Source organism: Actinophytocola sp. KF-1, from assembly GCF_054661535.1.
The window spans coordinates 456,005-571,347 of record NZ_BAAFVK010000005.1 but is presented as its reverse complement, the minus strand read 5'-3'; the positions used below and the strand labels follow the sequence as shown (position 1 = coordinate 571,347).

The 115,343-nt window shown below is 72.2% G+C and carries 64 protein-coding genes and 5 pseudogenes (2 of these 69 running past the window's edge); 48 read left to right on the top strand and 21 right to left on the bottom strand.

Annotation, left to right across the window (positions count from 1 at the left end; translation table 11 throughout):
• Positions 1-785, bottom strand: the 5' portion of a protein-coding gene (locus tag ACYQ77_RS18440; protein WP_459712873.1) for a DUF4097 family beta strand repeat-containing protein. The gene continues 43 nt to the left of window position 1, outside the view; only the first 785 of its 828 coding nucleotides appear in the window; the start codon lies at positions 783-785; the stop codon falls past the left edge of the window.
• Positions 786-886: 101 nt separating this feature from the next.
• Positions 887-1,465 carry a dihydrofolate reductase family protein gene (locus tag ACYQ77_RS18435; protein ID WP_459712871.1) on the bottom strand — a complete coding sequence of 193 codons (579 nt, stop codon included), beginning with the start codon at positions 1,463-1,465 and terminating at the stop codon, positions 887-889.
• Positions 1,466-1,558: 93 nt separating this feature from the next.
• Between ACYQ77_RS18435 and ACYQ77_RS18430 the strand changes: the two genes are divergently transcribed.
• From ACYQ77_RS18430 to ACYQ77_RS18415, 4 genes are all read left to right on the top strand, one after another.
• Complete coding sequence (locus ACYQ77_RS18430; RefSeq protein ID WP_459712869.1) at positions 1,559-2,092, top strand: RBBP9/YdeN family alpha/beta hydrolase; 534 nt, start codon at positions 1,559-1,561, stop codon at positions 2,090-2,092.
• Between the two features lie 154 nt (positions 2,093-2,246).
• The gene (locus ACYQ77_RS18425; RefSeq protein ID WP_459712867.1) at positions 2,247-2,810 is read left to right on the top strand and encodes a dihydrofolate reductase family protein; all 564 of its coding nucleotides are present in this window, start codon (positions 2,247-2,249) and stop codon (positions 2,808-2,810) included.
• Positions 2,811-2,894: 84 nt separating this feature from the next.
• Entirely contained in the window at positions 2,895-3,746 is an 852-nt protein-coding gene (locus tag ACYQ77_RS18420) for a helix-turn-helix transcriptional regulator (protein ID WP_459712864.1), read from the top strand.
• A 21-nt stretch (positions 3,747-3,767) separates the two neighbouring features.
• Positions 3,768-4,178: a DUF6924 domain-containing protein gene (locus ACYQ77_RS18415; protein WP_459712862.1), complete on the top strand. Its 411-nt coding sequence runs from the start codon at positions 3,768-3,770 to the stop codon at positions 4,176-4,178.
• A gap of 5 nt (positions 4,179-4,183) precedes the next feature.
• Here the strand turns inward: ACYQ77_RS18415 and ACYQ77_RS18410 are convergent, their stop codons facing one another.
• Complete coding sequence (locus tag ACYQ77_RS18410; RefSeq protein WP_459712860.1) at positions 4,184-5,026, bottom strand: NAD(P)-dependent oxidoreductase; 843 nt, start codon at positions 5,024-5,026, stop codon at positions 4,184-4,186.
• Between the two features lie 119 nt (positions 5,027-5,145).
• Entirely contained in the window at positions 5,146-5,736 is a 591-nt protein-coding gene (locus ACYQ77_RS18405) for a TetR/AcrR family transcriptional regulator (protein WP_459712858.1), read from the bottom strand.
• Positions 5,737-5,784: 48 nt separating this feature from the next.
• Between ACYQ77_RS18405 and ACYQ77_RS18400 the strand changes: the two genes are divergently transcribed.
• Complete coding sequence (locus ACYQ77_RS18400; protein ID WP_459712856.1) at positions 5,785-7,278, top strand: FAD-dependent monooxygenase; 1,494 nt, start codon at positions 5,785-5,787, stop codon at positions 7,276-7,278.
• Here ACYQ77_RS18400 and ACYQ77_RS18395 read toward each other — a convergent pair.
• A complete protein-coding gene (locus ACYQ77_RS18395) occupies positions 7,265-8,296 on the bottom strand; it encodes a zinc-dependent alcohol dehydrogenase family protein (protein ID WP_459712854.1) in 1,032 nt (343 codons plus the stop codon). The genes ACYQ77_RS18400 and ACYQ77_RS18395 overlap by 14 nt on opposite strands.
• Positions 8,297-8,394: 98 nt before the next feature.
• Between ACYQ77_RS18395 and ACYQ77_RS18390 the strand changes: the two genes are divergently transcribed.
• Positions 8,395-9,498 carry a damage-control phosphatase ARMT1 family protein gene (locus ACYQ77_RS18390; protein WP_459712851.1) on the top strand — a complete coding sequence of 368 codons (1,104 nt, stop codon included), beginning with the start codon at positions 8,395-8,397 and terminating at the stop codon, positions 9,496-9,498.
• On the opposite strand, the gene ACYQ77_RS18385 is transcribed toward ACYQ77_RS18390, so the two are convergent.
• Together ACYQ77_RS18385 and ACYQ77_RS18380 are read right to left on the bottom strand one after the other, a co-directional pair.
• On the bottom strand, positions 9,499-10,008 hold the full coding sequence (locus ACYQ77_RS18385) for a PadR family transcriptional regulator (protein WP_459712849.1): 510 nt from the start codon (positions 10,006-10,008) through the stop codon (positions 9,499-9,501).
• Between the two features lie 33 nt (positions 10,009-10,041).
• Positions 10,042-10,242, bottom strand: a complete 201-nt coding sequence (locus tag ACYQ77_RS18380; protein WP_459712847.1) for a hypothetical protein — start codon at positions 10,240-10,242, stop codon at positions 10,042-10,044.
• Positions 10,243-10,303: 61 nt separating this feature from the next.
• On the opposite strand from ACYQ77_RS18380, the gene ACYQ77_RS18375 reads away from it, so the two are divergent.
• Together ACYQ77_RS18375 and ACYQ77_RS18370 are read left to right on the top strand one after the other, a co-directional pair.
• Positions 10,304-10,921: an HAD family hydrolase gene (locus ACYQ77_RS18375; RefSeq protein WP_459712846.1), complete on the top strand. Its 618-nt coding sequence runs from the start codon at positions 10,304-10,306 to the stop codon at positions 10,919-10,921.
• Positions 10,922-10,958: 37 nt separating this feature from the next.
• A complete protein-coding gene (locus ACYQ77_RS18370; protein ID WP_459712844.1) occupies positions 10,959-11,600 on the top strand; it encodes a DJ-1/PfpI family protein in 642 nt (213 codons plus the stop codon).
• Here ACYQ77_RS18370 and ACYQ77_RS18365 read toward each other — a convergent pair.
• Together ACYQ77_RS18365 and ACYQ77_RS18360 are read right to left on the bottom strand one after the other, a co-directional pair.
• Positions 11,544-12,509, bottom strand: a complete 966-nt coding sequence (locus tag ACYQ77_RS18365; RefSeq protein ID WP_459712841.1) for a DUF1295 domain-containing protein — start codon at positions 12,507-12,509, stop codon at positions 11,544-11,546. The two genes, ACYQ77_RS18370 and ACYQ77_RS18365, sit on opposite strands and share 57 nt — an antisense overlap.
• A gap of 1,099 nt (positions 12,510-13,608) precedes the next feature.
• The gene (locus tag ACYQ77_RS18360) at positions 13,609-14,424 is read right to left on the bottom strand and encodes a siderophore-interacting protein (RefSeq protein WP_459712839.1); all 816 of its coding nucleotides are present in this window, start codon (positions 14,422-14,424) and stop codon (positions 13,609-13,611) included.
• Between the two features lie 179 nt (positions 14,425-14,603).
• Between ACYQ77_RS18360 and ACYQ77_RS18355 the strand changes: the two genes are divergently transcribed.
• The 10 genes from ACYQ77_RS18355 to ACYQ77_RS18310 all read left to right on the top strand — a co-directional run bounded on the left by ACYQ77_RS18355 (position 14,604) and on the right by ACYQ77_RS18310 (position 28,864).
• Complete coding sequence (locus ACYQ77_RS18355) at positions 14,604-15,620, top strand: hypothetical protein (RefSeq protein ID WP_459712837.1); 1,017 nt, start codon at positions 14,604-14,606, stop codon at positions 15,618-15,620.
• The gene (locus ACYQ77_RS18350; RefSeq protein ID WP_459712836.1) at positions 15,604-18,126 is read left to right on the top strand and encodes a heavy metal translocating P-type ATPase; all 2,523 of its coding nucleotides are present in this window, start codon (positions 15,604-15,606) and stop codon (positions 18,124-18,126) included. Before ACYQ77_RS18355 ends, ACYQ77_RS18350 begins: the two co-directional genes overlap by 17 nt.
• A 54-nt stretch (positions 18,127-18,180) precedes the next feature.
• Positions 18,181-18,984, top strand: a complete 804-nt coding sequence (locus ACYQ77_RS18345; RefSeq protein WP_459712834.1) for an alpha/beta fold hydrolase — start codon at positions 18,181-18,183, stop codon at positions 18,982-18,984.
• A gap of 424 nt (positions 18,985-19,408) precedes the next feature.
• A complete protein-coding gene (scoE, locus tag ACYQ77_RS18340) occupies positions 19,409-20,281 on the top strand; it encodes a (3R)-3-[(carboxymethyl)amino]fatty acid oxygenase/decarboxylase (RefSeq protein ID WP_459712832.1) in 873 nt (290 codons plus the stop codon).
• Between the two features lie 156 nt (positions 20,282-20,437).
• Positions 20,438-20,689, top strand: a complete 252-nt coding sequence (locus ACYQ77_RS18335; protein WP_459712830.1) for a phosphopantetheine-binding protein — start codon at positions 20,438-20,440, stop codon at positions 20,687-20,689.
• Complete coding sequence (locus ACYQ77_RS18330) at positions 20,682-24,503, top strand: amino acid adenylation domain-containing protein (protein ID WP_459712828.1); 3,822 nt, start codon at positions 20,682-20,684, stop codon at positions 24,501-24,503. The genes ACYQ77_RS18335 and ACYQ77_RS18330 overlap by 8 nt, the downstream gene beginning before the upstream one ends.
• Positions 24,500-25,966, top strand: a complete 1,467-nt coding sequence (locus ACYQ77_RS18325) for an MFS transporter (protein WP_459712826.1) — start codon at positions 24,500-24,502, stop codon at positions 25,964-25,966. Before ACYQ77_RS18330 ends, ACYQ77_RS18325 begins: the two co-directional genes overlap by 4 nt.
• The gene (locus ACYQ77_RS18320) at positions 25,966-26,994 is read left to right on the top strand and encodes an ABC transporter substrate-binding protein (protein ID WP_459712824.1); all 1,029 of its coding nucleotides are present in this window, start codon (positions 25,966-25,968) and stop codon (positions 26,992-26,994) included. The genes ACYQ77_RS18325 and ACYQ77_RS18320 overlap by 1 nt, the downstream gene beginning before the upstream one ends.
• The gene (locus tag ACYQ77_RS18315) at positions 26,994-28,088 is read left to right on the top strand and encodes a FecCD family ABC transporter permease (protein WP_459712821.1); all 1,095 of its coding nucleotides are present in this window, start codon (positions 26,994-26,996) and stop codon (positions 28,086-28,088) included. The genes ACYQ77_RS18320 and ACYQ77_RS18315 overlap by 1 nt, the downstream gene beginning before the upstream one ends.
• The gene (locus ACYQ77_RS18310) at positions 28,085-28,864 is read left to right on the top strand and encodes an ABC transporter ATP-binding protein (protein ID WP_459712819.1); all 780 of its coding nucleotides are present in this window, start codon (positions 28,085-28,087) and stop codon (positions 28,862-28,864) included. Before ACYQ77_RS18315 ends, ACYQ77_RS18310 begins: the two co-directional genes overlap by 4 nt.
• 94 nt (positions 28,865-28,958) lie before the next feature.
• Here ACYQ77_RS18310 and ACYQ77_RS18305 read toward each other — a convergent pair whose 3' ends face one another.
• Positions 28,959-29,654 carry a hypothetical protein gene (locus tag ACYQ77_RS18305; protein WP_459712817.1) on the bottom strand — a complete coding sequence of 232 codons (696 nt, stop codon included), beginning with the start codon at positions 29,652-29,654 and terminating at the stop codon, positions 28,959-28,961.
• 75 nt (positions 29,655-29,729) lie between these two features.
• On the opposite strand from ACYQ77_RS18305, the gene ACYQ77_RS18300 reads away from it, so the two are divergent.
• Both ACYQ77_RS18300 and ACYQ77_RS18295 read left to right on the top strand, forming a co-directional pair.
• Complete coding sequence (locus tag ACYQ77_RS18300) at positions 29,730-30,305, top strand: sigma-70 family RNA polymerase sigma factor (RefSeq protein ID WP_459712814.1); 576 nt, start codon at positions 29,730-29,732, stop codon at positions 30,303-30,305.
• 626 nt (positions 30,306-30,931) lie between these two features.
• A complete protein-coding gene (locus tag ACYQ77_RS18295; RefSeq protein WP_459712812.1) occupies positions 30,932-32,047 on the top strand; it encodes a sensor histidine kinase in 1,116 nt (371 codons plus the stop codon).
• Between the two features lie 1,032 nt (positions 32,048-33,079).
• Here the strand turns inward: ACYQ77_RS18295 and ACYQ77_RS18290 are convergent.
• The 3 genes from ACYQ77_RS18290 to ACYQ77_RS18280 all read right to left on the bottom strand — a co-directional run bounded on the left by ACYQ77_RS18290 (position 33,080) and on the right by ACYQ77_RS18280 (position 37,652).
• Positions 33,080-33,685: a response regulator transcription factor gene (locus tag ACYQ77_RS18290; protein WP_459712810.1), complete on the bottom strand. Its 606-nt coding sequence runs from the start codon at positions 33,683-33,685 to the stop codon at positions 33,080-33,082.
• A gap of 158 nt (positions 33,686-33,843) precedes the next feature.
• Positions 33,844-35,283, bottom strand: coding sequence for a SagB/ThcOx family dehydrogenase (locus tag ACYQ77_RS18285; protein ID WP_459712808.1), 1,440 nt, complete (start codon positions 35,281-35,283; stop codon positions 33,844-33,846).
• Between the two features lie 50 nt (positions 35,284-35,333).
• On the bottom strand, positions 35,334-37,652 hold the full coding sequence (locus ACYQ77_RS18280; protein WP_459712806.1) for a TOMM precursor leader peptide-binding protein: 2,319 nt from the start codon (positions 37,650-37,652) through the stop codon (positions 35,334-35,336).
• Positions 37,653-37,960: 308 nt separating this feature from the next.
• On the opposite strand from ACYQ77_RS18280, the gene ACYQ77_RS18275 reads away from it, so the two are divergent.
• The 6 genes and pseudogenes from ACYQ77_RS18275 (at position 37,961) to ACYQ77_RS18250 (ending at position 43,853) form a co-directional block, all read left to right on the top strand.
• Positions 37,961-38,965 (top strand): AfsR/SARP family transcriptional regulator, encoded by a 1,005-nt coding sequence (locus tag ACYQ77_RS18275; protein WP_459712804.1) that lies wholly within the window; start codon positions 37,961-37,963, stop codon positions 38,963-38,965.
• Positions 38,966-39,019: 54 nt separating this feature from the next.
• Complete coding sequence (locus tag ACYQ77_RS18270; protein ID WP_459712802.1) at positions 39,020-39,577, top strand: FcoT family thioesterase; 558 nt, start codon at positions 39,020-39,022, stop codon at positions 39,575-39,577.
• Positions 39,578-39,608: 31 nt separating this feature from the next.
• On the top strand, positions 39,609-41,177 hold the full coding sequence (locus ACYQ77_RS18265; RefSeq protein ID WP_459712799.1) for a fatty acid--CoA ligase: 1,569 nt from the start codon (positions 39,609-39,611) through the stop codon (positions 41,175-41,177).
• A 63-nt stretch (positions 41,178-41,240) separates the two neighbouring features.
• Complete coding sequence (locus ACYQ77_RS18260) at positions 41,241-41,729, top strand: hypothetical protein (protein ID WP_459712797.1); 489 nt, start codon at positions 41,241-41,243, stop codon at positions 41,727-41,729.
• A gap of 77 nt (positions 41,730-41,806) precedes the next feature.
• Entirely contained in the window at positions 41,807-42,958 is a 1,152-nt protein-coding gene (locus ACYQ77_RS18255; RefSeq protein WP_459712795.1) for an NAD(P)/FAD-dependent oxidoreductase, read from the top strand.
• An 11-nt stretch (positions 42,959-42,969) separates the two neighbouring features.
• Positions 42,970-43,853: pseudogene (locus ACYQ77_RS18250) on the top strand (RNA polymerase sigma-70 factor).
• Here the strand turns inward: ACYQ77_RS18250 and ACYQ77_RS18245 are convergent.
• Positions 43,846-43,998, bottom strand: coding sequence for a DUF397 domain-containing protein (locus ACYQ77_RS18245; protein WP_459712794.1), 153 nt, complete (start codon positions 43,996-43,998; stop codon positions 43,846-43,848). The pseudogene ACYQ77_RS18250 and the gene ACYQ77_RS18245 sit on opposite strands and share 8 nt — an antisense overlap.
• Positions 43,995-44,828 (bottom strand): helix-turn-helix domain-containing protein, encoded by an 834-nt coding sequence (locus tag ACYQ77_RS18240; protein ID WP_459712792.1) that lies wholly within the window; start codon positions 44,826-44,828, stop codon positions 43,995-43,997. The genes ACYQ77_RS18245 and ACYQ77_RS18240 overlap by 4 nt, the downstream gene beginning before the upstream one ends.
• A 170-nt stretch (positions 44,829-44,998) precedes the next feature.
• Here ACYQ77_RS18240 and ACYQ77_RS18235 point away from each other — a divergent pair, with 170 nt between their 5' ends.
• Positions 44,999-45,877 carry a hypothetical protein gene (locus ACYQ77_RS18235; RefSeq protein WP_459712790.1) on the top strand — a complete coding sequence of 293 codons (879 nt, stop codon included), beginning with the start codon at positions 44,999-45,001 and terminating at the stop codon, positions 45,875-45,877.
• On the top strand, positions 45,871-46,338 hold the full coding sequence (locus ACYQ77_RS18230; RefSeq protein ID WP_459712789.1) for a hypothetical protein: 468 nt from the start codon (positions 45,871-45,873) through the stop codon (positions 46,336-46,338). The genes ACYQ77_RS18235 and ACYQ77_RS18230 overlap by 7 nt, the downstream gene beginning before the upstream one ends.
• Before the next feature lie 123 nt (positions 46,339-46,461).
• Here ACYQ77_RS18230 and ACYQ77_RS18225 read toward each other — a convergent pair whose 3' ends face one another.
• Together ACYQ77_RS18225 and ACYQ77_RS18220 are read right to left on the bottom strand one after the other, a co-directional pair.
• Positions 46,462-59,172: an SDR family NAD(P)-dependent oxidoreductase gene (locus ACYQ77_RS18225; protein ID WP_459712786.1), complete on the bottom strand. Its 12,711-nt coding sequence runs from the start codon at positions 59,170-59,172 to the stop codon at positions 46,462-46,464.
• 55 nt (positions 59,173-59,227) lie between these two features.
• A complete protein-coding gene (locus ACYQ77_RS18220) occupies positions 59,228-59,995 on the bottom strand; it encodes an AfsR/SARP family transcriptional regulator (protein WP_459712784.1) in 768 nt (255 codons plus the stop codon).
• Positions 59,996-60,330: 335 nt separating this feature from the next.
• Here ACYQ77_RS18220 and ACYQ77_RS18215 point away from each other — a divergent pair, with 335 nt between their 5' ends.
• Positions 60,331-60,516, top strand: coding sequence for a hypothetical protein (locus tag ACYQ77_RS18215; RefSeq protein ID WP_459712782.1), 186 nt, complete (start codon positions 60,331-60,333; stop codon positions 60,514-60,516).
• Positions 60,517-60,604: 88 nt separating this feature from the next.
• On the top strand, positions 60,605-61,363 hold the full coding sequence (locus tag ACYQ77_RS18210) for a thioesterase II family protein (protein WP_459712780.1): 759 nt from the start codon (positions 60,605-60,607) through the stop codon (positions 61,361-61,363).
• 799 nt (positions 61,364-62,162) lie between these two features.
• Here the strand turns inward: ACYQ77_RS18210 and ACYQ77_RS18205 are convergent.
• On the bottom strand, positions 62,163-62,795 hold the full coding sequence (locus ACYQ77_RS18205) for a MerR family transcriptional regulator (protein ID WP_459712779.1): 633 nt from the start codon (positions 62,793-62,795) through the stop codon (positions 62,163-62,165).
• Positions 62,796-62,880: 85 nt separating this feature from the next.
• On the opposite strand from ACYQ77_RS18205, the gene ACYQ77_RS18200 reads away from it, so the two are divergent.
• The 7 genes and pseudogenes from ACYQ77_RS18200 to ACYQ77_RS18170 all read left to right on the top strand — a co-directional run.
• Complete coding sequence (locus tag ACYQ77_RS18200) at positions 62,881-63,840, top strand: hypothetical protein (protein WP_459712777.1); 960 nt, start codon at positions 62,881-62,883, stop codon at positions 63,838-63,840.
• A complete protein-coding gene (locus tag ACYQ77_RS18195) occupies positions 63,840-64,301 on the top strand; it encodes an ABA4-like family protein (RefSeq protein ID WP_459712775.1) in 462 nt (153 codons plus the stop codon). The genes ACYQ77_RS18200 and ACYQ77_RS18195 overlap by 1 nt, the downstream gene beginning before the upstream one ends.
• Positions 64,302-64,485: 184 nt before the next feature.
• Positions 64,486-65,700 carry a cytochrome P450 family protein gene (locus tag ACYQ77_RS18190; RefSeq protein WP_459712773.1) on the top strand — a complete coding sequence of 405 codons (1,215 nt, stop codon included), beginning with the start codon at positions 64,486-64,488 and terminating at the stop codon, positions 65,698-65,700.
• 114 nt (positions 65,701-65,814) lie between these two features.
• Positions 65,815-67,260, top strand: a complete 1,446-nt coding sequence (locus ACYQ77_RS18185) for a DHA2 family efflux MFS transporter permease subunit (protein WP_459712772.1) — start codon at positions 65,815-65,817, stop codon at positions 67,258-67,260.
• A gap of 21 nt (positions 67,261-67,281) precedes the next feature.
• The gene (locus ACYQ77_RS18180; RefSeq protein WP_459712770.1) at positions 67,282-68,487 is read left to right on the top strand and encodes a cytochrome P450; all 1,206 of its coding nucleotides are present in this window, start codon (positions 67,282-67,284) and stop codon (positions 68,485-68,487) included.
• A gap of 9 nt (positions 68,488-68,496) precedes the next feature.
• Positions 68,497-70,125: a class I adenylate-forming enzyme family protein gene (locus tag ACYQ77_RS18175; protein ID WP_459712769.1), complete on the top strand. Its 1,629-nt coding sequence runs from the start codon at positions 68,497-68,499 to the stop codon at positions 70,123-70,125.
• 113 nt (positions 70,126-70,238) lie between these two features.
• Positions 70,239-85,175, top strand: a pseudogene (locus ACYQ77_RS18170) (SDR family NAD(P)-dependent oxidoreductase); the annotation flags it as partial.
• A gap of 605 nt (positions 85,176-85,780) precedes the next feature.
• Here ACYQ77_RS18170 and ACYQ77_RS18165 read toward each other — a convergent pair.
• Positions 85,781-86,281: an SRPBCC family protein gene (locus ACYQ77_RS18165; protein WP_459712767.1), complete on the bottom strand. Its 501-nt coding sequence runs from the start codon at positions 86,279-86,281 to the stop codon at positions 85,781-85,783.
• 124 nt (positions 86,282-86,405) lie between these two features.
• Here ACYQ77_RS18165 and ACYQ77_RS18160 point away from each other — a divergent pair, with 124 nt between their 5' ends.
• From ACYQ77_RS18160 to ACYQ77_RS18125, 8 genes and pseudogenes are all read left to right on the top strand, one after another.
• Positions 86,406-86,882 (top strand): hypothetical protein, encoded by a 477-nt coding sequence (locus ACYQ77_RS18160; RefSeq protein ID WP_459712766.1) that lies wholly within the window; start codon positions 86,406-86,408, stop codon positions 86,880-86,882.
• 223 nt (positions 86,883-87,105) lie between these two features.
• Entirely contained in the window at positions 87,106-89,331 is a 2,226-nt protein-coding gene (locus ACYQ77_RS18155) for an MMPL family transporter (protein ID WP_459712764.1), read from the top strand.
• A 111-nt stretch (positions 89,332-89,442) separates the two neighbouring features.
• A pseudogene (locus ACYQ77_RS18150) lies at positions 89,443-93,849 on the top strand (type I polyketide synthase); the annotation flags it as partial.
• A 19-nt stretch (positions 93,850-93,868) separates the two neighbouring features.
• A pseudogene (locus ACYQ77_RS18145) lies at positions 93,869-98,950 on the top strand (SDR family NAD(P)-dependent oxidoreductase); the annotation flags it as partial.
• Between the two features lie 151 nt (positions 98,951-99,101).
• Positions 99,102-105,545: pseudogene (locus tag ACYQ77_RS18140) on the top strand (SDR family NAD(P)-dependent oxidoreductase); the annotation flags it as partial.
• A gap of 1 nt (position 105,546) precedes the next feature.
• Positions 105,547-107,943 carry a type I polyketide synthase gene (locus tag ACYQ77_RS18135; RefSeq protein ID WP_459712762.1) on the top strand — a complete coding sequence of 799 codons (2,397 nt, stop codon included), beginning with the start codon at positions 105,547-105,549 and terminating at the stop codon, positions 107,941-107,943.
• Positions 107,940-109,859 carry a beta-ketoacyl synthase N-terminal-like domain-containing protein gene (locus ACYQ77_RS18130; RefSeq protein WP_459712759.1) on the top strand — a complete coding sequence of 640 codons (1,920 nt, stop codon included), beginning with the start codon at positions 107,940-107,942 and terminating at the stop codon, positions 109,857-109,859. The genes ACYQ77_RS18135 and ACYQ77_RS18130 overlap by 4 nt, the downstream gene beginning before the upstream one ends.
• 25 nt (positions 109,860-109,884) lie before the next feature.
• On the top strand, positions 109,885-111,444 hold the full coding sequence (locus ACYQ77_RS18125; RefSeq protein WP_459712757.1) for a succinic semialdehyde dehydrogenase: 1,560 nt from the start codon (positions 109,885-109,887) through the stop codon (positions 111,442-111,444).
• Between the two features lie 732 nt (positions 111,445-112,176).
• On the opposite strand, the gene ACYQ77_RS18120 is transcribed toward ACYQ77_RS18125, so the two are convergent.
• The gene (locus ACYQ77_RS18120) at positions 112,177-112,980 is read right to left on the bottom strand and encodes an SDR family NAD(P)-dependent oxidoreductase (RefSeq protein ID WP_459712754.1); all 804 of its coding nucleotides are present in this window, start codon (positions 112,978-112,980) and stop codon (positions 112,177-112,179) included.
• A 13-nt stretch (positions 112,981-112,993) separates the two neighbouring features.
• The gene (locus ACYQ77_RS18115) at positions 112,994-113,581 is read right to left on the bottom strand and encodes an ester cyclase (protein WP_459712752.1); all 588 of its coding nucleotides are present in this window, start codon (positions 113,579-113,581) and stop codon (positions 112,994-112,996) included.
• A gap of 270 nt (positions 113,582-113,851) precedes the next feature.
• Here ACYQ77_RS18115 and ACYQ77_RS18110 point away from each other — a divergent pair, with 270 nt between their 5' ends.
• From ACYQ77_RS18110 to ACYQ77_RS18100, 3 genes are all read left to right on the top strand, one after another.
• Positions 113,852-114,601, top strand: a complete 750-nt coding sequence (locus ACYQ77_RS18110) for an AfsR/SARP family transcriptional regulator (protein ID WP_459712750.1) — start codon at positions 113,852-113,854, stop codon at positions 114,599-114,601.
• A 45-nt stretch (positions 114,602-114,646) separates the two neighbouring features.
• Complete coding sequence (gene idi / locus ACYQ77_RS18105; protein WP_459712748.1) at positions 114,647-115,123, top strand: isopentenyl-diphosphate Delta-isomerase; 477 nt, start codon at positions 114,647-114,649, stop codon at positions 115,121-115,123.
• 137 nt (positions 115,124-115,260) lie between these two features.
• Positions 115,261-115,343 carry the 5' portion of a ketoacyl-ACP synthase III gene (locus ACYQ77_RS18100; RefSeq protein WP_459712746.1) on the top strand. 916 nt of this gene lie beyond the right edge of the window, so only the first 83 of its 999 coding nucleotides appear in the window; it begins with the start codon at positions 115,261-115,263; the stop codon falls past the right edge of the window.

The window sequence follows — 115,343 nt, the reverse complement described above, 5'->3', positions numbered from 1 at the left end:
CGGGCGTGGATGGTGACCGTGTTCTCGGCCCGCGCAGGCGCGGGCAGCGAGTTGCGGACGGTCCCCTTCGTGCTGTCGGCGTCCACCGAGGCGGCGGTGGTGTCGCCGACCCCGACCTCGATGCCGCCCGCGGCGTTCACCAGCTCGGCGTGACCGCGGGTCATCCGGCCGACCCGGATGGGGCAGTGCGCGGCCTTGGCGGTGACGTTGCCGTCGGCCCGGTCGATGTCGAGGCGGCCGCCGGACCCACCCAGCTCGACGTCGGCCATGGCGTGGCCGATCCGGACCGCGCCGGTCGAGCCCTGGTACCGGACGGTGCCCTCGGCGGTGCCGATCCGCAGTGCGGCCGTGCCGCCGTCGATGTCGGCGGCGCCGGTGACGTGCCGGACGGCGACGTCCCCGGCCGCGAGGTTCGCCCGCAGCGCGCCGATCCGGTCGAGGTGCACGCTGCCCGACCCGAGGTGCAGCTCGCAGTCGCCGAGCGGGCCGCTGACGTCGACGTCCGTCCACGCCGTGTGCAGGACCAGGCCGGACCCGGCGGGCAGCTCGACCGTGATGGCGACCGACCCCTTCTTGTCGCCCGGCTTGGTGGTCGTGATCGACAGCACGCCGTCGGTGAGGGCGACCTCGGTGCGCTCGGCGACCTTCACGTCGGACTTGCTGGTGCCGTCGAGGGGCTCGACCAGCACCACGGCGTCCGGCCGCGCGCTCGCGGTGACGCGGACCCGGGCGCCGGCGGTGGTGACGGCGGCGGTGATCGGCCCGGAGGTGGCGAAAGCAGGCATGTCAGTCTCCCCTTGCGGTGGTGTTCCTGTGTGGTGGGACCACCATCGCGACCCGCGCTGCCACGCCCCCGCCACACCGCTGACACGCCCGCTGACACGGGTCAGCGGTGCGGTGCCGGCCGGTAGACGAGCACCTGGGTGGCGCCGTCGACCGTCCTGGCTTCGAGCAGCTCGAGGTCGAAGTCGTCGGCGCCGCCGAAGACCGGGGACACGCCGGTCCGGCCGCTGATCACGGGGAAGAGCGTCACCTCGACGCGGTCGACCAGGCCCGCGGCCATCAGCGCCCGGTTCAGCGACAGGCTGCCGTGCGAGCGCAGCGGCACGTCGGACTCCGCCTTGAGCCGGGCGACGACGTCGACGGCGTCGCCGCTGACGACGGTCGCGTCCGGCCAGTCGAACGGGCCGCGCAGCGTGGACGACACCACGGTGGCGGGCAGGTCCCGCATCCGGGTGACCCACGCGTCGAGGGCGCCGGCCGCCACGGTGTCCGGCGTCAGCATCCGGGTGTTCGCCGAGAACGTGGTGGCCCCGAAGACCATCCGCTGCTCCTGGGCGTACAGGTCGCGGCGGTGCGCGAGCAGTTCGGGGCCCTGCTTGCCCCAGTAGCCGCCCCAGTCGCCGCGGTGGGAGCCGAAGCCGTCGAGGGTGGTGAAGACGTCGAAGGTGTAGGTAGCGGTCACGGTGTGCTCCTCGGGTGGTGGACCGGGCCGTCGCCGGTCCCTCACCTCCGCTACGAACGGGCGGGGCGCGATTCGACAGCTACTGTCTCCGGCATGGCGAACATGATCGTCGTGCCGGGGCTGGGCGGGTCCGGGCCGGATCACTGGCAGTCCCGGTGGCTGCGGGAGCGGCCGGGTGCCGTCCGGGTCGAGCAGCGGGACTGGGACCAGCCGGACCGCGACGAGTGGGTCGCCGCACTGGACGAGACCGTGCGGCGGGCGACGGGACCGGTCGTGCTCGTCGCCCACAGCCTCGGCTGCCACACCGTCGCCCACTGGGCACCCCGCGCCGACGGCCGCGTCCGCGCGGCGCTGTTGGTGGCGCCACCCGACATCGCTGCCTCGGCGGCCCGCGGCGCACCGATCGGCGGCTTCGGACCGCCCGCGACGGCCCCGTTGCCGTTCCCGGCCGTCCTGGCGGCGAGTCGCACCGACCCGTGGGCGGACCTCGACGTGTGCCGCGCCCTCGCCGAGCAGTGGGGCGCCCGGTTCGTCGACCTCGGCGACGCGGGCCACGTCAACGTCGACGCGGGTTTCGGCCCGTGGCCGCGGGGTGCGGAACTGCTCCGGGACCTCCTCGCCGACTGAGGCGGCTGACGGCGCGGCCCGGATCGCGGTACCGCGCTGATCGACGAGTGCCTGACCTCGACTGTGCCGTAGGTCACAGTAGAGCCTGTCGAAGCTCGGCACGTGGCTCCGTCCCCGGGGTGTCATCGCACACCGGCTGTCCGAGGAGGAGACCGTGCGCAAGCTCGTGGTTCAGCAGTGGGTCACCGTCGACAACATCGCCGCCGAGGAGGACGGCGGGCTCGGCTTCGTGCCGGGGGAGCCGTTCTCCGAGCGGACCGACCCGGCGTTCAAGGCGAGCGTCATGGGGCTCATCGACTCGGTCGACACGCTCGTCCTCGGCGCGCACACCTACGCGCAGACCAGGGACTACTGGCCGTACGCCGAGGAGCAGGGCGAGTACGGCCGGAAGCTCAACGACCTCACCAAGTTCGTCGCCTCGTCGAAGCTCGACGACGCGCCGTGGGGCGACTTCCCCGCCGCGACCGTCACGCGCGACCCGGTCGCCACCGTCCGGGAACTCAAGGCGCAGGACGGCAAGGACATCTGGCTGTGGGGGAGCCTGACACTCATGCGGGCCCTGCTGGCGGCCGGCGTCGTCGACGAGGTGCGGATGCTGGTCTGCCCGGTGTCGCGCGGCAGGGGCACCCGCCTCTTCGCGGACCGGCGCGCCATGGAGCTGGTCGAGGCCACCGGTTTCACCAACGGTGTCGTGCTGCTGCGTTACGCGATCCGGTGACCACGAAAGGGGGGATCGGCGATCCCAGGCAGCCGTCGTCCGGCGACGGCAGACTGAACGGCGCTGGACCAGGAGGGAGCAGCCGTGATCGATCGAGCCGGGCTCGCCGGGTTCCTGCGCAGCCGCCGGGAGTCGCTCCAGCCGGAGGACGTCGGTCTCCCGCGCGGGCACCGGCGCAGGACCGCGGGGCTGCGCCGCGAGGAGGTGGCCGTGCTGTGCCACATCTCCACCGACTACTACAGCAGGCTCGAGCGGGAACGCGGCCCGCACCCGTCGGAGAGCATGATCGCCTCGATCGCGCAGGGCCTGCACCTGTCGCTGGACGAACGCGACCACCTGTTCCGCCTCGCCGGGCACCACCCGCCCGCGCGGGGCGCGACCAGCGAGCACATCAGCCCCGGCATGCTCCGGATCTTCGACCGGCTCACCGACACCCCCGCGGAGATCGTCACCGAACTCGGCGAGACGCTCCGGCAGACCCCGCTCGGCGTCGCCCTCACCGGCGACACCACCCGGTACACCGGCCCGGCCCGCAGCATCGGCTACCGCTGGTTCACCGACCCGGCGACGCGCGCCCGGTACCACCCGGACGACCACGGGCTGCACTCACGCGTGTTCGTCGCCGGGCTGCGGAAGATGGTCACGCTCCGCGGCCCCGGCTCCCGGGCGGCCCGGCTGCTGGACCTCCTGCTCGACGACTGCGCCGAGTTCCGCGCCATCTGGCAGGAACACGAGATCGGTGTGCACCACGACGGGGTCAAGCGGTACGTGCACCCCGAGGTGGGCCACCTGGAGGTCACGTGCCAGACGCTGCTCGACCCGGACCAGTCGCACATGCTGCTCGTCTACACCGCGGTGCCGGGCAGCGAGAGCCACGAGAAGCTGCGGCTCCTCTCCGTCCTCGGACCGCGGCACAGCGAGCGGACGGTCCGGTGAGCGCGCCGATATCGTCGCGGCATGACCGAGCTGCCGAACGTTTCCGTCCTGGTCCGCACGTGGTTCGGTGACGACGCGGCGTGGGACGCCCTGCTGTCGGAAGTCCGGACGCCCAGCGCGGACGGCTTCCTGGCAGGCGTCACCCCGGTGGACGACCCGGTGTTCGCGGGGCTGGGCGTCGACGCGCTGACGGCGAAGCAGCAGACCGGGCCGCTCGTGTCCTTCCTCGCCGACGAAGCGACCCTCACGCGCGCCGAGCACCCGATCCTCGCGGTGTGGGTGCACGGTGCGGGTGCCCGGCACGAGCACCCGCCGTTCCGGGTGGTGCCCGCCGCGTTGTGGAGCGTCGAGAACAACATCAACCTGGGGAACATGGACTGGTCGGACTTCACCGCCGCCGCGGGCGAGGACGGTGTGTTCCGCGGTTTCTGACGTCCTCACCCGATGGTGGCGGTCAGGCCCTCGTCGTCGTGGCCGTCCGCGATCAGGGCCTTGATCCGCGCCGCCACCTCGGGCAGGCCGCCCGCGCCGACGGGACTGTCCGCCCGCGCGTCGATGAGGTGGCCGACGACCGTCAGGTGCTCGGCCAGGGTCGCCGGGCCCGGTGGGTACGTGGCCTGCCGCAGCTCCGCGACGGTGGCGGGCACCGCGGACAGCACGTGGCCGAGCTGGGTGCTCGCGGTGCCGGCGAACTCCGCCAGGTCGATGCCCGCCGCGCGCACCGCGTCGAGTGCCCGCAGCAGCCCCAGCTGCGCGTCGTACCAGAGGCCGAACAGCGTGAGGTCCCAGATCGCGGCCGCGTCCGGGGCCTCCCCGACGAAGCGGGGCGTGCCGAGCAGGTCCAACACCGCCCGGTGCCGGTCGAACGCGGACCGCGAGCCGCTGTAGCCGATCGTCGCGGTGCCGAGCGACTCGGGTGACGCCTGGACGCCCGCGTCGAGGTACTGTCCGCCCAGGTCCGCGACCTGCGCCGCGGTCTGCCGTGCCTGCTCGGCGGTGCCGGTGTACATCCCGACGACCGTCCGCCCGGACAGGTCCGCCTGCGCGAGGACCTGCCGCACCGCCGCGTGGTCCTTGAGGGTCACCAGGACCAGCGGACCGGCCGACACCGCCTCCTGGACCGACCCGACCCGCACCGCGCCCTCGGCGACCAGCCCGGCCGCGCGACCGGCGGTCCGGTTCCACACCGTCACGTCGTACCCGCCGCGCAGCAGCAGGCGCACCACCGCACTGCCGATCGCTCCCGTGCCGACGACCGTCACCGCTGAGTTCTCGCCCATGACGGGATCGTCGAACATCGACCAAGGTGGAGGTCAACCCGCCGCGGAAGCGCGGTGGACCAGCACGAACCGCGGGCCCGCCGCGACGGTGATGGAGCGGCGCCCGTCCCGCCTGAACGTCATGACCAACCGTCCGCCAGCCGGTCGAAGGCCGCCTCCAGGGCGGCGACGTACTCCGGCGTGACGTCCGCCGCCGGTTCGCCCGCGAGCACGCGCGCCGCGTGGGTGACGAACACCGCGCGGCAGGCCGCCATCACCACCGCCGCCGTCAGTGGCGGGTTCGGGTCGTCGCCGCGCTCGGCGATCAGGTCCGCCAGCAGCTCCGTGAACTCGTCGACCGCCTCCCGTGCCCGTGCGCGCAGCGCCGCGGATGCCAGCACCGTGCGCCAGAAGGCCCGGTAGCGGTCCGCCAGCCCGGCGATCGGGTGCCGGCGCCGCGCGAGATCGACCAGCAGGTCGCGCATCGCGGTCACCGGGTTTCCTCCGCCGCGTACCGCGTTCGTGATCAGCTCGGTGACCTGCGGGAAGCGGTCGAAGAACATGTCCTCCTTGCGCGGGAAGTAGTTGAAGACCGTCACCTTCGACACGTCCGCCGCCTCGGCGATCTCCGCGATCGTGACGTTGTCGAACCCGCGCGTCGCGAACAGGACCGTGGCCCGGTCGGCGATGCGCTGCCTCGTCTCGGCCTTCTTCCGCTCGCGCAGCGACATATCGGACAGTGTACTCGGCTAAATTTTGAGTCGAGTATAGTTTTTCGCATGGACCACGACGTGATCATCGCCGGCGGTGGGCCGGCCGGGCTGATGCTCGCCTGCGAGCTGCGGCTGCACGGGGTTTCGGTGGCCGTGCTGGAGCGGCGCACCGAACCCGACCTGACGATCAAGGCGGGCTCGGTCAACGTGCCGACCGCCGAGGCGTTCTACCGCCGGGGCCTGCTGCCCGCGTTCGCCGCGGCGCAGGAGGAGGCGATGGCCGCCTTCCGCGCGTTCATGAAGGACCGCGGCCCCGCCAAGCCGCCGCCGAAGTTCGCCGGGCACTTCGGCGCGCTGTGGCTGTCGGCGGACCTGTTCGACACCGCCGACCCCGACTTCGCGGGCAAGGGCCCGGCCGGCGACATCGGTTTCGTGTCACAGCAACAGGTCGAGGCCGTGCTGGCCGCGCGGGCCGCCGAGCTGGGGGTTGTGCTTCGTCGCGGGGTCGAGGTCACCGGATTCGACGCCGACGACAGCGGCGTCACCGTGCACGCGGGCACGGAACGCCTGCGCGCGGGCTGGCTCGTCGGCTGCGACGGCGGCCGCAGCACGGTCCGCAAGCTGGCCGGGTTCGCGTTCCCCGGCACCGGCCCGGAGATCACCGGGCACCAGGCGATCGTCACGATGACGGGTGCCGAGGACCTCGTCCGCGGCTGGCACATGACGGAGACGGGCGTCTACGCGTACGGCCCGCAGCCGGGCCGGATCCTCACCGTCGAGTTCGACGGCCCGCCCGCCGACCGGGACGCGCCGGTCACGGCGGCGGAGCTGACGGCGAGCATCCGCGTGGTGTCCGGCGTGGATGTCACGGTCACCGGCGTCGAGTCCGCGACCAGGTTCACCGACAACGCCCGGCAGGCCACCACGTACCGGCTCGGGCGCGTGCTGCTCGCGGGCGACGCCGCGCACGTGCACTCCCCGTTCGGCGGGCAGGGCCTCAACCTCGGCATCGGCGACGCGGTCAACCTGGGCTGGAAGCTGGCCGCCGTCGTGCGGGGCCGCGTGCCGGAGCGCCTGCTGAACACGTACACGGCCGAGCGTCACCCGATCGGTGCCTGGGTGCTGGGGTGGACCCGCGCGCAGATCGCGATCATGCGGCCCGACCCGTACGCCCGCGCGATCCGGGCCGTGGTCGGCGATCTCGTCGGCACGGTCACCGGCACGACGTACTTCGCGAAGAAGATCTCCGGGGTGTGGCAGCGCTACGACCTGCCCGGCGACCACCCGTGGGTCGGGGCGAGCGCGCCGGATCTCGCGTTCGCGGACGGCACCCGGCTCGCCGACCACCTCCACGACGGCACCGGCGTGCTGTTCGACCTCGGCGGCCTGCCCGAGGCGCCCGCCGGGGTGCGGGTCGTGCCCGCGAGCTGCCCGGACGAGCCGGAGCTGCCCGGGCTGCTCGTCCGGCCGGACGGGGTGGTGGCGTGGGCGGGTGGCGACGGCCTCGCCGAGGCGGCCGGCACCTGGTTCGGGGCGCCGGAGACCGTCAGAGCGCGATGACCGTCATGCCCGGCCCGGCGGGCGGCCGGTCCATCGCGGTGAGCGCGGCAGGCGCGTCGTCGAGGCCGATCACCGTGCTGACCAGCCTGCCGGGCCGCAGCGTCCCGTCGGCGACGAGCGCCAGCATGGGCGGGTAGTCGGCGGCGGCCATGCCGTGCGTGCCGTGGATCGCCAGCTCCTGCGCGACGACCACGTCCATGGGCAGCGGCGTCGGCCCGTCCAGCAGCAGCCCGGCCTGCACGTGCCTGCCGCGCCGCCGCAGGCTCCGCACCGACGCGGCCGCGGTGGCCCGCGAGCCGAGCGCGTCGACCGACACGGTCGCGCCGCCGCCCGTGCGGTCGCGGATCGTCGCCGCCGGGTCCGGGTCGGCGGTCGCGTCGACGACGTGGACCGCGCCGAGGTCGCGTGCCAGCGCGAGTGCCGATGGCGCGACGTCGACGGCGATCACCGACGCGCCCAGCGCCACCCCGATCTGCACGGCGGACAACCCGAGCCCGCCGCAGCCGTGGACGGCGAGCCAGTCGCCCTTCGCGAGGCGGCCGTGCGCGGTGAGCGCGCGGTAGGCGGTGGCGAACCGGCAGCCCAGCGACGCGGCGGTCACGAAGTCCACGGAGCCGGGCAGCGCCACCAGGTTCGTGTCCGCGGCGTGCACCACCACCCGCTCGGCGAACGAGCCGGGCCCGGTGAACCCCGGCTGTGTCTGGTGTGGACACACCTGCGCGTCGCCCGCGCGGCAGTACTCGCACACCCCGCACCCGCACACGAACGGCACCGTCACCCGGTCGCCGGGCCGCCACCGGCCGACCCCGGCGCCGACCGCCGCGACCACACCGGCGAACTCGTGGCCGGGCGTGTTCGGCAGCGGCACGGGGTCGTGCCCGCGCCACGCGTGCCAGTCCGAGCGGCACACCCCGGTCGCCCGCACCTCGACGACGACCCCGCCGTCGGGCGCGACCGGCTCGGGCACGGTGGTCACCACGGGGGGCTCCCCGTAGGCGGAGTAGACGACGGCACGCACCCGGTGATCGTAATGTCGTCGGCGTGGACGGCGGCGGGTGCTCGTCGACCGGGACCTGCCGATGAAGACGCGTACCCCGACCATGTGCGGAGGATGTTGTGACCAGCCCCGAGATCACCGGCAACCCGCCCGGCTCCTTCGCGTGGGGGGTGCTGCACGAACGCCACCCCAAGCTGATCGCGCAGGTCCGGGACGGGCTGCCGTACCCGCCGGCGACCGGCCGCGCGCTCGACGAGCTGGCCGACGAGATCACCGGCGTGATCCGCCCGTTGCCCGGCTGGCCGGAGTACGCGGGCCGCTCGTGGGACGACGTGCCGTTCCTCTGGGCGGAGAGCTGCTTCTACCGCAAGCTCCTCGACGCCGTCGGGTACTTCGCGCCGGGGCCGTGGCAGGGGGTCGACCCGTTCGAGCCGGTGAAGTCCGCCGAGCTGCGCGGTCCGGAGCTGGCCGACGACCTGGCCGCGTTCGCGGAGCACACCGACGACTCCACCGACGACTCCACCGTCGACTCGGCGTTGCTGACCGCCTCGTTGTGGGGCAACCGCGCGGACCTCGGGTTCCGGCTGTCGTCCGGGCAGGCGGACGGGGCCGGGGCGCTGCTGGTCGACGAGAGCCCGCTGCTGTGGTCCCTGCTCGACGGCGGCCCGGTCGTGATCGTGGCCGACAACTCGGCGCGCGAGCTGGTGCCGGACCTGCTGCTCGCCGACCGCCTCCTCGCCACCGGCCGCGCCTCGGCCGTCGTGCTGCACGTCAAGCCGTACCCGTACTACGTGTCCGACGCGCTGCTGTCGGACGTGGTCGCCGCGCTGCGCAGGCTCGCGGACAGCCCGGTCGCGGACGCCGGGCACCGGCTCGTGGCCGCCATGCGGGACGGTCGGCTCGACGTGCGGGCGCACCCGTTCTCGTGCGCGCCGTGGTCCTACCACCGCATGCCGGACGACCTGGCGGCCGACTTCGCGTCGGCGACCGTCACGATCATGAAGGGCGACCTGAACTACCGCCGTCTCGTCGGGGACCGCCGGTGGCCGCCGACGACGCCGTTCGCCGAGGTCACCGCGTACTTCCCGGGGCGGGTCGCGGCGCTGCGCACGATGAAGTGCGACGTCGCGGTCGGTATCCCCGCCGACGTGGTCGCCCGGCTCGACGCGTCGGGGGAGCGGTGGCGGTCGAACGGCGCGCACGCGGTGATCCACGTGCGGTGATCAGCGGGCCCGCTTGGCCCACTCCGCCCAGCCGGCCAGCGCCTCGTACAGCCGGACACCCGCTTCGGCGGCGACCCGCGTCGCGCGTGCCCTCGGGTCGTCGTCCCCGTCGGCGGCCTCCGCGTGGCCCCGGTACACGCGGGCGGTCTCCCGCCAGTGGGCGGCCTCGCGGTCGAGGTGGTCGGCCAGCTCCTCCGGTGACATCTGCCAGTAGAACAGCGACCGCAGCAGGGGTTCCAGGCGCACGGAGTGGTCGACGGGCTCCGTGACCAGCCAGCGGTGCAGCTCCGCGCGGCCCGCGTCGGTGATCCGGTACTCCTTGCGGCGCCGCGGCCCCTCCGCCTCCGCCGCGATGTAACCGTCGCCCGCCAGGCGGATCAGCTCGCCGTAGATCTGCGGGTGCTTGGCGGGCCAGATCGCGCCGGGCAACTCCTCGAAACGGCGTGCCAGGTCGTAGCCGCTCGCCGGTCCCTCGGCGAGGAGCCCGAGCAACCCGTGCCGCAACGACATGCCACCACCCCTTCCGATCAGGTCCGCCGGAGACTACCCGCGCGCGGCCGCCACGCGGCTGACCAGGTCGGCGTACTCCTCGGCCTGTGCCAACCGGACGAAGTGGGCCGACTCGTCTCGGTGAAGTCCCAGCAGGGGTGCTCGAACACCGCCGCGGTGACCCGGCGGGCGGCGCGGCCGGCTCGCCGCGGACGTCCACGAACAGCCTGCCGCCGGGGGGGCGACGTGGCTCATGCCGCGATCCTCCCAGCGCGGTGGGGATTCGCCTACGCTTGATGGAAAACCTGGGGGCACCATGCGAGTCGAGGAACTGCTGGCAGGCACCGACGACGTGGTCGTCGCGTTCGACGGGCCGGTCGCCGAGCTGCCGCCGGTGCCGGTCGCCGACCGGCTGCGGGTGCTGGTGGCGGAGGCGCCGCTGCCGAGGCGGGTGGCGCGGACCGGCGACCCGTTCGCCGTGCTCGCCCACGCGGCGACGATCGGTCCGGCCACCGCCCGTGCGGTGTACGCGCAGTTGTGCCGGGTGGAGTACGAGATGGTCGGCCAAGCGCGCCGCGCCGACGGGGTGGCCGAGGCGTTCGCCGCGCTGACCGCGGCGGGCACCCGGGTGACCGTCGTGAGCGGGTTGAGCGCGGAGGCGGTCCGCTCGTTCCTCGTCGTGCACGGGCTCGACGGGCACGTGCGGCATGTCGTGGCACGCAACGGTCCTGGTGACGACGCGGTGGGGGCGTTCCTCCGCGCGCGTGCGGACGCCGGGGCGTGCGTGTTCGTCGGCAGCACCCGTGCCGACCTCGCCGCCGCGCGTGCCGCCGGGATCACCGCCGTGCGGCACCGGCGCGCCGACGATCCTCCCGGCGCGGAGCCGAATCCCTGGTTTGGCGCCTTGTCCCAGCCGGTGCGCCGACTACTGTGATTCGTGGCGCGTCACGACGATCAGTGGAGAGGCCCGTATGCGGATCACGATCCTGCTCTTCGACCGGATGGCGGCGCTGGACGCCATCGGCCCGTACGAGGTGCTGCGGTATTCCGAGAACGCCGAGGTGGTGTTCGCGGGCAAGGAGAAGGGCGAGGTGCGGGCCGGCCAGGGCACGCTCGGCCTGATCGCGGACGCGGCGCTGGAGGACGTGCGGGAGACCGATGTCGTGCTGGTGCCGGGTGGGCCGGGGCAGGTGGACCTGATGACCGACGACGTGGTGCTGTCGTGGTTGCGGGAGATCGACAAGACCAGCACGTGGACCACGTCGGTGTGCACGGGGTCCCTCGTGCTGGCCGCCGCCGGGTTGCTGAAGGGCCGCAAGGCGACGACCCACTGGCTGGCGCAGGACCAGCTGCCCGGGTTCGGCGTGGAGCCGGTGGCGGAGCGGGTGGTCTTCGACGGCAAGTACGTGACCGCCGCCGGGGTGTCCGCCGGCATCGACATGGCGCTCACGCTCGTCGACCGGGTGGCCGGGAACATGGCGGCGCAGGCCATCCAGCTCGGACTGGAATATGACCCGCGCCCGCCCTACGACTCCGGTTCGCCCGCGAAGGCGCCGTCACCGATGGTCGCCTCCATGCGGGAGAACAGCCGCTTCTTCCTGCAGGAGATCTGAGGTCTTGCGCGGTCCGGGGAAGAAGCGGTTCACCTCGGCCTGGTACTGCCGGTAGCCGGGCCGCTTGAGCGCGCTGTAGTGCTCGGCGGGGACGGCGCCGGAGTAGTACACCATCACGGTGTAGATCGCCTTGACGAGGAACAGCAACCCGAACGCGGTGACGATCCAGGAGAACAGCGGGGACCGGTCCCAGAGCGCGATGACCGAGGGGACGGCGAGCAGGACCGCGGCACACCACTGGACCCACTGACCGAAGTAGTTGGGGTGCCTGCTGTACCGCCAGAGCCCGACGTCACACACGTCGCGGTTGTCGGTGCCGTACCCGCCGAGGAACCGTCCCTTTTGGACATCGGCGACGCTCTCGTACACGAACGCCGCGAGCCAGACGACGATCGCCGCGATCTCGACCGCGTTCAGCCCACCACGCGGGTTGGTGGCGATGACGATCGAGGGGAGCGCGAAGTAGGACATGTTCGCGGTGGCCTGGACGCTGATCTCGTACTGGAGGGAGAGGCGTTCGCTGCGCAGGCCAGCCTTCTCCCAGACCAGGCGCTGGTACTGGTAGCGGGGGAACTCTTCCTTCAGCCAGCCGGGTTTGACGACGAGGAAGCCCCAGTACATGAGCCGCGCCCCGACGATCGTGAACATGGCCGCCGCGGTGATCGTGAGCGCGGTCAGCTCCGCCGCGAAGACGAACGCCTGGATGCCGAGGGCCAGGATGCCGGCAGGCCACGCGAAGTCCACGTAGGACATACGGTTCGTGCGCCATGCCGGGATGCACGCCGACGGGATGAAGATCGCGGCCTGGATCGCCGTGTTCCAGAGGGCGAACTCCCGGGTGGCTGGGTTGGTGACGAGTGCGGCCAGGCAGATCAGGACTGACACGCACCACACGATCCGTTCACGCACGGTTGCCCTCCTCGTGCTCGTGTTCTTTCCCGGAGGGTAGGGACGCTGGTTTGCGCTTTGGTGGCGTTGTGCATGAGCGTGACCTGTGGATGACCGTTCCGGTTTTGTCGGTGGTGCTCGGTACGCTGGATGTCGGGGGCCGGAGGCCGTGGGGTGTGGATAACTCGGGCTGTGTTGGTCCTCGTTGTCGGTGGTGCTCGGTACGCTGGAGTTTGGGGGGCCGGAGGCCGGGGTTGATCTTGCTGGCCTGTGGTTGGGGTTGGCGTTTGCGCTGCTGTGGTTCGGGGTGCGTGTGCGGTGCGGCTTGGGCAGGTCCCGGGGTTTGCGTTCCGGGGTTTGCCGTTCCGTGGTGTTCGGTGGTGGCGGCGGATTGTGCGGGTGGCGCACTCACGCGTCAAGGGCGCCTTCGGCGTCCGGCTTCGCCGGATTGCTGCGCAACCCTTGACCCGCGAGCCTCCGTCACCCTAAGCCAGGCCCTGACGGGCAGGCTGGCGCCTGCCCGCCCCATTGCCCGCCACCACCACCGAACCTCTTCCGGGGTATCCCGCAGGTTCGGCTTCTCCACGGGATGGGTGTTGGCGCCTTTCGGCGCCGGGCGGCTTCGCCGCCCCTCTTGCTCGGGTGCGTGTTGGCGCCTTCGGCGCCGGGCAGCTTCGCCGCCCTCCGCCCGGGTGGGCTTTGGCACCCTCGGTGCCGGGCGGTTTCGCCGCCCCTCTCGCTCGGCCGGGTGTTGGCGCCTTCGGCGCCGGACGGCTTCGCCGCCCTCCACCCGGATGGGCTTTGGCGCCCTTCGGCGCCGGGCGGTTTCGCTGCCCTTCGCTCGGGTGGGCTTTTGGCACCCTTGCCGCCGGGCGGGTCTTGGCGCCTTCGGCGCGGGGCGGTTTCGCCGCGCTTGCCGTCGGGTAGGTCTTGGCGCCTTCGGCGCCGGACGGCATCGCCGCCCCTCGCTCGGGTGGGCTTCGGCGCCTTCGCCGCAGGGCGCCTTCGCCGCAGGGCGGCTTCGCCGCCCTTGCCACCGGGTGGGCCTTGTCGCTTTCCCAACAGGGTGGCTTCCGCGTTGAAGAAGGGGTCCTTCAGTGCGTTCCCGGCACCGAGGGCGTCAGCCCTGCTCCTCCTCCACCTGCCGGTTCCACTCCTTCTTCGTCGCCTGCCAGCGGTCTTCGTCGTGGCCGGTGCGCCAGTAGCCGGAGATCGACACCTGGTCGCGGGGGACGCCGCGCTCCACGAGCAGCAGCCGCCGGAGTTCCTTGACGAACGTCGCCTCGCCGTGGACGAACGCCTGCACCCGGCCCGGCGGGAACTCGAACTCGGTCACCGCCTTCACCAGTGCCGCGCCGACCGGGCTCGCGCCGCGGTGCAGCCACGTCACCGACGCCCGCGACTCCAGTTCCTGCTCCTCGTCCGGGCCCGCCACCTCGATGAACGCGTACGCCCGCGCGCCGGCGGGCAGGCGTTCCAGTGACGCCGCGATGGCAGGCAGGGCGCTCTCGTCGCCTGCCAGCAGGTGCCAGTCCGCCTCGGCCGACGGGGCGTAGCCGCCGCCCGGGCCCATGAACCGGACCTCGTCGCCCGGGCCGACGCTTGCCGCCCACGGGCCTGCGATGCCCTCGTCGCCGTGGTGGACGACGTCGATCGCCAGCTCGCGGGTCGCCGCGTCCCAGCGGCGCACGGTGTACGTCCTGATCCTGGGCCACTGGTCCCTCGGCAGTTCCTCCCGGATCCGCTGCATGTCGAACGGCTCCGGATACGTCACCCCGGGCGGCGGGAACAGCAGCTTCACGTAGTGGTCGGTGAACTCGCCCGCGTCGAAATCCTCCAGGTCGCCCAGCACGACCCTCGTCATGTGGGGTGTGAGCCGCTCCACACGGGACACCCGTGCGTGCTTCGGCCGGGGAGACCTGCGTACCTGCGCCATGTCGCCGATGGTAACCGCCCGGTGCGTGTGCGCGCAGTGTTCGGTAACTCACCGGTGGAGGCCGCTCTCCCCACCCTCTCATCGCGCTTGACCGCGGTCTTCGCGCGTGGACCTCGTATACCTCCCCCGCGTATGGTCCGGTCAGTTGCCCATCTGTGTGTCCATTTAGGACGGTTCTGATGAAGACGCTGACCAAGCTCGGGGCTTTCGTGGTCGCCCTGATACTGGTGTTCGCGAGCGCCTACGTGGTGGGTCGCGTTGTCGGGCCGCCGCCCACCGAGGCGGCCGCCGCGCCCGCCGCCGCCGCGGCCCCGGCAGAGGAGGAGCACGGCCCCGGCGGGCTGATGGTCTCCGAGGAAAGCATGACGTTGAAGGTGTTCAACGAGAACTGGAAGGCGGGCGAGCAGCAGATGCTCGCGTTCCAGGTGCAGGAGCGCGAAGGCAAGCCCTTGCTGCAGTACAAGGCGCAGCACGACAAGCTGATGCACCTGATCATCGCCCGGAGCGACCTGTCCAACTTCCAGCACATCCACCCGAACCTGGGCGCGGACGGCACCTGGCGCATCCCGGTGACGTTCCCCGAGGCCGGCACCTACCGGATCTTCGCCGACTTCTTCCCCGGCTGGGGCATCCACGGCACGACGCTCGGCGCCGACATCGAGGTGGCCGGGAACTTCAAGCCCACGCCGCTGCCCGCGCCGTCGAACACCGCGACCGTCGACGGGTACACCGTGACGCTCAGCGGCAAGCTGGTGGCTGGCGAGGAAGCCAAGCTCACCATGCACGTCTCGAAGAACGGCAAGCCGGTCACCGACCTGGAGCCCTACCTCGCCGCCTTCGGCCACCTGGTGATGCTGCGCGAGGACGACATGGCCTACATCCACGTCCACCCGGACGGCCACCCCGGCGACGGGAAGACCGCCCCGGGGCCGGAGATCCAGTTCTTCGCCACCGCGCCGTCGTACGGGAACTACCGCCTCTTCCTGGACTTCCAGCACCAGGGCAAGGTCCGCACCGCGGAGTTCACCGTCAACGTCGAGGGCCCCAACCCGCCGCCGCACGGCCTGACGCCCGAGGTGTTCGAGCAGGCCAAGGCCAAGAACCTGGCGGGCGGCAACAGCGCGGCGCCGGGCGGCGAGAGCAGCGGCGCGACCGGCGGCAGCACGGGAGGGGCGACGCATGGCCACGGAGGCTGAGCTGGTCATCGGTGGAATGACCTGCGCGTCCTGCGCGGCGCGCATCGAGAACCACCTCAACGAGCTCGACGGCGTCACCGCGACGGTCAACTACGCCACCGAGAAGGCGAAGGTGACGCACACGGTGCCGCTCGCCGACGTCGTCGCCGCCATCGAGGAGATCGGCTACACCGCCAAGCCCGTGACCAGGCCGAAGCCGGTCAACCAGGGGCAGGCCGAGCTGGTCATCGGCGGCATGACCTGCGCGTCGTGCGCGGCGCGGATCGAGGAGCGGCTCAACGAGCTCGACGGCGTGACCGCGACGGTCAACTACGCCACCGAGAAGGCCAGGATCACGCACACGCCGTCGGTGCGGATCGCCGACGTGGTCGCGGTCGTCGAGGAACTCGGCTACACCGCGACCGTGCCCGCGCCGCCGCGCCGGGACGCCGAGGCCGCGCCGGTGTCGGTGTCCGAAGAGGATGAACAGGACGCCGCGCTGCGGGCGGCGCGCAACCGGGTGCTGATCGTCGCGGTGCTGACCGTCCCGGTCATCGCCATGTCGATGTTCCCGGTCTTCCAGTTCAACTACTGGCAGTGGGCCTGCCTCGCGCTGTGCGGGCCGGTGGTCGTGTGGGGCGCGTTCCCGTTCCACAAGGCGGCGTTCGCGAACCTGCGCCACGCCGCGGCGACCATGGACACGCTGATCTCCGTCGGCACGTTGTCGGCGTTCGCGTGGTCGCTGTGGACATTGTTCCTCGGCGAGGCCGGCATGCCCGGCATGAAACACCCGTTCCGCATCACGATCGAGCGGACCGCGGGCGAGGCCAACATGTACCTCGAGGTGGCCGCCGGGGTGACGCTGTTCATCCTGTGCGGGCGGTACTTCGAGGCACGCGCCAAGCGCCGGTCCGGCGCCGCACTGCGGGCACTGCTGTCGTTGGGCGCCAAGGACGTCACGATCCTGCGCGGCGGCGTCGAGACGACCGTCCCGATCGGTGAGCTGGCCGTCGGGGACCGGTTCGTCGTGCGGCCGGGGGAGAAGGTCGCGACCGACGGCGTGGTCGAGGAGGGCTCGTCCGCGGTCGACGCGAGCATGCTCACCGGCGAGTCCGTGCCCGTCGAGGTCGGGGCCGGCGACGAGGTCGTCGGCGCCACGGTCAACGTCGGCGGCAGGCTCGTCGTGCGTGCCACGAAGGTCGGCGCGGACACCCAGCTCGCGCAGATGGCGAAGCTGGTGGAGGACGCGCAGACCGGCAAGGCCAAGGTCCAGCGGCTCGCCGACCAGGTGTCCGCGGTCTTCGTGCCCGGCGTCATCGGGCTCGCGCTGGCGACGCTCGGCTACTGGTTCGGTTCCGGTCAGCCCGCCACGGCGGCGTTCACCGCGGCGGTGGCCGTGCTGATCATCGCCTGCCCGTGCGCGCTGGGCCTGGCCACGCCGACGGCGCTGCTGGTCGGCACCGGCCGGGGCGCCCAGCTGGGCATCCTGATCAAGGGGCCCGAGGTGCTGGAGAACACGCGCCGCGTCGACACCGTGGTGCTGGACAAGACCGGCACGGTCACCACCGGCGAGATGTCGCTCGTCGACGTCGTGCCCGCGGACGGCGTCGACGCCGACGACCTGGTGCGGCTGGCCGGTGCGCTGGAGCACGCCTCCGAGCACCCGATCGCCCGGGCCATCGCGGCGGGCGCGCGGGAGCGGGTGGGTGAGCTCCCGGCGGTCGACGGCTTCGCCAACGAGGCCGGGCTCGGCGTGCGTGGCGTGGTCGACGGGCGCCAGGTGGTGGTCGGCCGGGCCGCGCTGGCCGGTGACCTGCCCGCCGAGCTGGTGGCGGCGCGGGACGAGGCCGCGGCCGAGGGCAGGACGCCGGTCGTCGTCGGCTGGGACGGCGTGGTGCGCGGGCTGCTGGTCGTGTCCGACACGGTCAAGCCGACCAGCGCGGACGCCATCCGGCAGCTGCGCGCGCTCGGGCTCACCCCGGTGCTGCTGACCGGCGACAACGAGGCCGTGGCCAAGGCGGTCGCGGCGGAGGTCGGGATCACCGAGGTGATCGCCGAGGTGCTGCCCGCGGGCAAGGTCGCGGAGATCAAGCGGCTGCAGGGCGAGGGCCGCGTGGTGGCCATGGTCGGTGACGGCGTCAACGACGCGGCCGCGCTCGCGCAGGCCGACCTCGGGCTCGCGATGGGCACCGGCACCGACGTCGCCATCGAGGCGGCGGACCTGACGCTCGTCCGGGGCGACCTGCGGGTGGTCGCGGACGCGATCCGGCTGTCCCGGCGCACGCTCGGCACGATCAAGTCCAACCTGTTCTGGGCGTTCGCGTACAACGTCGCGGCGATCCCGCTGGCCGCAGGCGGGTTGCTGAACCCGATGCTCGCGGGGTTGATCATGGCGGGCAGCTCGGTGTTCGTGGTGTCCAACAGCCTGCGGCTGCGGACGTTCACCCCCAAGTCGGGCGCTTCGCTGCCGGGCGAACCGGCGCGTCCGTCCACTGTGGAGAAGAGGGCCATGGTCACGGCGTCCTGATCGGCAAGCCCTACGTGGGTGGTGTGGCCGGGGCCGGTCACACCACCCACGCACGTGTTCGACCTCAGGGGGTTCTCGGTGCTGGAATCGGACGGCAACCCGACGCTGTTGCTGCTGCACGCGGCCGGGCTGGACCGGACGAGCTGGGACGACGTGATCGTCCGGATACCGGGCTTCGCGCGGACGGTCGCGATCGACCTGCCGGAGGTGGCGTACGACCGCAACGCGGTCCCGCTGCTCGCAGAACACGTCGCGGCGCGGATCACCGAGCTCGGTCTGCACCGGCCGCACGTGGTGGGTCACTCGCTGGGCGCGTCCGTCGCGCTCGAACTGGCGTGCCGGGTGCCGGTCGCCGCCGTGACGGGGTTCTGCGCACTCGGGTTCCACACCCGCACGGCCATGTGCGCGACGAAGATGCGGGCGCTGATGGGCGTGGTCCGCGCCGCGGGGCCCGTCGTGCGGCAGCGGTTGCTGGACAGCCGCGCCTTCCACCGCGTGATCATGTCCGGGCTGTCGGCCAGGCCGTCGGCCATCGAGGCGGCGGTCGTGGCCGCTGACGTGAACTCACTCGTCGGCAGCGATCTCGTCGCGTTGACGCGCTTCGCGTGCCGCTACACGTTCGTTGGCGCGGAGCGGTTGGCCGCCACGCCGGTGAACCTGGTGTGGGCCAGGCAGGACCGGGTGGTGCCGCCCTGCGACGCCCGGCGCGCCGCGCGGCTGGTGCCGCACGCGCGGCACACGGCCATCGTGGACGCGGGCCACCTCGTCATGCGCGACGATCCGGATGGGACCGCCGCTGTCGTGCACGCGTGCCACTCGCAGCTGATGCGCGACCTCCAGCGCCGGGCGGCCGGCTGAGCCGCCGCTCGTTCCGGCGTGGGTTCGCGGGGTGCCGCTCCGGTGGTGTCCTGAACGGCGCGTTCATGTCGCTGGGCGTCCTGAACGCGCCGTTCAGGACACGGCTGGTGTCTTGCCCGGGCCATTCAGGACACCCACGCCCGGCCCGCCGACCAAGCCCCCGACCGCCCCGATCGAATCCGCCAACGGCACTTCCTGGGCTTTTGCACAAAGCGGTAATCGCGCGGTAATCGACGGCTTGCGCCGCTCTCATTTCTGCCTTGGATCTGCGATTTTCCCCGGATCGGGGGAACCACTCACTTACGCCACCCGACTACTCACACGAGACCACTGTGAAGAATTCATGGACAACGGTGTTCGGTTCTCATGTGGTCCGTGTGCAGGACGTCACCGCTCCCCAATGAGATATCCCAGAGGAAACCTCATGAAAATTTCCCCACAGGTTGGCAAGAAGTTCGGCGTCGTCGTCGAGGGCTTCAACGCGGAGACGGCCTCCGACGAGGACATCGCGGAGCTGAAGAAGACCGTCTACACCAACAAGATCGCGGTCCTGAAGAACCAGGACCTCGACCCCAAGCAGTTCCTGGCGCTGGGCCAGCGGATGGGCGAGGTGGCCGAGTACTACGAGCCCGTCTACCACCACCCGGAGGTGAAGGAGGTCTTCGTCTCCTCCAACGTGAAGGAGGAGGACGGTCGCCAGGTCGGCGTGCCGAAGACCGGCAAGTTCTGGCACTCGGACTACCAGTTCATGCCGCGCCCGTTCGACCTGACGCTGATCTACCCGCAGGTCGTGCCGTCCAAGAACCGCGGCACGTTCTTCATCAACATGGCTGACGCCTACGAGAAGCTGCCCGCCGAGCTGAAGGAGGCCATCAAGGACACCACCGCGACCCACAGCGTGCTGCGGTACTTCAAGATCCGCCCGACGGACGTCTACCGGCCGATCTCGGAGATCATCGACGAGGTCAACGCCAAGACCCCGCCGGTGACGGACGCGACCGCGGTCACGCACCCGCACACGGGCGAGACCATCCTGTACATCAGCGAGGGCTTCACGCTCTCCGTGCAGGACGCCCAGGGCAACGAGCGCGCGGACCTCCTGAAGGAGCTGCTCGCGCACTCCGGCCAGCTCGACCGCACGTACGAGCACGAGAACATCCACCTGCAGACGTTCGAGAAGGGAGACATGCTGGTCTGGGACAACCGCACGCTGGTGCACCGGGCGCTGCACACCGCGACCCCGGAGCCCGCCGTTTCCTACCGCGTCACTGTGTACGACAACCCGACGGCGGCATAGCAACTCCAGCGGGACACCGGCGGAATTCCAGTTCACTGCCGAAGGAATTCCAGTCCACTCTGGAAATCTCGGGCCAGGGAACGGTTCCGGCGGACGCGACTTCGGCCGCGTCCGCCGGACCGGGACATTCTCCGGCACGAGGGGTGTGAGGCAGGCATGGCAGAGCGGTTGACTCATGAGGCCATTCGCGCCGATGTGGCGGCATTGCTGCACCGGGACCCGGACGAGGCGCTCGACAAGGAGAACCTCTTCGAGAGCGGGCTGGACTCGATCCGCCTGCTGACGCTCCTGGAGCGGTGGCGCGAACACGGCGTCGCGGTCAGTTTCGTGGAACTGGCCGAGCAGCCGACATTGGAGCACTGGTTGACACTGTTGACATCGCGGCAGCCGGCGGCCCTGGATGCCTGAGCGCCGCGGTGTGCGGCGGCTCGCGCTGACCGCCGCCCAGGAGGGCATCTGGACCGGGCAGGAGTTCGACCCGGACAGCCCCGCGTTCAACACCGCCGAGTACGTGGAGATCCACGGCCCGGTGGACATCGCACTGTTCGAGCGGGCCGTGCGGACGGCCGTCGGCGAGGCCGACGCGCTCACCGCCCGGTTCGGCGCCGACCTCGACGACCAGGCCTGGCAGGACGTCGGTGCGTGTCCGGAATGGACGATGCACGTGCTCGACGTCAGCGCCACCGCGGATCCCGTCGCCGCCGCGCTCGACTGGATGCGTGCCGACCTCGCGGTACCGGTGGACCTGCGCCGCGGACCCGTGTTCGCGCAGGCCCTGTTCCGCGCGGGCCCCGACTTCCACCTGTGGTACCAGCGGGTGCACCACATCGCGCTCGACGGCTACGGCCTCTCGCTCGTCGCACGGCGGGTCGCGGAGGTCTACACCGCACTCGTCGCGGGCGAGGAGCCACCGCCGAACAGCTTCGGCTCGCTCGCCGACGTCGTCGCCGAGGACAAGGACTACCGCGACTCGCCGAGGTTCACCGCCGACCGCGACTACTGGGTCGGCAAGGCCGACGGCAAACCCGCGCCCGTGGTCCTCGCGCACCGGTCCGGTCCCTTGGCGCACCACGTGGTCCGGGAGAGCGCGGACCTCGCGGGCACGGACCTGGCCACCCTGAAGGACGTCGCCGCCGAGGTCGGCGCGACGTGGAGCGAGGTGCTCACCGCCGCCTTCGCCGCCTACCTGCACCGGATGGCCGGCGCCACCGACCTCGTGTTCGCGCTGCCCGTCATGGCACGCATCGGGTCGGTGTCGCTGCGCGTGCCGTGCATGGTGACCAACGTCGTGCCGCTGTGGCTGACCGTCGACCCCGGCATGAGCCTCGTCGACCTGACCGGCCGCGTCACCGCCGAGCTGCGGGCGGGCCGCCCGCACCTGCGCTACCGGTACGAGCAGCTGCGCCGCGACCTCAAACTCGTCGCCAGCGAACGGAAACTGTTCGGCCCCTCGGTCAACATCATGCCGTTCGACTACGGGCTGCGGTTCGCGGGCCACCGGGGCGTCGTGCACAACGTCAGCGCCGGTCTCGTCGAGGACCTGGTGCTGCACGTGTACGACCGCGCCGACGGCAGCGGCCTGCGGGTCGTGGTGGACGCCAACCCGAACTGCTACACCCACGACGAGATCGCCACCCACCTGCGGCGCTTCCTGACGTTCCTGCGCCGCCTCCTCGCCACGCCCTCGGGCCCGGTCACCGACGTCGACCTGCTGCTGCCGGGCGAGCGCGAGACCCTGCTGACCGAGTGGAACGACACCGCGCGCGACGTGCCGCCGGTGACGATCCCGGACCTGTTCGAGGCGCAGGTCATCGCCACCCCGGACCGCACCGCGCTCGTCGCCGACGGCGGCACCTTCGCCTTCGCCGAGCTGAACCGGCGCGCCAACCGGCTCGCCAGGCTGCTCGTCGAGGAGGGCGCCGCACCCGAGTGCCACGTGGCGCTCCTGCTGCCGCGCACGTACGAGGCGATCGTCGCGTTGTTCGCCGTGCTCAAGGCAGGCGCGGCGTACGTGCCGATCGACCCCGACCACCCGGCCAGGCGCATCGCGCTCACGATCGCCGACAGCGCACCCGTCGTCGTGGTCACCACCCAGGCGCTCCGGGCCGCCGCGGGGACCGCACCCGTCGTGGTGCTCGACGACCCGGCCACCGCGCGCCGCCTCGGCGAGCTGTCCGACCGGGACCTCACCGACGGCGAGCGGCACGCGCCGCTGATCCCCGCCAACCCGGCGTGCCTCATCCACACCTCCGGCTCGACCGGCAGGCCCAAGGGCGTGGTGATCGAGCACAGTGGACTGGTCAACCTGTTCCACCACCACCGCGACACGTTGATCCGGCCGGAGAGCAAGGGCACGGTCCGCCGGGCCGCGCTGTCCGCGTCGCTGTCGTTCGACACGTCGTGGGAGGGCCTGCTGTGGCTGCTCGACGGCCACGAGCTGCACTTCGTCGGTGAGGACGTGCGGCGGGAGCCCGCGGCGATGCTGGACTACGTCGACGAGCAGCGGATCGACTTCCTCGACATCACCCCGACCTACGCCGAGGAACTCGTCGCGACCGGGCTGCTGGCCGACGGCAGGCACCGGCCCGCCGTCATCGCGCTCGGCGGCGAGGCGACCGGGCCCGGCCTGTGGACGGCGTTGCGCGCGGTCCCCGACATCGCGACGTGGAACCTGTACGGCCCCACCGAGTGCACTGTGGACACACTGCACTGCAGGCTGGCCGACAGTGAGGACCCGATCGTCGGCCGCCCCATCGCCAACACGAGGGCGTACGTGCTCGACGCGGCACGCGGGCTCGTGCCGCCGGGCGTCGTCGGCGAGCTGTACTTCGCGGGCGCGCCGGTCGCCCGCGGCTACCACGAACGCCCGGACCTGACGGCCGACCGGTTCGTCGACGACCCGTTCGGCGCGCCGGGGGAGCGGATGTACCGCACCGGCGACCTCGCGCGGTGGCGGCCGGACGGCACGCTCGAGTTCCTCGGCCGCGCCGACGACCAGGTAAAGGTGCGCGGGTTCCGCATCGAGCCCGGCGAGATCGAGAGCGTCCTCTCCGGGCACGAGGCGGTCGCGCAGTGCGCGGTCGTCGTCCGCGACGGCAGGCTCGTCGCCTACGTCGTGCCCGGCGCGGCGACGCCGGAACCGGCAGGGCTGCGGCAGTACGCGGCGGCACGGTTGCCGGACTACATGGTGCCGCCCGCCTACGTCGTGGTGGACCGATTACCGCGCAACACCAACGGCAAGCTCGACCGTGCCGCGCTGCCCGCGCCGGACCCGGCCGCGCTCGTCACCGGCCGCCCGCCCCGCGACCGGCGGGAGGCCGTGCTGTGCGGCATGTTCGCCGAGCTCCTCGGCGTCGACGGGATCGGCATCGACGACGACTTCTTCTCCCTCGGCGGGCACTCGCTGCTCGTCGGCAGGCTCATCGGCCGCATCCGCGACCACTTCGGCGTGCGGCTGGGCATCCGGACGGTGTTCGAGGCGCCGACGGTCGCGAAGCTCGCGCCGAAGCTCGCCACGCACGCCGACGAGGGCGCCTACGACACGCTGCTCCCCCTGCGCACCCAGGGCAGCGGGCCGCCGCTGTTCTGCGTCGCCCCGGCCACCGGCCTCGCCTGGTCCTACGCCGCGCTCCTGCCCGTCCTGCCGGACCGGCCGCTGTACGGGCTGCAGCTCGTCGGCGCCGACCGGCACCCGGACGTCGCCGCGGTCGCCGCGGACCTCGTCCGGCACATCAGGGACGTGTGCCCGGCCGGGCCCTACCACCTGCTCGGCGCCTCGTTCGGCGGGCTCGTCGCGCACGAGGTCGCCGCACAGCTGGAGGAGCAGGGACACGACGTCGCGCGGCTCGTGCTGCTCGACTCGTACCCGTTCCCGGAGTCCATGCGGGACCACCCGCCCGCGACCGAGGACGAGTTCGCCGCGTTCATGCCCGGCGCCGAGGGCCTGGACGCCTTCGACCGGCTCTACCGCACCTACACGCACAGCGCCCGGATCGGCGCCGCCTGGACCCCGCGCCGGGTCGCGGCCGACGTGCTCCTGTTCGCCGCGACCGAGGACAAGTCGCCGGCGTGGCCGGGGCCGGACAGCTGGACGCCGCACGTGGCGGGCCGGCTGACCGTGCACGAGGTGGCCGCCACGCACCACGGCATGACCGAACCGGCCGCGCTCGGGGACGTCGGCGCCGCGCTCGCCGAGGACACCGGGCTGAGGAGGGCATCATGATCACGCGCCGGGAATGGCTCGGCCTGTGCACCGTGCTCGCCGCCACCTTCATGACCCAGGTCGACGGGTTCATCGTGAACGTGGCGAGCCCGTCGATCCAGCACGACCTCGACGCCGGTTTCGACCAGATCCAGTTCGTCGGCGCCGCCTACGTGGTCGCGTTCGGTGCGCTGCTGATCACCGGCGCCCGCCTCGGCGACCGCATGGGGCACCGGATCGTGTTCCTGTGGGGCGTCGCCGGGTTCACGCTCACGTCCCTGCTGTGCGGGCTCGCCCCGAACGCGGAGCTGCTGATCGCCGCCCGCTTCCTCCAGGGCGCGACCGCCGCGTTCATGGCGCCGCAGGTCCTGTCGATCATCCGGGCCACCGTGTCGGACACCGAGCAGCGGGCCAAGGCGATCGGCGTGTACGGGGTCGTGATCGGGCTCGGCGTGATCAGCGGCATCGCGGGCGGCGGCATCCTCGTCGACCTCGACATCGCCGGGCTCGGCTGGCGGCCGGTGCTGCTCGTGAACGTGCCGATCGGGCTCGGGATCCTCGCGCTCGGCAGGCTGCTGCCACCCGGCGCCGCGAACCGGGAGAGCCGCCTCGACCTCGTGGGCGCCGCGCTCACCACGGTCGCGCTGCCCGCGCTGCTGGTCCCGCTGATCTTCGGGCCGGGTGGCGCGTGGTGGCTGTGGCTCGGGCTGCCGCTCGCCGCGGTGGTGTTCGCCGTGCTCGCCACCCAGCAGCGGGCGCTGCTCGCGGCCGGCGGCGCGCCGCTGTTCCCGCCGAGGGTGCTGCGTGCCCGCGGCATGCGGCTGTCCCTGCTGACGGTCGCCGCGCTGTTCGCCACGAACTCCGGGCTGTTCCTGGTGTTCACCTACTACCTGCAGACCGGGCTGGGGCTGACGCCGTTCGTCGCCGGGCTGATGTTCGTGCCGCTCGGCGTCGGGTTCTCGCTCGCGTCGGCCGCCAACCGGTGGCTCACCGCACGGGTCAGCGCACCCATCCCGATCCTCGGCTGCGCGACCGTCGCCGCGGTGCTGCTCGGCGGCGCGGCCATCACGCAGGCACCGCAGGACGCGCAGCCCGCGCTGCTCGCGGTGATGATCGGGCTCGCCGGGCTCGGGCAGGGCATGGTCGTCACCCCGCTGGTCGCGGGCATCCTCAGCCGCGTCGAGCCTGCCGACGCGGGCGCCGCGTCCGGCATGGCCACGACCGTCACCCAGCTCGGCCTCGCGCTCGGCGTGGCCGTCGCCGGGGTCTGGTACCGCACCGTGCTCGGCGCCACCCCCGGCGACCCCGGGGTGCCGTTCGCCGACAGCGCGACGGCGTTCGCGGCCGCCGCGGGGCTGCTGGCGGTGCTCGCCACCGTCACCAGCCTGCTCAACGCGCGGCTGCACCGACTCCCCGCAACACCGAAGGAAGTCCAACCCACGGCGGCACCCGTTGTCGCCTCGACCACCCAGAGGAGCAGATGATGAAGATCAGGCCCGTTCTGGTGGCCATTGGCGCCTTGTGTCTCGCCGCCACGGCCGCGTGCGCCACGACCACCACGGCCGCGGAGTCCAACGACAAGTCGAAGGACAGCGCGTACCCGGTGACCATCACCAACTGCGGGAAGAAGTACACCTACACCAAGGCGCCGAGCAGGGTCGTGGTCATGAACGGCGGCTCGGTCGCCGAGGTGTCCTCGCTGCTCGAGCTCGGTGTCGGCGACAAGATCGTCGCCAACGCCCAGTCGTACGGCGACTCGGAGGTCCCCGGCCGCGTCGAGGCGATCAAGGCGCTGCCGACCGGCGACATCGAGCTGAACGAGATGATGGACATCCCGCGCGAGGCCATGATCGGCCTGCAGCCGGACTTCGTCATCTCCACCTACGACGGCGGCTTCCGCGCCGAGGCGGGCTTCGCCACCCGCGACGACCTGGCCAAGATCGGCGCCAACACCTACGCGCCGGAGAGCGCGTGCGGCGAGGTCGGCACGGTCAGCCACAAGCCGACCATCGAGGACAGCTACAAGATGCTGCGCGACCTCGGCAAGATCTTCGGCGTCTCCGACAAGGCGGAGAAGATCATCGCCGACTCGAAGGAGCGGATCGCGGCCGTCGAGAAGAAGGTGGCGGGCGCGGAGAAGCTGAACGCGATGCTGATCATCCCCGGCATGGCCATGGGTGACCAGTTCAGCTCGGTCGGCGACAACGGCATCTGGAACGACATCATGGCCAAGGCCGGTGTCACCAACGCGTTCGCGGGCGCATCGGAGAACATGTTCGCCAACCCGAGCAAGGAGCAGGTCGCGAAGACCGACATCGACGCGCTGATCGTCGTCAACTACATGTCGGCCGACCCGGACGCCGACGCGAAGAAGCTGCTGGCCCAGTTCCCGCAGTGGGACGCGGCCAAGAACAAGCGCTACGTCGTCCTGTCCGACTCGATCTACCTCGGGCCGAGCAACGCCATCGCCGTCGAGGAGATCGCGAAGGCGTTCCACCCGGACGTGTTCTGATGACCGCCACCCCGATCACGCGGCGCCCCGCGACCCGGCAGGCCACCCGGCCTGCCGGGGCGCGGCCCGCGCCGTTGCACGCGGTGCCGTTGCCGGTGTCGCTGCTCGTGCTGGGTGCGTTGCTGGTCGTGGTGATCCTGGTGGCCGCCGCGGTCGGTTCGGTGACGTTCTCGCTCGGTGACAGCTGGCAGATCGTCCGGGCGCACATCTTCGGCGGTGTGGTCGACCCGGCCCACGACCAGATCATCTGGCAGTTCCGGATCCCGCGCGTGCTGCTCGCCGCCCTGGCGGGCGCCGGGCTGGCGGTGACCGGGGTGGTGCTCCAGGCGCTGGTGAACAACCCGCTCGCCGACCCGTTCATCCTGGGCGTGTCGGCGGGCGGGTCGGTCGGCGCGGTGACCGTCATGGCGCTGGGCGCCGGCGCGCTGGGCGGCCTCGGCGTCTCGGGCGCGGCGTTCCTGGGTGCGATGCTCGCCGTGGGCCTGGTGTTCCTGCTCGGACAGCAGGGCGGCAAGCTCAACCCGGTCCGGCTGGTGCTCGCCGGGGTCGTGGTCAGCTACGTGTTCACGTCGATCACGAACTTCCTGCAGCTGCAGACCGAGCCGAACAACATGCGGGCGATCATGTTCTGGCTGCTCGGCAGCGTGTCCGGCGCCCACTGGGAGCAGCTGCACGTCGCCGGGGTCGTGGTCATCGCGTCCACGCTGCTGCTCACCCTGTACGGCAGGCAGCTGAACGCCCTGGTCACCGGCGACGAGTCGGCGACCGCGCTGGGCATCGACGTCAAGCGGCTGCGGCTGGTGCTGATCGTGCTCAGCTCCCTGGTCGCCGGGGTGCTGATCGCCGTCGCGGGCGGCATCGGGTTCGTCGGGCTGATGGTCCCCCACCTGGTGCGGCTCACGTTCGGCGTCGACCACCGGCGGCTGCTCCCGCTGGCGGCGCTCGTCGGGGCGATCTACCTGGTGGTCGTCGACCTGCTCTCGCGCACCGTCGACCCGCCCAACGAGCTGCCGCTCAACATCCTGACCGCACTGTTCGGCGCGCCGTTCTTCATCTGGCTCATGCGCCGGGATCGGAGCCTCGCGCACTCATGAAACTCCACGTGCAACAGGTGAGCGTGAGCATCGGCGCCAAGCCGATCCTCCACGACGTGGACCTCGAGGTGGCGCCCGGCGAGTTCGTCGGGCTGATCGGGCCGAACGGCAGCGGCAAGTCGACGCTGCTGCGGACGATCTACCGGTCCATCCGGCCGTCCTCGGGCGTCGTCCTGCTCGGCGGCCAGGACGTGTGGGGCATGTCGGCCCGCACGGCCGCCCAGCACACCGCGGCGGTGCTGCAGAACAGCCCGACCCCGCCCGGCTTGACGGTGCGGGAGGTGGCCGAGCTGGGCCGCACGCCGCACCACGGCATGTTCGACCGGACCGGCGCGTCCGACCGCGAGATCGTCGACGCGGCGCTCGCGCGGACCGGGATGCTCGACCACGCCGACCGGATCTACGGGTCGCTGTCCGGTGGCGAGCGGCAGCGGGTGCTGCTGGCCCGCGCGCTCGCGCAGGAGCCGAAGCTGCTGGTGCTGGACGAGCCGACCAACCACCTCGACATCCGGGCCCGGTTCGAGCTGCTCGAACTGGTGCACACGGTCGGCGTCACCACGCTGGCCGTGCTCCACGACCTGGACCTGGCCGCCCGCAGCTGCGACCGGCTGGTCGTGCTGGACCGGGGCCGGGTGGTGGCGTCGGGGCCGGTGCTGGAGGCGCTGACCCCCGAGGTCCTGTCGTCGGTGTTCGGCGTGACGGCGGCGACGGAGCGTCACGATGACGGAATTGTCCGAGTTACTTACGGTGCCCGCCCGCTCGCCAAGGCGAGCTAGTTTTGGCGCATTGCCGATAACCGGCCGGAATTCTGATCATCAATCGGAGGGACGGGGCCCGTGCACCGCGTGCGGGCCCCGCGGCGAATTCCGCTCACGCGGCCTTTGTGGGTTTGGTCAGCGGAATTGCCAGGCGCATGCGGCCGGCCGGGCCGTCGTGGGTGTCCCTGGTGCGCGTGACCGTGCTCGCGGGCGGCACCGGGACGCGGTGCGGTGGCGTCATCCTGGCGAGCAGGACGACCAGCACGAGCCCGGCGGCGGACAGCAGGTAGGACAGGACGCCGCTCGCGTGGCCGGTCAGGTGCCCCCACGACAGGACGCCGACGAACGTGCCGAGCAGCGGGACCAGCCCCGCGGGCGGTGAGCGGCGCGCGGCGACGGCGCCGAACGCGGCCGCCAGCGCGAGCTGCCACGCCGCGGTCTCGTAGGCACCGGTGCCGGCGAGTGCGAAGAGGGCCGTCGTGCCCTGTGCGGCGCCGACCGCGCCGAGGGCGACGCGCAACCTCGTGGACGGCGCCTGCGCGCCCGCCGGAACCCGCGCCAGCACGGCGTCGGTGACGTCCGGCCACGCGACCGCGGCCGTGGTCCTGGTCCGCCGGGTGATGAACGCGGCGTTGTCGTACCAGGTGGCGCAGTCGGCGCAGTGCTCGAGGTGGCGGTCGGCGGGCAGCCGCGTGTCCTCCGGCCCCTCCTCGTCGTCGAGGCGGGCCGACAGGGCTTCTCGGTATTCTTCGCAGTCCACGTACCAGTAGTCGGTGATTTCCGGCCGCCGGTTCCAGCGGGTCTTCAATTCGGGGCACGATCTTCGCTGGAGCCGTGATCGCATTCGTTCTTTCGTGCCATTCCGGTGGCTATCGTCCATTTCATGTCGGAGTTGGCGACGGATGACCGCATCACGGAATTGGCGCTCGCGGCCGGCCGCGGCGACCGGGACGCCGCGAATGCGTTCATCCGGAGTACGCAGCGTGACGTCTGGCGGTTTCTCGTGTACCTCGCCGGTCCGTCGGAGGCCGAGGACCTCACGCAGGAGACGTTCGTGCGCGCGCTCGGCGCCGCGCACCGGTTCACGGCGCGCAGCCACGCGCGCACGTGGCTGCTCGCCATCGCCCGCCGGGTGGCGGCCGACCACTTCCGCGCGGCGTCCGTCCGGCCCAAGATAGCCGCCGACCAGGACTGGCAGGCCGCCGCCGAGCAGCGCGGGGCCACCGGTCAGCCCGGGCTCGACGAGACCGTGTCGATCAACCTGGCGGTCCGGACCCTGCCCGACGACCGGCGGGACGCGTTCGTGCTGACGCAGGTGCTCGGCCTCGGGTACGCGGAGGCGGCGCAGGTGTGCGGCTGTCCTGTCGGGACCATCCGGTCGCGGGTCGCGCGGGCCCGCAGGGAGCTGGTCGAGGCGCTGGGCCTCGGTCTGCGCCAGGCACCCGCCGCGGGCCCGTGACGCATCCGGCGTAGTGCGTTCGCTCGTTCGTCACACCAGGTGACAGCGCTCCCGAAGAGCATGGTGCCGGTGTCTTGACAAGCGTCAAAACGGTGTGGAATCGTACCGCGCAGGTATGGGGGCCTAATTTGACTTGCTCAAATGTGGCAGCGATTCCAGGTTGAGCACGCAATCAATTAGCCCAAGCGATGTGTTGTTCGACTATTCTCTCCAGTAGCATGTGATTTCTACGTGTTTCCGTGGCAGTGCGGTGAGGATCGGGTGTGGGCGGCATGACGATCGGGACCGAGGCCGGGACGGCGGGAGGTGAGCCGCGGGGCGGCGGCTCACGGCAGCGCCGACGACCCGGCGATGACCCCTGTCGTCGACCCGCCGGGAGCACCCTCCGGGGAGACTCACCTCCCGTGCCCGGTGGGCATGGCGGAGGCACGTGTGTGACGGGGATTCCTTCGGGTGCAAGGAGTTAGGCTCGTGTACGAACCACGTTCGCTGCAACATCACCGGCTCGTCGACGAGGACATACACGGCCTCGCCGGTCCCTCGGGCACACCCCGATTACGGTAACGGCACCGGGGCACGCCGTGGAATCGTCCCCCGTACCCGTGACGTCGGAAGTCGACAGAACCGTGTCGTTCCCCGCGCCGCGCCTCGCGGTCGGCGTGGTGACCGCGGTCTTCGTCAGCATCAGTCTCATCGGGTTCCTGCACGTGCTGTTCCTGCCGATCGGCGTCGGCGAGATCGTGCTGTCGTTCGCCTGCATCGTGGCGCTGCTGGTCATGCAGTTGTTGTGGTACGGCCGATCGACGTCGCCGGTGCGGTCCAAGATCGGCTACGGCATGCTCGCCGCGCAGGCGTGCCTGGTGTACCTGCCCATCCTGATCTTCGGTCAGGCGTGGGTCGGCATGCCGGGCTTCCTCGCGGGCAGTGTGCTGCTGGTGCTGCGCCCGATCGCGGCGTGGACGTCGTTCTGCGCGATCGTCGCCAGCATGGGCTTCGCCCAGCTGCAGTTCACCGGGGCGCCGGTGGACATCCTGTACACGTCGATCTCCACCGTGACCACGGGATTGGTCGTGTACGGCCTGTCCCGGCTGGCCGCGCTGGTCGTCGAGGTGCAGTCGACCCGTGCCGAGATCGCGCGGATGGCTGTGCTCCGTGAGCGGTTGCGCTTCGCCAGGGACCTGCACGACCTGCTCGGGTACAGCCTTTCCGCCATAACGTTGAAAATTGAACTGACGCACCGGCTGCTGGAGAAGTCCCCGCAGGAGGCGGGCGACCAGCTGCTGGAGATCCTCGAGATCTCCCGGCTCGCGCTGTCGGACGCCAGAACGGTCGCGACCGGCTACCGCGAACTGTCCCTGGAAGACGAATGCCGCTCGGCGGTGTCCGTCTTGCAGGCGGCCGACATCAGTGTCCGGCTCGACAGTGATCACACCGATCTACCGGTGCGCGTGAGCACGGTCCTGGCAACGGTTTTGCGCGAAGGTGTCACCAATTTGCTCCGACACAGCAAAGCCAAACATTGCGAGATCACGATTCGTCAAACCCAGGACCGCGCGACCCTCGAGATCGTCAACGATGACGTGCAGCCCAATCCGAAGGCGCCTCAGGATCGTGGGCGCAGCGGGTTGCACAACCTGTCGGTGCGGGCAGGCGAGATCGGCGGGACGGTGACCGTCGAGCACGAGCCCAACGAGTTCCGGCTCAAGGTCGACGTGCCGCTCCGCATGGAGCGGAAGATGTGACGCTGTTGATGAAGGACCCCTTCGTTGTGGTCGGCTTTGGGTGCGGCGGGTCGGGGCGCGGCGCGGCGGGCGCTTGCTCGGGCCGGGCGCGTGCTCGGGGGCGGGCGCTTGCTTGGGCGGGCGCTGCGCGCCCGGGCGTGCAGCGCCCGGCGCTCGCGGCATAGCCGCGGCGCGTGGGGGTTGTGCGGCGGGCCGTTCCATTGGTCGCGGCGGGTGATGAAGGGGCCTTCATCAACGTGGTGTCCTGGAAGGCGCGTTCCGGACGTGGGGCCGGGCGCTGCGCGCCCGGGCCTGCGCAGCGGGCCACCTCGCGCGGGCGAGGGCCGTGAATGAGCGGAAGGGGCCCTTCGGTGTGTTGGTGATGTCCTGAAAGCGCCCGTCAGGGCAGGGTTGCGGGCGCTGTGCGCTCGACCCACGGAGCGGGCCACCCCGTGCGGGCTAGGGGTTGAGTGCGATTCGGTGCGTTGGCGCTGTCCCGAACGCGCTTTCAGGACAGGGCGCTGCGCGCCCGGGCCTGCGCAGCAGGCCGCCCTCGTGTGGGCGAGCAGGCGTTGAGTGCGATTCGGTGTGTGGGCGCTGTCCTGAACGCGCTTTCAGGGCAGGGTTGCGGGCGCTGTGCGCCCGACCCGCGCAGCGGGCCACCCCGTGTGGGCGAGGGGCCGTTGAGTGCGATTCGGTGCGTTGGCGCTGTCCTGAACGCACTTTCAGAACAGGGGCGCGGGCGCTGCGCGCCCGGGCCCGCGCAGCGGGCCGCCCCATCGATGGCTGAGCAAGCGCGGCGACCCGTGAGACAGGTGAGCCGGACGCGAAGCGTCCACCAAGGTCACCCCGTCCACAGCCGAGCCGCCGGAACGGCGGCGGCCTCCGGCCCCCGAAAACCAGCTTACCGGCCACCACCGACAGAACCGGCCGACCAAGGCGCAACCATCCACAGGTCGAGCAACCATCCACAGGCGACAGACCACCGGCCCGAGAATGTCGGTGTCCCATGGCAGGCTGGCTACCGGGGGCCGGAGGCCGACCCCCGAAAGATCACAGCCACCCGGCTTCGCGGGCGATGCGGATGGCGTCCACCCTGTTGCGGGCGGCGAGCTTCCCGATCACGGTCGTCAGGTAGTTGCGCACGGTCCCGACCGACAGGAACAGCCGCGACGCGATGTCGACCGCCTGCAGGCCTTCGGCGGTCAGTCGCAGCACCTCGGTCTCCCGGGCGGTGAGCGGGCACTCGGCGCTGTCCCACGCCGCCATCGCGAGCTGGGAGTCCACGACCCGCTGGCCGGCGGCGACACTCCGGATGGCGTCGGCGAGCTGGGCGGGGGGTGCGTCCTTCAACAAGAATCCGGTGACCTTGGCCGACAGCGCCCGGCGGAGATTGCCGGGCCTGCCTAAACCGGTGAGGATGAGGGTTCTGATCTCCGGCAGGTGCTCGTGGATCTCGCCGACGGCCGTCAGCCCGTCCTTGCCCGGGAGGTCGATGTCGACCACCGCCACGTCGGGCCTGAACTTCTGGGCCGTGGGCAGGATGTCGGTGCCGTTGGAGACCTCGGCCACCACCTCGATGTCGGGCTCGAGGTTCAGCAGCGCGACAAGTGCCCCGCGGACCATGTGCATGTCCTCGGCCAGCATGACCTTGATCATTCGCGGATGTACCTCCGAGCTGCCCGATTCGCCCTGTGTTGTATCACGTCGCCGTACGGGTATGCAGTAATCATTATCCGGTTCGTGGCGGCTGTTCTCGCCCGTTCGGCGCAACCGGTGTGGCCCGCCACTCCTCGCGTTCGCCCAGGTGCGTTCCGTCATTGGTCTGTCCTCGGTAATCCGATCACGAACTCGCCGACGCTGACTTCGGCGGGCCAGTCGAGGCCGAACGCCGTCGTCGCGGTCTCGCTGTCGCCCGTCGCCACGGCGCACGGGGCCAGGCCCAGCATCGTGGCGACGAGGTACAGGGTCTGCTGCAGCACCCCGACGTGCTTGAGCGTGGTCGCGTACGCGATGGCGTCGTACACCCACGACAGCCGCCCCATCCTGGCCGTCATGGTGATGAGCACCGGCGGCCTGCGCCGCGCCCCCATCAACACCATGGCGCTGTCCAGCAGCTCGTCGGCGTGCGCGGCGTCCGCGTTGACGAGCGTCAGCGCGTGCCCCTCCGGGTCGTAGTGGTAGCTGCCGCGCGGCAGCCCGTCACTGCGGTCCACGGTCAGGTACAGGTCCAGCTCGTACAGCGACCCCGCACTCGGGTACGGGCGCGCCGACACCGGGTACCGCACGCCGCCGGCGCCGACCGCCTCGGTCTGCGACCGGACGCGCGCCGCCCGGAACAGCAGCTCGCCGAGCTGCCGCGCGGACGGGCCCTCGTCGGCGAACTCGCGGACCGAGTGCCGCCGCTCCACGGCCTGCGTCAGCGTCATCTCGTCCGGCGCGCCGGCCAGGTCCGGCCGGTACAGCGGGAACCGCTCACCCGACGGCACCGGCCGCACCACCGGCAGCGGCGCCAGGTCGGGGGAGTTGCGGAACACCGCGCCCGCGGCGTCGTCGTGCCTGCCGAGCCTGCTGCGGGAGTGGAACAGCAGGTCGTGCGGGGACCAGATGCGCAGCTCGGGGTCGGTGTCCTCGGCGAACACGGCCCGCCCGCCGACCACCTCGCCGGTCACGACCATGCCGGTGGCCACGAGGTAGCCGAGGATCTCGGTGGTCAGCTGCCGCGTCACGTTGATGCTGTGCGCGATGTCGTGTGCCGTCGTCGCCCGGCCGAGGGTGCCGACCACCCACGTCGTCAGCGGCCGGTGCAGGACCACCCGATGGTGTGACAGCGGCGACTCGACCACCAGCTCGCCGCCGTCCTCCCGGACGACCGCGAACCGGGACAGCCGGACCGGCAGGTCCTCGTCGAGGTCCGGCGGTTCCAGCACCTCGCCCGGCGCCAGCGGCACCGCAGACAGCAGCGGTGTCGCCGTCTCCTGCAGGCCCAGGGACCGCACGACGCACCCCGGCAACCGCATGAACACCTCGCGCAGGTCGTCGCGGTCGAGGTCGTCGACGTTCGTGAGCGCGACCGGGCCCAGCGTCATCCGGTAGAGGCTGTCCACGATCGCCGGTGCGGGTGAGTCCACCCGCACGTCACCCCAACGAGTCAGCACGACCAGGCTGCCGCCCACAACCGGTTCGATGACCACGTCGTCCCTGAAGGACCACAGGGCAAGGCTCACGCCGGGGGGAGCGCCGGGATCCGATGGCACTTGTCGCTCCTCGGTGTGCGTGCACACGCCGCCCGCGTAATACATCACGATCACACGAATAGGGGGATCGGGTTCAGCCGTTCGTACGGCGTCGGGGCGGTGAGCCTGCCGAGCCGCACGGGAACGTCGAACAACCGGCCGGGTGCGAACCGCGCCCAGAAGCCACGCATGCCGGGCACGATCGCCTTCACCACGGGTAGCCCGACGTCCGGGCGGGTCTGGTCGAGGACCATGACGTCGAGTCCCAGGCCTGCCAGCCGCCCCGTGACCGCGGTGATGTCCTCGTGGAGGTCCGTGGTCGGGACGTGCCGGTAGTCGGCTGGTGTGCGTGGCCGTACCGCGGGATCCGGCCGCAGGTACGGCATGCCGTCCCAGGTGGCGGTACGCCACCAGTGCACGGCGTCCGGGTCGGACCAGTCGTAGTCTCCACCGTCACCGGCAGCGACGACGGCGGGCATCAACTGGTTCATCTCGGTGAGCGCACGGATGAGCGCCACCTCCGGGTCGAGATGTGCCCCGAACCCGAACATGACGTCCTCACGTGGCCCGTCAGTGCGACGAGACAGCGCGGCCATGGTCGGTATCCCAACGTCCGAGGACACGTCAAGCACCCAGACGTCGCGGTTCAGAGCCGCGTACACCGCACGCAGCTCGTCGATCCAGCGCACCCCGAAGCTGTCGAGGTCTACCCCAGGCGCTCTGGTCTGGTTGTACCACCACAGCGCGACGGCGTCTCGCTCGACCACCTCCAACAGCCCCTGCAGCAACGCGTCCTCGACGCTGCTGCCCGCCGCGTTGCCGTTCGAGTCGGCCGACAGGGAACCGCCTCCGCCCAGCTCAGCGGGCACGTCGAAGTACAGCATCCCGGTCGGCAGCAGGCGGTGCCGCTGCTCGGTGAGCGACCACACCGGCGTCCAGGAGGTCACCGCGTCCTCGTCGAACGGGTCGCACACGTACTGGAACGACGAGTGGGCCGCGTTCCACTCCGCGCGGTTCGCGTACTGCCGTTCGTCGAACAGCAGGCAGTCGTTCGGGTGCACGGCCTCGTCGCGCAGCCGCGCGTAGCTGCCGACGACCCGTTCCTCGTCGCCGTGGAAGTAGGCGCTGTGCCGTTCGATCGCCTCGCACAGCGCGCTCACCTTGCCGTGCAGCGGGGTGATGCCCTTGCCGCCGTTCTCGGCGCGGGCCGAGCGCATGTGCTCGAAGTGCCTGCGCACGTTCAGGGCGAGGTTCGGGCCCGCGCGGAAGGAGTTGAAGAACGACGGGCCCCTGGTGTCCTTGGTGATCTCCTTGAGCACGCCGGTGACCGGGCTGATCAGGTGCTCGTACCTGGCGAGCACCTCCTCCGGCGGCATCGCCCGGTGGCCGCCGCCGGAGCGGCTGACCTTCGCCACGTGCCCGATCGTGACGGGCTTGCGCGCCTGCCTGCTCATCAGCTCCGGGTCGCCGCAGGACGGGCACTGCGGGCGGCGGCGCAGTTCGTGGCGGCGGCCCTGCAGGTCGAGGCTGTCGAGGGTCCACACCGCGCGCTGGCTCTCGCCGCGCATGCCCGCCACCCACTTGACCGCCTCCAGCGCGACCAGGTTCAGCGCGGCCGCGCCCAGCGGGGGCAGCGACACCGCGGGCGGCATGAGCGGGACGTCCCGGTCGACGAGCGCGCGCAGGTGGGTCTCGGCCTGGCGGTGGCCGCGCAGCCGGTGGGCGAGGCAGTGCCAGCACGCCTGCTCCGGCTGCCCGAACACCGGGCCGATCCACACCTGCGTGCCGCCGGGTTTCGCGAGCAGCCACGGCCGGCCTGCCGCGCGGTGCAGCGCGTCGACGCGGGGGAGCCGGGTGTCGAGGTAGTCCTCGCACAGGACGACGGACAGGGCCGCGTCGTCGGCGAGGTGGTCGGGGCTGCCGGGCACGGTGGTCAGGCCCGCGGCGCGCAACGCGGCCGTGGCGCCGTCGGCGTCGACGCCGTCCCCGGCGCCGTCGTCGGCGGGCAGGAAGATGGTCGAGACGGTGGTGTGCCGCAGGGTGTGCACGACCGAGGACGGGTCCATCCCGGCGGCCTCCCAGTAGGCGAGGGCGGGCGGGTCGATGTCCTCCACGGGCTCGCGCAGCGACACCAGACCCGCGTCGACGAGGCGGGTGACGACCGAGCCCGCCTCGGCGAGGGTGAGCCCCTCGGGGATGTCGCGGCACAGTCCGGCCAGGTCACGGGTGCCGTCGAGCAGCGGGGCCAGCGCCTCCACGTGCGCGCCCGCGACGGACGTCGCGTCCCGCTCGGAGAGCAGGTACACGGCTTCCCCGGCGACCACGTGTGCCCGAAGGTGGCGCTTGAAGCCGATCCGTAACCCGCTCTCCTTGCTTGAGGTGGTGGTCATCGCTCCTCCTCGCACTAGTCCTGCGCTTGAGCCTCGCTCGCACCCAAGCGTGCGTCGCGCGCGTAGTACTGGACAAGTGCACCTCTCATGTGCTGCACCTCCGTTACTCACTGCCCATTTATGACGCCGTCACTATCGGCGAGGGCCTGTGCCGGAATACCGTGAGATGTCCTGATATCCATGTTCAACGATCGTCGCATCCTGCCGGGACTATCCCGCTGGCACACCCCGCCGGCGGCGGAAAGTGCGGTGGATCTGGCTGATTGCGAGGTCCCGAAATGGTCACCAAATTAGACGCACTGGGAACGATGACCCACGAGGAGAAGCTCGCCCTCCTCGCGACCCTGTTGGAATCGACGTCGCAGCCCGAGCCGGACGAGGACGCGGCCGCGGAGGCGTCGGCGCTCGTGCGTCCGCGCAACGAGGGCAACCCGCTCGCCGACCTGCGGTTCGAGCTGCTCGGCCCGCTGGTCATCCGGCACGGGGACCTCGACGTGGCGCCGAGCGCGCCGAAGCTGCGGCTGATCCTGTCCACGTTGCTGTTCAACGCCAACAAGCCCGTCGGCGCCTCGGTGCTGGCCCGCGAGCTGTGGAGCGACGGCGCGCCGCGCACGGCGCACTCGACGCTGCAGACGTACATGTTCAAGCTGCGCAGGCTCTTCCGCGCCGTGCTCGGCCTGTCGGTGGAGTACATCACCCGGGAGGTCCTGCAGACCTGTTCGGGTGGCTACGTGCTGCGCGTGGACCCCAGCCAGCTCGACATCACCGAGTTCGACCAGCTCGTCACGGCGGGCTCGGCCGCGATGCACGCCGGTGACTACGAGAAGGCCGCCAACGACCTGCGCCGCTCGCTGGCGCTGTGGCGTGGCAACGTCGTCCACCATGGACAGTGGGGCACCCTGCTGCGCGCGCAGGTCGCGCGGCTGGAGGAACGCCGCTTCTACGCCCACACCACGAGGATCGACGCGGACCTGTGCCTCGGGCGGCACCGCGAGATGATCAGCGAGCTGGCGTCGCTGGTCGTGGAGCACCCGCTGCACGAGTCGGCGCACACGATGCTGATGATCGCGCTGTACCGCGCGGGCAGGGCGTCGGCCGCGCTGGAGGTCTACATGCGCTTCCGGCAGCGGATGCTGCACGAGCTGGGCATCGAGCCGTCGGACCGGATCCGCGCGCTGCACATGGCGCTGCTGTCCACCGACCCGCTGCTGTCCGACCGCTCGCTGACGTCCGACATGCTGCTCGACCGCCTGGTGCGGCCGGGTGCGCAGCCCCGTCGACGGGAGAATTCGTCCGCTGTTACCGGTGGATGACCCCCGCACATTACGGTCGAAACCGAATCGCGGTGGCGCGCCGAGGAGGAAATGATGACGGTATTGCCGAGCAAGAATTCCGGCGAAATCAACTTCGCCAACGACCCGGAACTGCTTTCGGACGTACTGCGCCCCTACGCGCGCCCGAAGACCCAGTACCTGAAGTCGGCGACGGTGACGGTGTCGGGCGATCTGGCGAGCGCGGAGGGCCGGTTCTCCATCCCCTTCCCCTGCTACATCGACGACACCGGTCACCTGAACGCGGTCGAGGTCACGATCTGCTTCAACCAGCTGATGTACTACCTGATCGCCAAGTGCGTGCAGGAGCGCTCGCTGGCCGCGTTCGACGCGTGGACGATGGAGGACTACTGGGCCAAGCAGCTGCCGGACATCCTGATCGCGCGGTACGCCAGCAGCTTCAAGCGCCCGATCGACTCGGCGGACTTCTTCGGTGAGGTGTCCTTCGCCGGGTTCACCGAGACCAACCGCAGCCGGCCGGTGCTGAGGGTCGACATGCCGTACCGGTTCTGGGACGCCAACGGCGGCTACGCCGAGGGCGAGGTGGGCATGGCGCTGGTCGACCCGCCGGGCATGAGCGTGCGCGCGGCCTGACCTGATCTCTTTCGCACTACAGGAGGACATCGTGGCACCCCAGTTGCGCACGCTCGTCGACGTCGCGCGCACCCACGCGGCCAAGCAGCCGGACGCGATCGCGATGATCTGCGAGGGCCGCCGGATCGACTACGCGACGCTGCACCGGGTGAGCAACCAGGTCGCGCACGCGCTGGCCGCGTCCGGGGTCCGCGCGGGTGACCGCGTCGCGTACCTGGGCAAGGAGTCCGAGCACTACTACGAGCTGCTGTTCGGCGCGGCGAAGTGCGGTGCGGTGCTGGTGCCGATCAACTGGCGGCTCGCCGCCGACGAGGTCGACCACATCCTGCGCGACTCCGGCACCGCGGTGCTGTTCGCGGACACGGCCGCGGAGGCGGTGGCCGACCGGCTCGCGCCGGAGCTGCCGAAGCTGACGAAGGTCGTGCGGCTGGACGAGCCGGGCGCGCCCGGCGCCGGGTTCACGACGTGGCTGGACGGTCAGCCGGACACGAACGTGCTCGCGCGCGTCACGCCGGACACGCCGCTCGTGCAGATGTACACCAGCGGCACGACCGGGCTGCCGAAGGGCGTCGTGCTGGGGCACCGCAGCTTCTTCGCGGTGCGCAACGCGCTCGCCGAGGCGGGGGAGAAGTGGATCGACTTCTACCCCGAGGACGTCAGCCTGATCGGCATGGCGGGCTTCCACATCGGCGGCATCTGGTGGGCGAACCAGGGCTTCGCGGCGGGCGCCACCAACGTCGTGATGCGCGAGTTCACCACGGCGGGCGCGGTCGAGCTGATCAGGACGCTCGGCGTGACCACGGCGTGCCTGGTGCCGGCGATGATGCGGCTGCTGCTCACCGAACCGGGCGTGACGAAGGACGACTTCACCACCCTGCGCAAGATCATCTACGGTGGCGCGCCGATCTCGGCGGGGCTGCTCGCCCGGTGCGTCGAGGGCTTCGGCTGCGAGTTCGCGCAGATCTACGGCCTGACGGAGACCGGCAACACCGCCGTGTGCCTGCCGCCCGCCGACCACACGCCGGACAGCGGCCGCATGCAGGCCGCGGGCCGCGCGTACCCGGGCTTCGGGCTGAAGGTCGCGGACTCGGCGGGCAACCCGCTGCCGCCCGGCGAGATCGGCGAGGTGTGGCTGAAGACGCCCGCGGCGATGCTCGAGTACTGGAACCTGCCGGAGGCAACGGCGAAGACCCTGGTCGATGGCTGGGTCGTCACCGGTGACGCGGGCGTGCTGGACGAGGACGGTTACCTGTTCATCCGCGACCGCATCAAGGACATGATCATCGTCGCGGGCGAGAACGTGTACCCGGCGGAGATCGAGAACGTCATCGGGCGGCACCCGAAGGTCGCCGAGTCGGCCGTCGTCGGTGTGCCGGACGAGCGGTGGGGCGAGATCGTCCACGCGTTCGTGGTGCCGGTCGAGGGCGAGACGCTGACGGAGCGGGAGCTGGCGCTGTTCCTGAAGGGCAAGCTGGCGACGTTCAAGCAGCCGCTGCGGTACGAGTTCATCGACAAGGTGCCGAGGAACCCGAGCGGCAAGATCCTGCGCCGTGAGCTGCGGGAACGCTTCTGGGAAGGCCACGAACGCCGCGTGAGCTGAGACATGCCGTGGAAGGCGCTTCCGGTACGCCCGGAAGCGCCTTCCACCGCTTGAGGAGTAGTCATGGGGCGGTTCGGTTCCGTGCTGTTGACCGGGTTCCTCGCGGGGCCGTCGACCGCCGCGCCCGTCGGGCTCGCCCTGCGGCTGCCCGCGTGGGCGACCGTGCTCGCCGTGTCGGCGGGCGCGTGGGCGAGCTTCGTCATCGCGTTGTTCGCCATGGAGTGGGTGCGCGGGCTGCGGCGCTACCGGCCCCGCTTCCTCCGGTACACGCTCACCGCGCGCCTGATCCGCCGTCGCCGTGCCCGTGCCAACGACCCCGAACGGCAGGCGGCCCGGTTGGAGAAGGCACGCCGGATGCTGACGCGGTTCGGGCCGGCCGGGTTCGGGTTGGTCGGGCCCGCGTTGTTCGGGACGTGGGTGTCCGCGGTGCTCGGGTCCGCGCTGGGGCTTGCCCGTCAGCGGTTGCTGGTGTGGCTGGTGGTGGGCGCGACCGTGTGGAGCGCCATCCTGGTGCTGGCCTCGCACACCGTGCTGGGCTGGCTCTTCACCTGAGTGGGCTGCCTCACACCGTGTCAGGAACCGTGGGGCTGCGGTGTCTTGTGCTCGACCCCTCGAGCGAAGGAGACACCATGGGCACCGATGTGGTCGTGATCGGCGGCGGGTACGCCGGGGTCATGGCGGCCAACCGGCTCACGCGGCGGGACGACGTGACCGTCACCCTGATCAACCCGCGCACGAGCTTCGTCGAGCGGGTCCGGCTGCACCAGCTGGTGGGCGGGTCGGACGACGCGCTCGTCGAGTACGGCGACGTGCTCGCCGACCGGGTGCGGCTGGTCGTCGGCACCGTGACCGGGATCGACGCGCCCGCCCGCGTCCTCACGCTGGAGAACGGCGGCCCCGTCGGCTACGACTACCTCGTCTACGCCGTCGGCAGCGGCAGCGCCGCGACCCCCGGGTTCGCCCACGGCACCGCGAGCCTGGAGGAGGCCCTGCGGCTGCGGTCCGTCCTCGACGACACGCCGCTGAGCGCACCCGTGACCGTGGTCGGTGCCGGACCGCTCGGCATCGAGGTGGCCGCCGAGCTGGGGGAGCTGGGCCGGGCGGTGACGTTGGTCGGACCGCTCGGGCCCTACCTGCACCCGCGCGGCAGGCGGTCCGTCGCCAAGGGGCTCGCGAAGCTCGGGGTGACCGTCCTGGACGCCGCGACCGTGACCGAGGTGCGCCGCGACACCGTGCGGCTCGACGACGGCCGGGTCCTGCCCAGCGACGTGACGATCTGGACCGCCGGTTTCGGTGTCCCGGACCTCGCCCGCCGCAGCGGGTTGCGCACCGACGCCGTCGGCCGCCTGCTCACCGACGACACCCTGACCAGCGTCGACGACGACCGCATCGTCGCGACCGGGGACGCGGCCGCCCCCTCGGCCGCGCCGATGCGGATGAGCTGCCAGGCCGCGCTGCCGCTGGGCTCCCACGCCGCCGACACGGTGCTCAGCCGGATCGCGGGGAACGAGCCCGCCGACTTCACCCGGGGCATCGGCGCCATGTGCGTCAGCCTCGGCCGCAAGGAGGGTGTCTTCCAGTTCGCCCGCTTCGACGACACCGCCATTCCGCTGCACGTGCCCGGCCGGCTCGGCGCGAAGCTCAAGGAGGCCGCGTGCGAGAGCCCGGTCAAGCAGATGGCGGCGGAGGCGCGCAAGCCCGGTTCGCACAGGTGGCCGGTCAAGGACGGGAAGCGGGCGCGGCGCGTCGAGGAGAGGCGCGGCGCCGCCGCGGCCGTGTGAGGATCGCCGGCATGGGTGACCGGGCGACCGAGGCGTTCCTCGCCCACCGCAACCTGCTGTTCGTCGTCGCCTACGAGCGCTCGGCTCGGCGGCCGACGCGGAGGACGTCCTGCAGGAGACGTGGTTGCGGTGGGCGGCGGTCGACGTGGACGAGGTGCGTGACGAACGCGCGTACCTCGTCCGCGTCACCACCCGGCAGGCGCTGAACCGGTTGCGGTCGGTGCGGCGCCGCAGGGAGGCGTACGTCGGGCCGTGGCTGCCGGAGCCGTTGCTCACCGCGCCGGACGTCGCCGAGGACGTCGAGCTGGCGGAGAGCATGTCGATGGCGCTCATGCTCGTGCTGGAGACGCTGTCGCCGACCGAGCGGGCGGTCTTCGTGCTGCGCGAGGCGTTCGGCATCGGCTACGACGACATCGCCGAGGCCCTCGACAAGACCCCGGCCGCCGTGCACCAGATCGCGCACCGGGCGCGCAGGCACGTCGAGGCGCGGCGGCCGAGGGAGGCCGTGTCACCGAGCCGGACGAGGGCCGCGGTGGCGGCGTTCCAGCGGGCACTCGAGACCAGGGACCTGCAGGGGCTGCTCGACGTGCTCGCCCCGGACGTGGTCGCGATCAGCGACGGCGGTGGCGTCAAGCAGGCGGCGCCGCGGCCCGTCACGGGGGCGGGGAAGGTGAGCCGCTTCATGCTCGGCGGTCTCGCGAAGCACGAGACCACGTTCACCGCGACGCCCGTCGTGGTCAACGGCAACCCCGCGCTGGTGTTGAGCGTCGACGGCCGGCTCGACGGGGTGCTCGCGGTGCGGGTGGCGGGGGACCGGATCGCCGGGCTGTACTACGTGCGCAACCCGGCGAAGCTCGCCCACGTCGAGTCGGACACGCCGCTCACGCTCACCTGACGTGCGTGACGAGACTCCGCACCGCGCCCCGGCTCACGGACAGGACCGCGGCGGGGGACTTGCTGTCCCGGAGAGCTTGAAGATCGCTGCGGACCTCCACACAGTCGCCGCCCGAACCTGAGCGGCTCGACTTGCGCCACGTCATCGAATCTCCTTCACAAGCGACCGAAGGAAGGTTGAGCTTTCCTGGGTGGAAAGCGCCAGCTGGTTCAACAGGTCGACTCTCGTGGTGTAGAGCTTAGCTTGATCGTCGAACAGGTACACGCCTCCTTCGGCGACCTCGACGTTCACCACTGGCAGCGTGTTCGGGAACGTCATGTACAACCAGCTATGGCTGATTACTCCATAGGGGCGGCGTCTCGGCACGATCCGGACGCCGACACCGCGATCGCGCGCACCCACGAGGTGCTCCAACTGCTTGCGGTGGGCGTCTCGGCCGCCGAATGGGATGTACAGCGCCGCCTCATGGATGAACGCCGTGTAGTCGACATTGCCCAGGATCTTCTGGCGCATTCTCCTGGCCACCCAGCGGCGTTGGGCGGCTTCCTCGCTGATGCCGTCGGACAGCATCAGGGCCATCGCGTAGGGCTCGATCTGCAGTAGGCCAGGGACGAGCATGACAGACCAGTTGGTCAGGCTGTTCGCCTCCGCGGCGTAGCTCGCCAGGACGCCCATCTCCTCGGGCACTCCGGGGATCGGACGGTCCCACCAGCCCGCCGAGTTGTCGGCGCGCGCGTCCTCGATGATCTCCGCGCGTTCGGGGGCGGGCAGCCGGTAGGCGGTCACGATGGTCGCGACCTCCTCGCTGGTGATCTCCCGGAGCCCGTTCTCCGTGCGGGAGAGCGTCGACGGGGACCAGCCCAGCAACCGCGCCGCGTCCTCCAGCGACAGATTCGTGCGCTGCCTCCTGATCGCCCGCAGGCGCGCCCCGATGCGCCGGTTCCGTGGCCTCGGTTGCCGTCGTTCGCCGCCCACTACCTGGTCTCCTTTCCAGTGCGGAAAGGATTTTCCCTTTCCAGAAGGACATTAGCGGTCGTCCTACGTGGATTCGAGGCACGCCAACGGATTCCCCGTCATGTTCACCCGGTCGATGTCGCCGACGGCGGGTCGTGTAGAACTCACCGGTCAGGCGAGAGGCGGTGGGGATGGCCGAGGGCGAGACCCGCAACGAAGCGAAAGACGTGTCCGGCAACGTCGTGCAGGGGAGGGACTTCCACGGCGACATCCACTTCGGCGGCCGGCCGCGCGGATGGTTGTGGCCCGCCGTGTTCCTCGCCGTGTGCGTGCTGGTGGCGGGCGCGGTCTTCCTGTGGCCGGAGAAGGAGGGCGCGGGCCTGCGGGTGAGCGTCGTGCCGGTCAGGGAGCTGCCGCCGTGGGAGTTCGCGAGCAGTTCCCCGGACTACCCCGGTGCGGCACTGGCCGCGAAGCTGGCGCGGCCGTACTCGGTGAAGGACCTGGGGCTGCAGGGCGAGTTGCGCGCGGCCGGTGGCCTGCCGGTCGAGCACCAGACCGTCCGGCTGCACCTCGTCGGGCCGGACGACGGCGCGGTGCGGGTGGTGGACATCCGGCCGGTGATCCGCGGGACCGGCGCGCCCGTCGACGGCGTGCTCGTGTACGGGCGCGGCCAGGGCGCGGAGACGTCGTCGAGCCTGCACCTCTACCTCGACGACGACGTGCCCGTGGTCCAGGGGACGACGGAGGACGACATGGGGCGGCGCGTGCCCGCGGGCCCGTTCTTCCCGGGCACGACGATCAACCTCGCGAACGGGGAGACCCACGAGGTCGTGATGACGACCTTCGCGCACGACAAGAGTTACGAGTACGTGCTGGAGGTCGAGTACCAGGCCGGCACCGAGACGCGGCGGCTCACCGTCGACGACGGGGGAAAGCCGTTGCGCGTCACCGGGTTGTCGTGCGCCGCGCCCGGTCTCGCGTCCTACGGCCGGGTCTACGACCTGGTGGGGGCCGACATGTCGGTCGAACCGCTCGCCGAGGGCGCGTCCCAGAAGGAGGACCGGTGCTGAACCGCCGCACGGTGATCGTCCTGCTCGCCGGGCTCCTCATCGTCGTCGTGGCGGTGCTGGTCCGCACCGGCACCGACGACGACGAGGCGGCGCCGCCGCCCGCGACCCCCCGGTGCGGCACGGTCCAGCGGAACGACGCGACCGGCGCGCCGCTGCCCGCCGACTGGCTCGACCTCGTCACCGAGATCCACGCGGCGGCGTGCGCAGGCGACCTGCGGAAGGTCGAGTCGCACATGGGACCGCACTACGAAGGGGACCGCGGCGACGAGCTCGGCGTCAACGGCGGCGCGCCGCTGACGATCCTCGCCCAGACCCTCGAGGAACCGGGCGAGGTCGGGCAGGGCGGGCTGGTCTACTGCCACCCGCACGGCGCCAGCGTGATCTTCGCGCGGAGCGTCCCGGGCGTGGACGCCGGGTGGACCGGCTTCTGGCTGGACGACCCACGCCACGCGTGCGCCTGACGCACGGCACTCGCGAGTCGCGCTCTCCGGCACACCGAGTTGCCGGTTTCGTGCATGTCCTCAGGACCAAGATCTGCACGAAACCGGCAACTCGGTATGCGCGAGAGCGCGACTCGCGGGGTGTCAGGCCACGTCGCCCAGTTCGTCGTCCAGGAGGTCGAACAGGTCGTCGGCGGTGATCTCGTCCAGGTCGTCCTTCTCCTCGGCGACCGGGGCGGGCTCCGCCGCCTTGTCGCGCACCTTGGCCAGCAGGCGCTGCAGGGACGCGGCCACGTCGGCGTCCGGACCGAGGTCCTCCAGTGCCGACTCCAGCTTGGCGATCGTGTCGACCACCGTGCGGCGGCGCTGCTTCTCCTGGCTGCCGACCAGCTCCGACAGCAGGAACGCGACCAGCGCCTTCGGCGTCGGGTAGTCGAACGTGAGCGTGGCGGGCAGGCGCAGGCCCGTCGCCGCGTTCAACCGGTTCCGCAGCTCCACCGCGGTGAGCGAGTCGAAGCCCAGCTGCTTGAACTGCTGGTCGGCCGCGATCGTCTCCGGGGTGCCGTGTGCCAGCACCGTGGCGACGCTCGTGCGCACCAGGTCCAGCAGCAGTGTCCGCTGCTCCTCCTCCGACCGGCCCGACAGCTGCTGCGCGATCGGGATGACCGCCGTCTTGGCCTGGCGGCGCTTCGGCGTGAACGACCGCAGCGGCGGGGCCACGTTCGCCGCCGTGCGCAGGGCCGTCTGGTCCAGCGCGATCGGCACCAGGTGCGGTTCGCCCGCCCGGCACGCCGCGTCGAACAGGGCCAGGCCCTCCTCGACGGAGTGCGCACGCACGCCGCCGCGGTTGATCCGCGCCAGGTCCGCGTCCGACAGGTGGCTCGTCATCGCGCTGTCCTGCGCCCACAGACCCCACGACAGCGACACCGCGGGCAGGCCCGCCGCGTGCCGGTGTGCCGCCAGCGCGTCCAGGTAGGCGTTCGCCGCCGCGTAGTTCGCCTGGCCCGCCGTGCCGAGGATGCTCGTCGCCGACGAGAACAACACGAACAACTCGACGTCACCGCACAGCTCGTGCAGGTGCCACGCCGCGTCGACCTTCGGCCGCAGCACCCTCTCGACCTGCTCGGGGGTGAGCGAGTCGAGCGTGCCGTCGTCGACGACACCGGCCGCGTGGATGACACCCACCAGGTTCGGGATGCCGTCCAGCAGTGCCGCGAGCGCGTCCCGGTCGGCCGCGTCGCACGCCACGATCTCGACACCCAGCTCCGCCGCCAGTTCCGCCGCGCCCGGGGCGGCCGGGCCGCGGCGGGACGTCAGCACGAGGTGCTTGGCGCCGTGCTCGGTGATCAGGTGGCGGGCGAGTGCCGCGCTGAGCGCGCCGGTGCCGCCGGTGATCAGGACCGTGCCGTCCGGGTCGAACAGCCGCCGGTCCGACGCGGGCACCGCGGCCTTCGCCAGGCGCGGCACCAGGATCGACCCCTTGCGGACCGCCACCTGCGGCTCGCCGGACGCGAGGGCCGCGTCGATGTCGTCGACGTCGGTGTCGATCAGCGTGAACCGGTCCGGCTGCTCGGTCTGCGCCGAGCGGACCAGGCCCCACACCGCGGCGCCCGCGAGGTTCTCGCCGGTCGTCGCGCCGCGGGTGACCACGGCCAGCCGGTCGTCCGCGTTCCGCAGCGCGGACAGCGTCTGCGCCACCGCCTCGCGGACGTCGGTCGTCTCGACGTGCAGCACGTCGGTGTCCTCCGCCGACGCGGCGGTCGGTCCGGCGGGCACCCAGTCCAGCCGGTACAGCGAGTCCGGGCCGCTGCGCAGCGCCGCCGCGTCGACCGGGCGGGCGACCAGCGTCTCCACCGTCGCCACCGGGGTGCCGGTGCGGTCGGCCAGGGCCAGCGCGTACGCGTCGGTCCCGGTCTTCGTGATCCGCACCCGCAGCGCCGCCGGGGCCGGGCCGGTGATCCGCACACCGCTCCAGCTGAACGGCAACATCACCTGCCGCATGGGCACGAGCATCGCGTGCAGTGCCGAGTCCAGCAGCGCCGGGTGGATGCCGTACTTGTCGGCGTTCACGCCCTCCGGCAGGGTGACCTCGGCGAACAGGTCGTCGCCGCGCTGCCACACCGACCGCAGGCCCTGGAACGCCGGCCCGTACTCGATGCCGAGGTCCGCGATCGCGTCGTAGTCCACGGTCAACGGGGTCGCGTCCGCCGGCGGCCACTCACCCGTCCACACCTCGGGGGCCGCGTCGTCGGTGCCGAGCGTGCCGCTGGCGTTCTGGGTCCACGGCTCGTCCGCGCCCTCGCGGCGGGAGTGGATCCGGATGGCCCGCAACCCGTTCTCGTCCGGTTCGCCGACCTCGACCTGGACGTGCACGGCGTCGGCCTCGGTCACCACGAGCGGCGCGTGCAGCGTCAGCTCGTCGATCACGTCCAGCCCGGCGTGCTCGGCCGCGCGGCGCGCCAGCTCGACCAGCGCGGCGCCCGGCACCAGCGTGGCGCCGTGCACGACGTGGTCGGCGAGCCACGCGTGGTCGCGCAGCGACAGCCTGCCGGTGAACACGACCCGGTCCGAGTCCGCCAGCCCGAGCGCGGCGCCCAGCAGCGGGTGGTCGGTGGCGCCGAGGCCGAGCCCGGCCGCGCTGCCCGCCGACTCCTGCGTGATCAGCCAGTACCGCTGGTGCTGGAACGCGTACGTCGGCAGGTCCACCCGGCCCGCACCCGCGAACAGGACGGACAGGTCGACGCGCACGCCCCGCGTGTGCAGCCTGCCGAGCGCCTCGACGACCGTGCGGACCTCGTCGCGGTCGCGGCGGGCGGTGGGCACGAAGTCCTCGCCGCCCAGCGCGGTCAGCACCGCCTCCGGCCCGGCCTCGACGAACGTGGTCACGCCCTTTTCGGCGAGCGTCGCCACGTTGTCGGCGAAGCGGACGGTGCCGCGGACGTGCCGCACCCAGTACTCGGGGTCGGTCGGCTCCGCGCCGACGATCGGGATCGACGGCTCGTGGTAGGTCACGCTCTGCGCGACTGCCCGGAACTCGTCCAGCATCGGGTCCATCAGCGGCGAGTGGAACGCGTGCGAGACGGTGAGCCGCTTGGTCTTGCGGTCCGCGAACTTCGCCGCGATCGCGAGTGCGGCCACCTCCTCGCCGGAGATCACGACCGAGTCCGGTGCGTTGATCGCGGCGATCCCCACCTCGTCGGTGAGGTGCGGCGTGACCTCCTCCTCGGTCGCCTGGATCGCGATCATGGCGCCACCGGCAGGCAGCGCCTGCATCAGGCGGCCGCGTGCCTCGACGATCGTGCACGCGTCTTCCAGCGACCACACGCCGGCCACGTGCGCGGCGGCCAGTTCGCCGATCGAGTGCCCGGCGAGGAAGTCGGGCTTGACGCCCCACGACTCGAGCAGCCGGTACAGCGCCACCTCGAACGCGAACAGCGCGGGCTGCGTGTTGCCGGTCTCGTCGAGGCCCTGCCCGGAGATGATCACCTCGCGGATGTCGGCCTCGAAGTGCGCGCAGACCTCGTCGAACGCGTCGGCGAACACGGGGAACGCCTCGTACAGCCGCTGGCCCATGCCGGCCCGCTGCGCGCCCTGACCGGTGAACAGCACCGCCAGCTTGCCGGTCCGGACCACCTCGGGGGTGATCTCGTCCAGCGCGCTCAGCAGCTCGTCGCGGTCCGCGCCGTACACGACGGCCCGGTGGTCGAACCCGACGCGGGTCTCCACCAGCGACCGCCCGACGTCCGCGATCCGCAGCGACGGCCGCGCTTCCACGAAGGACTTCAGCCGTGCCGCCTGGTCGAGCAGCGCCTGCTCGGACCGCGCCGACAGCACCCACGGCACCACCGGCGGGCCGTCCGCGGGCTCGGTGACCGGCTCCGCGGGCGCCTCCTCGATGATGACGTGCGAGTTCGTGCCGCTCACGCCGAACGACGACACCCCGGCCCGGCGCGGGCGGCCGTTCCGCTCCCACGGCACCGGCTCGGTCAGCAGCTCCACCGAGCCCGCCGACCAGTCGATCTTGCTGCTGGGCTCGGCCACGTGCAGTGTCTTGGGCAGCAGGCCGTTGCGCATGGCGAGGATCATCTTGATGACACCGCCGACACCGGCCGCGGCCTGTGTGTGACCCACGTTGGACTTCAGCGAACCGAGCCACAGTGGACGGTCGCGGTCCTGCCCGTACGTCGCGATCAGCGCCTGCGCCTCGATCGGGTCACCCAGCGACGTGCCGGTCCCGTGCGCCTCGACGGCGTCCACATCGGCCGGTGTGAGCCCGGAACCCGCCAGCGCGGCACGGATGACCCGCTGCTGCGACGGCCCGTTCGGCGCGGTCAGCCCGTTGGACGCGCCGTCCTGGTTGACCGCCGACCCGCGCAGCAACGCGAGCACGCGGTGACCGTTGCGCCGCGCGTCCGACAGCCGTTCCACGACCAGCACACCGACGCCCTCGGCCCACGCGGTGCCGTCGGCGGCGTCGGAGAACGCCTTGCAGCGGCCGTCCTTCGCGAGACCGCGCTGCCGCGAGAACTCCACGTACAGCCCGGGCGTCGCCATGACGGTCACGCCGCCGGCCAGCGCGAGCGAGCACTCGCCGGACCGCAGCGCCTGCGCCGCGAGGTGCAGCGCCACCAGCGACGACGAGCACGCGGTGTCGATCGTGACCGCGGGGCCCTCGAAGCCGAGCGTGTAGGCGACGCGACCCGAGGCCACGCTGCCCGCGGTGCCCGTGCCCCAGAAGCCCTCGACGCCGTCGGGCACCGCGCTGGAGCGGGCCGCGTAGTCGTGCGTCATGAGGCCGGTGAACACACCCGTCGACGACCCACGCAGCGCGTTCGGGTCCAGGCCCGCGCTTTCCAGGGCCTCCCAGGAGGTTTCCAGGAACACGCGCTGCTGCGGGTCCATGGCGAGCGCCTCGCGCGGGCTGATGCCGAAGAACTCGGCGTCGAACCCGGCCGCGTCGAGCAGGAACCCGCCCTGGCTGACGTAGCTCGTGCCCGGGGTGTCCGGGTCGGGGTCGAACAGGTTCGCGAGGTCCCAGCCGCGGTCGGTCGGGAAGCCGGTCACACCGTCCGCGCCCGCGGTGAGCATCGCCCACAGGTCGTCCGGAGTGGACACACCACCCGGGTAGCGGCAGGCCATGCCGACGATCGCGATCGGCTCGTCGCTCGCCCGCACCGGCGCCGCCGCGACCGCCTGCTGCTCCTGCCCGTCACCCAGCTCGGCGAGCAGGAAGTCGACGAGCGCCTCGGGGGTCGGGTAGTCGAAGGTCAGCGTGGCGGGCAGCCGCAGCCCGGTGACCGTGTTGAGCCGGTTGCGCAGCTCGACCGCGGTGAGCGAGTCGAAACCCAGCTGCTTGAACGCGTTCGTGGCGCCGACCGCGTCCGGGTCCGGCAGCGCGAGCACCGACGACACCTGCGTGCGCACGACGTCCAGCAGGAACACCTTGCGTTCCTCGTCGGTGCGCCCGGCCAGCTGCTGCGCCAGCGCGACCTGACCGCTGCTCTTGCGCTTGCGCGGGATCTTCACCATCCCGTGCAGTGGCGGCGGCGCCGAGGTCGCCGTGCGCAGGGCGGCGTGGTCCAGCGTGACCGGCACCAGGTGCGGTTGCCCGCTGCGGCACGCCGCGTCGAACAGGGCGAGGCCGTCCTCGACGGAGTGCGGGAGCACACCGCCGCGGTTGAGCCGGGCGCGGTCGGCCTCGGTCAGGTTCGCGGTCATCGCGCTGTCCTGCGCCCACAGGCCCCACGACAGCGCCGTCGCCGGCTTGCCCTGGGCGTGCCGGAGCGCGGCGAGCCCGTCGAGGAACGCGTTGGCGGCGGCGTAGTTCGCCTGGCCCGCGGTGCCGAGGATGCTCGCCACCGACGAGAACAGCACGAACAGCTCGACGTCACCGGCCAGCTCGTGCAGGTTCAGCGCGGCGTCGACCTTCGGCCGCAGCACCGCGTCGACCCGCTCCGGCGTGAGCGCCTCCAGGATGCCGTCGTCGAGGACACCAGCCGCGTGGACGACACCCGTCAGGTCCGGGATCCGCGACAGCAGCGCGGCGAGCGCGTCGCGGTCGGCGGCGTCGCAGGCGGCGATCTCCACGCGGGCGCCCAGCGCGGTCAGCTCGTCCCGCAGCTCGGCAGCGCCGGGGGCGTCGAGGCCGCGGCGGGACGTCAGCACCAGGTGCTGCGCGCCGTGGTTGGCGATCAGGTGCTTCGCCAGCGCACCACCGAGCGCGCCGGTGCCACCGGTGAGGAGGACCGTGCCCGCCGGGTCGAACAGCCGTGCGTCCGACGTGGCCGTTTCCGCCTTGGTGAGGCGGGGGACGGTCAGGGCGCCGTCGCGGACCGCGATCTGCGCCTCGCCGGACGCGATGGCCGCGTCGACCAGGTCGCCGTCCGACTCCACCAGCACGAACTTGTCCGGGTGCTCGGTCTGCGCGGACCGCACCAGACCCCACACGGCCGAGCCCGCGAGGTCGCCGGGCCGCGTGACCACGGCCAGCCGTCCCGTGCTCCCCAGCGACTCCTGCAGCGCGGCGAGCGTGCCGAGCACGGCGTCGCGCACCGGGGTGCCCGCCTCGACCACGTGCACCGGCACGTCGTCGCGCTCGGCCGGGGTCGGCACGGTGACCCAGTCGGTCGTGTACAGGGCGGCCACCGGGGTCGCGGCGCCGCCGATCTGATCGGTCGACACCGGCCGCAGCGCCACCGACTCCGCGTCCAGCACCGGGTTGCCCTCGGCGTCGGTCGCACGCACGCGGACCGCGCTGTTGCCCGCCGGGGCCAGGTGCACCCGCAGCACGGTCGAGCCCGACCGGTGCAGCCGCACACCCCGCCACGCGAACGGCAGCCACGCCTGCGCCTTGCGCTCACCGGTGTCCAGGTGCAGCACCACCGGGTGCAGTGCCGCGTCGAGCAGCGCCGGGTGCACGCCGAACCGCGCGGCGCCGGACTGCTCCTCCTCACGCAGCGTGACCTGCGCGTACAGCTCGTCGCCGACCCGCCACACGTCCTGGACGCCCTGGAACGCCGGGCCGTACGTGAAGCCGCGGGACAGCAGCCAGTCGTAGAAGTCGCCCACCGCGGCCGGTTCCGCACCCGCGGGCGGCCACTCGGTGTCCACGACGGCCGGTGCGGACGGCTGGTCGTCGGTCAGGACACCCGCCGCGTGCAGGGTCCACTCACCGTCGGCGTCGACCTGGCGCGAGTACACCTCGACCGTGCGGCGGCCGTGCTCGTCCGGCCTGCCGGTCCACACCTGCAGGTCGACCGGCTTCTCGTGGGTGAGGATGAGCGGCGCCCGCAGCGTCAGCTCCTCGATCGCGGCGTGCCCGGTCGCCTCCGCGGCCCGGCCCGCCAGCTCCACGAACGCGGTGCCCGGCAACAGGATCGTGTCGAGCACGGCGTGGTCGGCGAGCCACGGCTGCGCCTGCAGCGACAGCCGCCACGTCAGCACCAGCCGGTCGGAGTCCGCGACACCCATCATCGCGCCGAGCAGCGGGTGCCCGGTCGCGGTCAGGCCGGCCGCCCCCAGGTCGCCGATGTCCGCCGGCCGCAGCCAGTAGGACCGGCGCTGGAACGCGTACGTCGGCAGCTCGACGATCCGCGTGCCGGGGAAGAACGCCTGGCTGTCCACAGTGGTCACGGTGGCGAGCCGGCCGAACGCGTCGGCGACGGTCCGCAGCTCGTCGCGGCCCGCGCGCAGCACGGGGATCGTGGTCGCGTCGTCGACCATCGCGGACAGCACCGCGTCCGGCCCGGCCTCCACGAACGTGCGCACGCCGGCCTGCTTGAGCGTGGCGACGTTGTCGGCGAAGCGGACCGTGCCGCGGACGTGGTTCACCCAGTACTCGGGGTTCGTCGGGTCGGCGCCGACGATCGGGATGACCGGCTCGCGGTAGGTCACGCTCTCCACGACCGCGCGGAACTCGCCCAGCATCGGGTCCATCAGCGGCGAGTGGAACGCGTGCGACACCGTGAGCTGCTTGGTCTTGCGGCCCTGCGCGGTGAACGCGGCGGCAATCGCTTGCGCGGCCGACTCCGCACCGGAGATCACGACCGAGTCGGCCCGGTTGATGGCCGCGATCCCGACCGTGTCGGTCAGGTGCGGCAGCACCTCCGCCTCGGTGGCCTGGATGGCGATCATCGCGCCACCGGAGGGCAGCGCCTGCATCAGCCTGCCGCGCGCGGCGACGACCTTGCACGCGTCCTCGAGCGACCAGACCCCCGCGACGTACGCGGCGGCCAGCTCACCGATCGAGTGCCCGGCGAGGTAGTCCGGCGTGACGCCCCACGACTCCAGCAGCCGGTACAGGGCGACCTCGATCGCGAACAGCGCGGGCTGGGTGTTGCCCGTGTGGTCGAGGCCGTCGCCGGTGGTGATCACCTCGCGCAGCTCGGGTTCGAAGTGCGCCATCACCTCGTCGAAGGCGGCCGCGAACTCGCCGAACGCCTGGTAGAGCTGCTGTCCCATGCCCGCGCGCTGCGCGCCCTGACCGGTGAACAGCACCGCCAGCTTGCCCGCGGCGCCCGTGAACGGCACGCCGGCGGTCAGGCCCACCAGCAGCTCGTCGCGGTCCGCGCCCGTCACCACCATGCGGTGGTCGAAGCGGGTGCGGGTGTCGAGCAGCGAGCGGCCGACCTCGGCCGCCGTCAGGTGCGGGCGTGCCTCCACGAAGGTCTTCAGCCGCAGCGCCTGGTCCCGCAGTGCCTGCTCGGTCCGCGCCGACAGCACCCACGGCACCACGGCCGGCCCCATGGCGAGCTCGGGCTCGGGGGCGGGCGGCGCCTCCTCGATGATCACGTGCGCGTTCGTGCCGCTCATGCCGAACGACGACACACCCGCGCGGCGCACGGTGTTCCCGGCCCGCCAGGACGTCGGCTCGGTCAGCAGCGTCATCGCGCCCGCCGACCAGTTGACCTTCGTCGTCGGCTCGCTGACGTGCAGCGTCCTCGGCAGCAGCTCGTTGCGCAGCGCCATCACCATCTTGATGACGCCGCCGACACCGGCCGCCGCCTGCGCGTGCCCGATGTTGGACTTCAGCGAACCCAGCCACAGCGGCCGGTCGCGGTCCTGGCCGTAGGTCGCGAGCAGTGCCTGCGCCTCGATCGGGTCGCCGAGCGTCGTGCCGGTGCCGTGCGCCTCCACGGCGTCCACATCGGACGGCGTGAGGCCCGCGTTGGCGAGCGCCTGCCGGATCACGCGCTGCTGCGACGGACCGTTCGGCGCGGTCAGGCCGTTCGACGCGCCGTCCTGGTTGATCGCGGTGCCGCGCAGCACGGCGAGCACCGGGTGCCCGTTGCGCTGCGCGTCGGAGAGCCGCTCCACGACCAGCATGCCGGCGCCCTCGGACCAGCCGGTGCCGTCGGCGTCGTCGGAGAACGCCTTGCACCGGCCGTCCGGCGACAGGCCGTTCTGCCGGGAGAACTCGGTGAACGTCTCCGGCCCGGACATGACCGTGACCCCACCCGCGATGGCGAGCGAGCACTCGCCGGACCGCAGCGCCTGCACGGCCAGGTGCAGCGCGACCAGCGACGACGAGCACGCGGTGTCCACGGTCATCGCCGGGCCCTCGAGCCCGAGGACGTAGGCGATGCGGCCGGACGCGACGCTGCTCGCGATGCCGGTGATGAGGAAGCCCTCGACACCGTCCTCTTCGGTGTGCCCGCCGCGGCCGTAGTGCTGGACGGGGACACCCGCGAACACGCCGGTGTCCGTGCCGCGCAACGCGGTCGGGTCGATGCCCGCCCGCTCCAGCGCCTCCCACGACGTCTCCAGCAGCAGCCGCTGCTGCGGGTCCATGGCGAGCGCCTCGCGCGGGCTGATGCCGAAGAACTCGGCGTCGAAGTCGGCCGCGTCGTGCAGGAAGCCACCGGCCCGCGCGCTGATCGTGCCCGGCCCGTCACCGTCGAACAACGCGGCGAGGTCCCAGCCGCGGTTCGTCGGGAACGGCGACACCGCGTCGACACCGTCCACCACGAGCTGCCACAGCTCGTCGGGGGACGTGACACCGCCGGGGTAGCGGCAGCCCATGCCGACGATCGCGATCGGCTCGTCGTAGCGGGCCGTGACCGCCGTCGCGGTCTTCTCCGCGGTCTCGCCGACACCCAGCTCGGACAGCAGGTGCTCGACCAGCGTGTCCGGGGTCGGGTAGTCGAAGATCAGGGTCGCGGGCAGGTCGAGACCCGTTGCCGCGCACAGCCTGCCGCGCAGCTGCACGGCGGCCAGGGAGTCGAAACCCAGCTGGCGGAACGGGGTCTCGGCGTCCAGAGTGGCCGGTGCCTGGCTGTCGAGGACCGCGATCGTCTCGGCGTGCACCAGGTCCAGCACGGCCTGCGTGCGGTCCGCGGTGGACAGTCCATGCAGCCGTTCCTTCAGCGCGGCCAGCGTCGCCTCGGCGCCCGGGGCGTTGAGCATGGCGGTCGACCCGGTGGCCAGCTCGTTGCGGCGCGCGGCGACCACGTTGGGTGCGCCCGCGGCCAGCGCCAGGTCGAACATGGCGGTGCGGCGCTCGTCCGGCAGCGTGAGGAAACCGCTGGGGGACCAGGTGATGGACACCGCGGGCAGGCCGAGCACCGCGCGGTGGCGGGCCAGCGCGTCGGCGAACGCGGTCGCCGGGGTGTCGTAGCCGGTGGTGACCAGCACGAACGCGGCGAGGTCGCGGGCGAGGGTCTGCTCGTGCGCGGACTGCGCCGTCGCGTCGGGCGCGTCGACGCACACGACGGCCGTGACGTCCGCGCGGTCGGCGAGGACCCCGGCCAGCGCGGCGGCGTCCTCGGCGGTGACCACGGTCGAACCGTGCGCTTCGGCGAGGTGGCGCGCCAGGGTCTCGTCGGGCTTGCCGACCAGGACCGCGGTGCCGCCGAGCGCCGGGGCGCCCGTGGTCTCCCCGACCGGGGCGAAACGGGGCCGCAGCAAGGTTTCCGAGCGGATCGCCACCTCGTCGTGCCCCGACGCGACCGCGGCACGCAGCGCGGTCGCGGTGACGGCGTCGGCGTCGAGGAGCGCGATCCGGCACGGGTAGCGCTTCTGGATCTCCCGCGTGTGCGCCCACGCGGCGGCCAGCCCCGGCTCGGGGGAGTAGCCGCCCGCGTGCACCGCGCCCCTGGTCAGCAGGACCAGGCGGGTCACCGCGACCCGCTCGTCGGCGAGGAACGCGCGCGGCTCGCCGGGCGGCATGCCGTCGGCGTCCAGCTCGACGCACGCGACGTCCGGGGCGGCGCGCCCGGCCGCGACGGCCTCGGCCAGCGCGGTCAGGTCCGGGTAGGTGTCGGCGAACGGCTCGGTGTCGGTCGCGAGGGCGCCCGCGCCGACCAGCACCCAGTCGCCGGGTTCACTGTGGACGTCGGCGGCGCCGGTGACCGGCTCCCAGTCCAGCGCGAACAGTTCGTCGGTGACGGTGGTCGCGAGCAGCCGGGCCGGGGTGGCGAGCAGCCGGTGCCGCACGACCGAACCGGCGGCCGTGCGGGGGATCGCAGGCACCGCGAAGATCTCGACCGGCACCGCGGCGGGCGGCAGCCCGTCCCGGCACGCGGACAGGAGCCGCGCCGGGTCGGCGTCACCCACCACGTACGCGACCGCGACCTTGCCCAGGTCGTCGTCCGGCCGGCCCGCGACGGCGACGTCGGCCACGCCGTCGACGGCGCGCAGCACGTGCTCGATCCGCTCGGGGCGGATCCGCTCGTCCCCGGTCACGATGACGTCGGCGAGCCTGCCGGTGACGGCCAGATAGCCGGACTCGTCGCGACGGGCCAGGTCACCGGTGCGGTACCAGCCGGTGCGCAGCACGGACGCGGTCGCGTCCGGCAGGTTGTGGTAGCCGCCCGCCATCACGTTCGGGCCGCTGACCCACAGCTCACCCTCCTGGCCGGTGCCCACGTCGGTGCCGGTCAGCGGGTCGACGATGCGGACGGACAGGCCCGGCACCGGCAGGCAGCGCGCGTCGCCGTCGGCGGCGCCGCGCGGCCACGTCAGCGCGACCGGGCCGCAGGTCTCGGTGGTGGCGTAGACGTCCAGCAGCGGCGCGCCGAACGCGGCCGCGAAGGCCTCCCGCAGCCCTGCGTCGCTCGCCGCGCCGACGGCGAGCCCGGCACGCAGGTGCGGCGCCTCGGCGTCGAGGAGCGCCCTCAGCACCGCCGGGGTGCCGACGACGATGGTGCTGTCCCCGAGCCCGTCCCTGCCGTCGGCGAAGCGCACCGAGGCGCCGACCGCGATCGTGGCGAGGACGGCGAGGTGGTGGGCGAGGCCGTCGTGCACCGGCAGCGGCCACAGCAGACGGTCCTCTTCGGACAGGCCGACCACGGGTGCGTACGCGGCGGCGGCCGACCACAACGCGTTGCGCTGCGTGGACAGCACGCCCTTGCGCGGACCGGTGGTGCCCGCCGTGTAGACGAGGAACGCGAGGTCGTCCAGCGCGAGGTCGTCGCGCGCGGGCTCCTCGGGGTCGGTGGTGGCGAGCGCCTCGAACTCGTCGCCGTCGACGATCACGTTGAGCGGCGCTGGGTCCAGCGCGCGCACGCGCGCGACGCGGTCGGCGTCGGTGATCACCGTGTCGGCGCCGCTGTCGGCGATCAGCCGGGCCAGTTCGGCGTCGTCCAGTGCCGGGTCGAGCGGGACCGCGATCGCGCCCGCCCTGCTGATCGCCACGATGCTCTCGACCGCGGTGACCCCGTCGGTGAACACGGCGACCCGGTCCGACGGCCACACCCCCAGGTCCGCAAGGTGACCGGCGACGCGGGCGGTGCGTGCCGCCAGTTCGGCGTGCGTCACCGCCCGCCGGGAGTCGGCGAACGCGACCCGTTCGCCGTACCGGCTCGCGTTCTCGCTGAGCAACTCGGGCAACGGCCGGAGCAGTTCGGTACGCGGCATGTCTCAAGCCTCGCTAGAAGTCGTTGGTACCAGCGTTCATGCTGTCGCCGGTCGCTCACTGCCCGGTAACCGTCAGCTGGATCGTGGCGTCGTGCTCGAGGATCCGGCGCTGGAGCTCCTGCAGCTCGCGTCCCGGTTCGAGGCCGACGCTGTCGATGAGCGCCGCCCTCGTGCGCCGGTAGACCCGCAGCGCGTCGGCCTGCCTGCCCGACCGGTAGAGCGCGAGCATGAACTGCTGGCACAGCCGTTCCCGCAGCGGTTCGGTCGCGGTCAGCACCTCCAGCTCCGGCGTGATCTCCCGGTGCCGCCCGCACACCAGCTCCGCGTCCAGCCGGTCCTCCAGAGTGGACAGCCGCTCGTCCTCGACCGCGGCCACCTCCGACCACCGGTAGCCCGCCTCGACCAGGTCGGCGAGCGCTGGGCCGCGCCACAGCGCCAGCGCAGCGCGCAGCAGCTCGGCGCCCCGCTCCGGGTCACCGTCCGTGATCGCCTGCCTGCCGTCGTGGGCGAGCGCGCGGAACCGGTACAGGTCGACGTCGTCGGTGTCCACGCACAGCTGGTAGCCCGGCGGGTGGGTGCGCAGGTCACCCGGCCGGCCGGCGAGGACGCGCCGGATCCCGGACACCGCGTTCTGGATCATCTTGCGCGCGGTCGGCGGCGGGGCGCCGTCCCACATCGCGCGCAACAGCCTGCTGGTCGGTACCACCTTGTTCGCGTGCAGCAGGAGATATCCGAGGATCGCCCGTTGTTTCACCCCGCCGAGTTCGAGCGGGCGGCGGTCGTCGCCGGTGACTTCGATGCTCCCGAGAACAGAAAACCTCATGGGTTTCACTCCGAGTCTGGAAATGCCCCAGTCACCACGGAATGGTTACACCCGGGTGTGCGCCCGGGGAACATTCCCACTTAACGCATTCGGATGTGAACAAGCGAAACGGGCAGGGGTGATCGCGTCACGGGTGCCCGCGCCGGCCACAGGGGTAGAGGTCGAGCCTAGCCGAGCGGGGGCCGCCAGTCGATATGAGCGATTCACGGCTTGCCCGGGTGAGAAAGCATGGGCCAACGATGAGCATGGAACTTGCCGAGGGGTACCCCCATGACGCAGATTTGAGACCAGCGGTTGCTCCCCGCTATCGCAAACGAACTCCCCAAGGAGACTCCATGTCCACCACCACGAGTGAGCTTCTCCGTTCCTTCTTCTTCAACGGCGGCGAGGCTCCGGCCGGCGGCAACATCACCATCGACGTGCTGGACAGCATGACCAACGCCGGTCTCGCTGCGGTCGCACCGACCACGATCAGCTGGTCGGACGCCCGGGTCACGGGCGACAACGCGGTCGCGTCCTGAGTGCACAGTGGCGGGCTCATCACCGGATCGGGGCCGGTGGTGGGCCCGTCGTCATGTTCGTGAACAGTGAACTTCCGAGGTGAGCGAGATGACCGACACCGACCTGTGGGTCCGGCGGTTCCACCCGGCGGACGACGCCGCGACGCGGTTGATCTGCCTGTCGCACGCGGGCGGTTCCGCGAGCTACTTCTTCGGCGTGTCCAGGGCACTCGCCCCCGAGATCGACGTGCTGGCCGTGCAGTACCCCGGCCGCCAGGACCGGCTGCGGGAGCCGTGCCTGCGCTCGATCCACGACCTCGCCGACGGCCTGCTGCCCGCCGTGCTCCCACTGGCCGACCGGCCGCTGACGATCTTCGGCCACAGTCTCGGTGCGACACTCGGCTACGAGCTCGCACGCCGTTTGGAGCAGTCCGGAGTCATACCGACCGCCCTGTTCGCGTCCGGCCGTCCGGCCCCCCACCGCACCCGTCTGGAACGCACCCACCTGCGCGACGACGCGGGCCTCCTGGCGGCGATGAAGGCCCTCGGCGGCACGGAAGCGGCCCTCCTGGACGACGAGGACGTCCGCGCGATGGTGATGCCCGCCATTCGCGGCGATTACGTCGCGGCCGAAACGTACGTGCACCGGCCCGGCTCGCCGTTGCGTTGTCCCATTTACGCGCTAACCGGCGACAACGACCCGAAAGTGACGGTCGCGGAGGCCGAGGCTTGGCGTGAGCACACTTCTGCCGAGTTTGAGCTGACTGTTTTTCCTGGCGGGCATTTTTATTTGAATGACGTCGTGCCGGACATTCTCGGCAAACTGCGCGCCCACGCACGGTCGGTGTCCGCCGGATCGGCGAGCTGACTGCTCCGAGTGGAGGTGCTCGGTGGACGTGCCGGGTGAGAGACCTGCGCTCGCGGCTCGGGGCTGGCGGATGGGGGTCGCCCGGGAGTCGGGCCTTGGCTGGCGGGTGGGCTTGGCCCGGGAGTCGGGTCTTGGCCGGCCGGTGGGGTTCGCCCGTGGTGTGGGTTTCGCGCGTAGGGCGGGGTTCGCCTGCCGGGAACGCTCTGGTTCGCGGATTCGGGTCGCCTGTCGGGTGAGGCGTGGCGAGCGGGTGGGTTCAGCCCGCGGTGCGGGCTCCGCTCGGTGGGCGGGGTTCGCCGGTCGGGAAGGCGTTGGCGGGCGGGCCCGCGTCGCCCGTGGAGCGGGCTTCGCCCCGAAGGTGAGTGTCGCCGGTGGGGTGGGGCCTGGCCTGCGGGCGGGTTCCGCTCGTGGAGCGGGTCTCGCTCGGAGCTTTGTCCGCGGGGTGGGTTCCGGTCCGTGGGTGGGTGTCACCGGCGGCGCGGGTCTTGCCCGGAAGGCGAGCTTCGCTCGCGGGGTGGGCTCGGACCGGTGGGTGGGTTTCGCTCGCGGAGCGGGCTTCGCCGCAAAGGCGAGTCTCGGCTGTCCAGCGGGTTCCGGCTCGCGGATGGGTGCGGGCCGGGCGGGCATCGCCCCGAAGGTGGAGTCTCGTTCGGAAGGTGAGCTTCGTCCACGGGTCGGGCCTCGGCCGGTGGGTGGGCTTCGCCGGTCGGGAGGGTTCCGGCCGGTGGGTCCGGGTCGGTCGCGGGGTGGGCTTCCCTCGGCACGCGAGCTTCACCCGCGCGACGAGACAACCCCGCCCTCAGCGGGAGTCGTCCACGTGCTTCAACGACTCGCTCTGGTGGGCGAGCCTGCGCAACGCCGTGACGAGGGTGTCACCGAGCACCGTCCCGACGACGACGCCTTCCAGCATGGCGTCGACGTCCGCGATGCCGCCGACGTATTCGAGATCCGCCGCCGCGATCCGTTCGCACGCCTCCGCGTACACGTCCAGCTTGCGGGTCCACACGCCGTGCTCGAGCTGCCGCGCGCTGACCAGCACCGCGACCACGGTCTGCCAGGCCCGGCTGCCGGCCCGCACCTGCCACCCACGGCGCTCGACGAGTTCCGCGACGTTGCGTTCCGCCTCGGCCCAGGCCTCGTCGTGGGGGAGGTCCGGTTGGCCGCTGATGCTCTCCTGTGCGGTGTAGAGCATCTTGCGCACCGTCTCGTCCGGGGCGTCGGCGGCGGCGAGCACGTCGCGGACGGCGGCGATCGTCAGCCCGCCGATGTCGATGAGGGCTCTGATGAGGCGCAGCCTGCGCAGGTGGGCGTCGCCGTAGTTGGCCTGGTTCTTGCTGATCAGCTCACCGGGCGGTAGCAGGCCCTCGCGCAGGTAGTACTTGATCGTCGGCACGGAGACGCCGCTGCGGGTGCTCAACTCCTTGATGCGCACGGGCGGCCCCCTCCCTTGACCAACGGCACGCAGCCTATCACTATGGATAGCAGATAGTGTCGCTATCCGCGCTGGAGGAAGTCCGATGCAGGTTCGCAGTGCGTTCGGCTGGCACCGCCCGTTGATGGCGTTCGCCGCCTTCGCCGCGGGGGTGACGGTGATCGCGGCGGTCGGGCTGGTGGCCGACGACCGGATGCTGGTCGGCGCACCGATCTGGGCCAAGCCGTGCAAGTTCGCGTTCTCGTTCGGGCTCTACGCGGTGACGTGGGCGTGGATGCACTCCCTGCAGCAACGGCACCGGCGCCTCGGGTGGCACCTCGGCACGATCGCCGCCGTCGCGTGCACGCTCGAGGTCGGGGTCGTCCTCCTCCAGACCATCCGCGGCCACCGCAGCCACTTCAACGTCTCCACCCCGTTCGACACGGCCATGTGGACGATCATGGGCACGAGCATCCTCGTGCTGTGGTTCGCGAACCTCGCCGGCACGGTCCTGCTGATGCTCGAACGCCACGTCGACCGCCCCTCGATGCTCGCGCTGCGGCTCGGCGCGCTGATCACGATCGCAGGCATGACGGTCGCCTTCCTCATGACCTGGGGCACCGACGAGCAGCGCGCCAACCCGCCGATGGAGATCATCGGCGCGCACAGCGTCGGCGTGCCGGACGGCGGACCGGGCATGGCGGTCACGGGCTGGAGCACCACCGGCGGTGACCTGCGGGTGCCGCACTTCGTCGGCATCCACGGCATGCAGTTCGTGCCGCTGTTCGCGGTCGGGCTCGGGCTGCTGGCGGCGGTCGCGCCCCGGCTGCGCGACGAGCTCGTCCGCGTCCGTCTCGTGTGGACGTTCGCGGGCCTGTACAGCGGGGTGTTCCTCGTCACCGCGTGGCAGGCACTGCGGAAACAGCCGTTCACGAGCCCGGACTTACTGACCATTGGTGCGCTCGGTGTGCTGGTGGCGGGGACCATGTTCGCAGCGGCGTGGGCCCTGCGCGCACGGAAGGCGATGCCCGCGCAAGCTTCCGTACACGAGGAGGCACTGGTCTGATGTCGACAGCCTTTACCCTGGTCTTCGTTGCCGCGGCGCCGTTCTGGTTGCTGATGATCCTCGCGCCCAAGTGGGAGTGGACGCGGCGTGCCGTGGCCTCGCCGTGGTCGGCGACGCCACCGCTGGTGTTCTGGTTCATCTTCGCGATCCCGATGTTCGGCGAGCTGCTGCCCGCGGTCGCGAAGCCGACGCTCGCCGGCTGGCAGGACCTGCTCGCCGAGCCCGCCGCGATCACGTTCGCGTGGGCGCAGATCATCGCGTGGGACCTGTTCGTCGGGCGCTGGATGTACCTGGACAGCCGCGAGCGCGGCATCCACCCGCTGGTGATGGGGCCGCTGCTGGTGGTCGCCATCATGCTGTCGCCGATCGCGGTGCCGGTGTACCTGATCCTGCGCAACGTGCTCGGCAAGCGCGCCGAGGACAAGGCCGGCGCACCGGAGCGGGCCGCCGTCCCGGTGTGACGCCGATGGCGTGCTGGGGTCCTTCCTTGCCCTGAGCGTGAGGAAGGACCCCTTCGTCGCGCCCAGCGGGAGGACGGCCCGTACCAAGCGGATCCACAGTGGAGGTTCCCGCGCCGTTACCGGTCAAGTACCCGAAAACGGACATGATTCTCCTTGACGACCGCCGTTACCCCTGGGAGAACACATGGCCGGGAAGTGCCCGCTGCACGGTCACGAGCAGCCATTGGACGACGCGTACTTCGCGAACCCCTACGCCACGTACGCCCGGCTCAACGAAGCCGGCCCCGTGCACCGGTTCTGCCTGCCGGACGGGATCCCGGTCTGGGCGGTCACCTCGTACGACGAGGTCCGCGAGTGGTTGCGCGACCAGCGCCTGGCCCGCCACCGCAGCTTCGCGAACGAGGACTACACCAACGACGTCCCGCCGGAGGGCGTGCCGGTCGCGCCGCTGGTGATGGAGGACCCGCCCGAGCACGGGCACACGCGGCGGCTCGTCAACTACGCGTTCATGCCCAAGCGGGTCGCGCAGCTGCGGGACAAGATCGACGGGCTGGTGTCGGACCTGCTCGACGACCTCGAGGCGGCGGGTGCGGGCGGCCAGGTCGTCGACCTGGCCGGGATGTTCTGCGCACCGCTGCCGATCGTCATGGTCAGTGAGATGCTCGGGGTGCCCAAGGAGTCGTGGGACGACGTCCGCCGCTGGACCGACGACATCTTCGGCCGCGTCGACGAGGGTAACTACGAGGCCAAGGTCGGCTTCGCGAACCTGCTGCGCGGGCTCATCGCCGAACGCACCGCCGAACCGCGGGACGACCTGATCTCCGTCTGGGCGCAGGCCACCGACATGAACGGCGAGGTCATCCCGGCGGAGATGGTGATGCTGCTGATCCTCAGCATCTACACCGGCGGGTTCGACAGCACGCTGGGCGCCCTCGCCGCCTCGGCCATCGACCTGATGAACCACCCCGAGCACGCCGCCGAGTTCGTGGCCAAGCCCGGGCTGGTGCCCGCGGCGGTCGAGGAGCTGTTGCGGCGCAACGGGTCCGTGCACCGCGGGTTCCGCCGCTTCGCCCGCGAGGAGGTCGAGATCGCGGGCCACAAGATCGGGCTGGGCGACACCGTCATGCTCTACGTGGCCGCGGCGGACCGCGACCCCAAGCACTTCCCCGACCCCGACGTCATGGACTTCACCCGCCCGCCCCACCAGCACATCGCGTTCGGGCGCGGGCCGCACGTGTGCCCCGGCGCCGAGCTGGCCCGGCTGGAGATCCGGATCGGGCTGCACGCGCTCTTCTCGCGGTTCCCCGGCATCCGGCTCGCCGTGCCGGAGGAGGAGCTGGAGTGGCGCAGGTCGACGTTCATCCGGGTGCCGAAGACGCTGCCCGTGGTCCTGTCCTGACCGTCTCCACCGGCCGATTACCTGGCGGTGGTCGTGGGGTGTGCGCGAGGCGACTGACCGCATACCCCCGCTCGGCATACTGGCCCCACGACCTCGCCAGACGGGTGGGAAACCATGTCCACACAACGTGTTCTGCCCTCCTACTGGGCAGTGGTGCTGACCGCATCCGGCGCGAACTTCCTCGCGATGCTGGACTCCACGGTCACGATGCTCGCCATGCCCGCGCTCGCGCGCGAGTGGCCCGACTCCCCGCTGCCCGACCTGTCGTGGGTGATGAGCGCCTACGCGGTGCTCTTCGCCGCGCTGCTCGCGCCGTGCGGCCGGATCGCGGACACCCTGGGGCGCAAGCGGATCTTCCTCGGCGGGATCGCGTTGTTCACCGTCGCGTCGCTGCTGTGCGCGCTGTCGCCGACGCTGCCGCTGCTGGTCGCGGCCAGAGCGCTGCAGGGCGCGGGCGCCGCGGTCATGGTGCCCGCGTCGCTGTCGGTGCTGCTGATGGACACGGCCCCCGAGCGCAAGGTCATGTCGATCTCGTTGCTGAGCGCGGCCGGTGGCGTCGCCGCCGCCGTGGGCCCCGGGCTCGGCGGGCTGCTCGTCGAGGCGTTCAGCTGGCACGCCGTGTTCCTGATCAACGTCCCGGTCGGGATCGCCCTGATCGTGGCGGCGTTCCGGGTGCTGCGGCCCGCGCCGGCCACCGGCGGGCTGCCCGACGTGCTCGGCACCGTGCTGCTCGCGGCAGGCGTCGGCGGGCTCACCCTCGGCGTCACCAACGGCACCACCTGGGAGTGGACGTCGGCCAGGACGCTCGCCTGCCTGGTCGGCGGGGTGCTGTGCCTGGTGCTCGCGATGGTGCGGTCGGTGCGGCACTCCTCGCCGGCGTTCGAGTTCTCGCTGTTCCGCGGCAACCGGTACTTCACCGCCGCCAACGTCGTCGCCCTGCTGTACGGCACGGTGATGTACGCGTGGCTGCTCGGCGCCGTGCTGTTCCTGACCGACATCTGGCGCTACACCGAACTGGAGGCCGGGCTCGCGCAGACGGTCGGCGCGGTCGTCGCCGCGATCGGCGCGGTCGTGATGGGCAAGGTCATGGGCCGCTTCGGCGGGCCGAGGTTCGCCGCCGTGCTCGGCATGGCCGCGCACGCCGTGGTGCCCGCGTCACTGCTGTTCTTCCTGACCGACGAGCCCGCGTTCCTCACGATCTGGTTGCCCGCCAGCGTGTTCGTCGGGTTCGGCATCGGCGCGACGATGATGTCCACGATGTCCGCGGCGGCCGAGTCCGCGCCGCCGACGAAGTTCGCGAGCGTCAGCGCCCTGAACAACACCGCCCGGCAGATCGGTGGCGCGCTCGGCGCCGCCGCCGTCGCCACCATCCTGCAGGCAGGCACGGACGCGCGCGGGGTCCGGACCGTGTCGTCCTACCTGAACGTGTTCACGTTCTGCCTGGTCCTGACCGTGATCGCCATCGTCGTCGCCGTCATCGGACTGACCGGCAACAAGGCAGGGTCCGCCAAGGACAGCGCTCCCGCCGGGGCGCGGGAGTCCGTGCCCGTGGCGGACTGAACCAACTCGGAGGAAAGAACAATGGCGGACAAGTGCCCCATGCACGGCCACGACATGCCGTTCGACGAGGAGTACTGGCACGCACCGTTCGAGAAGTACGCGCGGTTCCACGAGCAGGGCCCGGTGCACCGGGTCTGCACGCCGGACGGCATCCCGGTGTGGCTGGTCACCGGCTACACCGAGGTGTACGACGCGCTGCGCGACCAGCGCCTCGCCCGGCACCGCAAGTACGCCAACGACGACTACACCAACAACCTCCCGCCGGAGGGGCTGCCGGAGTCGCGGCTGGTCATGGAGGACCCGCCGGAGCACACGAAGTCCCGCCGCCTGGTCAACTTCGGCTTCGTGCCGCGCCGGATGCGCCTGCTGAAGCCGAAGATCCACGAGCTGGTGGCCGGGCTGCTCGACGACATCGAGGCCAAGGGCTCCGGCGGCGGCGTCGTCGACCTGATGGACACGTTCTGCGCGCCGCTGCCCATCACCGTGATCTGCGACCTCGTCGGCATGCCCGAGGAGGAGCGGGTGCACGTCCGCGAGTGGGGTGAGCTGGTCTTCTCCGGCAAGCTCGTCAACCCGCAGGGCATCGGCGCCGCCATGGCACGCGCGCTGGTCGAGCGCCGCACCAACCCGAAGGACGACCTGCTGACGACGTGGGCACAGGTCACCGACGACGACGGCAACCTGCTGCCGCCGGAGGACCTGTCGCACATGGCGCTGATCATGTTCGCGGCCGGGTACGACAGCACCATGGGCATGCTGTCCTGCAGCACCCTCGCGCTGATGGAGCGCCCGGACTACGCGGCCCGCCTGGCGAACGCCGACGAGGACGAGCTGCACAAGCTCATGGAAGAGATGTTCCGGATGTACAGCCCGACGCAGCGCGGGTTCCGCCGCTTCGCGCGCGAGGACCTGGAGATCGCCGGGGTGAAGATCGCCAAGGGCGACACCGTGTACCTCTCGATCGGCGCCGCCGACCGCGACCCCAAGAAGTTCCCGCACGCCAACGAGCTCGACTTCGACCGGACCGAGAACAAGCACCTCGTGTTCGGCCGCGGCCCGCACGCCTGCCCGGGCGCCGAGCTGGCCCGCATCGAGAACGGGATCGCGTTGCAGGAGCTGTTCAAGCGGTTCCCCGACATGAAGCTCGCCGTGCCGGTGGAAGAGATCAAGTGGCGCGAGTCGACGCTCATCCGGCTGCCGCTGACGCTGCCGGTCACCATCTCGTAGGGGAGTGCCATGTTGAGAACCGACCTGATCCGCCCGCTCACCGAGTTGCTGCGTGAGCACGCCGCGACGTCCCCGGACAAGGTGGCGTTCGCCGACCCGTGGCGGAAGGTGACCTGGGCGGAGCTGGAGCTGCGGTCGGCGCGGGTGGCGGGGCACCTCGCCGACATGGGCCTGCAGGAGGCCGACCGCGTGCTGCTGTACCTGGACAACATGGTCGAGGCGGTGGAGAGCCACCTCGCGGTGCTGCGCGCCGGTGCGATCAGCGCACCGATCCACATCGGGCTGGAGGACGGCGAGCTGGCGGCGCTGCTCGCCGACAGCCGCGCGACCACCATCTTCACCGACACCGCGCGGGCGCACCAGGTGAACCGGGTGCGGCGCGACTTCCCGAACCTGACGGTCGTGCTGGTCGACCACGAGGGCGAGGAGCTGGACGACGAACTGCCGTTGTTCCCGCTGTTCTCCGAGCTGGCCGAGATCGAGCCGGGTTCGTGGACGGAGGGCGACCTCGGGCTGGACGACCTGTCGTTCCTGACCTACACGGCGGGTGTCACCGGCGCCCCGCGTGCCGTGTTGTTCAGCCAGCGCAACGTGATGTGGGCGATCGCCGCCTGTTACGCGCCGATCCTGGGACTGGGCCCCGAGGACCGGGTCGCCTGCCCGCTGCCGCTCGCGCACGGCATCACCCAGCAGGTCGCCGTGATCGGTGTGCTCGCGACCGGCGCCATCGGCTGGCTCACGCCGACCGCGGCCGAGGACGTGGCCGACCTGATGGCCAACCGGACCTCGTTCCTCTCGGACCTGGCCAGGCAGCGGATCACGTTCGTGGCGGGCATCCCCAGCACGTACCAGGACATGCTGTGGGCCGCCGACTACGTCGACGTCGACCTGCCGGACCTGCGCATCGCGCTGGTGGCGGGCGGCTCGTCGGTGACCACGCTGCGCGAGCGGTTCGAGGAGCGGTTCGGGGTGCGGCTGCTGGACAGCTACATGACCACCGAGACCACCGGCCCGGTGGCGGTCAGCTGGCCGGACGCCGGCCGCGTGGACGCCGCGTGCGGCATGCCGATCCCCGGTGTCAGCGTGCGCATCATCGACCCGCGCACCGGCAAGGACGCCGGTGTCGGGCAGGAGGGCGAGCTGTGGGTCAGCGGCCCGAACGTGACCGCGGGCGGCTACCACAACCAGGCCGCCGCGATCAGCGACGGCTGGTTCCACACCGGTGACCTCGCCACCCGCGACGTGCACGGCTACCTGACCATCACCGGCCGCATGGCCGAGCTGATCACCCGTGGCTCCACGCCGGTGAACCCGCGCGAGATCGAGCAGGTGCTGCTCGGGGTCGACGGCGTGACCGCCGCGGTGGTCGTCGGCGAGCTGGACGAGGCGCTCGGCGAGGTGCCGGTCGCGTACCTGCAGACCGGGCCCGATGGCGTCGACACGGCCGCGGTGTTCGCGGCCTGCCGCGCGCTGTCGCCCGCGAAGGTGCCGGTGAAGCTGTACCGGGTGGCGGAGCTGCCCCGGGTGCGTGCGGGCAAGCCGGCCCGGCTCGCGCTGCGGGACGTCACCGCCGAGCTGCTCGCCGTGCAGCCCGTCGAGACCGTGACCCGGCCGCAACCCCGTCCCGAAGCCATCTGACCCTGTTCGACCGACCGACTGACTGACCGCTTGACCCCCGGCTGATCTCCGGCTGAGCACCCCCGATCGAGGAGACCGCAGTGGCGGACGAAGAGAAGTACCTGGCCTACCTCAAAAGGGCGACGGCCGAGCTGCGTGAGGCCCGCCGCCGCCTGACCGAGTTCGAGGACAAGGCCCGCGAGCCCATCGCGATCGTCGGCATGGGCTGCCGCTTCCCCGGTGGTGTGTCCACTCCGGACGAACTGTGGGAGCTGGTCGCGAACGGCAGGTCGGGGATCACCGAGTTCCCGGCCGACCGCGGCTGGGACGTCGACGGGCTGTACGACCCGGACCCGGAGGTCAGCAGGCAAGCACAGGGCAAGACCTACACCCGCCACGGCGGGTTCCTGCACGACGCCGGGAAGTTCGACGCCGAGTTCTTCGGGATCAGCCCGCGCGAGGCGGCGACCATGGACCCCCAGCAGCGGCTGCTGCTGGAGACGTCCTGGGAGGCGCTCGAACGCGGCGGCATCGACCCGGTGTCGTTGCAGGGCAGCAAGACCGGCGTGTTCGTGGGTGTGATGTGCCACGACTACATCCCGTCGCTGGCCGAGCTGCCCGAGGGCGCCGAGGGCTTCTGGGGCACGGGCACGGCGGCGAGCGTCGCGTCCGGGCGGATCGCCTACCTGCTCGGCCTCGAAGGGCCCGCCGTCACGCTCGACACGGCGTGCTCGTCGTCGCTCGTGGCGCTGCACCTCGCGGTGCAGGCGCTGCGGGCGGGCGAGTGCGACCTGGCGCTCGCCGGTGGCGCGACCGTGATGGCCAAGCCGGACACGTTCGTCGAGTTCTCCCGCCAGGGCGGGCTGTCCGCGGACGGCACGTGCAAGTCGTTCGCGGACGCGGCCGACGGCACCGGCTGGGGCGAGGGCGCCGCCGTGCTCGCGGTGGAACGGCTGTCGGACGCGCTCCGGCTCGGGCACCCGGTGCTGGCCGTGGTGCGCGGGTCGGCGGTCAACCAGGACGGCGCGTCGAACGGCCTGACCGCGCCGAACGGGCCGTCGCAGCGCCGCGTGATCACGCAGGCGCTCGCGGCCGCCGACCTCGGCGCGTCCGAAGTGGACGCGGTGGAGGCGCACGGCACGGGCACCCGGCTCGGTGACCCCATCGAGGCGCAGGCCCTGCTGGCGACCTACGGCCAGGGCCGCCCGTCGGACCGGCCGCTGTGGCTCGGGTCGGTCAAGTCGAACCTGGGGCACACGCAGGCCGCGGCCGGTGTGGCCGGGGTGATGAAGCTCGTGCTGGCGCTGCGGCACGGCGAGCTGCCGCCGACGCTGAACGTGGACGCGCCCAGCTCGCGGGTCGACTGGGACTCGGGCGCGGTCCGGTTGCTGACCGAGGCCCAGCCGTGGCCCGCCGGTGCGACGCCGCGCCGGGCCGGGATCTCGTCCTTCGGCATCAGCGGCACGAACGCGCACGTGGTCATCGAGGAGGCGCCGGCCGTCCAGGAGGCGGAGCCGGTCGAGGCGCCCGCGGTCGTCCCGTGGGTGCTGTCGGCGAAGACCGAGGCGGCGCTGCGGGACCAGGTCGCGCGGGTGTCCGCGGTGGACGCCGCGGCGCTGGACGTCGGGTTCTCGCTGGCGACCACGCGGGCGCGGTTCGACCACCGGGCCGTCCTGGTGGACGGCGAGGAGGTCGCGTCCGGGGCCGTGGAGCCGGGGCGGCTGGCGTTCGTGTTCACCGGTCAGGGTGCGCAGCGGGCCGGGATGGGGCAGCGGCTGTACGCGGCGTTCCCCGTGTTCGCGGCGGCGTTCGACGAGGTGATGGCCCACTTCGACGCGGGTCTCCGCGACGTGATCACCTCGGGCGATGGGCTCGACGAGACGGGCAACACGCAGCCCGCGCTGTTCGCGGTCGAGGTCGCGCTGTACCGGCTGCTGGAGTCGTGGGGCATCCGCCCCGACTTCCTGGCGGGCCACTCGATCGGTGAGCTGGCCGCGGCACACGTGGCCGGTGTCTGGTCGCTCGAGGACGCCTGCAAGGTCGTCGCCGCGCGCGGGCGCCTGATGCAGGCGCTCCCGGCCGGTGGCGCGATGATCGCGATCCAGGCCACCGAGGAGGAGATCCGCCCGCACCTCACCGACACGGTCGGGATCGCCGCCATCAACGGGCCGCGGTCGGTCGTGATCTCCGGTGACGCGGAGGCCGCGGAAGCCATCGCGGCGCGGTTCGCGGACCGCAAGACCAAGCGGCTGAGCGTGTCGCACGCGTTCCACTCGCCGCTGATGGACCCGATGCTCGACGAGTTCCGGGTCGTCGCGCAGAGCGTCACCTACCACGAGCCGACCATCCCCATCGTCGGCGCCGACCCGACCAGCCCCGAGTACTGGGTGGACCACGTCCGCGGCACGGTCCGCTTCGCCGAGAACGTGGCGGCGCTGACCGAACAGGGCGTGACGACCTTCGTCGAGGTCGGACCCGACGGCGTGCTGTCGGCCATGGGCCTGGACGGCATGTTCATCCCCGCGCTGCGCAAGGACCGCGACGAGGCGAAGACCGTCGTCGGCGCGGCAGGCGCCGCGTGGGTGCGGGGCGTCGACGTCGACTGGACCGTGCTGCTGGCGGGCGGCAAGCAGGTCGAGCTGCCCACCTACGCCTTCCAGCACAAGAACTACTGGCTCATCCCCGCCGGCGCGAGCGACGTCAGCTCCGCCGGGCTGAACCCCGCGCGGCACCCGCTGCTCGGCGCGGTGCTCACGCTCGCCAACGGTGAGGGGATCGCGCTCACCGGTCGCGTCTCGCGGCACTCGCACCCGTGGCTGACCGACCACGCCGTCCGCGGCACCGTGCTGCTGCCCGGGACCGCGTTCGTCGAGCTGGCGCTGCGGGCCGGGCTCGAGGCGGGCTGCGACCACCTCGACGACCTGACCACCGAGAGCCCGCTGGTGCTGCCCGAACAGGGCGCCGTGCGGCTGCACGTGATCGTGTCGCCCGCCGACGACACCGGCCGCCGCACCGTGACGATCCACTCGCAGCCCGACGGTGATCCTGCCGAGGACAGCGAGTGGACCCGGCACGCCACCGGCACCCTCTCCTCGACCCCGGTCGCCGTCGCCCAGCCCACCGCCGCGTGGCCGCCCGCAGGCGCGGAACCCGTCGAGCTGGACGGCTTCTACGCGGGCCTGGCCGAGTCCGGCTACCACTACGGGCCGGTCTTCCAGGGGCTGACGGCCGCCTGGCGCTCCGGTGACCAGGTGTACGCCGAGGTCGAGCTGCCCGAGCAGGCGCGTGGTGACGCCGACAAGTTCGGCATCCACCCGGCCCTGCTCGACGCGGCACTGCACGCCATCGCGCTCGGCGGCTTCGTCGACGGCGCCGGCGCGCTGCCGTTCAGCTGGAGCGACGTGTCGCTGACCGCGACCGGCGCGACCACGGTGCGCGTCCACATCGGACCCGCGGGGCAGGACACCGTCACGCTCACCGTCCTCGACGGGACCGGGGCACCGGTCGCGACCGTCGGGTCGCTGCTGCTGCGCCCCGTGTCCGCCGAGCAGCTCGCGGGCACGACGAACTCGCTGTACGGGCTGGACTGGGTCCGGGTCGCCGGGGTGCGGGCCGCCGAGGACGTGCCCGCGATCGCGGTGGCCCCGGCCGGGGCCACCCCGCTGGCGGCGGCGAACTGGGCCCTCGCCACGGTGCAGGCCGCCGAGGACCGGCTGGTGCTGGTCACGCGTGGCGCGGTCGACCCGGACGGGAACGTCACGGACGTGGCCGCCGCCGCGGTGTGGGGCCTCGTGCGTGCCGCGCAGATCGAGTACCCGGACCGGTTCGTCCTGGTCGACTGCGACGACCCTGACGACGAGGCCGCTGTCGCGCTCGCCGTCGGCGCGGGCGAACCGCAGGCGGTCGTCCGCGGCGGCGAGGTGTTCGTGCCGCGGCTGGCCCGCCTGGCGAGCACGCCCGGCACGGTCGACCCGTCCGGCACCGTCCTGATCACCGGCGGCACCGGCGGTCTCGGCAGCCTGCTGGCGCGGCACCTCGTGACCGCGCACGGCGTCCGCCACCTCGTGCTGGCCAGCCGTCGCGGCTCCGCGCCCGAGCTGGCCGCCGAGCTCACCGAGCTGGGCGCCACGGTCACGGTCGCCGCGTGCGACGTCGCCGACCGCGACGCCTTACAGGCCTTACTCGACGGCCTCGAGCACCCGCTGACCGGCGTGGTGCACGCGGCCGGTGTCCTGGACGACGGCGTGCTCGGCACGCTGACCCCCGAACGCGTCGCCACGGTCCTGCGGGCCAAGGTCGACGCGGCGACCAACCTGCACGAGTTCGCGGGCGACGTCCCCTTGTTCGCGCTGTTCTCCTCCGCGGCAGGCGTGTTCGGCAGCGCGGGCCAGGCCAACTACGCCGCCGCGAACGCCGTCCTCGACGCGCTCGCCCAGCAGCGCCGCGCCGCCGGGCTGCCCGCCGTGTCGATGGCGTGGGGCCTGTGGGACAGCGGCATGCGCGAGCAGCTCGACGCCGCCGACCTCGCGCGGATGGCCCGCTCCGGCTTCGCCGCGCTGTCCACCGAGGACGGTCTGGCGCTGTTCGACGCGGCCATCGCCGCCGAGCGCGCGCTGACCGTGCCGGTCAAGCTGGACCTGGCCGGGCTGCGCAAGTCCGGTGCCGAGATCCCGCACCTGTTGCGCGGCCTCGTCCGCGCCCCGGCCCGCCGCGCCGCCGCGTCGGGTGGCAGCGGTGGCCTGGCCGAGCGTCTCGCGCGGCTGGGTGAGCCCGAGCAGCGGGCGCTGCTGCTGGACGTCGTGCGTGAGCACGTGGCCGCGGTGCTCGGCCACAGCTCGGCCGACGCGATCACCGGCGCGCAGGCGTTCAAGGAACTCGGCTTCGACTCGCTGACCGCGGTCGAGCTGCGCAACCGGCTCAACGCCGCGACCGGGCTGCGGCTGCCCGCCACGCTCGTCTTCGACTACCCGAGCCCCCTGGCCGTCGTCGACCACCTGCGTGCCGAGCTGGCCCCCTCCGGCGGACAGCTCGTCGAGGCCACCGCCGCCGTCGCGGTCGTGACCGACGAGCCGATCGCCATCGTCGGCATGGGCTGCCGCTTCCCCGGCGGCGTGTCCACTCCGGACGAGCTGTGGGACCTCGTCGCGGGCGGCCGGTCCGGTGTGTCGGAGTTCCCGGCCGACCGCGGGTGGGACCTCGCGAACCTGTTCGACCCCGACCCGGACGCGCTCGGCAAGTCCTACGCGCGCCACGGCGGGTTCGTCGAGCACCCGGACGAGTTCGACGCCGAGTTCTTCGGCATCAGCCGCCGCGAGGCCCTCGCCATGGACCCGCAGCAGCGGCTGCTCCTCGAAACCACGTGGGAAGCCCTGGAGCGCGCCGGGATCGACCCGCACACGCTGCGCGGCAGCCGGACCGGCGTGTTCACCGGCCTCATGTACCGGGACTACGCGCCGAGCCTGACCGGGCTCCCGGACGGTGTGGAAGGCTTCTGGGGCACCGGGATCGCGGCCAGTGTCGCGTCCGGGCGCGTCTCCTACACGCTCGGCCTCGAAGGCCCCGCGGTCACGCTCGACACGGCGTGCTCGTCGTCGCTCGTCGCCATGCACCTGGCCGCGCAGGCACTGCGGGCGGGGGAGTGCTCGCTCGCGCTCGCAGGCGGCGTCACGGTCATGGCGAGCCCGGACACGTTCGTCGAGTTCTCCCGCCAGCGCGGCCTCGCCGCCGACGGCCGCTGCAAGGCGTTCGGCGCAGGCGCCGACGGCACGGTGTGGGGTGAGGGCGCGGGCATCCTCGTGCTGGAGCGGCTGTCCGACGCGCGCCGCAACGGCCACCCGGTGCTCGCGATCGTCCGCGGCTCCGCGGTGAACCAGGACGGCGCGTCCAACGGGCTGACCGCGCCGAACGGGCCGTCGCAGCAGCGGGTCATCACGCAGGCGCTGGCACAGGCCGGGCTCGGCACGTCCGATGTGGACGTCGTGGAGGCGCACGGCACCGGCACCGCGCTGGGTGACCCGATCGAGGCGCAGGCCCTGATCGCCACCTACGGCCGCGACCGCGAGCGGCCACTGTGGCTGGGGTCGATCAAGTCCAACATCGGGCACACGCAGGCCGCCGCGGGCGCCGCCAGCGTCATCAAGATGGTCATGGCGCTGCGGCACGGCACGCTGCCGAAGACCCTGCACGCCGACGAGCCGACCCACCAGGTCGACTGGACGGAGGGCGCGGTCGAGCTGCTGGCCGAGCCGGTGCCGTGGGAGGCGAACGGACGGCCGCGCCGCGCGGGCATCTCGTCGTTCGGCATCAGCGGCACCAACGCGCACGTGGTCATCGAGGAGCCGCCCGCCGAGGAACCGGTGGCGCGGGCCGAGCTGCCCGCGGTGCCGTGGGTCGTGTCCGCCCGGACCGAGGCGGCGCTGCGGGACCAGATCACGCGACTGTCGCGCGTGGACGCGGACCCGGTCGACGTCGGCTACACGCTCGCCACCACGCGGGCGCGGTTCGACCACCGGGCGGTGCTGGTCGACGGCGAGGAGGTCGCCACCGGTACCGCGGGCGGGCGCCTGGCGTTCGTGTTCACCGGCCAGGGCGCGCAGCGGGTCGCGATGGGGCAGCGGCTGTACGCGGCGTTCCCGGTGTTCGCCGACGCGTTCGACGAGGTCCTGTCGCACCTCGACTCGAACCTGCGTGACGTCATCACGTCCGGCGAGGGCCTGGACGACACCGGCAACACGCAGCCCGCGCTGTTCGCGGTCGAGGTGGCCCTGTTCCGGTTGCTGGAGTCATGGGGTGTTCGCCCGGACTTCCTGGCGGGCCACTCGATCGGTGAGCTGGCCGCGGCACACGTGGCCGGCGTGTGGTCGCTGGAAGACGCGTGCAAGATCGTGTCCGCTCGTGGCCGGTTGATGCAGGCCCTGCCGACCGGTGGCGCGATGATCGCCATTCAGGCGACCGAGGAGGAGATCACCCCGCACCTGACCGACCTGGTGGGGATCGCCGCGATCAACGGGCCGCGGTCCGTCGTCATCTCCGGTGACGCGGAGGCCGCCGAGGCCATCGCGGCGCGGTTCGCGGACCGCAAGACCAAGCGGCTCACCGTCTCGCACGCGTTCCACTCGCCGTTGATGGACCCGATGCTGGACGAGTTCCGGGCCGTTGCGCAGAGCGTGACCTACCACGAGCCGTCGATCCCGATCGTCGGCGCGGAACCGACCGACCCCGAGTACTGGGTGCGGCACGTCCGCGGCACCGTCCGGTTCGCCGAGAACGTGGCGGCGCTGACCGAGCGCGGTGTGACGACGTTCGTGGAGGTCGGCCCGGACGGTGTCCTCTCCGCCATGGGCCTGGACGGCACGTTCATCCCCGCGCTGCGCAAGGACCGCGACGAGGCACAGACCGTCGTCGCCGCCCTCGGCACCGCCTGGGTCCACGGCGTCGACGTCGACTGGGCCGCCTTCTTCGGCACCGGTCGGTTCGTCGACCTGCCCACCTACCCGTTCCAGCGCGAGTCCTACTGGCTGCGGCCCACCGCCGGGAACGTGCAGGCGGCGGGCATCGACCCCGCCGGGCACCCGCTGCTCGGCGCCGCCGTGCCGCTCGCCGACGGTGACGGGCTCGTCCTCACCGGCAGGCTCTCCACCCAGACCCACCCGTGGCTGGCGGACCACGCGGTCATGGGCACCGTGCTCGTGCCCGGCACCGCGCTCGTCGAACTCGCGCTCCAGGCCGCGGAGCGGGTCGGCTGCGACGTCGTCGAGGAACTGACCCTGCAGGCACCGCTCGTGCTGCCCGAGGGCACCGGCGTCGTCGTCCAGGTGACCGTGGACGCCAACCGGGCCGTCGCCATCCACTCCCGCCCCGACGGCGGCGACTGGACCCAGCACGCCACCGGCACCCTCGGCACCGGCACACCGTCCACGGTGGACCTGACGGCCTGGCCGCCCGCCGGCGCGAACCCGGTGTCCGTCACCGACGTCTACGACAAGGCCGCCGAGCTGGGCCTCGAGTACGGTCCCGTGTTCCAGGGCCTGCAGTCGGTGTGGCGGCGCGGCGACGAGGTGTTCGCCGAGGTCGCGCTCGCCGACGAGCAGCACGCCGACGCCGCCAAGTTCGGCGTGCACCCGGCCCTGCTCGACAGTGTGCTGCACGCGTTGTTCGCAGGCAGCACCGAAACGCAGGCCCGCCTGCCGTTCGGCTGGAACGGCGTCGCACTGCACGCACGCGGCGCGACCCAGCTCCGCGTCCGCGTCAGGTCCCTCGGCGACGACGCGATCAGCATCGACGCCGCCGACAACACCGGCGCCCCCGTCGCCTCCGTGGGCAGGCTGTCGCTGCTCCCGGTCACCCCGGACCAGATCCGGGTGAACCGGCCGATGTTCGGCGTCGACTGGGCCCCGGTCACGCTGTCCGCGGTGGACGACGTGACGGTCACGGCCCAGCCGGTCGCCACTGCCCACGAGGCGCTCGCCGCCATCCAGTCGTGGCTCGCCGACGAGCACCCGGAGAACGCGCGGCTCGTGCTGGTCACCACCGGCGCGGTCGGCGTCACGGCCGACGAGCGCATCGGTGACCTCGACGCGGCCGCCGTCTGGGGCCTCGTCCGCTCCGCCCAGTCCGAGCACCCGGACCGGTTCGTGCTCCTCGACGGCGACGACAGCCTCGCCGAGGCCGCCGCGGCGTCCGGCGAGACGCAGGTCGCGGTCCGCGACGGGCAGGCCTACGCGCCACGGCTCGTCCGCGTGCAGGACGCGCCCGCGCCGCTGAGCCTCGACGGCACCGTCCTGATCACGGGCGGCACCGGCGGTCTCGGCGCGCTGCTGGCCCGCCACCTCGTCACCCACCACGGCGTGCCGCGGCTCGTGCTGGTCAGCCGCCGGGGCACGAAGGCCGCGGGCGCGAAGGAACTGGCCGACGAACTGACCGGGCTGGGCGCCGAGGTCCGCGTCGCCGCGTGCGACGTGACCAAGCGCGCGTCCGTCGCCAAGCTGGTGAAGTCCATCCCGGACCTCGTCGGCGTGGTGCACGCGGCGGGTGTCCTCGACGACGGCATCGTCACCACGCTCACCCCGGAGCGGCTCGACGCGGTGCTGGCCCCCAAGGTCACCGCGGCCCGCCACCTGCACGAGCTGACCGAGGACCTGGCGCTGTTCGCGCTGTTCTCGTCGGCGGCGGGCGTGCTGGGCACGCCGGGCCAGGCGAACTACGCGGCCGCCAACGCCGCGCTCGACGCGCTGGCGCACGACCGGCGCGCCGCCGGACTGCCCGCCGTGTCGATGGCGTGGGGCCTGTGGGACTCGGCCAGCGACATGACGGGCGAGCTGAGCGACACCGACCGCGCGCGGCTGTCCCGCGACGGCTTCGGCGCGCTGTCCACCGAGGACGGTCTCGCGTTGTTCGACGCGGCCGCCACCGGTCGCGCGCTGTCGGTGTTGATCGAGCTGGACCCGGCCGCGGTCGCCAAGTCGACGGGCACGGTCCCGCCGATCCTGCGCGCCCTGGTCCGCACCCCGGCCCGCCGGGCGAGCGGCCCGACCGGTGAGCTGGGACGGCGGCTCGCCGGGCTCGCGGAGGCCGAGCAGCGCGCCATCCTGCTCGACGCCGTCCGAGGGCACGTCGCCGCGGTGCTCGCACACGGCTCGCCAGAGTCGATCGCACCGGAACAGGCGTTCAAGGAGCTGGGCTTCGACTCGCTCACCTCCGTCGAACTCCGCAACCGGCTCAACTCGGCCACCGGCCTGCGGCTCCCGGCCACGCTCGTGTTCGACTACCCGAACCCGGACAAGCTGGTCGACCACCTGCTCGCCGAACTGGGTGGCGCGCAGGCCACCTCGGCCGTCGTCACCGCACCGACCGCGGTGTCCGACGAGCCGATCGCGATCGTCGGCATGGGCTGCCGCCTGCCCGGCGGCATCACCTCGCCCGACGAGCTGTGGGACCTCGTCGTCGGCGGCCGGTCCGGGATCTCCGACTTCCCGGCCGACCGCGGCTGGGACCTCGCGAAGCTGTACGACCCGGACCCCGAGACCCCGGGCACCTCGTACGTGCGGCGCGGCGGGTTCCTGCACGACGCGGGCGAGTTCGACGCGGAGTTCTTCGGCATCAGCCCGCGTGAGGCACTCGCCATGGACCCGCAGCAGCGGCTGCTGCTGGAGACCGCGTGGGAGGCCCTGGAGCGTGCCGGGATCGACCCGCTGTCGTTGCGCGGCAGCAGGACCGGTGTGTTCGCGGGCATGATGGCCCAGGACTACGGCCGTGGCGTCAACGCCAACGAGGCCGGGGTCGAGGGCTTCCTCGTCACCGGCATCGCGGGCAGCGTCCTGTGTGGACGGCTGTCGTACGTGCTCGGTCTGGAGGGCCCGTCCGTCACCATCGACACCGCGTGCTCGTCGTCGCTGGTCGCGCTGCACATGGCCGTGCAGGCACTGCGGAACGGGGAGTGCGACCTGGCGCTCGCCGGTGGTGTCACCGTGATGACCGGGCCGGAGACCTTCGTCGAGTTCTCCCGCCAGCGCGGCCTCGCGACCGACGGCGAGATCAAGGCGTTCGCCGCGGGCGCCGACGGCACCGCGTGGGGTGAGGGCGCCGGTGTGCTCGCCGTCGAGCGGCTCTCCGACGCGCAGCGCAACGGGCACCCCGTGCTCGCCGTGATCCGCGGCTCCGCGGTCAACCAGGACGGCGCGTCCAACGGGCTGACCGCGCCGAACGGTCCGTCGCAGCAACGCGTCATCGCGTCGGCACTGGCCGCCGCGGGGCTCACCACGTCCGACGTGGACGCGGTCGAGGCGCACGGCACCGGCACCCCGCTCGGCGACCCGATCGAGGCGCAGGCACTGATCGCGACCTACGGCCGCGACCGCGACCGGCCGCTGTGGCTCGGCTCGGTCAAGTCGAACCTGGGCCACACCCAGGCCGCCGCGGGCGCCGCGGGCGTGATCAAGATGGTGCTGGCGCTCCAGCACGGTGAGCTGCCGCCGACCGCGAACGTGGACGAGCCGACCCCCGAGGTCGACTGGACCGCGGGCAACGTGCGGCTGCTGACCGAACCCGTGCCGTGGCAGGCGAACGGGCACCCGCGCCGGGCAGGCATCTCCTCGTTCGGCATCGGCGGCACCAACTCGCACGTCGTCATCGAGGAGGCGCCCCCGGCGCCCGAGGAGCCGAGGACCGAGCCGCCGGTCGTGCCGTGGCTGGTGTCCGCGAAGACCGAGGACGCGCTGCGCGACCAGGTCGAGCGGCTGTCCGGGGTGGACGCCGACCCGCTCGACGTCGGCTACACGCTCGCCACCACCCGGGCCAGGTTCGCCCACCGGGCGGTGCTGATCGACGGCGAGGAGGTCGCCGCAGGCACCGCGGGCGGGCGCCTCGCGTTCCTGTTCACGGGTCAGGGCGCGCAGCGGATCGCGATGGGGCAGCGCCTGTACGAGGCGTACCCGGTGTTCGCGGCCGCGTTCGACGAGGTGTGCGCGCACCTCGACCCCGGGCTGAAAGAGGTGATCACGTCCGGTGATGGGCTGGATGAGACTGGGCACACGCAGCCGGCGCTCTTCGCGGTCGAGGTGGCACTGGCTCGGCTGCTGGCGTCGTGGGGCGTCACACCGGATGTGGTTGCCGGGCACTCGATCGGCGAGCTGGCCGCCGCGCACGTCGCGGGTGTCTGGTCGCTGGCGGACGCGGCTGCCCTCGTATCGGCACGAGGACGACTGATGCAGGCCCTCCCGGCCGGTGGCGCGATGATCGCGCTGCAGGCGCGGGAGGACGAGGTCACCCCGCTGCTCACCGACGAGGTGGGGATCGCGGCCATCAACGGTCCGGAGTCGATCGTGATCTCCGGCGCCACGGCGGCCGTCGAGGCGATCGCGGCGCGGTTCGCGGACCGCAAGACCAAGCGGCTCACGGTGTCGCACGCGTTCCACTCGCCGCTGATGGACCCGATGCTGGACGAGTTCCGCGCGGTCGCGCACAGCGTGACCTACCACGAGCCGACGATCCCGGTCATCGGCGCGGACCCGACGAACCCCGAGTACTGGGTGGAGCACGTGCGCGGCACGGTGCGGTTCGCGGACACGCTGACCGCGCTCGAGGAGCACGGCGTGCGGACGTTCGTCGAGCTGGGCCCGGACGGCGTGCTGACCGCGATGGGCCAGAACGCGGTGCCGGACGGCGTGTTCGTGCCGACCCTGCGCAAGGACCGCGACGAGGTCAGGACGCTCGGCACCGCGCTGGCGGTGCTCGCCGTGCACACCGACGCCGTCGACTGGGACGCGTTCTTCGCGGGCACCGGCGCGCGGCGGGTGCCGCTGCCGACGTACGCCTTCCAGCACCGCAGGTACTGGCTCATGCCGGGCACCGGCGCCGGTGACGTCACCGCGGCCGGCCTCGGCGCCGCCGAGCACCCGCTGCTCGGCGCGGTCGTCGACGTCGCGGGCGAGCCGGGCCTGCTGCTGACCGGCAGGCTGTCCACGCGGACGCACCCGTGGCTCGCCGACCACGCCGTGCTCGGCACGGTGATCGTGCCCGGTGCCGCGCTCGTCGAGATGGCGCTGCACGCGGCGGCGAAGGCGGGCTGTGCGGGCGTCGAGGAGCTGACGCTGCAGGCGCCGCTGGTGCTGCCCGAGGACGACGCGGTGGTGGTCCAGGTGTCCGTGGGCGCCGAGACCGACGCGGGACAGCGGTCCCTGACCGTCCACTCGCGACCGTCCGACGGTGGCCAGTGGACCCTGCACGCGACCGGCACGCTCACCGAGGACGAGGGAGCGAGCCCGGCCGCGCTCACCGAGTGGCCGCCCGCGGGCGCGGCGGAGGTGTCGCTCGGCACCGTCTACGAGGAGCTGGCCGACCTCGGGCTCGAGTACGGGCCCGCGTTCCAGGGGTTGCAGAAGGTGTGGCGGCGCGGCACCGAGGTGTTCGCCGAGGTGGCGCTGGACGAGGCGCAGGCCGAGCGGTCGGCGCGGTTCGGGCTGCACCCGGCGCTGCTGGACTCGGCGCTGCACGCGCTGCTGGCCGCGGCCACGGGCGAGCGGAAGCTGGCGCTGCCGTTCTCGTGGCACGACGTCACGCTCGCCGCGGGCGGCGCGGCCACGCTGCGGGTCCGGATCCGGACCACCGGCGAGGACACGTACGCCATCGACCTGGCCGACCAGGCGGGCGCGCCCGTCGCGGCGGTCGGTGCGCTGTCGGTCCGGCCGATCACGCCGGAACAGCTGGCCGCGGCGACGCCGTCGTCAGCCGGTCAGCACCTGTTCACCGTGGACTGGGTGCCGCTCGACGTGCCCGCCGACGAGACGGGGGCCCGGCGGCAACGGCGCGCCGAGCGCCGGGACCGCCGCGATCGGCGGGACCGTTCGGCGCGGCGCGCTGCCCGTGCGGAGCGCCGTGCGGCCCGCCGGGAGGCGACGGTCCAGCTCCCGGACAACGTGGTGGAGATCGACGCGGCCGACGGCTCGCTCGCCGACGCGGCACGCGACACCGCGCACCGGGCGCTGGCACTGGTCCAGGGCTGGTTGACAGAGCAGCGGTCCGAGCCGCTGGTGCTGGTCACGACGGACGCGGTCGCGGTCGGCGCGGACAGCGCGGACCCGGCGGCGGCCACGGTGTGGGGTCTGGTGCGTACCGCCCAGTCCGAGCACCCGGACCGGTTCGTGCTGGTCGACACCGACGACACCCCGGAGTCCCAGGAGGTGCTGCAGGCCGCCGTCGCGACGGGGGAACCGCAGCTCGCCATCCGTGAGGGCAGGGTGTTCGTGCCCCGGCTGGCGCGGGCCACGTCGGCCGGTGCCCCGGTCGAGGTCGACGGGACGGTGCTGATCACGGGTGGTACCAGCGGCCTCGGTGCGCTGGTGGCGCGTCACCTGGTGACCTCGCGTGGCGTGCGGGACCTGCTGCTGGTGAGCAGGCGCGGTCCGGACGCCGCCGGGGTGCCCGCGCTGACGTCGGAGCTGACGGAGCTGGGCGCGTCGGTGACGGTGGCGGCGTGCGACGTGACCGACCGGGCCGCGCTCGCTCGGTTGCTGGCGGCGCACCAGGTGCGGGGTGTCGTGCACTCCGCGGGTGTGCTGGACGACGGCACCGTGGACGCGCTGACACCGGAGCGGATCGACAAGGTGATGCGGCCCAAGGTCGACGCGGCGTGGCACCTGCACGAGCTGGTCGGGGACGTGCCGATGTTCGTGCTGTTCTCGTCGGTGGCCGGCGTGCTCGGTGGTCCCGGGCAGGCGAACTACGCGGCGGCGAACGCGGCGCTGGACGCGCTGGCCGCGCACCGGCGGGCGCAGGGCTTGGCGGCGCAGTCGCTGGCGTGGGGGTTGTGGGCGCAGGCCAGTGACATGACCGGCGAACTGTCCGAAACGGACCTGGCTCGGCTCAACCGCGGTGGGTTCGGTGCCCTGTCCACATCGGAGGGTCTCGCCCTGTTCGACGCCGCTGCCGGGCTGGACGCGGCGGTCGCGGTGCCGGTCAAGCTGGATCCGGCCGCGTTGCGCCGGTCCGGTACCGATCTGCCGTTGCTGCGTGGCTTGGTGCGGGTGCCGGCGCGGCGCGCGGGGAAGGCGGACGCGGCCGCGTTGGTGAACCGGCTCACCGGGTTGCCGCCGGCGGAGCGGCTGGGTGCGGTGCTCGAGATGGTGCGTGCGCAGGTCGCCACGGTGCTGGCACACTCGTCGCCCGCGTCGATCTCGCCTGGGCAGGCGTTCAAGGAACTGGGCTTCGACTCGCTCACCGCGGTCGAGCTGCGGAACCGGATCAACGCCGTGACGGGGTTGTCGTTGTCGGCCACGCTGGTGTTCGACTACCCGAACCCGGAGGCGCTCGCCGGGTACGTGCTGTCCGCGCTGCTGCCGGATCCGTCGGCTGGTGCGGCGCCGGTGGACGAGGAGGCGTTGCGCCGGACGTTGGCTTCCGTGCCGGTGGAGCGGTTCCGGGAGGCTGGGATTCTGGATGCCCTGCTGAGTCTCGTCGCCACGGTGGAGGAGCCGGTGCGCCAGCCGGAGCCCGCGGAGGACCTCGACAGTTTGGATGTGGACGACCTCGTGAAGCGTGCTTTGGCTGGGCGCTCCACGCAGCGGAAGGCGTCGTAAAGGCGCCGGCCGGGGCCCCTTCCTCACTCCCAGCGTGAGGAAGGGGCCCTTTGCGTTTCCGGCTGGGGCTCGTTCGGTGGTTCCTCGTGTCTGGGCTTGGTGGTTTGCCTTGTGATGGGTTTCGCCGTCCTGGGTTTTCCCCGTTCTGGGTTTGTCCTCGCCGGACGGGCGTCCTCGCCGGAGGGCGTCCTGCCGGACGGGCCTCCTCGCCGGAGGGGCTGGTCTCCGGGATGGCGGGGGTTGGGCACGGGGTTGGTTTGGCAGGGACTGGTGTCCGTTGTCTGCCTGCCATCCCATCGACCTCCCGGAGGGCTATCACACCGCGTCAAGGGGGCCCGGGGATTTGGGCAGGAGGTTGCGTTGGGCTTCGGGCCCCCTTGACCCGGCGTGATCGGGCTTCGCCAGGTCGACGGGATGGCAGGCAGGCAGTTCTTGTGTGGTGGGCTGCGCTCGGCTTGGGTGGGCCCGCTTCGCGGGCCGGGCGCTGCGCGTCCGCGCGCGCCGGGCCGGCAGGAAGAGGTCTTCCGAGTGGCGGGCGGCGGCCACGGGCACACGGAAAGGCCGGCAGTCGCTTCGCGACTGCCGGCCTCTGGGGCGTGGGGGGACTAGGCGGCCTTGACCTGCGCGTGTTCCTTCTCCGCGTGGGCCTTGATGTTCAGCAGCTGCTTGCGCATCATGATCAAGTCGATCAGGCCGAGCGGCCTGCCGATGAAGTTGGGGCCGTTGAAGATGGCCCTGGCCACCAGGCGCGTGCCGGTGCCCTCCGGGCGCACGGCGTACGTCGTGGCGACGCGGTTGCTGCGGATGGTCACGTGGACGTCGCGCTCGAAGGAGGCCAGGGTGAACAGGCGCATGAAGCGCTGGCCCACCTCCAGCTCGGTCAGCCCGGGGGTGCGGACCGGTGGGCTCTTCTTGCCGAAGTTGTCGAGGTAGTCGTAGCTGTACGGGGCAAGGCGGATCTGGCACAGCCAAGCCCACACCAATGACGGCGGTGCGTCGACGGACACGGCGCGGTCGGCTGCCAGTCCGTCCGGAAAAATCTCGTCACAGGGCAGCTTCGCGGCACGTTCCTCTGCCGTGGCGCCCCACACCTCTCCCGGAAACATGACGCGTATTGTGCCATTTTCCGTATAACCCCACTCCGGAGTTGCTCAGTGCTCCAGTGGGGGACTACCCAACGGTGGAAGAAAAATGCGACACTGCTCGTGTCGACGATGAGGAGGTGCCGTCATGACGGGCACGAAAAGCTGGTGGCACAGCCCGGCCCGCCATTTCATCCAGCACCTGCTGGAGATGACCGCGGCGATGTTCATCGGCATGGGCGTGCTCGCCATGCCCGTGCGGCTGCTGTGGGAGGCCCTCGGCTGGGACTTCATGATCGAGAACCTGGTCGCGCGCACCCTCGTGATGGCGACGAACATGTCCATCGGCATGGCGGCGTGGATGCTCTTCCGCGGGCACCGCTGGCGGCCCATCCTCGAGATGTGCCTGGCCATGTACCTGCCGTTCGTCATCATGTACCCGTTCTACTTCGGCGGGCTGGCCGGCACGACCGGCGTCATGGTGGTGGGGCACGTGCTGATGGTCCCCGCCATGGCCGTGGTGATGCTGTTCCGGCTCGACGAGTACACCGTCGACCACGGCAAGCACCGGCGCCGGGCCGCCGAGCCGGAGGTCAAGGAACTGGCCGCGCAACCCGAGGGCTGACATTCCGACGCACGGTGCCCGGCATTCACCGAATGTCGGGCACCGTCGTGTTCGGGAATTCCACATGAATCCGATCATGATTTCGCCACGGCGCATATGTGAGGAATTCATGTTCTTGCGGGGAACTGGTTCACGAAAGAGTGAGCGGGCGTTGACGGTGCGATAAGGCGGCTGGGAGCGTGGGGGTGAACCACACGCCACGTCTGTCAGGGGCACGCCTGCCATGTTCACTGCCATAGGACGCTTCGCCGCCACCCGCGCGCGCGGGATCCTCGTCGTTGCCCTGCTCGCGCTCATCGCCGCGGGCGCGGTGGGGTTCACCGTGTTCAGCAAGCTCAAGCCGGAGGGGTTCTCCGACCCCGCCGCCGAGTCCTCCCAGGTGCAGGACCTCATCAACGACGAGTTCGGCGGGCAGGTCGACGTCGTCGCGCTCGTGTCGGTCAAGGACGGCTCCGTCGATGACGACGCCGTGCGCGCGGACGCCACCGACCTCGCCCGGCGGATCGGCGACGACCCCGCCGTCACCGAGGCGGTCTCCTACTGGGAGACGGGTGCGCCGAGCCTGCGCTCCGACGACGGCAGACACGGCATGATCGCCATCAAGCTGGAGCACGACGACATCACGGCCACCGAGGAGTTCGCCGAGCGGTACGCCGACGCCTCGACCGGCGAGTACGACGTGTACTTCGGCGGGCCCAAGATGATGTCGGTCGACAGCCGCACCCAGGTCGGCAAGGACCTGGCGCTCGCGGAGGGCATCGCGGTGCCGATCATCCTGGTGCTGCTGGTGTTCGCGTTCGGCAGCCTCGTGGCCGCGAGCCTGCCGCTGCTCATCGGCGCGGCCACGGTCTTCGGCACGTTCGCCGCGCTGTCCGGCATCGCGTCCGCCACCGACGTCTCCATCTACTCGATCAACCTGACCACCGCGCTGAGCCTCGGGCTCGCCGTGGACTACGCGTTGCTGATGGTCAGCCGGTTCCGCGAGGAGCTGACCGCCGGGCGGTCCATCGAGGACGCCGTGGTGCGCACCGTGCAGACCGCGGGGCGGACCATCGTGTTCAGCGCACTGACGGTCGCGGTCGCGCTCGCCGTCCTGACGATCTTCCCCCTGTTCTTCCTGCGGTCGTTCGCCTACTCCGGCATCGGCGTCGTGCTCATCGCGATGCTGACGTCGATCGTCGTGCTGCCCGCGCTGCTGAAGGTCCTCGGCTACCGGGTCAACGCGGGCAAGCTGCCGTGGTTCAGGAAGACCCCGAGCGCGGTGTCGCCGTTCTGGCGCCGGGTCGCGTCCGCGGTGACGAAGCGGCCCGTCCTGTGCGCGCTGCCGGTGATCGCGGTGCTGGTCGTCGGCGCGCTGCCGGTGCTCAAGGCCGAGTTCGGCACGCCGGACGACCGGGTGCTGCCGGAGGCCACGCAGACCAGGACCGTCGGCGACACGATCCGGGCGCACTTCCCCGACGACAACAGCCGCGCGATCCAGGTCGTCGTCACCGGGCTGCTGCCGAAGGCGCAGGTCGCCGACTACGCGGGCCGGCTGTCGACGCTGCCCGACGTGGCCAGGGTCGAGTCCAGTGCAGGCGTCTTCGTCGACGGCGCGGCCAAGGGCGTGCCGCCGACCTCGGCCGCCATGGGCAAGCCGGAGGTGCAGCGGTTCGCCGTGATCACCGAGGACGACGCGCGGTCGGCCAACGCGCAGGAGCTGGTGCACACCATCCGCGACATGGCGGGCCCGGTCGGCACCGACCCGCGGGTCGGCGGTTCGGCCGCCACGCTCGTCGACAGCAAGGAGGCCATCGGCAGCAGGCTGCCGCTCGCCGCCGGGCTGATCGCGCTGTCCACGTTCATCCTGCTGTTCCTGTTCACCGGCAGCGTGCTGCAGCCGATCAGGGCGCTGGTGTTCAACGTGCTCGGCCTGTCGGCGACCATCGGCGTCCTGGTGATGATCTTCCAGGAGGGCTGGCTCGCCGACATCCTCGGGTTCACGCCGATGCCGCTCGACACGAGCATGCTGATGCTGTTCTTCTGCATCGCGTTCGGGTTGTCCATGGACTACGAGGTGTTCGTGCTCAGCCGGATCAAGGAGGGGCACGACCTCGGGCTCGACCGGCGGGCCGCGGTGGTCGACGGGTTGTCGCACACCGGCCGGATCGTGTCGACGGCCGCCGTGCTGATCGCGGTGAACTTCTTCGCCTTCGGCACCGGCGGGGTGAGCTTCCTGCAGATGTTCGGGATCGGCGCGGGCCTCGCCATCATGGTCGACGCCACGCTGATCCGCGGGGTGCTCGTGCCGGCGGGCATGCGGTTGCTCGGCCGCGCCGCGTGGTGGGCGCCGAAACCGTTGCGGGCACTGCACAACCGGGTCGGGCTGTCCGAGTCCGCGCCGCCGGAGCCACCAGCGCCGCGCGTGGAAAGTCAAGTGCGGCGCGAGAAAGAACCCGCTCTGGACTGAACCACCGAGTTACCGGCAACTGGCTGCCCGCATACCCCGCGTCCGTACGCTCGACGCGAGAGGTATGCGGGCAGTCACACATTCGAGGCGCTTGGGGACGGTATGGCCACGTCTGACGAGTTGGTTGAGGCGCTGCGGTCCTCGCTGAAGGAGAACGAGAACCTCCGGCGGGAGAACGAGGAGCTCGCCTCGGCCGCACGGGAACCGATCGCGATCGTCGGTATGGCGTGCCGGTACCCGGGTGGCATCTCGGACGCGGACTCCCTGTGGGAGGCCGTCGCCGAGGGCAAGGACGGCATCTCGCCGTTACCCGCCGACCGCGGCTGGGACGCGTTCGCGCGCGCCTTCGGGATGACGTCCGTCCTTTCCGGATCCGGCGGTTTCCTGGACCACGCGACGGAGTTCGACGCCGGGTTCTTCGGCATCAGCCCGCGCGAGGCCACCGCGATGAGCCCGCAGCAGCGGGTGCTGCTCGAGACGTCGTGGGCCGCGCTGGAACACGCCCGCATCGACGCCGACACCGCGCGCCGCGCCACCACCGGTGTGTTCGCCGGGCTCATGGGTGAGGACTACGGCATCCCGGTCCTGATGTCCGGTGAGGACCTCGGCGGGTACATCAGCACCGGCACCACGCCGGCCGTCGCGTCCGGGCGGGTGTCCTACGCGCTCGGGCTGACCGGCCCGTCGCTGACCGTCGACACCGCGTGCTCGTCGTCGCTCGTCGCCGTGCACCTCGCCGCGCAGGCGTTACGTCGCGGTGACTGCACGCTCGCGCTCGCGGGTGGCGTCAGCGTGATGTCGACGCCCAGCTCCTTCAACGAGTTCTCCCGCCAGGGCGGGCTCGCCGAGGGCGGCCGCTGCCGGTCGTTCGACGCCGGTGCCGACGGCACCGCGTGGGCCGAGGGCGTCGGGGTGCTCGTGCTGGAGCGGCTCTCCGACGCCGAACGCAACGGGCACCGGGTGCTCGCCGTGGTCCGCGGGTCGGCGGTGAACCAGGACGGCGCGTCCAACGGGCTGACCGCGCCGAACGGGCCGTCGCAGGAACGCGTGATCCGGGCCGCGCTCGCCGACGCCGGACTGTCCACCTCGGACATCGACGTCGTGGAGGCGCACGGCACCGGCACCCGGCTCGGCGACCCGATCGAGGCGCAGGCGTTGCTGTCGACCTACGGCCGCGACCGCGAGACCCCGCTGTGGCTGGGGTCGATCAAGTCGAACTTCGGGCACGCCCAGGCCGCGGCCGGTGTCGCCGGGATCATCAAGGTCGTGCAGGCGCTGCGGCACGGCGTCCTGCCGCGCACACTGCACGTCGACGAGCCGACCCCGCAGGTCGACTGGTCGGCGGGCACGGTGCGCCTGCTGACCGAGGAGCGCCCGTGGCCGGAGACCGGCAGGCCCCGCCGGGCCGCCGTGTCCTCGTTCGGGTTGTCCGGCACCAACAGCCACGTGATCATCGAGGCGGTGCCGCAGGAGGCGCCCGCCCCCGCGAAGGACGCGCCCGCGATGCCGCTGGTGCTGTCCGCCAAGACCCCGGCCGCGCTGCGGGCGCAGGCCGGCGCGCTGCGCGAGCACCTGGCCGCCCACCCGGATCTGTCCCCTGTGGACGTCGGCTTCTCGCTCGCCACCACCCGCACGCACTTCGAGCACCGCGGCTACCTCGCGGGCACCGAGCTCGTGCCCGTCGCGCGGTCGGACGGCAAGCTCGCGTTCCTGTTCTCCGGGCAGGGCACGCAGAAGCTCGGCATGGGCCGCGACCTCGCCGAGGCGTTCCCCGTGTTCGCCGAGGCGTTCGACGAGGTGCTCGCCGCGCTCGACCCGCACCTGGACCGGCCGCTGCGCGAGGTCCTGTGGGGCGAGGACGAGGACCTGCTGAACCAGACCACCTACACCCAGCCCGGCCTGTTCGCCGTCGAGGTCGCCCTGTTCCGGCTGTTCCGGTCGTGGGGCGTCCGGCCCGACCACCTCGTCGGGCACTCGATCGGCGAGCTGGCCGCCGCGCACGTCGCGGGGATCCTGTCGCTCGCCGACGCGGCCCTGCTCGTCACCACCCGGGCGCGGCTGATGCAGGCGCTGCCCGCCGGGGGTGCGATGGTCGCCGTGCAGGCGAGCGAGGACGAGGTGACGGTGTCGGGGGACGTCGGGATCGCCGCCGTCAACGGCCCGAACTCCGTGGTGCTCTCGGGGCCGGAGGCGGAGGTGCTGGCGATCGCCGCCGGGTTCGAGGGCCGCAAGACCAGCAGGCTCGCGGTCAGCCACGCGTTCCACTCGCCGCTGATGACGCCGATGCTCGCCGACTTCGCCAGGGTCGCCGCCGGGCTGTCCTACGCGGAACCGGCGATCCCGGTCGTGTCCACGGTGACCGGGGACGTGACCGACATGGGCACCCCCGAGTACTGGATCCGCAACGTCGCGCAGACCGTCCGGTTCGCCGACGCGATCACGACCCTCGCAGCCGAGGGGGTCACCACGTTCGTCGAGCTGGGCCCGGACGCCGTGCTGACCGCCATGGCCGCCGAGAGCGCCACCGGCACCTTCATCCCCGCGCAGCGCCGCAAGCAGCCCGGCGACCGGGTCGCCGTCGAGGCGCTCGCCGCGCTGCACTGCGCGGGCCGGACCGTCGACTGGCGGGCGTTCTTCGCGCCCTTCACGCCGTCGGCCGTCGACCTGCCCACCTACGCGTTCGACCGGCAGCGCTACTGGGTCGACATCAGCGAGTGGCGCGTGACCGACGAGTCCACCGTGGACTCCTGGCGGTACCGCATCGACTGGGCGCGGGTGGAAACCCAGCCGTCGCTGGCCGGGCGCTGGCTGGTCGTCGGCGCGAACGACGCCGTCGCCGACGCGCTCGCCGCGCACGTCGAGGTCGTCCGCGGTGAGGTCGGCGCGCTGCCCGCCGGGGACTTCACCGGTGTCGTCGCCGCGCTTCCGCTGGCCGACACGATCAGGCTCGTCCAGCAGGTCGACGCGCCGCTGTGGTGCGTGACCACCGGTGCCACCACCGAGTCACCCGATCCGGACCAGGCCGCCATCTGGGGGCTGGGCACCGTGCTCGCGCTCGACCTGCCGGAGCGGTGGGGTGGTCTCGTCGACCTGCCCGCCGCCGACGCCACCGACCTGCTCGCCGCCGCGCTGTCCACACCGGACGAGGACCAGCTCGCGATCCGCGCCGACGGCGTGTACGCGCGCCGGATGGTCCCCGCACCCGCCGACGACACCACGCCGTGGCAGCCACGCGGCACCGTCCTCGTCACCGGCGGCACCGGCGGCATCGGCGCCCACCTGGCGCGCTGGCTCGCCGAGAACGGCGCCGAGCACGTCGTGCTCACCAGCCGCCGCGGCATGGCCGCGCCCGGCGCGGCCGAACTGCGCGACGAGCTCACCGAACTCGGCGCGCAGGTCACGATCGCCGCGTGCGACGTCGCCGACCGCGACGCCCTGGCCGCGCTGCTCGCCGAGCACCCCGTGAACGCCGTGTTCCACGCCGCCAGCGCGCTGCCCGTGCCGGTGGCGATCGGCGACACCACGGTCGAGGAGTTCACCGCCACCGGCCGCGCCAAGGTCGACGGCGCGCGCAACCTCGACGAACTCACCGGCGACCTGGACGCGTTCGTCCTGTTCTCCTCCGGCGCGGCGATCTGGGGGAGCGGGCACCAGGCCGCGTACGGCGCCGCGAACGCCTACGTCGACGCGCTCGCCCAGCGCCGCAGGGCACAGGGCAAGCCGGCCACCTCGGTCGCGTGGGGTGCGTGGGCAGGCGACACGATGGCCGCCGAGGGTGACCTGTCCCGGTACGGCCTCGAGGCCATGGAGCCCCGGCTCGCGCTCGCGGCACTCGCGCAGGCGATCGCGGAGGGGCACCCGAACCTGGTCGTGGCCGCCATCGACTGGCAGCGGTTCGTGCCGACGTACACGCTCGCCCGGCCGCGTCCGCTGCTGCGTGGCGTGCCCGCGGCGATGGCGGTGCTGGCCGCCGAGAACGCGGTCGTGCCGGACGCCGGGGCCGCGGACCTGGTGGCACGGCTGGAGCAGCTGTCCGCCGCCGACCAGGAGCAGGAGCTGGTCGAGCTGGTGCGGGCACGGGCCGCGGCCGTGCTGCGGCACGACTCCGCCGACGCGGTGGCCCCGCACGCGGCGTTCCGCGAGCTGGGTTTCGACTCGCTCGCCGCGGTGGAGCTGCGCAACCAGCTCGCCGCCGCCACCGGGCTGACGCTGCCCGCGACCATGGTGTTCGACCACCCGAACCCGGCCGACCTCGCCGCGTTCCTGCACGGGAAGCTCGGGCTGGGCGAGGCGGGCGGCGACACCGTGCTGTCCACTGTGGACGCACTCGAGCAGGCGGTGGCGGGGCTCGAAGCACACGACATCGAGCGCACCAGGATCGTCGCCCGGTTGCAGGCGATCGTGGGCGCGCTCAACGACAAGGCCAACGGGGGCACCGTCACCTCGGTCGAGGACAGGCTCAAGGCCGCCTCCGCCGACGACGTGTTCGCCTTCATCGACGACCTCGGTGTGGCATGAATAGAGGGATCGGATGACCGACGACAAGCTCCTCGAGTACCTCAAGAAGGTCACCGCGGAACTGGCGCGGACCAAGGAACAGCTGCGTGACCTGCAGGCCAGGCAGCCGGAGCCGATCGCCATCGTCGGCATGGGCTGCCGGTACCCGTCCGCGCACGGCCCCGACGAGCTGTGGCGGCTGGTCGCCGACGGCACCGACGCCACCGGCCCGTACCCGGCCGACCGCGGCTGGAACGCGCTGTCCGAGCGGTTCGGGCTCGACTCCACCGGCTCCGGGCGCGGCGGGTTCCTCGACGACGTCGCCGGGTTCGACGCCGCGTTCTTCGGGGTGAGCCCCCGGGAGGCGCTCGCCATGAGCCCGCAGCAGCGGCTGCTGCTGGAGACCGCGTGGGAGGCGCTCGAGCACGCCGGCATCGACCCGCTGGCGTTGCGCGGCAGCCAGACCGGCGTGTTCGCGGGCATCAACGGCGACGACTACGGCACGCTGATGATGTCGTCGGACGAGGACCTCGGCGGCTACTACAACACCGGCGCCGCACCGGCCGCCGGCTCGGGTCGCATCTCGTACGTGCTCGGGCTCGTCGGCCCCACGGTCACCGTCGACACCGCCTGCTCGTCGTCGCTGGTCGCGCTGCACCAGGCCGCGCACGCGCTGCGCAACGGCGAGTGCTCGCTCGCGCTCGCCGGTGGCGTGACGGTCATGTCGACGCCGTCGGCGTTCTTCGACTTCGGCAGGCAGGGCGGCCTGTCCGCCGACGGGCGCTGCAAGTCGTTCTCCTCCGACGCGGACGGCACCGGCTGGTGCGAGGGCGTCGGCATCCTCGTCGTCGAGAAGCTCTCCGACGCGATCCGCAACGGGCACACCGTGTACGCGGTCGTGCGTGGCACCGCGGTGAACTCCGACGGCGCGTCCAACGGGTTGTCCGCGCCGAACGGGCCGTCGCAGGAGCGGGTCATCCGCGCCGCGCTGGCCGACGCGCGATTGTCCACACGGGACATCGACGCGGTCGAGGCGCACGGCACCGGCACCACCCTCGGCGACCCGATCGAGGCGCAGGCGCTGCTCGCGACCTACGGGCAGGACCGCGACCGGCCGCTGTGGCTCGGCTCGATCAAGTCGAACATGGGGCACGCGATCGCGGCCGCCGGTGTCGGTGGTGTGATCAAGATGGTGCAGGCCATGCGGCACGGGAAGCTCCCGCAGACGCTGCACGTCGCCGAGCCGACCCCCGAGGTGGACTGGGCGTCCGGGAACGTGCGGCTGCTCACCGAGGCGCGGGAGTGGCCCGAGACCGGGGCGCCGCGCCGGGCCGGGGTGTCGTCGTTCGGCGTCACCGGCACCAACGTGCACGTGATCCTGGAGCAGGCGCCGGAGGTCGAGGACACGTCGACCGAGTCGACGCTGCCGGTCGTGCCCTGGGTGGTGTCGGCCCGGTCCGCCGAGGGGCTGCACGACCAGATCGACCAGCTGAAGTCCTTCGTGGCGGCCAACCCCGGGCTGTCGGCCGCCGACATCGGTTTCTCCCTCGCCACCACCCGGGCCGCGCTCGAACACCGGGCCGCGTTGGTCGACGGGCAGCTCATCACCGGGTCGACCCGGCAGGGCGGCAAGACCGCGTGGCTGTTCACCGGCCAGGGCGCGCAGCGCGCGGGCATGGGGCAGCGGCTCCACCAGGCGTTCCCGGTGTTCGCGGCCGCGTTCGACGAGGTGCTCGCGCACTTCGACAGCGGGCTGCGGGACGTGATCGCCTCCGGCGATGGCCTGGACGAGACGGGCAACACGCAGCCCGCGCTGTTCGCGTTCGAGGTGGCGCTGTACCGGCTGCTGGAGTCGTGGGGCGTCAAGCCCGACTTCCTCGCCGGGCACTCGATCGGTGAGCTGGCCGCCGCGCACGTGGCCGGGGTCTGGTCGCTGGAGGACGCGTGCACGATCGTCGAGGCACGCGGCCGCCTGATGCAGGCGCTGCCCGCCGGTGGCGCGATGATCGCGATCCAGGCCACCGAGGAGGAGGTCACCCCGCACCTCACCGAGAACGTCGGCATCGCGGCCATCAACGCGCCCGGCTCGGTCGTGATCTCCGGCGAGGAGTCGGCCGCGCTCGCGGTCGCCGCGCACTTCGCGGACCGGAAGACCAAGCGGCTGAGCGTGTCGCACGCGTTCCACTCGCCGTTGATGGACCCGATGCTGGACGAGTTCCGGGCAGTCGCGCAGAGCGTGACCTACCACGAGCCGTCGATCCCGATCGTCGGCGCGGAGCCGACCGACCCCGAGTACTGGGTGCGGCACGTCCGCGGCACCGTCCGGTTCGCCGACGCGGTGCACACGCTCGCCGGCCTCGGCGTCACCCGCTACCTGGAGATCGGCCCCGACGCCGTGCTCACCGGCATGGCCGGCCAGACCGTCGACGCCACCCTCGTGCCCACGCTGCGCGGCGGCCGGGACGAGGTCACCACCGTCGTCGAGGCGGTGGCCGCGTTGCACGTCCACGGTGTCAGCCCGGACTGGACCGCGGTGTTCGGCGGCGGCCGCAAGGTCGACCTGCCCACGTACGCGTTCAACCACCAGAGGTTCTGGCTCAAGCCAGGCGCGAGCGGCGACCCGTCCGGCATCGGGCTCATCCCGGTCAAGCACAACATGCTCAGCGCCGTCGTGACGCTGCCGGAGTCCGAGGACGTCGTGCTCACCGGCAGGCTGTCGCTGCGCACCCACCCGTGGCTCATCGGGCACACGCTGCTCGGCCGCGTGATCGTGCCCGGCACCGGCTACGTCGAGATGGCCATCGAGGCGGGCAACCAGGTCGGCTGCGACTTCCTCGAGGAGATGGTCCTCGAGACGCCGCTCGTCGTCCCGGACGAGGGCGGCTGCGCGGTCCGGTTCGTGGTCGGCAGGCCCGACCAGCACGGCAACCGCCGCTTCACCGTCTACTCGCGGTTCGACGACGCGCCGGCCGAGTGGGGCTGGACCCGCAACGCCAGCGGCGTGCTCGCCAACACCGCGAGCATGACCAAGCCGACCGTGCCGCCGGAGCACGCGGAGATGGCCGAGTGGCCGCCGCCCGGCGCGCGGGAGATCGAGCTGGGCGACCTCTACGACCGGTTCCTCAAGGAGGGCTACACGTTCGGCCCGCACTTCCGCGGCCTCAAGCACTCCTGGACGATCGGCGAGGAGCTGTACTCGGAGGTGTGGCTGCCCGAGGAGTACGTCGAGGAGACCAAGGAGTTCAACCTCCACCCAGCGCTGCTCGACTCGGCCATGCACGTGCTGATCCTCGGCGCGTCGGAGTACCTCGACGACAGCGTCGCCGTCGGCTTCGCGTGGTCGGGCGTGCACCTCTACGCGACCGGCGCGACCGCGCTGCGCGTGCGGATGCTGCCCACCGACGAGTCCGCCGTGGAGATCCTGCTCGCCGACCAGCACGGCAGGCCCGTGGCGCACGTGCGTGCCATGGCAGGCCGCGCGATGACGCACGAGCAGGCCGACGCCGCGTACCACCGCGGCGTGGACGCGCTGCTCGGTGTGAACTGGACCCCGTTGCCCGCCGCCCAGGCGCCGCGGTTGTCGATCGCCGAGACCGACCTGGGCAGCATGTCCGACGTGGACGCCGCGGACGTCGTCGTGCTGAACGTGCGCGGCGACCGCGGCCTCGACGTCGCCGACGCGACCAGGGCCGCGACGCACGCGGCGCTGGAGGACCTGCAGACGTGGTCGAGCAGCGAGCGGTTCGCCGCGTCCCGGCTGGTCGTCGTGACCGACGGCGCGCAGGGGCTCACCGGCGAGGACGTGACCGACCTGCCCGCCGCGGCCGTGGTCGGCATGGTCCGCTCCGCCCAGTCGGAGAACCCGGGCCGCATCACGCTGATCGACATCGCCGACGCCGACCGGCACCTGCTGCCGAACTTCCTCGCGAGCCAGGAACAGCAGATCGTGGTGCGCGACGGCACCGGCCACATGGGACGGATGGCGCGGCTGCGCCCGGGTGAGAAGACGGCCGCGTTCACACCGGGCGGGACCGTGCTCATCACCGGCGGCACCGGTGCGCTCGGCGCGCTGACCGCCCGGCACCTGGTCACCGAGCACGACGTGCGGCACCTGCTGCTCACCAGCCGCCGCGGCGCGGACGCCCCCGGTGCCGAGGAGCTGCGCGCGGAGCTGACCGAGCTGGGCGCCGAGGTCACGATCGCCGCCTGCGACGCCGCCGACCGCGACGCGCTCGCCGCGGTGCTCGCGGCCGTCCCGGACGAGCACCCGCTGACCGCCGTGTTCCACACGGCCGGTGTCACCGACGACGGCGTGCTCGCCTCGCTCACCCCCGAGCGGATCGACGCCGTGCTGCGGCCCAAGGTCGACGCGGTGTGGAACCTGCACGAGCTGACCAAGGACGCCGACCTGTCCGCGTTCGTGCTGTTCTCCTCGCTCGCCGGCGTGCTCGGCAACCCCGGGCAGGCGAACTACGCGGCCGCCAACGCGTTCCTCGACGCGGTCGCCGCGCACCGCCGCGCCGCCGGGCTGCCCGCGGTGTCCCTCGCGTGGGGTCCGTGGGCGCTGTCGGCGGGCATGGCCGGCAAGCTCGGTGACGTGGAGCGGTCGCGCATGGCCCGCTCCGGGTTCCTCACGCTGTCGGCGCAGGAGGGCATGGCACGCCTCGACGCCGCGCTGCGGTCCGACCGCGACAACGTGGTGCCGCTGAAGCTCGACACGTCCGCGCTCGCCGCGCTCGGCGGCGCGTGCCCGCCGCTGTTCCGCGGCATGGTGCGCACCACCCGCCGCAGCGCCGCCGACCGCGTCGTGTCGGACAAGTCGTGGCACGAGACGCTCGCCGGGCTCGAGGGCGACGCGCGCGTCGCCGCGCTGACGGAGCTGGTGAAGGCGGAGGTCGCGGCCTCGCTCGGGCACAGCACCGTCGACGACGTGGACGCCGAGCGCCGCTTCGACGAGATGGGTTTCGACTCGCTCGCGTCGGTCGAGCTGCGCAACCGGCTGTCGACGGCGACCGAGATCTCGCTGCCGCCGACGCTGGTGTTCGACCACCCGAACCTGACCTCGATGGTGGCCTACCTGGCCACGAGACTGCCCGCGGCACCCGAATCACTCGCGGGGTGAGAGAAATTCATCAAGAGCTTCTCCGGAATAGCATTGGCGGACAATTACCGGGGGGTTTCTCGAAAATGGACAAGTGGCCGACGAGTCGCTTAAGGATATGTCCGGTTTTCGATAGCATTGACGCGATCCGCCGGTTCTACTGGAGATGAACATGACTACTTCCTCGGAACAACTCGTCGAGGCTTTGCGTGAGTCGCTCAGGGAGAACGACCGTCTCCGGAAGGAGAATCAGCGGCTGGTCAGTGACGCGCGGGAACCGATCGCCATCATCGGCATGGCCTGCCGGTTACCGGGTGGTGTGACCTCGCCGGCGGAACTGTGGGAACTGCTGTCGGAAAAACGCACCGGCGTCAGCGAGTTCCCCACCGACCGCGGCTGGGACATCGAGCGCGTCTACGACCCCACGCCCGGGCAGAAGGGCAAGACCTACGTCAACCGGGGTGGTTTCCTGCAGGGCGCGGGGAACTTCGACCCGGAATTCTTCGGCATCAGCCCGCGCGAGGCGCTCGCCATGGACCCGCAGCAGCGGCTGCTGCTGGAGACGTCGTGGGAGGCCATCGAGAACGCGCGCATCGACCCGGCCGCGCTGCGCGGCTCGAAGACCTCGGTGTACGCGGGCTGCATGTACCACGACTACATCGGCGACTACTTCGACATGCCCGAGCACCTGTCGGGCTTCCTCGTCACCGGCACCACCGGCAGCATCCTGTCCGGCCGCGTCTCCTACACGCTGGGCCTCGAGGGGTCGTCGATCGTGCTCGACTCGGCGTGCTCGTCGTCGCTGTCCGCGGTCCACCTCGCGACCCAGGCGCTGCGCGACCGCGAGTGCTCGCTCGCGCTGGCCGGCGGCGTGACCGTGCTGGGCCAGCCCTACAGCTTCGTCGAGTTCTCGCAGCAGGGCGGCCTGTCGCCGGACGGCGTCTGCCGCTCGTTCGCCAAGGGCGCCGAGGGCACCGGCTGGGGCGAGGGCGTCGGCGTGGTGCTGCTGGAGCGGCTGTCCGACGCGCAGCGCAACGGCCGCCGCATCCTCGCGGTCATCCGCGGCTCCGCCGTCAACCAGGACGGCGCCTCCAACGGCCTCACCGCGCCGAACGGGCCCGCGCAGCAGCGCGTCATCGCGGACGCGCTCGCCGACGCGGGCCTGCGGCCCGGCGACATCGACGCCGTGGAGGCGCACGGCACCGCCACGTCGATCGGTGACCCGATCGAGGCGCAGGCCATGATGGCGAGCTACGGCTCGTCGCACACCCCGGAACGCCCGCTGTGGCTCGGGTCGGTGAAGTCCAACATCTCCCACGCGCAGGCGGGCGCCGGTGTCGCCGGCCTGATCAAGATGGTGCTGGCGCTGCAGCACGAGGAGCTGCCCGCGACGCTGCACGTGGACGAGCCGACCCCGGAGGTCGACTGGTCGGCGGGCACCGTCCGGCTGCTGACCGAGCCGCAGCCGTGGCCCGCGGGTGACACGCCGCGCCGCGCCGGGGTGTCGTCGTTCGGCATCAGCGGCACCAACGCGCACCTGATCATCGAGGAGGCGCCGCGCGAGGAGACCGTGGCCGAGGGCACGCCGTACGAGGGCCCCGTCGCGTGGACGCTGTCCGCCAAGACCGCCGAGTCGCTGCGCCGCCAGGCCGAGCGCTTGCGGTCCACCGTGGCCAGTGACGAGCGGCTGCGGCCCGCGGACGTCGGACTCTCGCTCGTCCGCACCCGCGGCGTGTACGACCACCGCGCGGCCGTCGTCGGCACCACCCGCGAGGAGCTGCTCGCCGGGCTGGAGGCCCTGCGGAACGGCGACGGCAATGGGGCGGGCATCACCGGGTCGCCGGGCAGCGGCAAGGTCGCGTTCCTGTTCACCGGCCAGGGCGCGCAGCGCGCGGGCATGGGCACCGAGCTGTACGAGCGGTTCCCGGTCTTCGCGGCCGCGTTCGACGAGGTGGCCGAGCACCTGGACCCGTTGCTGGACCGGCCGGTCCGCGAGGTGATCGCCGACGGCGAGGGGCTCGACGAGACCCGCTACACCCAGCCCGCGCTGTTCGCGATCGAGGTCGCGCTGTTCCGCCTGCTGGAGTCGTGGGGCGTCACCCCGGACTTCGTGTGCGGGCACTCGATCGGCGAGCTGGCCGCGGCGCACGTGGCCGGCGTGCTGTCGCTGCCGGAGGCCTGCGTGGTCGTCGCGGCCCGCGGCTCGCTGATGCAGGCACTGCCGGCGGGCGGCGCGATGGTCGCGATCCAGGCCACCGAGGAGGAGGTCACGCCGCACCTGTCGGACGCGGTGCAGATCGCCGCCATCAACGGCCCGTCGTCGATCGTCATCTCCGGCGAGGAGACGGCCGCGCTCGCGGTCGCCGCGGTCTTCGAGGAGCAGGGTCGCCGGGTCAAGCGGCTGACCGTGAGTCACGCGTTCCACTCGGCGCTGATGAACCCGATGCTGCCCGAGTTCCGCACGGTCACCGCGGGGGTCGCCTACCACGAGGCGACGATCCCGGTGGTGTCCAACGTGACCGGCGAGATCGCCACCCCGGCGCAGCTCGCCTCCCCGGACTACTGGGTCGAGCACGTCCGTGCCGCCGTCCGGTTCTGCGACGGCGTGCGGACGCTCGCCGACGCCGGTGTCACCACGTTCGTCGAGGTCGGCCCGTCCGGTGTGCTGAGCGGCATGGCGACGGAGTGCCTCGACAGCCTCGTCGACGACGGCACCGTCACGATCGTGCCGGCCCTGCGCAAGGACCGCACCGAGCCGCACGCGGTGCTGACCGCGGCCGCCACGCTGTGGGCACGCGGCGCGTCGGTGGACCGGGCCGCGCCGTACGCGGGCACCGACGCGACGCTGGTCGACCTGCCGACGTACGCGTTCGAGCACAAGCACTACTGGGTCACCCGCACCGGCACCGGCGGCAACATCCGCTCCGCGGGCCTGGACGCCGCGCAGCACCCGGTGCTGGGTGCCGTCGTGTCCCCTGTGGACAGCGACAGCTTCGTGCTGACCGGCCGGATCAGCCCGTCGACCCACACGTGGCTGGCCGACCACAAGGTGCAGGGCGCCACGCTCGCGCCGGGCACGCTGTTCGTGGAGCTCGCGATCAAGGCGGGCACCATCGCGGGCGCCGCGCAGCTCGACGAGCTGATCATCGAGAACCCGCTGGTGCTCAACGCGGGCCAGGCGACACAGCTGCAGGTGAACGTGTCCGCGCCGGACGAGAACGGGTCGCGGGCGGTGACCGTCCACTCGCGACCGGACGCCGAGGACGGCGCGCCGGCCGAGTGGACCCGGCACGCCGCCGGCACGCTGTCGAACCAGGTGCCCGCGCTGGTGCCGACGTTCGCGTCGTGGCCGCCGCCCGGCTCGGTCGAGATCGACGTGACCGACCTGTACCCGAGCCTCGCCGACGCGGGCTACGACTACGGCCCGGCGTTCCAGGGCCTGCGTGCCGCGTGGCGCAACGGCGACCAGGTGCTCGGCGAGGTGGCGCTGTCCGGCAAGCAGCGCGACGAGGCCGCCTCCTACGGGCTGCACCCGGCGCTGCTGGACTCGGCACTGCACGCCATCGGCGCGGGCGCGCTGCTGGACGGCGCGGGGCACGTGCCGTTCCACTGGACCGGTGTGTCCCTGTACGCGACCGGCGCGCGGTCCCTGCGGGTGCTGGTGTCGTCGGCCGGTGAGGACACCGTCCACCTCGACCTGGTCGACCAGAACGGCGCCCCGGTCGCCAAGGTGGAGTCGCTGCTGCTGCGGCCGATCTCCGCCGAGCAGCTGGCCGCGCTGCGCAAGAACACGAACGACGACCCGCTGTTCGCCCTGGACTGGGTGGCGCCGGAGGAGACAGAGGAGCCGGGCTCGACCGACGGCTGGGCGGCCATCGGCGAGTTCGACGGGCTCCCCTCCCACGCGGACGTGGCCGCGATCGAGGGCACGCCCGAGGTGGTCCTGCTCCCGGCGGTGGTCGAGGAGACGACGGACCTGCCCGCCGCGGTGCACGCCGAGAGCCTCCGGGTGCTCGGGCACCTGCAGGCGTGGCTCGCCGACGAGCGGTTCGCCGAGTCGAAGCTGGTCGTGGTGACCCAGCGGGCGGTCGCGGTGAGCGGCGGTGAGAAGGTCCGCGACCTGCCGTCCGCCGCGCTGTGGGGCCTGCTGCGCAGTGCCCAGACGGAGAACCCGGAGCGGTTCGCGCTGGTCGACCTGGGCGACAAGGACGTCACCGCCGCCGCGGTGGCCGCCGCGCTCGCCGCCGGTGAGGACCAGGCCGCCGTCCGGGCGGGTGCCGTGCTGGTGCCGCGCCTCGCCCGCCGGACCCCGGGCCTGCAGGCACCGGACACCGACGTGTGGCGCCTGCACACCACCGGCCGCACCATCGCCGACCTGGAGCTGGTGCCGGACGACCGGTTCGACGGCGACCTGCTGCCGACCAAGGTCAAGGTCGCGATCCGCACGTGTGCGCTGAACTTCCGCGACGTGTTCAACGTCCTGGGCCTCGCGCCGATGCACAACGGCCTCGGCCAGGAGGGCGCGGGCATCGTCCTCGAGGTCGGCTCGGCCGTCACGGACCTGAAGCCCGGCGACCGCGTGATGGGCATGTTCCCCGGCTCGATCGGCCCGGTCACGGTCACCGACCAGGAGATGCTGGCGCCGCTGCCCGCGGACTGGACCTTCGCCGAGGGCGCGTCGATCCCGCTGGTGTTCACCACCGCCTACCACGGCCTGCTGAACCTCGCGCACATGAAGGCGGGGGAGCGGCTGCTGATCCACTCCGCCGCCGGCGGCGTCGGCCTGGCCGCGATCCAGCTTGCGCAGGCACGCGGGGTCGAGGTGTTCGGCACCGCCAGCAAGGGCAAGTGGGACGTGCTGCGCTCGCTGGGCCTGGACGACGACCACATCGGCGACTCCCGCACCACGGAGTTCGAGGAGAAGTTCCGCGCCACCACGAACGGCGAGGGCGTCGACATCGTGCTGAACTCGCTGACCGGTGAGTTCATCGAGTCCTCGTTCCGGCTGCTGCGCGCGGGCGGGCGGTTCCTGGAGATGGGCATCGCGGACCTGCGCGACCCCGAGGACGTGGCGAAGGCCCACCCGCACATCAGCTACCTGCCGTTCGAGCTGTTCGGCGCGCCGATCCACGTGATCGCGCCGGGCTGGTCGGCGGTCGCTGAGCTGGCGGGCCGCGGCGAGATCACGCCGCTGCCGTTCACCGCGTGGGACGTGCGCCGCTCGCAGGAGTCGTTCCAGTTCTTCAGCCAGGCCAAGCAGATCGGCAAGGTCGTCATCACCGTGCCGCGCGACGTCGACACGGACGGGACCGCGCTGATCACCGGCGGCACCGGCACCCTCGGCGCCGCGGTCGCCCGGCACCTGGTCACCGAGCACGGCATCAAGCACCTGGTGCTCACCAGCCGCCGCGGCCTCGCGGCGGAGGGCGCGCCGGAGCTGGCGGCCGAGCTGACCGAGCTGGGCGCGGACGTCCGCATCGAGGCGTGCGACGCCGCCGACCGCGACGCCCTCGCCGCGCTGCTCGACTCCCTGGAGCACCCGCTGACCTCGGTCATCCACACCGCCGGTGTGCTGTCCGACGGCGTGCTCGCCTCGCAGGACGCCGACACGCTCGCCAAGGTCATGAAGCCGAAGGTGGACGCGGCCTGGAACCTGCACGAGCTGACCAAGGACATGGACCTGTCCTCGTTCGTGCTGTTCTCCTCCGCCGCCGGCATCCTCGGCGGCCCCGGCCAGTCGAACTACGCGGCCGCGAACGCGTTCCTGGACGCGCTGGCACAGCACCGCCGCGACCAGGGCCTGCCCGCCACCTCGGTGGCGTGGGGCGTGTGGGCCGAGCGGTCCGGCATGACCGGGCACCTCGACGAGGCCGACCTGGCCCGCATGGCCCGCAGCGGCATGGAGCCCATCGAGCTCGAGCAGGGCATGGCGATGTTCGACAGCGCGGTCGCCGGTGACCACGCGATCCTGCTGGGTGTCGCGTTCGCCGCCGGTGCGCTGCGCAGGGGTGGCGTGGTGCCGCCGCTGTTCCGGGCGCTGGCCGGTGGCAACGGCCGCCGTGCGCAGGCCGCGGGGATCGCCAAGGACGACACGCTGGTCGAGCGGCTGGCCGTCATGCCGCCCGCCGAGCGCGAGCGGATGCTGCTCGACCTGGTCCGCGCGCAGGTGGCCGCCGTGCTCGGCGTCGCCGACCCGGACACCGTCGAGCCGGAGCGGCCGTTCAAGGAGATCGGCTTCGACTCGCTCACCGCGGTCGAGCTGCGCAACCGCGTCAACGGCATCACCGGCCTGAAGCTCGCGCCCACGCTGGTCTTCGACTACCCGACACCGGTCGCGCTCGCCGAGCAGCTGCTCGAGGAGCTGGTCACCGACGACGTGGCCGTGCCGGTGCCGGTGCTCGCCGACCTTGGCCGGGTGGCCGACGCGCTGGCGACGGTGCCGGTCGACGACGAGGACGTGCGGGCCAGGGTCGACTCCGCGCTGCAGGAACTGGTCGCGGCATGGCAGGCGCTGCAGCCGCAGCGCACCGACGGGCTCAAGGCCCGGCTGTCCACGGCGGAGTCGGCGGACGACCTGTTCGACCTGATCGACTCGGAGCTTGGGAAGGCGAGCTGACATGACCACAGACCAGACCCGGGAACAGAAGCTCGTCGAGTACCTGAAGCGTGTTACCGGCGACCTGGTCGAGGCCAAGGAGCGGCTGGCCGCGGCGGAGGCCGCGGCCACCCAGCCGCTCGCCGTGGTCGGGATGTCCTGCCGGTTGCCGGGCGGGGGCGACACCCCGGCCCGGTTCTGGCAGGCCCTCCAGGACGGTGTCGACGCGATGGCCGAGGTGCCGCCCGACCGGTGGCGTGCCGCGGACTACTACGACCCGGACCCGACCAAGCCAGGCAAGGCGTACACGCAGCGCGGCGGGTTCCTGCCCGACATCGCGGGCTGGGACGCGGCCTTCTTCGGCATCTCGCCGCAGGAGGCGCTGCGCATCGACCCGCAGCACCGGCTGCTGTTCGAGCTGGTGTGGGAGGCGCTGGAGGACGCCGGGATCCCGGCGGAGTCGTTGAAGGGCACCAGGACCGGCGTGTTCCTCGGCCTGGTCGACTCGCGGCAGTACCTGCAGCTGGAGGCCGAGGCCGAAGGCGTCGCGAGCATCGACGACCCGTACCTCACCATGGGCGGGTCGGCGAGCGCCGCCGCCGGGCGCCTCGCCTACCAGTTCGACCTGCGCGGCCCGGTGATGACCGTCGACACGGCGTGCTCGTCGTCGCTGGTCGCGCTCGACCTCGCGGTGCAGAGCCTGCGCCGCGGCGAGGTCGACCACGCCATCGTCTGCTCCAGCTCGGCGATCATCCACCCCGTCTACTTCGTGCAGTTCGCGAAGATGGGCATGCTCGCGCCGGACGGCAGGGCGAAGGTGTTCGACGAGGCGGGGAACGGCTACACCCTCGGCGAGGGTGGCGGCGCGGTGATCCTCACGCGTGCCTCCGACGCCCGCGACCGCCGCGTGCACGCGCTGATCCGCGGCTCCGCCGTGAACTCCGACGGCCGCAGCAACGGCCTGACCGCGCCCAACAAGGTCGCGCAGATCGCCGTGCTGCGCTCCGCGCTCGCCAACGCCGGCCTCAAGCCGGACGACATCGACTTCCTGGAGGCGCAGGGCACCGGCAGCGCGCTCGGCGACGCCATCGAGTTCGGCGCGCTGCTGGAGGTCTTCGGTGACCGGGGCGCCGACCACCCGCTGCTCGTCGGCGCGGTGAAGGCCAACATCGGGCACCTGGTCGCGTCGTCCGGGCTCGCGAGCCTGATCAAGGCGATCCAGGCGGTCAAGCACGGCGAGGTGCCGGGCAACCTGCACCTGTCCAAGCCGAACCCGGTCGTCACGCTCGACGGCCCGGTGCGGCCCGTGCAGGGCAACCAGCCGCTGCCGTCGTCGCCCGACGCGCCCCGGCGCGCGGGGATCAGCGCGTTCGGCTGGTCCGGCACGAACGCCCACGTGATCATCGAGCAGGCGCCGCCGGTCGAGGTCGTGCCCACCCCGGAGCAGGAGTGGCAGCTGCTCACGCTGTCGGCAGGGAGCGAGGCCGGGCTGGCCGAGCTGGCGGCGAAGCTCGCCGACCACCTGGCGGCAACACCGGACCTCGTGCTGGCCGACGTGGCGCACACCGTCCAAAGCGGACGATCGGCGCTGCGGGTGCGGAAGGCGCTGGTGTGCCGCGACCGCGCCGACGCCATCGCCAAGCTGCGGTCCTGGTTCACCGGCGTGCAGGCACCGGCGGGCAAGCAGTCGCTCGGGTTCGTGCCCGGCGGTGACTGGGCCGCTCGGCTGGCCGCCGCCGAGCCGTCGATCGACGCCGACGACCCGGTCGCGGCACTGGGCAGGGTGCTGCCGATCGCCGTGACCGGCAGCGCCGGGGAGGTGGCCGGACGGGTGGACGTGGTTCTCGCGGCCGAGCCCGCGGCCGGGCAGGTCGCGCTGGGCACGGACCGGCCCGGCTGGCTCGCGACGCTCGGCGAACTGTGGGAGCGCGGTGTGCCCGTGACGTGGCCCCGTGCCGGGCAGTTCGTCGACCTGCCGACCTATCCCTTCCAGCGCACCAGGTTCTGGCCGCACTACACGCCGACGCCGTTCGTGCAGGAGACGCCGGTCAACGTCGAGCGCTTCCCGCGCCCGGACCTGCGGACGTCGTTCCTGCCGCCACGCACCCCGACCGAGCGCACGGTCACCCAGGTGTGGCAGGAACACCTCGGCATCGAGGCGATCGGCGTCAACGACCCGTTCTTCGAGCTGGGCGGCACGTCGATGATCGGCGTCGCGGTCGTGTCCAGGCTGGCGAAGGAGTTCGACGTCGAACTGACGCCCGCGAGCCTGTTCGAACGGCCGACGCCGGCCCAGTTCGCGGAGCTGCTCGACTCGCTCAGCGCCCCGGCGCCTGCCCGCCCCACCGCGGTGGACGCGCAGGCCGCGCGCGGTGCCCGCCGCCGGGCCATCGCGCAGGCACGCAAGGGGGCGGCATGACCGCCGAACCCGCCGCCGTGGATTCCGGCACCGACATCGCGATCGTGGGCATGGCCGGGCAGTTCCCCGGCAGCCGCGACGTGGACGAGCTGTGGGAGAACCTGCGCGACGGCAAGGAGTGCGTCACGTGGTTCACCCGCGAGGAGCTGCTCGCCGCCGGTGAGGACCCCGAGCTGATCGCCGACCCCGCGTACGTCCCGGCGGCCGCGGTGCTCGACGACATCGAGCTGTTCGACGCGGGCTTCTTCGGCTACCCGGCGCACGAGGCCGCGCTGATGGACCCGCAGCAGCGGCTGTTCCTCGAGAACTGCTGGCACGCCCTGGAGGACGCCGGCATCGACCCGGACCGCGCGACGGGGCTCGTCGGCGTGTTCGCGGGCAGCCAGATGAGCACCTACATGATCTACAACCTGATCCAGCACAAGGAGCTGGTCGCCGGCGCCGGGAAGCTCGCGATCGGGTTGTGCAACGACAAGGACTCGCTCACCAGCCGCGTGTCCCACACCCTCGGGCTGACCGGGCCGAGCGTCGGCGTGCAGGCCTACTGCGCGACCTCGCTCGTCGCCGTGTCGGTCGCGTGCTCGAGCCTCCTGACCGGCGAGTGCGACGTCGCGCTCGCGGGCGGGGTCGCGATCGAGGTGCCGCACCGCGTCGGCTACCGGTACGAACCGGGCGGCACGTCGTCGCCGGACGGCCGGTGCCGCGCGTTCGACGAGGCGGGGGAGGGCACCCCGCACGGCACCGGCAACGGGCTCGGCGTCGTGGTGCTGCGCAGGCTCGCCGACGCGGTCGCGGACGGCGACCGGATCTACGGCGTGATCCGCGGCTGGGCGGTCAACCACGACGGCGCCGCCAAGGCCGCGTGGGTCGCGCCCGGTGTGCAGGGCCAGGCCGGGGTCGTGGCGGAGGCACTCGCGGCCGCCGGGCTCGAACCGTCCGACGTGGACTACCTGGAGGCGCACGGCACCGGCACCGCGCTCGGCGACACCATCGAGGTGTCCGCGCTGCACCAGGTGTTCGGCGACACCCCGCTCGCGATCGGGTCGGTGAAGCCCAACCTGGGTCACCTCGACCGCGCCGCCGGCGTGGCGGGCCTGATCAAGGTCGCGCTCGCGCTGACCAACGAGGAGATCCCCGCGACCATCAACCACAGCAAGCCGAACGCGCAGCTCGCCCGCACCCGCATGGAGGTCGTCACCGAACGGCGGCCGTGGCCGCGGGGTGAGCGGCCGCGCCGGGCCGGCGTGAGCGCGTTCGGGCTCGGCGGCGCGAACGCGCACGTGGTGGTGGAGGAGGCGCCGGCACTGCCGCGCGGGGAGCGGCTGCCGAGCCGCGCGCAGCAGGTGCTGGTGTGGTCGGCACGCACGGCGGAGGCCGCCGACGCGTTCGGGGAACGGCTGGTGTCACTGCTCGAGTCGTCCGACGTGGACCTCGCGGACGTGGCGTTCACGCTGCAGACCGGGCGGCGGGTGTTCCAGCACCGCAGGGCCGCGGTCGTGTCCTCGGCGGCGGACCTGGCGTCGAACGTGCTGCGGAGCACCGACGCCCACCTCGGCCGCGCCGTGCGGTTCGAGTTCGCCGGCGAGCAGCCGGACCGCGACGAGGAGCTGTACCGGACGGAGCCGTGCTACCGGGACGCGTTCGACGAGTGCCTCGACCATGGGCGCGCACTGGGCAGGTTGCTGGAGCATTGGGGTGTACGGCAGGGAGAGTCCGACCTGGTCGTGACTCTGCCGGGCACCGAAAGCGCGGCCGAGGTCCTCGCGCGGTTGTGGCTCGCCGGTGCGGACATCGACTGGCGCGCCTACCACGAGGGGCGGAGCCCGAGGAAGGTCTCCGTGCCCAAGTACGGCTTCCAGCGCAGCAGGCACTGGATAGACCCGCCGACGGACGCGGCAGTCGGCCGAGCGATCTGAACCCGCACCCGGAAGGACGAGACACGTGACCATCTCCATCGACCGGAAGCCGCTGCTTCCCGAGGGGCTGACCAGGCAACTCGCCAGTCAGCTCACGGGAACCGGGCCGACCGTGACGACGTACGCGCCGTGGACCGGTGAGCCGCTGGTCGACGTGGCCACCTCGACCCCGGCCGACGTGGCGGCCGCGTTCGCGAAGGCGCGGGGCGCGCAGGCCCGCTGGGCGGCGACCACGCCGGCCCAGCGCGCGAAGGTCTTCCTGCGTTACTACAAGCTGGTGCTGCACAACAAGAAGCTGATGGACCTCATCCAGGCCCAGACCGGCAAGGCCCGGTTCACCGCCTTCGAGGAGACCATCGACGTCGCGGGCATGGCGCTGTACTACGCCCGCAACGCGAAGGCGTACCTGTCGCCGCGCAGCCGCAAGGGCGGCATCCCGTTCGCCACGCGGGTGACGGAGCTGCGGCACCCCAAGGGCGTCGTCGCCGTGATCTCGCCGTTCAACTACCCGATCTCGGACGGCATCTGCGACGTGATCCCGGCCCTGATCGCCGGCAACGGCGTGGTGTTCAAGCCGGACACGCAGACCGCGCTGGCGCCGCTGCTGGCCCGTGAGCTGCTGATCAAGGCGGGCCTGCCCGAGGGCCTGTGGCAGATCGTGGTGGGCGAACCGGCGGAGATCGGTCCCGCGATGATCGAGGGCGCCGACCACGTGTGCTTCACCGGCGGCAACGAGGCCGGGAAGAAGATCGCGGAGGCGGCGGCCAGCCGGCTGATCGGCGCCACCATGCAGCTGGGCGGCAAGAACCCGATGCTGGTGTTCCCGGACGCGGACCTGGCGAAGGTCATCCCGGCCGCGGCGCGGGCGGGCTTCGTGAGCGGCGGGCAGATGTGCCTGTGCTCGGAGCGCATCTACGTCCACGAGTCCATCTACCAGGAGTTCGTGGCGAAGCTGGTCGAGCACACCAAGGGCCTGAAGCTGGGCCAGGGCTTCACGTTCGACTACGACCTGGGTTCGCTGTCCCACCAGCGCCAGCTGGACAAGGTCGTCCGCCACGTCGACGACGCGGTCGCGCACGGCGCTCGCGTGGAGGTCGGCGGCAAGGCCCGTCCGGACCTGGGCCCGTACTTCTACGAGCCGACCGTGCTGACGGGCGTCAACTCGGCGTGCGAGATCGCGACGGAGGAGACCTTCGGCCCGGTCGTGTCGGTGTACCCGTTCCGCGACGAGGATGAGGCACTGCGCCTGGCCAACGCGACGGAGTACGGCCTGAACGCGAGCATCTGGACGAAGGACCTCGGCAAGGCCCACCGCCTGGCCGCGCAGATCAAGTCGGGCGCGGTGAACATCAACGAGGGCTACGTGTCCACCCACATCTCCTACGACGCCCCCATGGGCGGCCGGAAGGCGTCGGGCTACGGCCGCAGGCACGGCGAGCAGGGCCTCCTCTCCATGTGCGACGTCCAGATCGTGGCGAGCCAGCACGGCATCAGCTTCGACCCGAAGCCGGGCGTCACCCACGAGCAGCTGGCCAACCAGAACACGCGCATCTACCAGATCATGAAGGCGCTCCGCCTGAAGTAAGCCCCGCACACGAAGGACCCCTTCCTCACGGTCAACGTGATGAAGGGGTCCTTCGTGTCGGAGGGCGCTGCCCGGCCGACCTGACAGTGCCGCCGGACGCGCGCGCAACGTGGCGCGTCGCCGCCGGGCGCTGCGCGCCCGGCCCGCGCAGCGGGCCAGCACCACCGCGAAAGGCGCGTTCGCAGCACCCGCCATGCCGCGAAAGGCGCGTTACCGGCACTCAACGCCGCGAACGCGCCTGTCACAGCTCACACCCCGATGCCGCGAACGCGCCCCCGCGGCACAACCGCCACCCCGGGGAAGGCCGGGCGCGAAGCGCCAGGCCCGCGAAGCGGGCTTGGCCCGCAACGCCGAGCGCAGCTCACCAAGGATCTGCCTGCCTGCCATCCCGTCGACCTGGCGAAGCCCGATCGCACCGGGTCAAGGGGCCCGGGAGCACGACCCAACCCCGTGCCCAAACCACCCGGGCCCCTTGACGCGGTGTGATAGCCCTCCGGGAGGTCGACGGGATGGCAGGCAGACAACGGACACCAGTCCCTGCCAACCCAACCCGAGACCAAACCCCCGCCATCCCGGAGACCAGCCCCTCCGGCGAGGAGGCCCGTCCGGCAGGACGCCCTCCGGCGAGGACGCCCGTCCGGCGAGGACACCACCCAGGACGGGCGAAACCCCAGCAAAGCGAGCACAAAAAAAGGGGCCTCCCCGAAACGGGGAGGCCCCAGCGCCCGGTCATCACCGCTTGAGGAGGGCGCCCTTCCGGCGTGCGCCGGTCAGCCACAACATGAAGTGGTTCATCCGCGGAAAGTGCTGGCTGGACGTGGACACGAACTTCATCTGCCACGGCATGATCAACGTGCCGCGACGCCGCTCGACGGCCTTGCACACCGCCTCGGCCACCTGGGCGGGCGACACGGTCGGCACGATGCGAGCGATCTTCGGCAGCTTGTCCTCCGACCCGGGGTTGTTCGTGAAGTACGCGCTGCTCACGGTCCCGAGCACGACCTCGGTGGCACCGACGCCGGTACCCCGCAGGTCGCTCTTCAGCGCCAGGTCCAGCCCGCGCAGCGCCCACCGGGCACTGGCGTACCCGACCGCGCCGGGCCAGACGGCACGGGACACACCCGAGTTGACCGTCACGATCCAGCCGGCCCGGCGCGACAGCATCCCGGGCACGAACGCCCGCGTGGTCAGCAACGCCGCCAGGTACGGCACCTTCACCATGTCGACCAGCTCCGCGGGCGGCGCGTCCTCGATCGACACCCACCGCCCGGAGCCGGCGCTGTTGATCAGCACGTCGACGGAGTGCCCGTCGGCCTCCACGGCAGCGGCCAGCTCCGCGACGGCCGGTTCCGAGCCGACGTCGCACGCGTAGTAGTGGGCGCGGAGACCGAGTTCGTCCGACAGCGCCTTGAGCTTGGTCTCACCGCGGGCCACGAGCAACACGGTGGCGCCGCGGGCGTGGGCCGCACGGGCGATGGCCTCGCCGATGCCGCTGGACGCGCCGGTGACCAGGACGGTACGGCCGAGCAGTTTCATGGTGGGGCCCCCGTCAGTGGGTGTGGTTCTTCTGGTAACCGCAGGCGGGGCACGCCGCCTTCGCGCGCAGGCTGCGCGCCCGGATGTGCTGCACCTTGCTCATGATCTTCGACTGCAGCGTGTTCGGCGGCGGGACGATGCCCAGCTGCCGCGCGGTGTGCAGGCAGTCGTAGATGGTGGTGTTGCTCGCCAGCAGGCCGTCGCGGAAGACCCACTCGTCGACGACGCGCACCGACATCTTCTGGCCGGTCGGCGCCATGTTGGTGTACGGCCAGAACTTGGTCAGCGTGCCGGTCATCGTGTAGCGGGCGATGGCGAGCGGCTCGACCGGCGACGGGATCGGGTCGCTGACCCTGGTGATCTTCAGGTCCGGGTAGGACGTCGCGAAGTCGTTGATCAGCTTGATCAGCGCCTTGCGGCCCCGGATGGGGTACGGGACGCTCGGGTCGGTCCACACGATGTCGTCGGTGCACGTGTCGGCCACGGCCTCGGCGTCCAGCGCGTCCCACGCCGCGAGGTTGCGGTCCGCCCAGTCCTGCAGGAACGCCGGGTCCAGGCCGCCGGGCTGCTGCTTCTTGGCCCGCGCGATCGGTGTGGCCATGGTTGATCCTCCTGCCGGGGGGTCCCGGTCGATTGGCGTGTTTTCCAGGTCTCGTCCAGAATTGTGCGACCGGCCCCGCGCACGCGGCCAGTGCGGACGTTCCTGACTTTCTCCTGAACCGCTCACCGACCGGGTGTGGGTTCTTCACGTATCGGGAGAACGGGTTCCCTGCCAGTGACCCGTCATGTGACCATGAATTCCGAATCCGCTATCCAGGGCATAGTTCAGTGGTCGGAGTGAATAGCCATGAAGTTTCACTTACTGGGGTCATTGGAAGTCAGTGACGGGGCACGGCGGATCGATCTCGGCGGGGTCAAACAGCGTGCGGTGCTCGGCTATCTCCTCCTGCACGCGAACCAGGTGGTACCGAACAGCAGGATGCTCAACGCGCTCTGGGACTGCCAGCCCCCGTCGACCGCGCGCAAGATGGTGCAGAACGCGGTGTCGGCGATCCGGCGGATGCTCGCCGCGGCCGGCCCGGACTGCTCGGCGCAGCTGCTCACGCACGCGCCCGGCTACCAGCTGCGCGTCGACCCGGAAGACGTCGACATGCACCAGTTCCGCCGCCTCGTCCACAGTGGACGTGAAGCGGTGGCGGCCGGCTCGCCCGACCGCGGCACCACCCTGTTCCGCGAGGCGCTGACGCTGTGGCGCGGCCGCGCGCTCGCCGACCTCGTGGAGTCCGGCACCACCTGGTCGGAGCTCTCCGCCATCGAGGACGAGCGGCTCACCGCGCTCGAGGACTGCTTCGACGCCGAGCTGCAGTGCGGCAGGCACCGGGAGATCACCCCCGAGCTGGAGGTGCTGACCGCGGCGGAACCACTGCGCGAGCGGCTGTGCATCCAGTTCATGCTGGCCCTGTACCGCTCCGGCCGCCAGGTCGACGCGCTCAACGTCTACCGCAGGACCAGGGCCGCCCTCGTGGACGGGCTCGGCATCGAGCCGGGGCCCGAGCTGCAGGCGCTGCAGCACATGATCCTGGAGCACGACGCGTCGATCCAGGTCCCCGCCTACGCGTGAGCACCGCCTGAGCACCACTCCCACCACGAAAGGCAGGGGAGCCACATGGGACAGTCGCACGAGCAGGGCACGGCGTTCTCCTGCTACGTCTTCACGAGCGACGCGAGGCTGCTGCTGACGATGCGCGGCCAGGCAAAGCGCACCTGGGCCGGGGTGTGGAGCAATTCATGTCACGGCCACCCCGGTCCGGGTGAATCCACTTCGGACGCCGTGGCGCGGGCGCTGCGCGACGAGCTCGGCCTCACGGCTGCCGTCGCCGAGCCGGTGCTACCGAGGTTCCACCACTCCTCGACCGGTGTCTGTCCCGTGTACCGCGTCGTCACCGACGAGCCGCCCCGGCCCGACCCGGCCGAGGTGGGCGATTTCGAATGGGTGGCGTGGGCGGACTTCGTGTACGCGGTCGCCGCCGGTGACCTGCGGGTGGCGCCGTGGTGCCGCCCGCAGGTCGCGGCGCTGAACACGCTCGGCCCCGACCCGGTGCGATGGTCCACAGCGGACATCGCGGTGCCGCCCGCGGCCTGAGTCCACCGCCCGGTAACACATCGCGGAACCGTCCGGTAATTCTCCCGGCCAATTGTCGTGCACCACCAATGGTTCGCATTGCTCACGGTGCTGGCCGCGATGCACCATCTGATGGGGAGAACGAGCCGGGAGGATCGGTGTCCATCGGAATTATCGGGACTGGGTCGTACCTGCCGGAATGGGTGGTGACCAACGCCGAGCTCGCGCAGCGCGTACCCGG

Excerpts from the sequence above, each read along its gene's own strand:
- ACYQ77_RS18320 (WP_459712824.1), top strand. The coding sequence starts at position 25,966 with ATGAAGATCAGGCCCGTTCTGGTGGCCATTGGCGCCTTGTGTCTCGCC.
- scoE (WP_459712832.1), top strand. The coding sequence starts at position 19,409 with ATGAAAATTTCCCCACAGGTTGGCAAGAAGTTCGGCGTCGTCGTCGAG.
- ACYQ77_RS18280 (WP_459712806.1), bottom strand. The coding sequence starts at position 37,652 with ATGACCACCACCTCAAGCAAGGAGAGCGGGTTACGGATCGGCTTCAAG.
- ACYQ77_RS18330 (WP_459712828.1), top strand. The coding sequence starts at position 20,682 with ATGCCTGAGCGCCGCGGTGTGCGGCGGCTCGCGCTGACCGCCGCCCAG.
- ACYQ77_RS18415 (WP_459712862.1), top strand. The coding sequence starts at position 3,768 with ATGACCGAGCTGCCGAACGTTTCCGTCCTGGTCCGCACGTGGTTCGGT.
- ACYQ77_RS18165 (WP_459712767.1), bottom strand. The coding sequence starts at position 86,281 with ATGTTTCCGGGAGAGGTGTGGGGCGCCACGGCAGAGGAACGTGCCGCG.
- idi (WP_459712748.1), top strand. The coding sequence starts at position 114,647 with ATGGGACAGTCGCACGAGCAGGGCACGGCGTTCTCCTGCTACGTCTTC.
- ACYQ77_RS18245 (WP_459712794.1), bottom strand. The coding sequence starts at position 43,998 with ATGACGTGGCGCAAGTCGAGCCGCTCAGGTTCGGGCGGCGACTGTGTG.
- ACYQ77_RS18225 (WP_459712786.1), bottom strand. The coding sequence starts at position 59,172 with ATGCCGCGTACCGAACTGCTCCGGCCGTTGCCCGAGTTGCTCAGCGAG.
- ACYQ77_RS18375 (WP_459712846.1), top strand. The coding sequence starts at position 10,304 with ATGCGAGTCGAGGAACTGCTGGCAGGCACCGACGACGTGGTCGTCGCG.
- ACYQ77_RS18190 (WP_459712773.1), top strand. The coding sequence starts at position 64,486 with ATGGCCGGGAAGTGCCCGCTGCACGGTCACGAGCAGCCATTGGACGAC.
- ACYQ77_RS18195 (WP_459712775.1), top strand. The coding sequence starts at position 63,840 with ATGTCGACAGCCTTTACCCTGGTCTTCGTTGCCGCGGCGCCGTTCTGG.
- ACYQ77_RS18180 (WP_459712770.1), top strand. The coding sequence starts at position 67,282 with ATGGCGGACAAGTGCCCCATGCACGGCCACGACATGCCGTTCGACGAG.
- ACYQ77_RS18185 (WP_459712772.1), top strand. The coding sequence starts at position 65,815 with ATGTCCACACAACGTGTTCTGCCCTCCTACTGGGCAGTGGTGCTGACC.
- ACYQ77_RS18300 (WP_459712814.1), top strand. The coding sequence starts at position 29,730 with ATGTCGGAGTTGGCGACGGATGACCGCATCACGGAATTGGCGCTCGCG.
- ACYQ77_RS18290 (WP_459712810.1), bottom strand. The coding sequence starts at position 33,685 with ATGATCAAGGTCATGCTGGCCGAGGACATGCACATGGTCCGCGGGGCA.
- ACYQ77_RS18350 (WP_459712836.1), top strand. The coding sequence starts at position 15,604 with ATGGCCACGGAGGCTGAGCTGGTCATCGGTGGAATGACCTGCGCGTCC.
- ACYQ77_RS18275 (WP_459712804.1), top strand. The coding sequence starts at position 37,961 with ATGACCCACGAGGAGAAGCTCGCCCTCCTCGCGACCCTGTTGGAATCG.
- ACYQ77_RS18315 (WP_459712821.1), top strand. The coding sequence starts at position 26,994 with ATGACCGCCACCCCGATCACGCGGCGCCCCGCGACCCGGCAGGCCACC.
- ACYQ77_RS18360 (WP_459712839.1), bottom strand. The coding sequence starts at position 14,424 with ATGGCGCAGGTACGCAGGTCTCCCCGGCCGAAGCACGCACGGGTGTCC.
- ACYQ77_RS18130 (WP_459712759.1), top strand. The coding sequence starts at position 107,940 with ATGACCGCCGAACCCGCCGCCGTGGATTCCGGCACCGACATCGCGATC.
- ACYQ77_RS18135 (WP_459712762.1), top strand. The coding sequence starts at position 105,547 with ATGACCACAGACCAGACCCGGGAACAGAAGCTCGTCGAGTACCTGAAG.
- ACYQ77_RS18255 (WP_459712795.1), top strand. The coding sequence starts at position 41,807 with ATGGGCACCGATGTGGTCGTGATCGGCGGCGGGTACGCCGGGGTCATG.
- ACYQ77_RS18160 (WP_459712766.1), top strand. The coding sequence starts at position 86,406 with ATGACGGGCACGAAAAGCTGGTGGCACAGCCCGGCCCGCCATTTCATC.
- ACYQ77_RS18120 (WP_459712754.1), bottom strand. The coding sequence starts at position 112,980 with ATGAAACTGCTCGGCCGTACCGTCCTGGTCACCGGCGCGTCCAGCGGC.
- ACYQ77_RS18175 (WP_459712769.1), top strand. The coding sequence starts at position 68,497 with ATGTTGAGAACCGACCTGATCCGCCCGCTCACCGAGTTGCTGCGTGAG.
- ACYQ77_RS18155 (WP_459712764.1), top strand. The coding sequence starts at position 87,106 with ATGTTCACTGCCATAGGACGCTTCGCCGCCACCCGCGCGCGCGGGATC.
- ACYQ77_RS18370 (WP_459712844.1), top strand. The coding sequence starts at position 10,959 with ATGCGGATCACGATCCTGCTCTTCGACCGGATGGCGGCGCTGGACGCC.
- ACYQ77_RS18310 (WP_459712819.1), top strand. The coding sequence starts at position 28,085 with ATGAAACTCCACGTGCAACAGGTGAGCGTGAGCATCGGCGCCAAGCCG.
- ACYQ77_RS18400 (WP_459712856.1), top strand. The coding sequence starts at position 5,785 with ATGGACCACGACGTGATCATCGCCGGCGGTGGGCCGGCCGGGCTGATG.
- ACYQ77_RS18260 (WP_459712797.1), top strand. The coding sequence starts at position 41,241 with ATGGGGCGGTTCGGTTCCGTGCTGTTGACCGGGTTCCTCGCGGGGCCG.
- ACYQ77_RS18210 (WP_459712780.1), top strand. The coding sequence starts at position 60,605 with ATGACCGACACCGACCTGTGGGTCCGGCGGTTCCACCCGGCGGACGAC.
- ACYQ77_RS18325 (WP_459712826.1), top strand. The coding sequence starts at position 24,500 with ATGATCACGCGCCGGGAATGGCTCGGCCTGTGCACCGTGCTCGCCGCC.
- ACYQ77_RS18115 (WP_459712752.1), bottom strand. The coding sequence starts at position 113,581 with ATGGCCACACCGATCGCGCGGGCCAAGAAGCAGCAGCCCGGCGGCCTG.
- ACYQ77_RS18270 (WP_459712802.1), top strand. The coding sequence starts at position 39,020 with ATGACGGTATTGCCGAGCAAGAATTCCGGCGAAATCAACTTCGCCAAC.
- ACYQ77_RS18335 (WP_459712830.1), top strand. The coding sequence starts at position 20,438 with ATGGCAGAGCGGTTGACTCATGAGGCCATTCGCGCCGATGTGGCGGCA.
- ACYQ77_RS18215 (WP_459712782.1), top strand. The coding sequence starts at position 60,331 with ATGTCCACCACCACGAGTGAGCTTCTCCGTTCCTTCTTCTTCAACGGC.
- ACYQ77_RS18235 (WP_459712790.1), top strand. The coding sequence starts at position 44,999 with ATGGCCGAGGGCGAGACCCGCAACGAAGCGAAAGACGTGTCCGGCAAC.
- ACYQ77_RS18430 (WP_459712869.1), top strand. The coding sequence starts at position 1,559 with ATGGCGAACATGATCGTCGTGCCGGGGCTGGGCGGGTCCGGGCCGGAT.
- ACYQ77_RS18355 (WP_459712837.1), top strand. The coding sequence starts at position 14,604 with ATGAAGACGCTGACCAAGCTCGGGGCTTTCGTGGTCGCCCTGATACTG.
- ACYQ77_RS18380 (WP_459712847.1), bottom strand. The coding sequence starts at position 10,242 with ATGAGCCACGTCGCCCCCCCGGCGGCAGGCTGTTCGTGGACGTCCGCG.
- ACYQ77_RS18385 (WP_459712849.1), bottom strand. The coding sequence starts at position 10,008 with ATGTCGTTGCGGCACGGGTTGCTCGGGCTCCTCGCCGAGGGACCGGCG.
- ACYQ77_RS18405 (WP_459712858.1), bottom strand. The coding sequence starts at position 5,736 with ATGTCGCTGCGCGAGCGGAAGAAGGCCGAGACGAGGCAGCGCATCGCC.
- ACYQ77_RS18200 (WP_459712777.1), top strand. The coding sequence starts at position 62,881 with ATGCAGGTTCGCAGTGCGTTCGGCTGGCACCGCCCGTTGATGGCGTTC.
- ACYQ77_RS18220 (WP_459712784.1), bottom strand. The coding sequence starts at position 59,995 with ATGAGGTTTTCTGTTCTCGGGAGCATCGAAGTCACCGGCGACGACCGC.
- ACYQ77_RS18410 (WP_459712860.1), bottom strand. The coding sequence starts at position 5,026 with ATGGGCGAGAACTCAGCGGTGACGGTCGTCGGCACGGGAGCGATCGGC.